This window comes from Aquipseudomonas alcaligenes NBRC 14159, from assembly GCF_000467105.1.
GTDB lineage: Bacteria > Pseudomonadota > Gammaproteobacteria > Pseudomonadales > Pseudomonadaceae > Aquipseudomonas > Aquipseudomonas alcaligenes.
On record NZ_BATI01000027.1, the window covers coordinates 1 to 110,765 of the forward strand.

The 110,765-nt window shown below is 66.9% G+C and carries 108 protein-coding genes, 5 tRNA genes, 2 pseudogenes and 2 riboswitches (1 of these 117 running past the window's edge); of the genes and pseudogenes, 84 read left to right on the forward strand and 31 right to left on the reverse strand.

What is annotated here, in order from left to right:
- Positions 1-143 precede the first annotated feature (143 nt).
- Both cobN and cobW read right to left on the reverse strand, forming a co-directional pair.
- The gene (gene cobN / locus PA6_RS14295; RefSeq protein WP_021701646.1) at positions 144-3,878 is read right to left on the reverse strand and encodes a cobaltochelatase subunit CobN; all 3,735 of its coding nucleotides are present in this window, start codon (positions 3,876-3,878) and stop codon (positions 144-146) included.
- A 161-nt stretch (positions 3,879-4,039) separates the two neighbouring features.
- Positions 4,040-5,089: a cobalamin biosynthesis protein CobW gene (gene cobW, locus PA6_RS14300; RefSeq protein ID WP_021701647.1), complete on the reverse strand. Its 1,050-nt coding sequence runs from the start codon at positions 5,087-5,089 to the stop codon at positions 4,040-4,042.
- Between the two features lie 96 nt (positions 5,090-5,185).
- A riboswitch (cobalamin riboswitch) is annotated at positions 5,186-5,422 on the reverse strand.
- 94 nt (positions 5,423-5,516) lie between these two features.
- On the opposite strand from cobW, the gene PA6_RS14305 reads away from it, so the two are divergent.
- The 21 genes from PA6_RS14305 (at position 5,517) to PA6_RS14405 (ending at position 22,485) form a co-directional block, all read left to right on the forward strand.
- Positions 5,517-5,921 carry a cobalamin biosynthesis protein gene (locus PA6_RS14305; RefSeq protein ID WP_021701648.1) on the forward strand — a complete coding sequence of 135 codons (405 nt, stop codon included), beginning with the start codon at positions 5,517-5,519 and terminating at the stop codon, positions 5,919-5,921.
- On the forward strand, positions 5,918-6,667 hold the full coding sequence (cobM, locus tag PA6_RS14310; RefSeq protein WP_021701649.1) for a precorrin-4 C(11)-methyltransferase: 750 nt from the start codon (positions 5,918-5,920) through the stop codon (positions 6,665-6,667). The genes PA6_RS14305 and cobM overlap by 4 nt, the downstream gene beginning before the upstream one ends.
- A gap of 46 nt (positions 6,668-6,713) precedes the next feature.
- Positions 6,714-7,385 (forward strand): DNA-3-methyladenine glycosylase I, encoded by a 672-nt coding sequence (locus tag PA6_RS14315; RefSeq protein ID WP_021701650.1) that lies wholly within the window; start codon positions 6,714-6,716, stop codon positions 7,383-7,385.
- Positions 7,386-7,516: 131 nt separating this feature from the next.
- Complete coding sequence (locus tag PA6_RS14320) at positions 7,517-8,284, forward strand: NAD-dependent deacylase (protein WP_021701651.1); 768 nt, start codon at positions 7,517-7,519, stop codon at positions 8,282-8,284.
- 93 nt (positions 8,285-8,377) lie between these two features.
- Complete coding sequence (locus tag PA6_RS14325; protein ID WP_394295727.1) at positions 8,378-8,971, forward strand: C40 family peptidase; 594 nt, start codon at positions 8,378-8,380, stop codon at positions 8,969-8,971.
- A gap of 78 nt (positions 8,972-9,049) precedes the next feature.
- Complete coding sequence (locus PA6_RS14330; RefSeq protein WP_021701653.1) at positions 9,050-9,565, forward strand: C40 family peptidase; 516 nt, start codon at positions 9,050-9,052, stop codon at positions 9,563-9,565.
- A complete protein-coding gene (locus PA6_RS14335) occupies positions 9,562-10,224 on the forward strand; it encodes a class I SAM-dependent methyltransferase (protein ID WP_021701654.1) in 663 nt (220 codons plus the stop codon). The genes PA6_RS14330 and PA6_RS14335 overlap by 4 nt, the downstream gene beginning before the upstream one ends.
- A gap of 4 nt (positions 10,225-10,228) precedes the next feature.
- Positions 10,229-10,549, forward strand: a complete 321-nt coding sequence (locus tag PA6_RS14340) for a hypothetical protein (protein ID WP_021701655.1) — start codon at positions 10,229-10,231, stop codon at positions 10,547-10,549.
- A gap of 32 nt (positions 10,550-10,581) precedes the next feature.
- Positions 10,582-10,788, forward strand: a riboswitch (cobalamin riboswitch).
- A gap of 109 nt (positions 10,789-10,897) precedes the next feature.
- Positions 10,898-11,509, forward strand: a complete 612-nt coding sequence (gene cobO, locus PA6_RS14345; protein ID WP_021701656.1) for a cob(I)yrinic acid a,c-diamide adenosyltransferase — start codon at positions 10,898-10,900, stop codon at positions 11,507-11,509.
- A gap of 115 nt (positions 11,510-11,624) precedes the next feature.
- Entirely contained in the window at positions 11,625-12,917 is a 1,293-nt protein-coding gene (locus PA6_RS14350; protein WP_021701657.1) for a cobyrinate a,c-diamide synthase, read from the forward strand.
- Positions 12,914-13,564 (forward strand): 5,6-dimethylbenzimidazole synthase, encoded by a 651-nt coding sequence (bluB, locus tag PA6_RS14355; protein WP_021701658.1) that lies wholly within the window; start codon positions 12,914-12,916, stop codon positions 13,562-13,564. Before PA6_RS14350 ends, bluB begins: the two co-directional genes overlap by 4 nt.
- A complete protein-coding gene (cbiB, locus tag PA6_RS14360) occupies positions 13,561-14,466 on the forward strand; it encodes an adenosylcobinamide-phosphate synthase CbiB (RefSeq protein WP_021701659.1) in 906 nt (301 codons plus the stop codon). The genes bluB and cbiB overlap by 4 nt, the downstream gene beginning before the upstream one ends.
- The gene (gene cobD / locus PA6_RS14365; RefSeq protein ID WP_021701660.1) at positions 14,459-15,454 is read left to right on the forward strand and encodes a threonine-phosphate decarboxylase CobD; all 996 of its coding nucleotides are present in this window, start codon (positions 14,459-14,461) and stop codon (positions 15,452-15,454) included. The genes cbiB and cobD overlap by 8 nt, the downstream gene beginning before the upstream one ends.
- Positions 15,442-16,893 (forward strand): cobyric acid synthase, encoded by a 1,452-nt coding sequence (locus PA6_RS14370; RefSeq protein ID WP_021701661.1) that lies wholly within the window; start codon positions 15,442-15,444, stop codon positions 16,891-16,893. The genes cobD and PA6_RS14370 overlap by 13 nt, the downstream gene beginning before the upstream one ends.
- A gap of 91 nt (positions 16,894-16,984) precedes the next feature.
- Positions 16,985-17,506, forward strand: a complete 522-nt coding sequence (gene cobU / locus PA6_RS14375; protein WP_021701662.1) for a bifunctional adenosylcobinamide kinase/adenosylcobinamide-phosphate guanylyltransferase — start codon at positions 16,985-16,987, stop codon at positions 17,504-17,506.
- Positions 17,503-18,558 (forward strand): nicotinate-nucleotide--dimethylbenzimidazole phosphoribosyltransferase, encoded by a 1,056-nt coding sequence (gene cobT / locus PA6_RS14380; protein WP_021701663.1) that lies wholly within the window; start codon positions 17,503-17,505, stop codon positions 18,556-18,558. The genes cobU and cobT overlap by 4 nt, the downstream gene beginning before the upstream one ends.
- The gene (gene cobC, locus PA6_RS14385) at positions 18,555-19,127 is read left to right on the forward strand and encodes an alpha-ribazole phosphatase family protein (RefSeq protein ID WP_021701664.1); all 573 of its coding nucleotides are present in this window, start codon (positions 18,555-18,557) and stop codon (positions 19,125-19,127) included. The genes cobT and cobC overlap by 4 nt, the downstream gene beginning before the upstream one ends.
- Complete coding sequence (locus PA6_RS14390) at positions 19,127-19,864, forward strand: adenosylcobinamide-GDP ribazoletransferase (protein ID WP_021701665.1); 738 nt, start codon at positions 19,127-19,129, stop codon at positions 19,862-19,864. Before cobC ends, PA6_RS14390 begins: the two co-directional genes overlap by 1 nt.
- A gap of 240 nt (positions 19,865-20,104) precedes the next feature.
- The gene (locus PA6_RS14395) at positions 20,105-20,518 is read left to right on the forward strand and encodes a MarR family winged helix-turn-helix transcriptional regulator (protein WP_021701666.1); all 414 of its coding nucleotides are present in this window, start codon (positions 20,105-20,107) and stop codon (positions 20,516-20,518) included.
- 25 nt (positions 20,519-20,543) lie between these two features.
- The gene (locus PA6_RS14400; RefSeq protein ID WP_021701667.1) at positions 20,544-21,752 is read left to right on the forward strand and encodes an MFS transporter; all 1,209 of its coding nucleotides are present in this window, start codon (positions 20,544-20,546) and stop codon (positions 21,750-21,752) included.
- A 181-nt stretch (positions 21,753-21,933) separates the two neighbouring features.
- Positions 21,934-22,485, forward strand: coding sequence for a glutathione peroxidase (locus tag PA6_RS14405; protein WP_021701668.1), 552 nt, complete (start codon positions 21,934-21,936; stop codon positions 22,483-22,485).
- A gap of 59 nt (positions 22,486-22,544) precedes the next feature.
- On the opposite strand, the gene PA6_RS14410 is transcribed toward PA6_RS14405, so the two are convergent.
- The 6 genes from PA6_RS14410 to PA6_RS14435 form a co-directional block, all read right to left on the reverse strand.
- The gene (locus tag PA6_RS14410) at positions 22,545-23,828 is read right to left on the reverse strand and encodes an outer membrane protein transport protein (RefSeq protein ID WP_021701669.1); all 1,284 of its coding nucleotides are present in this window, start codon (positions 23,826-23,828) and stop codon (positions 22,545-22,547) included.
- Positions 23,829-23,961: 133 nt separating this feature from the next.
- Entirely contained in the window at positions 23,962-24,441 is a 480-nt protein-coding gene (locus PA6_RS14415) for a hypothetical protein (RefSeq protein WP_021701670.1), read from the reverse strand.
- Positions 24,442-24,678: 237 nt separating this feature from the next.
- Entirely contained in the window at positions 24,679-25,359 is a 681-nt protein-coding gene (locus tag PA6_RS14420) for a polysaccharide lyase family 7 protein (protein WP_021701671.1), read from the reverse strand.
- A 410-nt stretch (positions 25,360-25,769) separates the two neighbouring features.
- Positions 25,770-28,295 (reverse strand): penicillin acylase family protein, encoded by a 2,526-nt coding sequence (locus tag PA6_RS14425; RefSeq protein WP_021701672.1) that lies wholly within the window; start codon positions 28,293-28,295, stop codon positions 25,770-25,772.
- Between the two features lie 111 nt (positions 28,296-28,406).
- Positions 28,407-28,604, reverse strand: a complete 198-nt coding sequence (locus PA6_RS14430; protein WP_021701673.1) for an SEC-C metal-binding domain-containing protein — start codon at positions 28,602-28,604, stop codon at positions 28,407-28,409.
- 5 nt (positions 28,605-28,609) lie between these two features.
- Positions 28,610-29,104, reverse strand: a complete 495-nt coding sequence (locus PA6_RS14435; RefSeq protein ID WP_021701674.1) for an LEA type 2 family protein — start codon at positions 29,102-29,104, stop codon at positions 28,610-28,612.
- 112 nt (positions 29,105-29,216) lie between these two features.
- Between PA6_RS14435 and PA6_RS14440 the strand changes: the two genes are divergently transcribed.
- On the forward strand, positions 29,217-29,765 hold the full coding sequence (locus PA6_RS14440) for a hypothetical protein (RefSeq protein ID WP_021701675.1): 549 nt from the start codon (positions 29,217-29,219) through the stop codon (positions 29,763-29,765).
- A gap of 40 nt (positions 29,766-29,805) precedes the next feature.
- Here PA6_RS14440 and PA6_RS14445 read toward each other — a convergent pair.
- From PA6_RS14445 to PA6_RS14455, 3 genes and pseudogenes are all read right to left on the reverse strand, one after another.
- Positions 29,806-30,915: pseudogene (locus tag PA6_RS14445) on the reverse strand (hypothetical protein).
- A 63-nt stretch (positions 30,916-30,978) separates the two neighbouring features.
- Positions 30,979-31,440, reverse strand: a complete 462-nt coding sequence (locus PA6_RS14450) for a YchJ family protein (protein ID WP_021701678.1) — start codon at positions 31,438-31,440, stop codon at positions 30,979-30,981.
- Positions 31,441-31,444: 4 nt separating this feature from the next.
- On the reverse strand, positions 31,445-31,942 hold the full coding sequence (locus tag PA6_RS14455) for a DUF6231 family protein (RefSeq protein WP_021701679.1): 498 nt from the start codon (positions 31,940-31,942) through the stop codon (positions 31,445-31,447).
- A gap of 164 nt (positions 31,943-32,106) precedes the next feature.
- Between PA6_RS14455 and PA6_RS24805 the strand changes: the two genes are divergently transcribed.
- The gene (locus tag PA6_RS24805; protein ID WP_021701680.1) at positions 32,107-32,730 is read left to right on the forward strand and encodes an OmpA family protein; all 624 of its coding nucleotides are present in this window, start codon (positions 32,107-32,109) and stop codon (positions 32,728-32,730) included.
- Between the two features lie 134 nt (positions 32,731-32,864).
- Positions 32,865-33,599: an OmpA family protein gene (locus PA6_RS14465; protein WP_081693991.1), complete on the forward strand. Its 735-nt coding sequence runs from the start codon at positions 32,865-32,867 to the stop codon at positions 33,597-33,599.
- Between the two features lie 55 nt (positions 33,600-33,654).
- Here PA6_RS14465 and PA6_RS14470 read toward each other — a convergent pair whose 3' ends face one another.
- Positions 33,655-34,119, reverse strand: a complete 465-nt coding sequence (locus tag PA6_RS14470) for a CopD family protein (protein ID WP_021701682.1) — start codon at positions 34,117-34,119, stop codon at positions 33,655-33,657.
- A gap of 80 nt (positions 34,120-34,199) precedes the next feature.
- Between PA6_RS14470 and dinG the strand changes: the two genes are divergently transcribed.
- The 13 genes and pseudogenes from dinG (at position 34,200) to PA6_RS14535 (ending at position 49,927) form a co-directional block, all read left to right on the forward strand.
- A complete protein-coding gene (gene dinG, locus PA6_RS14475; protein ID WP_021701683.1) occupies positions 34,200-36,347 on the forward strand; it encodes an ATP-dependent DNA helicase DinG in 2,148 nt (715 codons plus the stop codon).
- Positions 36,348-36,375: 28 nt separating this feature from the next.
- Positions 36,376-37,200 carry an SDR family NAD(P)-dependent oxidoreductase gene (locus tag PA6_RS14480; protein WP_021701684.1) on the forward strand — a complete coding sequence of 275 codons (825 nt, stop codon included), beginning with the start codon at positions 36,376-36,378 and terminating at the stop codon, positions 37,198-37,200.
- A 130-nt stretch (positions 37,201-37,330) separates the two neighbouring features.
- On the forward strand, positions 37,331-38,362 hold the full coding sequence (locus PA6_RS14485) for a glycosyltransferase (protein ID WP_021701685.1): 1,032 nt from the start codon (positions 37,331-37,333) through the stop codon (positions 38,360-38,362).
- 9 nt (positions 38,363-38,371) lie between these two features.
- Positions 38,372-39,337 carry a hypothetical protein gene (locus PA6_RS14490; protein ID WP_021701686.1) on the forward strand — a complete coding sequence of 322 codons (966 nt, stop codon included), beginning with the start codon at positions 38,372-38,374 and terminating at the stop codon, positions 39,335-39,337.
- Entirely contained in the window at positions 39,334-40,047 is a 714-nt protein-coding gene (locus tag PA6_RS14495; RefSeq protein ID WP_021701687.1) for a hypothetical protein, read from the forward strand. Before PA6_RS14490 ends, PA6_RS14495 begins: the two co-directional genes overlap by 4 nt.
- On the forward strand, positions 40,044-41,147 hold the full coding sequence (locus PA6_RS14500; protein ID WP_021701688.1) for a glycosyltransferase family protein: 1,104 nt from the start codon (positions 40,044-40,046) through the stop codon (positions 41,145-41,147). Before PA6_RS14495 ends, PA6_RS14500 begins: the two co-directional genes overlap by 4 nt.
- 68 nt (positions 41,148-41,215) lie before the next feature.
- Positions 41,216-43,486 carry a hypothetical protein gene (locus PA6_RS14505; RefSeq protein WP_052520172.1) on the forward strand — a complete coding sequence of 757 codons (2,271 nt, stop codon included), beginning with the start codon at positions 41,216-41,218 and terminating at the stop codon, positions 43,484-43,486.
- Positions 43,487-43,612: 126 nt separating this feature from the next.
- Positions 43,613-44,758, forward strand: coding sequence for a serine hydrolase domain-containing protein (locus tag PA6_RS14510; RefSeq protein ID WP_021701690.1), 1,146 nt, complete (start codon positions 43,613-43,615; stop codon positions 44,756-44,758).
- 23 nt (positions 44,759-44,781) lie between these two features.
- A pseudogene (locus tag PA6_RS14515) lies at positions 44,782-45,471 on the forward strand (OmpA family protein); the annotation flags it as partial.
- Between the two features lie 49 nt (positions 45,472-45,520).
- On the forward strand, positions 45,521-46,168 hold the full coding sequence (gene pdxH, locus PA6_RS14520) for a pyridoxamine 5'-phosphate oxidase (protein ID WP_021701692.1): 648 nt from the start codon (positions 45,521-45,523) through the stop codon (positions 46,166-46,168).
- Between the two features lie 15 nt (positions 46,169-46,183).
- On the forward strand, positions 46,184-47,269 hold the full coding sequence (locus PA6_RS14525; protein WP_021701693.1) for a sugar diacid recognition domain-containing protein: 1,086 nt from the start codon (positions 46,184-46,186) through the stop codon (positions 47,267-47,269).
- A gap of 122 nt (positions 47,270-47,391) precedes the next feature.
- A complete protein-coding gene (locus tag PA6_RS14530) occupies positions 47,392-48,750 on the forward strand; it encodes a GntP family permease (protein ID WP_021701694.1) in 1,359 nt (452 codons plus the stop codon).
- A 43-nt stretch (positions 48,751-48,793) separates the two neighbouring features.
- Positions 48,794-49,927 (forward strand): glycerate kinase, encoded by a 1,134-nt coding sequence (locus tag PA6_RS14535; protein ID WP_021701695.1) that lies wholly within the window; start codon positions 48,794-48,796, stop codon positions 49,925-49,927.
- Here the strand turns inward: PA6_RS14535 and PA6_RS14540 are convergent.
- Entirely contained in the window at positions 49,924-50,166 is a 243-nt protein-coding gene (locus tag PA6_RS14540; RefSeq protein ID WP_021701696.1) for a hypothetical protein, read from the reverse strand. The genes PA6_RS14535 and PA6_RS14540 overlap by 4 nt on opposite strands.
- Before the next feature lie 174 nt (positions 50,167-50,340).
- Here PA6_RS14540 and PA6_RS14545 point away from each other — a divergent pair, with 174 nt between their 5' ends.
- The 10 genes from PA6_RS14545 (at position 50,341) to PA6_RS14590 (ending at position 59,264) form a co-directional block, all read left to right on the forward strand.
- The gene (locus PA6_RS14545) at positions 50,341-50,805 is read left to right on the forward strand and encodes an outer membrane lipoprotein (RefSeq protein WP_021701697.1); all 465 of its coding nucleotides are present in this window, start codon (positions 50,341-50,343) and stop codon (positions 50,803-50,805) included.
- 347 nt (positions 50,806-51,152) lie between these two features.
- Entirely contained in the window at positions 51,153-53,948 is a 2,796-nt protein-coding gene (locus PA6_RS14550) for a monovalent cation/H+ antiporter subunit A (RefSeq protein ID WP_021701698.1), read from the forward strand.
- The gene (locus tag PA6_RS14555; protein ID WP_021701699.1) at positions 53,948-54,292 is read left to right on the forward strand and encodes a Na+/H+ antiporter subunit C; all 345 of its coding nucleotides are present in this window, start codon (positions 53,948-53,950) and stop codon (positions 54,290-54,292) included. The genes PA6_RS14550 and PA6_RS14555 overlap by 1 nt, the downstream gene beginning before the upstream one ends.
- Positions 54,289-55,776 carry a monovalent cation/H+ antiporter subunit D gene (locus PA6_RS14560; RefSeq protein WP_021701700.1) on the forward strand — a complete coding sequence of 496 codons (1,488 nt, stop codon included), beginning with the start codon at positions 54,289-54,291 and terminating at the stop codon, positions 55,774-55,776. The genes PA6_RS14555 and PA6_RS14560 overlap by 4 nt, the downstream gene beginning before the upstream one ends.
- A complete protein-coding gene (locus PA6_RS14565) occupies positions 55,773-56,273 on the forward strand; it encodes a Na+/H+ antiporter subunit E (RefSeq protein ID WP_021701701.1) in 501 nt (166 codons plus the stop codon). Before PA6_RS14560 ends, PA6_RS14565 begins: the two co-directional genes overlap by 4 nt.
- Complete coding sequence (locus tag PA6_RS14570; RefSeq protein WP_021701702.1) at positions 56,258-56,527, forward strand: K+/H+ antiporter subunit F; 270 nt, start codon at positions 56,258-56,260, stop codon at positions 56,525-56,527. The genes PA6_RS14565 and PA6_RS14570 overlap by 16 nt, the downstream gene beginning before the upstream one ends.
- Positions 56,524-56,856 (forward strand): Na+/H+ antiporter subunit G, encoded by a 333-nt coding sequence (locus tag PA6_RS14575; RefSeq protein ID WP_021701703.1) that lies wholly within the window; start codon positions 56,524-56,526, stop codon positions 56,854-56,856. Before PA6_RS14570 ends, PA6_RS14575 begins: the two co-directional genes overlap by 4 nt.
- A 17-nt stretch (positions 56,857-56,873) precedes the next feature.
- Positions 56,874-57,170, forward strand: a complete 297-nt coding sequence (locus tag PA6_RS14580; protein WP_147289524.1) for a hypothetical protein — start codon at positions 56,874-56,876, stop codon at positions 57,168-57,170.
- Positions 57,171-57,256: 86 nt separating this feature from the next.
- The gene (locus PA6_RS14585; RefSeq protein WP_021701705.1) at positions 57,257-58,162 is read left to right on the forward strand and encodes a DMT family transporter; all 906 of its coding nucleotides are present in this window, start codon (positions 57,257-57,259) and stop codon (positions 58,160-58,162) included.
- A gap of 10 nt (positions 58,163-58,172) precedes the next feature.
- A complete protein-coding gene (locus PA6_RS14590) occupies positions 58,173-59,264 on the forward strand; it encodes a PLP-dependent cysteine synthase family protein (protein WP_021701706.1) in 1,092 nt (363 codons plus the stop codon).
- Between the two features lie 10 nt (positions 59,265-59,274).
- Here the strand turns inward: PA6_RS14590 and gap are convergent, their stop codons facing one another.
- Both gap and PA6_RS14600 read right to left on the reverse strand, forming a co-directional pair.
- The gene (gene gap / locus PA6_RS14595; protein WP_021701707.1) at positions 59,275-60,276 is read right to left on the reverse strand and encodes a type I glyceraldehyde-3-phosphate dehydrogenase; all 1,002 of its coding nucleotides are present in this window, start codon (positions 60,274-60,276) and stop codon (positions 59,275-59,277) included.
- Positions 60,277-60,337: 61 nt separating this feature from the next.
- On the reverse strand, positions 60,338-61,012 hold the full coding sequence (locus PA6_RS14600; RefSeq protein ID WP_021701708.1) for a COG3650 family protein: 675 nt from the start codon (positions 61,010-61,012) through the stop codon (positions 60,338-60,340).
- A 130-nt stretch (positions 61,013-61,142) separates the two neighbouring features.
- On the opposite strand from PA6_RS14600, the gene PA6_RS14605 reads away from it, so the two are divergent.
- The 11 genes from PA6_RS14605 to PA6_RS14655 all read left to right on the forward strand — a co-directional run bounded on the left by PA6_RS14605 (position 61,143) and on the right by PA6_RS14655 (position 70,004).
- Positions 61,143-62,213: a diguanylate cyclase gene (locus tag PA6_RS14605; protein ID WP_043216738.1), complete on the forward strand. Its 1,071-nt coding sequence runs from the start codon at positions 61,143-61,145 to the stop codon at positions 62,211-62,213.
- A 60-nt stretch (positions 62,214-62,273) separates the two neighbouring features.
- Positions 62,274-62,915, forward strand: coding sequence for a YceH family protein (locus PA6_RS14610; protein ID WP_021701710.1), 642 nt, complete (start codon positions 62,274-62,276; stop codon positions 62,913-62,915).
- A gap of 77 nt (positions 62,916-62,992) precedes the next feature.
- A complete protein-coding gene (locus PA6_RS14615; RefSeq protein ID WP_021701711.1) occupies positions 62,993-63,670 on the forward strand; it encodes a thermostable hemolysin in 678 nt (225 codons plus the stop codon).
- Positions 63,660-65,123, forward strand: a complete 1,464-nt coding sequence (locus PA6_RS14620; RefSeq protein ID WP_021701712.1) for an AMP-binding protein — start codon at positions 63,660-63,662, stop codon at positions 65,121-65,123. Before PA6_RS14615 ends, PA6_RS14620 begins: the two co-directional genes overlap by 11 nt.
- A gap of 8 nt (positions 65,124-65,131) precedes the next feature.
- The gene (locus tag PA6_RS14625) at positions 65,132-65,812 is read left to right on the forward strand and encodes a TenA family transcriptional regulator (RefSeq protein WP_021701713.1); all 681 of its coding nucleotides are present in this window, start codon (positions 65,132-65,134) and stop codon (positions 65,810-65,812) included.
- Complete coding sequence (locus PA6_RS14630) at positions 65,799-66,596, forward strand: SDR family oxidoreductase (protein WP_021701714.1); 798 nt, start codon at positions 65,799-65,801, stop codon at positions 66,594-66,596. The genes PA6_RS14625 and PA6_RS14630 overlap by 14 nt, the downstream gene beginning before the upstream one ends.
- On the forward strand, positions 66,593-67,237 hold the full coding sequence (locus PA6_RS14635) for a tetratricopeptide repeat protein (RefSeq protein WP_021701715.1): 645 nt from the start codon (positions 66,593-66,595) through the stop codon (positions 67,235-67,237). Before PA6_RS14630 ends, PA6_RS14635 begins: the two co-directional genes overlap by 4 nt.
- Before the next feature lie 9 nt (positions 67,238-67,246).
- Positions 67,247-67,909 (forward strand): response regulator, encoded by a 663-nt coding sequence (locus PA6_RS14640; RefSeq protein ID WP_021701716.1) that lies wholly within the window; start codon positions 67,247-67,249, stop codon positions 67,907-67,909.
- Entirely contained in the window at positions 67,906-69,276 is a 1,371-nt protein-coding gene (locus PA6_RS14645; RefSeq protein WP_021701717.1) for an ATP-binding protein, read from the forward strand. Before PA6_RS14640 ends, PA6_RS14645 begins: the two co-directional genes overlap by 4 nt.
- A 6-nt stretch (positions 69,277-69,282) precedes the next feature.
- The gene (locus tag PA6_RS14650; RefSeq protein ID WP_021701718.1) at positions 69,283-69,615 is read left to right on the forward strand and encodes a DUF5629 family protein; all 333 of its coding nucleotides are present in this window, start codon (positions 69,283-69,285) and stop codon (positions 69,613-69,615) included.
- Positions 69,612-70,004 carry a DUF488 domain-containing protein gene (locus tag PA6_RS14655; protein WP_021701719.1) on the forward strand — a complete coding sequence of 131 codons (393 nt, stop codon included), beginning with the start codon at positions 69,612-69,614 and terminating at the stop codon, positions 70,002-70,004. The genes PA6_RS14650 and PA6_RS14655 overlap by 4 nt, the downstream gene beginning before the upstream one ends.
- On the opposite strand, the gene PA6_RS14660 is transcribed toward PA6_RS14655, so the two are convergent.
- The 8 genes from PA6_RS14660 to PA6_RS14695 form a co-directional block, all read right to left on the reverse strand.
- Positions 69,998-70,357 (reverse strand): hypothetical protein, encoded by a 360-nt coding sequence (locus tag PA6_RS14660; protein ID WP_021701720.1) that lies wholly within the window; start codon positions 70,355-70,357, stop codon positions 69,998-70,000. The two genes, PA6_RS14655 and PA6_RS14660, sit on opposite strands and share 7 nt — an antisense overlap.
- A complete protein-coding gene (locus tag PA6_RS22525) occupies positions 70,345-71,472 on the reverse strand; it encodes an ankyrin repeat domain-containing protein (protein ID WP_021701721.1) in 1,128 nt (375 codons plus the stop codon). The genes PA6_RS14660 and PA6_RS22525 overlap by 13 nt, the downstream gene beginning before the upstream one ends.
- A 148-nt stretch (positions 71,473-71,620) precedes the next feature.
- A complete protein-coding gene (gene sstT / locus PA6_RS14670; RefSeq protein WP_021701722.1) occupies positions 71,621-72,832 on the reverse strand; it encodes a serine/threonine transporter SstT in 1,212 nt (403 codons plus the stop codon).
- A 218-nt stretch (positions 72,833-73,050) separates the two neighbouring features.
- Positions 73,051-73,752: an ABC transporter ATP-binding protein gene (locus tag PA6_RS14675; protein ID WP_021701723.1), complete on the reverse strand. Its 702-nt coding sequence runs from the start codon at positions 73,750-73,752 to the stop codon at positions 73,051-73,053.
- Positions 73,753-73,755: 3 nt separating this feature from the next.
- A complete protein-coding gene (gene livG / locus PA6_RS14680) occupies positions 73,756-74,523 on the reverse strand; it encodes a high-affinity branched-chain amino acid ABC transporter ATP-binding protein LivG (RefSeq protein WP_021701724.1) in 768 nt (255 codons plus the stop codon).
- Entirely contained in the window at positions 74,520-75,779 is a 1,260-nt protein-coding gene (locus PA6_RS14685; RefSeq protein ID WP_021701725.1) for a high-affinity branched-chain amino acid ABC transporter permease LivM, read from the reverse strand. Before PA6_RS14685 ends, livG begins: the two co-directional genes overlap by 4 nt.
- Positions 75,776-76,699 (reverse strand): high-affinity branched-chain amino acid ABC transporter permease LivH, encoded by a 924-nt coding sequence (gene livH, locus PA6_RS14690; protein WP_021701726.1) that lies wholly within the window; start codon positions 76,697-76,699, stop codon positions 75,776-75,778. Before livH ends, PA6_RS14685 begins: the two co-directional genes overlap by 4 nt.
- A 117-nt stretch (positions 76,700-76,816) precedes the next feature.
- Positions 76,817-77,938 (reverse strand): branched-chain amino acid ABC transporter substrate-binding protein, encoded by a 1,122-nt coding sequence (locus PA6_RS14695; RefSeq protein WP_021701727.1) that lies wholly within the window; start codon positions 77,936-77,938, stop codon positions 76,817-76,819.
- Positions 77,939-78,254: 316 nt separating this feature from the next.
- Between PA6_RS14695 and PA6_RS14700 the strand changes: the two genes are divergently transcribed.
- Both PA6_RS14700 and PA6_RS14705 read left to right on the forward strand, forming a co-directional pair.
- On the forward strand, positions 78,255-78,572 hold the full coding sequence (locus PA6_RS14700) for a DUF2288 domain-containing protein (protein ID WP_021701728.1): 318 nt from the start codon (positions 78,255-78,257) through the stop codon (positions 78,570-78,572).
- 66 nt (positions 78,573-78,638) lie between these two features.
- A complete protein-coding gene (locus PA6_RS14705; protein ID WP_021701729.1) occupies positions 78,639-78,998 on the forward strand; it encodes a DUF5064 family protein in 360 nt (119 codons plus the stop codon).
- 151 nt (positions 78,999-79,149) lie between these two features.
- Here PA6_RS14705 and PA6_RS14710 read toward each other — a convergent pair.
- Both PA6_RS14710 and PA6_RS14715 read right to left on the reverse strand, forming a co-directional pair.
- Positions 79,150-79,225 (reverse strand) — tRNA-Asn (locus tag PA6_RS14710).
- Between the two features lie 69 nt (positions 79,226-79,294).
- Positions 79,295-80,491, reverse strand: a complete 1,197-nt coding sequence (locus PA6_RS14715; protein WP_021701730.1) for an amino acid aminotransferase — start codon at positions 80,489-80,491, stop codon at positions 79,295-79,297.
- Between the two features lie 167 nt (positions 80,492-80,658).
- Between PA6_RS14715 and uvrB the strand changes: the two genes are divergently transcribed.
- The gene (uvrB, locus tag PA6_RS14720) at positions 80,659-82,674 is read left to right on the forward strand and encodes an excinuclease ABC subunit UvrB (RefSeq protein WP_021701731.1); all 2,016 of its coding nucleotides are present in this window, start codon (positions 80,659-80,661) and stop codon (positions 82,672-82,674) included.
- 111 nt (positions 82,675-82,785) lie between these two features.
- Here the strand turns inward: uvrB and PA6_RS14725 are convergent, their stop codons facing one another.
- The 3 genes from PA6_RS14725 to PA6_RS14735 are packed head-to-tail and all read right to left on the reverse strand — an operon-like array spanning position 82,786 to position 86,298.
- On the reverse strand, positions 82,786-83,679 hold the full coding sequence (locus PA6_RS14725) for an EamA family transporter (RefSeq protein ID WP_021701732.1): 894 nt from the start codon (positions 83,677-83,679) through the stop codon (positions 82,786-82,788).
- Between the two features lie 29 nt (positions 83,680-83,708).
- On the reverse strand, positions 83,709-85,259 hold the full coding sequence (locus PA6_RS14730; RefSeq protein ID WP_021701733.1) for an MDR family MFS transporter: 1,551 nt from the start codon (positions 85,257-85,259) through the stop codon (positions 83,709-83,711).
- A complete protein-coding gene (locus PA6_RS14735; RefSeq protein ID WP_043216741.1) occupies positions 85,249-86,298 on the reverse strand; it encodes an HlyD family secretion protein in 1,050 nt (349 codons plus the stop codon). The genes PA6_RS14730 and PA6_RS14735 overlap by 11 nt, the downstream gene beginning before the upstream one ends.
- 103 nt (positions 86,299-86,401) lie before the next feature.
- Here PA6_RS14735 and PA6_RS14740 point away from each other — a divergent pair, with 103 nt between their 5' ends.
- From PA6_RS14740 to PA6_RS14785, 10 genes are all read left to right on the forward strand, one after another.
- Complete coding sequence (locus PA6_RS14740; protein WP_021701735.1) at positions 86,402-87,316, forward strand: LysR family transcriptional regulator; 915 nt, start codon at positions 86,402-86,404, stop codon at positions 87,314-87,316.
- Positions 87,317-87,343: 27 nt separating this feature from the next.
- The gene (gltX, locus tag PA6_RS14745; protein WP_021701736.1) at positions 87,344-88,825 is read left to right on the forward strand and encodes a glutamate--tRNA ligase; all 1,482 of its coding nucleotides are present in this window, start codon (positions 87,344-87,346) and stop codon (positions 88,823-88,825) included.
- A gap of 112 nt (positions 88,826-88,937) precedes the next feature.
- Positions 88,938-89,013 (forward strand) — tRNA-Ala (locus PA6_RS14750).
- Positions 89,014-89,060: 47 nt separating this feature from the next.
- Positions 89,061-89,136, forward strand: a tRNA-Glu gene (locus tag PA6_RS14755).
- Between the two features lie 43 nt (positions 89,137-89,179).
- A tRNA-Ala gene (locus PA6_RS14760) sits at positions 89,180-89,255 on the forward strand.
- 48 nt (positions 89,256-89,303) lie between these two features.
- Positions 89,304-89,379, forward strand: a tRNA-Glu gene (locus PA6_RS14765).
- 167 nt (positions 89,380-89,546) lie between these two features.
- Positions 89,547-90,086: a TetR/AcrR family transcriptional regulator gene (locus PA6_RS14770; protein ID WP_021701737.1), complete on the forward strand. Its 540-nt coding sequence runs from the start codon at positions 89,547-89,549 to the stop codon at positions 90,084-90,086.
- 40 nt (positions 90,087-90,126) lie between these two features.
- Positions 90,127-90,981, forward strand: a complete 855-nt coding sequence (locus PA6_RS14775; protein ID WP_021701738.1) for an alpha/beta fold hydrolase — start codon at positions 90,127-90,129, stop codon at positions 90,979-90,981.
- Between the two features lie 127 nt (positions 90,982-91,108).
- The gene (locus PA6_RS14780) at positions 91,109-91,759 is read left to right on the forward strand and encodes a bifunctional 4-hydroxy-2-oxoglutarate aldolase/2-dehydro-3-deoxy-phosphogluconate aldolase (protein ID WP_021701739.1); all 651 of its coding nucleotides are present in this window, start codon (positions 91,109-91,111) and stop codon (positions 91,757-91,759) included.
- Complete coding sequence (locus PA6_RS14785) at positions 91,756-92,205, forward strand: acyl-CoA thioesterase (RefSeq protein ID WP_021701740.1); 450 nt, start codon at positions 91,756-91,758, stop codon at positions 92,203-92,205. The genes PA6_RS14780 and PA6_RS14785 overlap by 4 nt, the downstream gene beginning before the upstream one ends.
- Here the strand turns inward: PA6_RS14785 and PA6_RS14790 are convergent.
- The gene (locus tag PA6_RS14790) at positions 92,202-92,597 is read right to left on the reverse strand and encodes a hypothetical protein (protein ID WP_021701741.1); all 396 of its coding nucleotides are present in this window, start codon (positions 92,595-92,597) and stop codon (positions 92,202-92,204) included. The genes PA6_RS14785 and PA6_RS14790 overlap by 4 nt on opposite strands.
- 91 nt (positions 92,598-92,688) lie before the next feature.
- Here PA6_RS14790 and PA6_RS14795 point away from each other — a divergent pair, with 91 nt between their 5' ends.
- Together PA6_RS14795 and PA6_RS14800 are read left to right on the forward strand one after the other, a co-directional pair.
- Positions 92,689-93,645, forward strand: coding sequence for a tRNA dihydrouridine synthase (locus tag PA6_RS14795; RefSeq protein ID WP_021701742.1), 957 nt, complete (start codon positions 92,689-92,691; stop codon positions 93,643-93,645).
- Between the two features lie 90 nt (positions 93,646-93,735).
- Complete coding sequence (locus tag PA6_RS14800; RefSeq protein WP_021701743.1) at positions 93,736-94,185, forward strand: Hsp20 family protein; 450 nt, start codon at positions 93,736-93,738, stop codon at positions 94,183-94,185.
- Between the two features lie 47 nt (positions 94,186-94,232).
- On the opposite strand, the gene PA6_RS14805 is transcribed toward PA6_RS14800, so the two are convergent.
- The gene (locus tag PA6_RS14805) at positions 94,233-97,148 is read right to left on the reverse strand and encodes a sensor domain-containing protein (RefSeq protein WP_021701744.1); all 2,916 of its coding nucleotides are present in this window, start codon (positions 97,146-97,148) and stop codon (positions 94,233-94,235) included.
- A gap of 112 nt (positions 97,149-97,260) precedes the next feature.
- A complete protein-coding gene (locus tag PA6_RS14810) occupies positions 97,261-98,139 on the reverse strand; it encodes a LysR family transcriptional regulator (protein WP_021701745.1) in 879 nt (292 codons plus the stop codon).
- A gap of 176 nt (positions 98,140-98,315) precedes the next feature.
- On the opposite strand from PA6_RS14810, the gene leuC reads away from it, so the two are divergent.
- From leuC to PA6_RS14865, 11 genes are all read left to right on the forward strand, one after another.
- Positions 98,316-99,743 carry a 3-isopropylmalate dehydratase large subunit gene (gene leuC / locus PA6_RS14815; protein WP_021701746.1) on the forward strand — a complete coding sequence of 476 codons (1,428 nt, stop codon included), beginning with the start codon at positions 98,316-98,318 and terminating at the stop codon, positions 99,741-99,743.
- A gap of 11 nt (positions 99,744-99,754) precedes the next feature.
- On the forward strand, positions 99,755-100,402 hold the full coding sequence (gene leuD, locus PA6_RS14820) for a 3-isopropylmalate dehydratase small subunit (protein WP_021701747.1): 648 nt from the start codon (positions 99,755-99,757) through the stop codon (positions 100,400-100,402).
- Between the two features lie 93 nt (positions 100,403-100,495).
- On the forward strand, positions 100,496-101,578 hold the full coding sequence (gene leuB / locus PA6_RS14825; protein WP_021701748.1) for a 3-isopropylmalate dehydrogenase: 1,083 nt from the start codon (positions 100,496-100,498) through the stop codon (positions 101,576-101,578).
- A gap of 53 nt (positions 101,579-101,631) precedes the next feature.
- Positions 101,632-102,744, forward strand: a complete 1,113-nt coding sequence (gene asd / locus PA6_RS14830) for an aspartate-semialdehyde dehydrogenase (RefSeq protein ID WP_021701749.1) — start codon at positions 101,632-101,634, stop codon at positions 102,742-102,744.
- A 104-nt stretch (positions 102,745-102,848) separates the two neighbouring features.
- Complete coding sequence (locus PA6_RS14835) at positions 102,849-103,853, forward strand: aspartate-semialdehyde dehydrogenase (protein ID WP_021701750.1); 1,005 nt, start codon at positions 102,849-102,851, stop codon at positions 103,851-103,853.
- A gap of 153 nt (positions 103,854-104,006) precedes the next feature.
- Entirely contained in the window at positions 104,007-106,790 is a 2,784-nt protein-coding gene (locus PA6_RS14840) for a FimV/HubP family polar landmark protein (RefSeq protein WP_021701751.1), read from the forward strand.
- 3 nt (positions 106,791-106,793) lie between these two features.
- Entirely contained in the window at positions 106,794-107,651 is an 858-nt protein-coding gene (gene truA, locus PA6_RS14845; protein ID WP_043216742.1) for a tRNA pseudouridine(38-40) synthase TruA, read from the forward strand.
- A gap of 56 nt (positions 107,652-107,707) precedes the next feature.
- Complete coding sequence (locus PA6_RS14850) at positions 107,708-108,328, forward strand: phosphoribosylanthranilate isomerase (RefSeq protein ID WP_021701753.1); 621 nt, start codon at positions 107,708-107,710, stop codon at positions 108,326-108,328.
- A 134-nt stretch (positions 108,329-108,462) separates the two neighbouring features.
- Positions 108,463-109,338, forward strand: a complete 876-nt coding sequence (accD, locus tag PA6_RS14855; protein WP_021701754.1) for an acetyl-CoA carboxylase, carboxyltransferase subunit beta — start codon at positions 108,463-108,465, stop codon at positions 109,336-109,338.
- Positions 109,335-110,633: a bifunctional tetrahydrofolate synthase/dihydrofolate synthase gene (gene folC / locus PA6_RS14860; RefSeq protein ID WP_021701755.1), complete on the forward strand. Its 1,299-nt coding sequence runs from the start codon at positions 109,335-109,337 to the stop codon at positions 110,631-110,633. Before accD ends, folC begins: the two co-directional genes overlap by 4 nt.
- Positions 110,617-110,765, forward strand: the start of a protein-coding gene (locus PA6_RS14865) for an SPOR domain-containing protein (RefSeq protein WP_021701756.1). Its footprint extends 451 nt past the window's final position; 149 of the gene's 600 nt are visible here — the first part of the coding sequence; the start codon lies at positions 110,617-110,619; its stop codon lies beyond the right edge, outside the window. The genes folC and PA6_RS14865 overlap by 17 nt, the downstream gene beginning before the upstream one ends.

Here is a 110,765-nt window from a genome sequence, read left to right on the forward strand (position 1 = left end):
ACGTGTGGCTCGGTTCTCCCTCACCCCAACCCCTCTCCCGAGGGGAAAGGGGCTAGTCGGGAGCCGCACATGAGAGCTGGTTAGCCCGGATGCAATCCGGGGCGCGCAATCCCGGATTGCATCCGGGCTACAGGGGGAGAGGCTCATGACTCCTCCGCATCCAGCAGCAGGTTTTCCAGCGCCGTCCGGTACTCGCCGGGCTGCTGCCAGAGGCCACGCTGCTGGGCCTCCAGCAGGCGTTCGAGCATGTCCTGCAGGGCGCCGGGGTTGTGCTGCTGCACGAAGTCGCGGGTGTCCTTGTCCAGCAGGTAGGCGTCGGCCAGCAGGGCGTACTGGTGGTCGTCGACCAGCTCGCTGGTGGCGTCGAAGCCGAACAGGTAGTCGACCGTGGCGGCCAGTTCGAAGGCGCCCTTGTAGCCGTGGCGTTTCATCCCGGCGATCCACTTGGGATTCACCGCGCGGGCACGCACCACTCGGCCCAGTTCTTCCTTGAGGGTACGGATGCGCGGGTTGTCCGGCTGGCTGCTGTCGCCGAAGTAGCTGGCGGCCTTGCCGCCGCGCAAGGTCTCGACCGCCGCCAGCATGCCGCCCTGGAACTGGTAGTAGTCGTTGGAATCGAGGATGTCGTGCTCGCGGTTGTCCTGGTTGTGCAGTACGGCCTGCAGCTGCTGCAGGCGTTCGGCGAACTGCGCGCGCGCCGGCAGACCTTCGGCGCCCTGGCCGTAGGCGTAGCCGCCCCAGTTCAGGTAGACCTCGGCGAGGTCGGCACGGGTCTGCCACAGGCGTTCTTCCACCGCGTTCTGAATGCCGGCGCCATAGGCACCCGGCTTGGCGCCGAAGATGCGCCAGCCGGCCTGACGGCGTGCCTCGACCGGCTCCAGTCCCTGGTCCTGATGGCTCAGGGTTTCCTGCCAGACGCGCGCGGCCAGTGGGTTCATGTCCTCCGGCTCGTCCAGCTCGGCCACCGCCTGCACGGCCTGGTCGAAGAGGCGAATCAGATTGGCGAAGGCGTCGCGGAAGAAACCGGAGACGCGCAAGGTCACATCCACCCGTGGGCGGCCGAGTTGCTCCAGCGGCAGTACTTCGATGCGTTCGACCCGCTGGCTGCCGGGCTGCCACACCGGGCGCACGCCGAGCAGGGCCAGGGCCTGAGCAATGTCGTCGCCGCCGGTGCGCATGGTCGCCGTGCCCCATACCGACAGGCCCAGGCGCTGCAGATGCTCGCCTTCGTCCTGCAGGTGGCGTTCGAGCAGGCGTTCGGCGCTCTGCACGCCGATGCGCCAGGCGGTGGGCGTGGGCAGGTGGCGTACGTCCACTGAATAGAAGTTGCGCCCGGTGGGCAGCACGTCCAGGCGTCCTCGGCTGGGTGCGCCGCTCGGTCCCGGTGGCACGAAGCGGCCTTGCAGCGCGGCGAGCAGTCCGTTCATTTCGGCGCTGCCGCAGGCGTCCAGCAGCGGGGCGATATGGCTGCGTAGTTCGTTCAGTACCGCGGCGCTGGCGGGGCCGGCGGCAGGTGATTCGGGCTGGTCGATCAGCCGCAGAGCCAGCAGCTCCAGGCGCTCGCGGGTGTCGCCGCGGCTGCGCCAGGGCTCAGCACTCAGCGCCTGCAGGCAATCCGGGCGCTGACCGCTCCAGGGTTCGGCCGGCTCGCCGCCGAGCGGGTCGAAGTCCAGAGCCAGATCCTGGGCCAGCGCGCGCAGCAGGCTGGCGTGCTGGCCATGACCGTCGCCACGCGGGATGCGTACCAGGGACAGCAGGGTGTCGCGGCGCAGGCGCCCGCTTGGTGATTCGCCGAAGCAGTGCAGGCCATCGCGGATCTGCGATTCCTTGAGGTCGCACAGGTAGGCGTCCAGCTGCGGCAGCCAGCTGTCCGGGTCGTCGCCCACCTGCAGGCCCAGCTCGCGGTCGAGGCTGGCTTCGCGCACCTTGCGCTGGATTTCGCTGCGCAGCTCCACGGCGCGGCGCGGGTCGAGCTGGCTGGCCTCGTAGTACTCGTCGGCCAGGCGTTCCAGGTCGCGCAGCGGGCCGTAGCTCTCGGCGCGAGTCAGCGGCGGCATCAGGTGATCGAGGATCACCGCCTGGGTGCGGCGCTTGGCCTGGGCGCCCTCGCCGGGGTCGTTGACGATAAAGGGGTAGAGGTTGGGCAGGGGACCCAGGATCGCGCTCGGCCAGCAGGCCCCGGACAGGCCGACGCTCTTGCCCGGCAGCCACTCCAGGTTGCCGTGCTTGCCGACGTGGATCAGCGCGTCGACAGCGAACGCGGTGCGCAGCCAGCAGTAGAAGGCGAGATAACCATGTGGCGGCACCAGATCCGGGTCGTGGTACACCGCCGCGGCGTCCAGTTGGTAACCGCGTGCCGGCTGGATGCCGACAAAGGTCAGGCCGAAACGCAGGCCGGCGATCATCAGGCGGCCGCTACGGTACATCGGGTCCTGCTCGGGCGGGCCCCAGCGCTCGGTCACGGCGCGCTGATTGGCTGCGGGCAGGCTGGCGAACCAGCGCTGGTAGTCATTTAGCGCCAGGCTCTGGGCGCAGGGGCGCAGGTCGAGGTTGTCCAGGTCGTTGGTCACGCCGCCGAGCAGTTGGTGGATCAGCGTGGTGCCGTCGTTCGGCAGTCCCTCGACCGGGTAACCCTGCTGCTGCAGGGCGCGCAGGATATTCAGCGCGGCGGCCGGGGTGTCCAGGCCGACGCCGTTGCCGATGCGGCCGTCGCGGGTCGGGTAGTTGGCCAGGATCAGGGCGACGCGCTTGTCGGCGTTGGCCTTGGCCGCAAGCTGGGTCCAGCGTCGTGCCAGTTCGGCGACGAAGTCCATGCCCGGCAGGTGCGGGCGGTAGCGCACCACGTCGCTCTGGCTGCGCTCGCTGCGCGCGGCCACGCCCTTGAAGGTAATCGGCCGGGTGATCAGGCGGCCGTCCAGCTCGGGCAGGGCGATATGCATGGCCAGGTCGCGTGGGCCCAGGCCCTGGGCGCTGGCCTGCCACTGCTCTTCGCTGTCCAGGGCGCAGAGCGCCTGCAGCACCGGCACGTCGCGCCGGAACGGCCGCGCTTGTGGCGCTTCCGGATTGGATTGGGCGAAGCCGGTGGTGTTGAGGATCACCGCCGCGTTGGTCTCATCCAGCCAGGCTTCGACCTGCGCCAGGCATTCGGCTTCCTTGAGGCTGGCTACGGCTATCGGCAGCGGGTTGAGACCCTGGGCCTGCAGGCGCTGGCAGAAAATGTCGACGAAGGCCGTGTTCCCGGCCTGTACCTGGGCGCGGTAGAACAGCAGCGCCGCCACCGGCCGGCCGGGTTGCCAGTCGGCGCGCCAGTGATCCAGGGTTGCCTCAGCGTGGCGCGGGTGATGGATCAGCGTGCGCGGCAGGGTGCGCGGCTCGCTCCAGGGGTAGTCACGCTGCAGCCAGCGGCTGGCGATGCAGTGCAGCAGTTGGCGGGCATTGTCCGCACCGCCCTGGCGCAGGTACTGCCACAGGCGCTGGCTGTCCTCGCTTGCCACGTTGCTCAGTTCGCTCAGCTCGGGATCGGCGCGGTCGTCGCCCGGCACCAGGATGATGGTGGCGCCCAGGCGGCCCAGCTCGACCACGCGTTCGATGCCGTAGCGCCAGTAGCTGACTCCGCCGTGCACCGAGATCAGGATGACCTTGGCGTGGCGCAGCACCTGCTCGACGTAGAAATCCACCGAAGCATGGTTGGGCAGCAGCGCCGGGCTGGCCAGGCGCAGGCTGGGGAAGTCTGCGGGCAGCTCGCGCGCCATCTCGGCCAGCAGCGACAGATGCGAGTCGCCGGTGCAGAGGATCACCAGCTCTGCCGGGGTCTGGCCGAGGTCGGCGATGCTGTCGGCCGGCAGGGTGACGCCGGCCTGGGCGCGGAGCAGATGCATGGGTCAGGGCTCCGAGTGGCCTGGGAGGCCCTCACCCCAGCCCTCTCCCGGAGGGAGAGGGAGTTGCTGCGGCGCTGGGGTTTCAGCCAGGCGTGGCTTTGCTCCCCTCTCCCATCGGGAGAGGGGCCGGGGGTGAGGGAGCCACAGCCGAATCGCCCCCATCACGCCAGTGCGGCCTTCAACTCCGCCTCGATGGCAGCGCGGTCGAGGTCCTGGCCGATCAGCACCAGGCGCGTCTGCCGTGCCTCGTCGGCGCCCCAGGCGCGGTCGAAGTGGCGGTCGAAGCGCTGGCCGACGCCCTGGACCAGCAGGCGCATGGCCTTGCCGGGGATGGCGGCGAAGCCCTTGACGCGCAGGATGCTGTGCTTGGCCACGGCCTCCTTCAGGGCGGCCAGCAGGCGCGCTTCCTCGGCTTCCGGCAGCACGACGTCGAAGGCGTCGAATTCGTCGTGGTCGTGGTCCTCGTCTTCCTCGTCGTGGTGGGTGCGACGGCTGTCGATATGCAGCTCGGTCTCGCAGTTCAGGCCGAGCAGCACCTCCAGCGGCAGCTCGCCGCCCTGGGCCTCGACCACCTTGACTGCTGGCGGCAGCTCCTCGGCCACTTCGGCGTGCACGGCGGCCAGGGCGGCGGCGTCGAGCAGGTCGGTCTTGTTCAGCAGCACCAGGTCGGCGCTGGCCAACTGGTCGGCGAACAGCTCGTGCAGCGGCGACTCGTGGTCGAGGTTCGGGTCCTGCTGGCGCTGGGCGTCCACCTGCTCGGGGAAGGCGGCGAAGGTGCCGGCGGCCACGGCCGGGCTGTCGACCACGGTGATCACTGCATCCACGGTGCAGGCGGTGCGGATTTCCGGCCAGTTGAAGGCCTGCACCAGCGGCTTGGGCAGGGCCAGGCCGGAGGTTTCGATCAGGATATGGTCGAGTTCGCCGCGACGCGCCACCAGCTCGCGCATCACCGGGAAGAACTCTTCCTGCACGGTGCAGCACAGGCAGCCGTTGGCCAGCTCGAAGATGCGACCCTCGGCTTCTTCCTCGCTGCAGCCGATGGAGCATTGCTTGAGGATGGCGCCGTCGATACCCAGCTCGCCGAACTCGTTGACGATCACTGCGATGCGCCGGCCGCCCGCGTGGCTCAGCAGATGACGCAGCAGGGTGGTTTTGCCGGCACCGAGAAAGCCGGTGACGATGGTGACGGGGAGTTTGGCGAGAGTGTGCATGGCGGCCCTGCTGCGTCGGGAAAATGGACGGACGGGCAGGGCGGGGCTCCCGCAGGCGAGCGAGGGCCGAACACCACCGGATCACCCCGCCCGGTTGTCGAACACTTTCACGAGGCAGGTCTCCTGGCTCACGGCGCAAGCCCGGAAGCCTGCTGCGATCTCTGGCGAAATCATAGGCGGCTCGGGCACTATCCTTCGCCTTCCCATCCCTCAGGGCAGTGGCATGTCGAAGGACGTCATCCGTTCACAGTTGCGGGGGCAGCCAGGGCATCGACCCTGTTCCCTCTTAGCTTCTTCGCCGGGCGAAGAAGAACCTCGGAAAGGGCGCAAGGCTACGCAGCGGTCGGGAAGCGGTCAACCGCGCGGTTGACCGGCGTGGGCTTGCGTGCTGAGCTACGCGGCCTTTTGGCTTGCAGCGGGAGTGCCCATGCCGATTCGCCTGATTGCCGGGTTCGGCTGCCGGCGCGGTTGTCCGGTGGATGAACTGCAGGCGCTGCTGCAGCAGTGCCTGGCCGCCCACGGTCGACAGCTGGACGAATTGGTCGGGCTGGCCAGCAGCGCGCACAAGCGTGGCGAGCCTGGCCTGCAGGCCCTGGCCGAACGCCTGGTACTGCCGCTGGAATATGTAGCGGCCGAGGCGCTGCTGGCATTCGCCGGGCAGGCCGAGGCCAAGCCGCTGACCCGGCAGGTCACCGGTAGCCCGGCGGTGGCCGAGCCCAGCGCCCTGGCTGCTGCCGCACGCCTGGGGCGGGCGCAGCTGCTCGGCCCGCGCCTGCGCAGCGCCAATGCCACCTGCGCCTTGGCGCGCATCGATTCGGAGCCCTGTGCATGACCGTCTATTTCATTGGTGCCGGTCCCGGCGACCCCGAGCTGATCACCGTCAAGGGCCAGCGCCTGATCCGCAGCTGCCCGGTGATCCTCTATGCCGGCTCGCTGGTGCCGGCGGCTGTGCTCGACGGCCACCGCGCCGAGCGGGTGGTGAACACCGCCGAGCTGCACCTGCAGCAGATCATCGCCCTGCTGGCCGAGGCCCATGCCCTGGGCCAGGATGTGGCCCGCGTGCATTCCGGCGACCCCTCGCTGTATGGCGCGATTGGCGAGCAGATTCGCGAACTGCGCGCGCTGAACATTCCGTTCGAAATCGTCCCTGGCGTGACCGCGACCGCCGCCTGCGCGGCGCTGCTGGAGGCCGAGCTGACCCTGCCGGAGGTGGCGCAGACGGTGATCCTCACCCGCTACGGGCACAATTCGCCGATGCCGGCGGGGGAGGAGCTGGGCGCTCTGGCCAGCCACCGCGCGACCCTGGCCATCCACCTCGGCGTACAGCACCTGCCGCGCATCATCGACGAGCTGTTGCCGTACTACGGCGCCGACTGCCCGATCGCCGTGGTGCATCGCGCCAGCTGGCCCGACCAGGACTGGGTGCGCGGCACCCTGGCGGACATCGAGGCGCGGGTGGCGGTGAAGGGCTTTCGCCGCACCGCGCTGATCCTGGTCGGACGGGTCCTGGCCACCGACGATTTTGCCCAGTCGGCGCTGTATGCCGAGGCAACGCGCCACCTCTATCGCCTGGACTGAGCCCGCGTGCGTCGGGCAACCTTCACGGCTGCAAGGGAGATCAAGCATGCGTGACTATCAATGGCTCCACGAATACTGCCTCAACCGCTTCGGCTCGGCCGCGGCGCTGGAGGCGCGCCTGCCACAGCCCCGCGCCGACGCCGAGCTGCGTGCGCTGAGTGATGATCGCTACCTGTCGCTGCTGGCGCTGCGGGTTTTCCGCGCCGGCCTCAAGCACAGTCTGGTCGACGCCAAGTGGCCGGCCTTCGAGCAGGTGTTCTTCGGCTTCGATCCGGAGAAGGTGGTGCTGATGGGCGCCGAGCATCTGGAACGGCTGATGCAGGATGCGCGGTTGATCCGTCACCTGGGCAAGCTCAAGAGTGTGCCGCGCAATGCCCAGTTCATCCTCGATGTGCGCCAGGAAAAAGGCAGCTTCGGCGCGCTGATCGCCGACTGGCCGGCGACCGATATCGTCGGCCTGTGGAAGTACCTGGCCAAGCACGGCAACCAGCTCGGCGGCCTGTCGGCGCCGCGCTTTCTGCGCATGGTCGGCAAGGACACCTTCATTCCGACCGATGACATGGTCGCCGCGCTCAGGGCCCAGCAGATCATCGACAAGGCGCCAACCAGCCAGAAGGACCTGGCCCTGGTGCAAGCCGCCTTCAACCAATGGCACGCGCAGAGTGGCCGGCCGCTGTGTCAGTTGTCGGTGATGCTCGCTCATACGGTAAACCACTAGCGCGGACGGGGCGGAGCAATCGCTTTCCCCCTCTCCCGTTAACGGGAGAGGGTCGGGGAGAGGGTGGCTGGTTTTTTCCCGCGCCGGTGCAGGCTCTTGAGCCATCTTTCATTGCTACTACGGGGGCAGGTATGAACAGCGATACCCTGAAGGTCGCCCAGGCCATCCAGAACGCCGAGCGCATCCTGATCATCACCGGTGCCGGCCTGTCGGCCGACTCCGGGCTGCCGACCTATCGCGGCCTCGGCGGGCTGTACAACGGCCTGACTGCTGAGGGCCTGCCGATCGAGGCGGCTCTGTCCGGGCCGATGCTGCAGCGCGATCCGGCGTTGTGCTGGAAGTACCTGGCCCAACTGGGCGAAGCCTGCCTGGGCGCGGCGCCGAATGCCGGGCATGCCGCCATCGCCGAGCTGCAGCGGCGCAAGCCCGGTTGCTGGGTGCTGACGCAGAACATCGATGGCTACCACCGCGCCGCGGGTTCGCCGGTCGAGCGCCTGATCGAGATCCACGGCGAACTGGCACCGCTGTACTGCCAGTCCTGCGGGGCCGAGGATCCGGAGTTGGCCGAGCACCTGCGTCGTCCGCTGCCGCCCTGTTGTGCACAATGCGGGGGCGTGCTGCGCCCGCCGGTGGTGCTGTTCGAGGAAATGCTGCCCGAGGGGGCCATTGGTCGGCTTTATGACCAGGTGCGCCAGGGCTTCGAGGTGGTGATCGCGGTGGGTACCACGGCGAGCTTCCCCTATATCGTCGAACCGGTGCTGGAAGCCCGCAGAAACAAGGGTTTCACGGTAGAGGTGAACCCGCAGCAGACCGACATCAGCCGCCTGGTGGATGTCCGCTTGTCGGGGAGGGCGTCAGACGTTTTGCCGGAGCTACTAAGTCACATTTCCGGGCATTGAATTTGCAAATCACGTCGATAGACGGCATAGTCGCCCACCAATAAAAACCAGACAGACACGGTCGTGCCCATGCTAAAGCGCTTCGCACCCCTCGTGCCCATTGCACTCTCAGTCCTGCTGGCGGCCTGTGCCAACCAGCAACCGACGTCGCAGTACCAGATGGATCTGGCTCAACAACAGCCACAGCAGCCGGTCGAAAACATGACCGACGAGCAGATGGCCGATCTGACCGACGACAAGCCCTACGAGCTGCCGTCGTTGGCGGACAACATTCTGGCCCATGGCCTGTCCCTGGTCGGTACCCGTTATCGCATGGGCGGCACCTCGGTGCTCAGTGGTTTCGACTGCAGCGGTTTCGTCGGCTTCCTGTTCAAGGAAGAGGCCGGCATGAAGCTGCCGCGCTCCACCCGCGAGCTGATCAACCTCGATGCGCCGCTGGTGTCGCGCAACGAGCTGGAGCCGGGCGACCTGATCTTCTTCAACAACCGTGGCCGTGGCCGCGTCAGCCACGCCGGCATCTACCTGGGCGATGACCAGTTCATCCATTCCAGCAGCAGCCGCAGCGGTGGCGTGCGCGTGGACAGCCTGGACGACAGCTACTGGAGCCGCAGCTACATGGAGGCCAAGCGCGTGCTGGCCCTGGCTCCGGAACAGCCGAGCGCCGAAGCCCACACGCACAAGCGCTGAGCCAATGTGGGGCACGGGCCTTGCGCCCGTGCTCGCGAGCCGGCAGAGTAGGGCGCATTCCGGCCCGGACGCCCGCCCATGCATTTTATGGCTCGTCTTTCCCTGCTTGCCCTTGCCGCGCTGCTCACCGCCTGCGCCGGTAACCCTCCCGCCAAAGAACCCAGCAATCCCTTCCCGATCGTGGATGGCAGCGCCGATGACGTGCTGATCAGCGCCATCGGTCTGGTTGGCACGCCCTATCGCTACGGCGGCAATACCCCGGAGAGCGGTTTCGACTGCAGCGGCCTGATCGGCTACGTCTACCGCAACTCCGCCGGCATCAGTCTGCCGCGCTCGACCCGCGAGATGATCGGCGTGCGTGCGCCCAGCGTGGGTCGTAACCAGCTGCAGAGCGGCGACCTGGTGTTCTTCGCCACCAACGGCGGCGGCCAGGTCAGCCATGCCGGCATCTATGTCGGCGAGGGTCGCTTCGTCCACGCGCCGTCCAGCGGCGGTACCGTGCGTCTGGATTACCTGAGCCAGGCCTACTGGCAGAAGAGCTACCTGGGCGCCAAGCGGGTGCTGGCGGCTCGTCAGCTGGCACGCCAGCCATGACCAACCGCAGCCTCAACCTCGACGACGCGCTGTACCAGTACCTGCTGGACGTTTCCATGCGCGAGTCGCCGCTGCTCAAACGCCTGCGCGAGGAGACCGCGCAGCTGCCCAATGCGCGCTGGCAGATTGCGCCCGAGCAGGGCCAGTTCATGGCTCTGCTGGTGCAGATCAGCGGCGCGCGCAAGATTCTCGAAATCGGCACCTTCACCGGTTACAGCGCGCTGTGCATGGCCCAGGCCATGCCGGCGGACGGCCGGCTGATCTGCTGCGACCTGCCCGGCGATTACAACGCCATCGCCGAGCGCTACTGGCACGAGGCGGGAGTGGCCGAGCGCATCGACCTGCGCCTGGCGCCGGCGCTGGAGACCCTCAGTGCGCTGGAGCGCGGCGGGCAGAGTGAAAGCTTCGACCTGATCTTCATCGACGCCGACAAGGCCAACTACCGGGTGTACCTGGAACATGCCCTGGTACTGGTGCGTCAGGGCGGGCTGATCCTGTTCGACAACGTGCTATGGAGCGGCAGGGTGCTGGAGCAGAGCCCGGAAAGCGCTGATACCCGCGCCATCCAGGCGCTCAACCGTGGCCTGCTGCGGGACAGTCGCATCGACCTCAGCCTGCTGCCGCTGGGCGACGGCCTGACCCTCTGTCGCAAACGCTGAGGCCATGGCCGAGACGATTCGCCTGCCCCCGCAGCCGGCAGCCTGTGAGCTGTGTGCCCGCCAGCTACCGCTGACCCGTCATCACCTGATTCCCAAGGCCCTGCACGACAAACCCTATGTGCAGAAGCGCTTCGCCAGGGCTGAGCGCATCACCGCCACCCTGTGGGTCTGCCGCGCCTGCCACAACCAGATTCACCGGCTGTTCAGCGAGAAGGAACTGGCGCTGACCTACAACAGCCGCGAGGCCCTGCTGGCCGACGAGCGCCTGCACACCTTCGTCGCCTGGCTGGCGAGCAAGCCGGCCGGTTTCACCCCGCGCTTCTGAGCGCGCGTTGACGCTCCCGCCCCCAGCCTCTACCCTGCGCGCCTGCAACAGGTGCCCCCGCCACGCGTGGCCGAGGGGTGAAACAGGGAAGCCGGTCCATTTAAAGCCGGCGCTGCCCCCGCAACGGTAGGTGAGACAAGGGTCGCCTACGCCACTGTGCTCCGGCACGGGAAGGCGCGACCCGCAGGCCAATGGCCTGGCTCACGAGCCCGGAGACCGGCCTGTCGCGCTTCCACGGCATTGCGGCGGGCTTTGCGGGTGGGCAGGGCCTGTGGCCCTTCCTGCGAGCGTCCGTCTTTTGCCTTTCGACACCCAATGCCTGGCCCCGGGGCCGGACAGGAGAGCGGCATGGCCGAATCGGCAGAACGCGACGCCCGCCACCAGGCGCGCATGCAGCGCAAGAAAGCCCTGATCGACGCGAAGATCGCCCAGGCCCAGGACGACTACGGCCTGCTGCTGGTGCATGCCGGCAACGGCAAGGGCAAGAGCAGCTCGGCCTTCGGCATGGTCGCCCGCGCCCTCGGGCACGGCATGCGGGTCGGCGTGGTGCAGTTCATCAAGGGCGCCGCCAGCACCGGCGAGGAGGCCTTCTTCCGTCGTTTTCCCGACCAGGTGCAGTGGTTCGTGATGGGCGAGGGCTTCACCTGGGAGACCCAGGACCGCCAGCGCGACATCGCCATGGCCGGCGAGGCCTGGCAGGTGGCGCGCCGCCTGCTGGCCGACGAAGGCATCGGCCTGGTGGTGCTGGACGAGCTGAACATCGCCCTCAAGCACGGCTACCTGCAGCTCGACCAGGTGCTCGCCGACATCGAGGCGCGGCCGTTGCTGCAGCACGTGGTGGTGACCGGGCGCGGCGCCCTGCCGGAGCTGATCGAGGCGGCGGACACGGTGACCGAGATGGCGCTGGTCAAGCATGCCTTCAAGGCCGGAGTGAAGGCGCAGAAGGGGGTCGAGTTTTGAACCGCTACCCTCTCCCCAGCCCTCTCCCGCACGCGGGAGAGGGAGATACGAGCCTCAAGCTCTCGCGTACCACTCCCCTCTCCCATTTATGGGAGAGGGGCCGGGGGAGAGGGCAATGACCACGCGCAGTTGCCCGGCGCTGCTGATCGCCGCGCCTGCCTCCGGCCAGGGCAAGACCACCGTCACCGCCGCCCTGGCGCGCCTGCACCGTCGGGCCGGGCGCCGCGTGCGGGTGTTCAAGTGCGGCCCGGACTTCCTCGATCCGATGATCCTCGCCCGCGCCAGCGGCGCGCCGGTGTACCAGCTGGACCTGTGGATGGTCGGCGAGGACCAGTGCCGGCGCCTGCTCGGGCAGGCGGCGCAGGAGGCTGACCTGATCCTCATCGAAGGCGTCATGGGCCTGTTCGATGGCCAGCCTTCGGCCGCCGACCTGGCGCGCCGCTTCGGCGTGCCGGTGCTCGGCGTGATCGATGCCGGCGCCATGGCCCAGACCTTTGCCGCCCTGGCCTACGGCCTGGCGCATTTCCAGGCCGATCTGCCGTTCGCCGGGGTGCTGGCCAACCGCACCGGCAGCGAGCGCCACAACGGCATCCTGCAGACCAGCCTGCCGCCCTCGATCCGTTGGTTCGGCGGCCTGCCGCGCTCGGCGGCGCTGGAGCTGCCACGCCGCCACCTGGGGCTGATCCAGGCCGAGGAACTGGCCGACCTCGATGCGCGTCTGGACGCCGCCGCCGATGCCCTGCTGGCCAGTGCCGGCGAGGTACTGCCCGAGCCGGTGAGCTTCGCCGCCCCGGACGACCCGTGTATCGAGCCGCTGCTGGCCGGCGTGCGCATCGGCGTGGCGCGCGACACCAGTTTCGCCTTTCTCTATCAGGCCAACCTCGATTTGTTGCGCGCGCTGGGCGCCGAGCTGCGCTTCTTCTCCCCGCTGGCCGACGCGGCCCTGCCGGCCGTCGACAGCCTCTACCTGCCCGGCGGCTATCCCGAGCTGCACCTGCAGGCGCTGGCCGACAACCGACCGATGCTGCGGGCCATTCGTGCTCACCATGACGCCGGCAAGCCGATCCTCGCCGAGTGCGGCGGCATGCTTTACCTGCTCGAGGCCTTGACCGACAAACAGGACGCCAGCGCCGAGCTGCTCGGCCTGCTGCCGGGCAGCGCGCGCCTGCAGCCACGCCTGGCTGCGCTGGCTCTGCAGCAGGTGGAGCTGCCGGAAGGGACCTTGCGCGGGCATACTTACCACCATTCCGTGCTGGACTGTGCCCTGGCGCCGCTGGCCCGGGGCGTTTGCCCGAATGGCAAGCCGGTGGCCGAGGCGGTATATCGTCTGGGGCGCCTGACCGCCTCCTACATCCACTTCTACCTGCCGTCCAACCCCCGGGCGGCGGCCGAGCTGTTGCTGCCATGACCGACCACGCCTTCAGCCCCGAGGAACGCGCCGCGGTGTACCGCGCCATTGCCGAGCGCCGTGACATGCGTCATTTCGCCGGTGGCGAAGTGGCTCCGGAGCTGCTGACCCGGCTGCTGCAGGCGGCGCACCAGGCACCGAGCGTCGGCCTGATGCAGCCCTGGCGCTTTATCCGCATCACCCGGCCGGAGCTGCGGGACGCTATCCACGGCCTGGTCGAAGCCGAACGGGTGCGTACCGCCGAGGCCCTGGGCGAGCGCAGCGACGAGTTCATGCGGCTCAAGGTCGAGGGTATCCGCGACTGCGCCGAGCTGCTGGTGGCGGCCCTGATGGACGGGCGCGAGGCCCATGTATTCGGCCGTCGCACCCTGCCGCAGATGGACCTGGCCTCGCTCGCCTGCGCCCTGCAGAACCTCTGGCTGGCGGCGCGTGCCGAGGGGCTGGGGATGGGCTGGGTGTCGCTGTTCGATCCCGAGGCGCTGGCCCGCCTGCTGGGCATGCCGGCCGGCAGCCAGCCGGTGGCGGTGCTCTGTCTGGGCCCGGTGCGCGAGTTCTACGACAAGCCGATGCTGGTGCAGGAAGGCTGGGCCCGCGAGCGGGCGCTGGACGAGCTGGTGTTCAGCGACCGGTGGGGGCAGCGCTCATGAGTGTCGCACTGTCCGCCCTGGCCGGCGCCGGCCTGGACGCCTGGCTCGGCGAGCCGCGGCGCTGGCACCCGCTGGTGGGCTTCGGCCACCTGGCGCAGCGCATCGAGCAGCGCCTCAATTCGGGCGGGCGTGGCTGGCGCAGCCACGGTGTGAGCGGCTGGTGCCTGGCGGTGCTGCCGCCGGTGGCGCTGGTCTGGCTGCTGAGCCTGAGCAGCCTGGGCTGGCTGGTCGACATCCTGGTGCTGTATTTCGCCCTCGGCCTCAAGAGCCTCGGCCAGCACGCGTTGCCGGTAGCGCAGGCGCTGCGCCTAGGCAATCTCGGCGAGGCGCGGCGCCGCGTCGGCTACCTGGTCAGCCGCCGTACCAGCGAGCTGGATGCCTGCGGCGTGGCCCGCGCTGGCACCGAGTCGGTACTGGAGAATGGCGCCGATGCGGTGTTCGCCTCGCTGTTCTGGTTCGCCGTGCTGGGCGCGCCGGGCGTGCTGCTGCACCGCCTGAGCAACACCCTGGACGCTATGTGGGGCTATCGCAACGAGCGTTTCGAACGCTTCGGCTGGGCCGCGGCGAAGATCGACGATGTTCTGAACTATGTGCCGGCGCGTCTGGTGGCACTGACCTACGCGCTGCTGGGCCGGACCGCCACGGCCCTGCGCTGCTGGCGGCGCCAGGCGCCGCAGTGGGACAGCCCCAACGCCGGGCCGGTGATGGCCGCCGGCGCCGGCGCGCTGCAGGTGCAGCTGGGCGGCGCGGCGATCTACCACGGCGTCGAGGAGCAGCGCCCGCAACTGGGCGAGGGGGCACCGGCGCAGGCGCGCGATATCGAGCGCGCGCTCAACCTGGTCTACCTCGGTGTGCTGCTATGGCTGGTCGGGCTGGTCATTGGGGAGTTGTACCTTGCTTGAGCACGGCGGACGGCTGCGCGCGGCGGCGCAGCGCTATGGCATTGCCGTGGCGGACTGGCTTGACCTGTCCACCGGCATTGCGCCCTATGGCTGGCCGCTGCCGCCGATCCCGGCCGACGCCTGGCAACGCCTGCCGGAGCAGGACGATGGCCTGGAAGCGCTGGCCCGCGATTACTACGGCGCCGCCGCGCTGCTGCCGGTGGCCGGCTCGCAGGCGGCGATCCAGGCCCTGCCGCGCCTGCGCCGCCCCGGCCTGCGGGTCGGCGTGGTGTCGCCAGCCTATGCCGAGCACGCACTGGCCTGGCGCCGCGAGGGGCACCTGGTGCAGGAGCTGAGCGAAGGCACGGTCGAGCGCGATCTGGAATATTTCGACCTGCTGCTGGTGATCAACCCTAACAACCCCAGCGGCCGGCTGATCGAGCGCGAGCGCCTGCTCGGCTGGCATGCGCGCCTGGCCGAGCGCGGGGGCTGGCTGGTGGTGGACGAGGCGTTCATGGACTGCACGCCCGAGCACAGCCTGGCCGCCGAGAGCCAGCGGCCGGGCTTGATCGTATTGCGCTCGTTCGGCAAGTTCTTCGGCCTGGCCGGCATCCGCCTGGGCTTTGTACTGGCCGAACAGGCGCTGCTCGATCACCTCGGCGAGCAGCTCGGCCCCTGGACCGTCAGCGGCCCGGCTCGTGCGGTGGCCAGCGCCTTGCTGGCCGACAGCCAGGGCCAGCAGCGCCAGCGTGAGCGTCTTTCTGGCGACGGCCTGCGCCTGGCCGTGCTGCTCAGTGCCCATGGCCTCGCGCCGGCCGGTGGCACGGCGCTGTTCCAGCTGGTCGGCCACCCGCACGCGGTCGGGCTGCACGGCTACTTCGCCCGGCGCGGCATCCTCCTGCGCCTGTTTGCCGAGAGCCGCTGCCTGCGTTTCGGCCTGCCGGCCGACGAGGCCGGCTGGCAACGCCTGGAGCAGGCGCTGCAGGAGAGACCCGCATGGCCACTCTGATGATCCAGGGCACCACCTCGGATGCCGGCAAGAGCACCCTGGTGACCGCCCTGTGTCGCTGGCTCAAACGCCAGGGCGTCAGCGTGGTGCCGTTCAAGCCGCAGAACATGGCGCTCAACAGCGCGGTGACCGCCGACGGCGGCGAGATCGGCCGCGCCCAGGCGGTGCAGGCCCAGGCCGCGGGCCTGGCGCCGCGCACCGACATGAACCCGGTGCTGCTCAAGCCCAACTCCGATACCGGCGCCCAGGTGATCATCCAGGGCCGCGCCATCGGCAACATGCACGCGGTGGCCTACCACGACTACAAGCAGGTCGCCCGCGCGGCGGTGCTCGAGTCCCACGCGCGCCTCGCCGCGCAGTACCCGGTGGTGATGGTGGAGGGCGCGGGTTCGCCGGCCGAGATCAACCTCAGGGCCGGGGACATCGCCAACATGGGCTTCGCCGAGGCGGTGGACTGCCCGGTGCTGCTGATCGCCGATATCGACAAGGGCGGGGTGTTCGCCCACCTGGTCGGCACCCTGGAGCTGCTTTCGCCGAGCGAACAGGCGCGGGTCAAAGGCTTCGTGATCAACCGCTTCCGCGGCGACATCGCCCTGCTACAGCCGGGGCTGGACTGGCTGGAAGCGCGTACCGGCAAGCCGGTGCTCGGCGTGTTGCCGTACCTGATGGACTTCCACCTGGAGGCCGAGGACGCGGTGCAGGTGCTGCAGCCGGACAAGGACCGCGAAGTGCTGCGCGTGGCGGTGCCGGTGCTGCCGCGCATCAGCAACCACACCGACTTCGACCCGCTGCGCCTACACCCGCAGGTGGATCTGCAGTTCATCGGTCCCGGCCAGGCGATACCACCGGCCGACCTGATCATCCTGCCCGGCTCGAAGAGCGTGCGCGCCGACCTGGCGCGCCTGCGCGAGCACGGCTGGGACGCCGCCATCGCCCGCCACCTGCGCTATGGCGGCAAGGTCCTTGGCATCTGTGGCGGGCTGCAGATGCTCGGCAGCCGCATCGACGATCCCCATGGCCTGGAAGGCCCGGCCGGCAGCAGTGCAGGCCTCGGCCTGCTCGACTACGCCACCGTGCTGGAGCCGGAAAAGCAGCTGCGCAATGTGCGTGGCCGTCTGGCTCTGGATGATCTGGAGGTCAGCGGCTATGAGATCCATGCCGGGGTCAGCGCCGGCCCGGCGCTGGCTGCGCCCGCCGTGCAGCTGGACGATGGCCGCAGCGACGGGGCCCTCAGCGCCGACGGCCAAGTCATGGCCACCTACCTGCACGGTCTGTTCGAGGCGCCGGCTGCCTGTGCCGCGCTGCTCGCCTGGGCGGGCCTGCGCGAGGCGCGGCAAGTGGATTACCATGCGCGCCGCGAACGTGACATTGAGCGCCTGGCCGATCTGGTCGAGGCGCATCTGGATACCCAAAGGCTCCGCGCATTGTGCGGGCTTTAGTCGTGGTGGGAGCGGCCTTGGCCGCGATGGGGGCGGCTGCAAAGCATCGCGACCAAGGTCGCTCCCACTGGCTCTCCAATAGGATTTTCCGATGCTCGAACTGATCCTCGGCGGCGCCCGCTCCGGCAAGAGCCGTCTGGCCGAGCGGCTGGCCACGCAGAGCGGCCTGGCCGTGACCTACATCGCCACCAGCCAGGCGCTGGACGGCGAGATGAGCGCGCGCATCCAGCACCACCGCCAGCGCCGTCCGGCCGACTGGGGCCTGGTGGAGGAACCCCTCGAACTGGCTCGCGCCCTGCGCGACAATGCTGCCCCCGGCCGCTGCCTGCTGGTCGACTGCCTGACCCTGTGGCTGACCAACCTGCTGATGCTGGACGACGACACGCGCCTGGCCATGCAGCGTGATGCCTTTCTCGAGGCACTGGCCGAGCTGCCTGGGCGCATCATCCTGGTCAGCAACGAGACCGGCCTGGGCGTGGTGCCGCTGGGCGAACTGACCCGGCGCTATGTCGACGAGGCCGGCTGGCTGCACCAGGCCGTGGCCGAACGGGCCGAGCGGGTGCTGTTCACCGTCGCCGGCCTGCCCATGCTGCTCAAAGGAGAGCCGCTATGACCGTTTCACCCTGGTGGCAGCAGGCCTGCCGCCAGCCCGACGCCGCCGCCGAGGCCGCCGCCCTGGTGCGCCAGGCGCAGTTGACCAAGCCGCGCGGCGCCCTCGGCGCGCTGGAGGCGCTGGCCGTGCGCCTGGCCGCCCTGCAGGGGCGCGAAAAGCCGGCCATCGACCAGCCGCACCTGACGCTGTTTGCCGGCGACCACGGCGTGGTCGCCGAAGGCGTATCGGCCTACCCGCAGGCGGTGACCGCGCAGATGCTCGGCAACTTCGTCGCCGGCGGCGCGGCGATCAGCGTGCTGGCCCGCGAGCAGGGCGTGCCGCTGCGCCTGGTCGACCTCGGCACCATCGATACGTCGCTCGAATTGCCCGGCGTGCGCCACCTGCGCCTGGGCGCCGGCACTGCCAACTTCGCGCTGCAGCCGGCGATGACGGTGGCGCAGTGTGCGGCCGCCCTGCAGGCCGGTCGCGACACCCTGCAGCAGGTGCTGGCCGAGGGCTGCGACCTGTTCCTGGCCGGCGAGATGGGCATCGGCAACACCAGCGCCGCCACGGCCCTGGCCTGTGCCCTGAGCGATCTGCAGCCGGCGCAGCTGACCGGCCCCGGTACCGGCCTGGACGGCGCCGGCGTGGGCCGCAAGCTGGCCGTGATCGAACGCGCCCTGGCCCTGCACCGCGAACACCTTGCGGACCCCGCCGAGGCCCTGCGCCGGGTCGGCGGCTTCGAGCTGGCGGCGCTGGCCGGTGCCTACCTGGCCTGTGCCCAGGCCGGCGTACCAGCGCTGGTCGACGGCTTTATCTGCACGGCCGCCGCGCTGTGCGCCGTGCGCCTGAACCCCGGCGTGCAGCCCTGGCTGCTGTTCGCCCATGCCGGTGCCGAGCCGGGCCACGCCGCGCTGCTGGCCGAGCTGGAGGCCGTCCCGCTGCTCGACCTCGGCCTGCGCCTGGGCGAGGGCAGCGGCGCGGCGCTGGCGCTACCCCTGATCAAACTTGCCTGCGCGCTGCATGGCGGCATGGCTACCTTTTCTGAAGCCCTGGTTGAGGACAAACAATGACGCTTTCCCTGGACATGTTGCGCCACGGCGTAACCGATGGCGGCCCCGGTTTCCGTGGCAGCAGTGACGACGCCCTGACCGAGCAGGGCCGCCAGCAGATGCAGCTGGCCCTGACCGGCAAAGGCGGCTGGGACCTAGTGATCAGCTCGCCACTGCAGCGCTGCGAGAGCTTCGCCCGCGAGTTCGCCGAGGCCAGTGGCCTGCCGCTGCGCATCGAGGCGGACCTGCGCGAGCTGCACTTCGGCGCCTGGGAAGGGCGCAACTCGGCGCAGGTGCTGCTCGAGGACCCGGAGGCGCTCGGCCAGTTCTGGAACGATCCCTATCACTTCACCCCGCCCGAAGCCGAGCCGGTACGTGACTTCGCCGCACGCGTGCTCGGTGCCGTCGAGCGCCTGCAGGCCGAGCTGGACGGCCAGCGCGTGTTGCTGGTGACCCACGGTGGCGTTATGCGCCTGCTGTTGGCGCGCGCGCGCAACCTGCCGGAAAACCAGCTGCTGCAGGTGGAAGTGGGCTACGGCGCACTGCACGGCCTGCAGGTCGAGCCGGGTCTGCAACTGACCGAAGCCTGATGCTGCCAACGCCCGCGCTGATCGCCCTGCAATTCCTCACCCGCCTGCCGGTGCGCCTGCCCGGCATGCCGGAGCCCGAGCAGATCGGCCGCTCGCTGCTCTGGTATCCGCTGGTCGGGGTGCTGCTCGGCGGTCTGCTGCTGGCGCTGCACGGGTTGCTGGGCGAAACGCCGGCGTTGCTCCAGGCGGCCATCCTGCTGGCCGTCTGGGTCGGCTTGTCCGGTGGTCTGCACCTGGACGGCCTGGCCGATACGGCCGATGCCTGGATCGGCGGGCATGGTGATCGCCAGCGCACGCTGGAGATCATGAAGGACCCGCGCAGTGGGCCGATCGCCGTAGTCGTGCTGTTGCTGGTGCTGCTGCTCAAGTTCGCCGCCCTGGTGGTGCTGCTGGGGCAGGGCGCCTGGGCCGGCCTGCTGCTGGCGCCCTCGCTCGGCCGGGCGCTGCTGCCGCTGCTGCTGCTCACTACCCCTTACGTGCGTGCCGGCGGCCTCGGCGCCGCGCTGGCCGCGCATCTGCCGCGCCAGCCACTACCATGGGTGCTGGCCAGCCACGGCCTGGCCATGCTGCTGCTCGGCTGGAGCGGGCTGTTGGCGCTGGGCGCCGCCGCGCTGGCGTTCTGGCTGCTGCGCCGCGCCTTCCTCGCACGTCTCGGCGGCACCACGGGCGATACCGCCGGGGCGCTGCTGGAGCTGGGCGAGTGCGCGGTGCTGCTGGCCTTGGCCCTGCTGGTTTGAACGCTGCGTAGGGCGGGTGAAACCCGCGTGATCCCCGCGGGTTTCACCCGCCCTACGGCCAATTGAGTCGTGTAGCGCGTGCCGCCGGATTCTTGCCCCGGCAGGCGCGGGCAACATCGCTCGGCCGTTTACGCCGTAGGCTAGCTCGCCCTACGTCCTGCTCGCTGTTCCATCTGTTCCGCTGCCTTCCTGCGCAACTGTAACTGCCTGATCGGCAGATGCGGGTATATACCTGTATCCATGTTGCCGACCTCCTGCCTGTGTACCAAGTTGCGCCGCGCCAGCCGCGGAGTGACTCGCCTCTACGACGAAGCCCTGGCCGATGTCGGGCTCAATGCCGCGCAGTTTTCCCTGTTGCGTAACCTGCAACGCCTCGGGCAGCCGAGCATTTCGGCGTTGGCCGAGGCGATGGGCCTGGACCGCAGCACTCTCGGGCGCAATCTGCGGGTGGTGGAGGGGCGAGGCCTGGTGCAGCTCGGTGAGGGGGCCGATCAGCGCAGCCGGCAGGTGGCGCTGAGCGATGCCGGCCGGCAGGTGCTGGAGCAGGGCGCACCACTCTGGGAGCACGCGCAGCAGCAGCTGGCGCTGCGCCTGGGCGCGGACAAGCGGGCAGCGCTGCTGGCGTTGCTGGACGATCTGGAAACCATCGACTGACGGGAAAGCCCCGCGGAGAACGCAGATGAACAATCCTTGGCGCGCGGCGGGCTGGGTCCTGCTTGGCGCATCGCTGATCCTCGCGCTGTCGCTGGGCATCCGCCACGGCTTCGGCCTGTTTCTCTCGCCGATGAGTGGCGAGTATGGCTGGGGGCGTGAAGTCTTCGCTTTCGCCATCGCCCTGCAGAACCTGATCTGGGGCCTTGCGCAGCCGATTACCGGCGCCGTTGCCGACCGCTTCGGCGCGCGCCGGGTGATCATCGGCGGCGGCCTGCTGTATGCCGCCGGCCTGGCGTTGATGGCCGGGGCCGACTCGGCCGGGTCGTTGTCGCTGAGTGCCGGCCTGCTGATCGGCATCGGCCTGTCCGGTACCTCCTTCTCGGTGCTGCTCGGTGTGGTCGGCCGGGCGCTGCCGGCGGAGCAGCGCAGCATCGGCATGGGCATCGCCGCGGCGGCCGGCTCCTTCGGCCAGTTCGCCATGCTGCCCGGCACCCTCGGCCTGATCGGCTGGCTCGGCTGGTCGTCCGCCTTGCTCGCACTGGCCATGCTGGTGGCGCTGATCGTCCCGCTGGCGCTGATGGTGCGTGACAACCCGCAACCGGCGCCGGTCGGCAGCGAGCAGAGCCTGGTCGAGGCGCTGCGCGAGGCGTGCAGCCACTCCGGCTTCTGGTTGCTGGCGCTGGGCTTCTTCGTTTGTGGCTTCCAGGTGGTGTTCATCGGCGTGCACCTGCCCTCGTACCTGGTCGACCAGCATCTGCCGGCCTCGGTGGGCACCACGGTGCTGGCGCTGGTCGGGCTGTTCAACGTGTTCGGCACCTACATCGCCGGCTGGCTTGGCGGCCGGCTGTCCAAGCCGCGCCTGCTCACCGGCCTCTACCTGGCGCGCACGGTGGTGATAGTGGCCTTTGTCTATTCGCCGCTCTCCGAGTGGAGCGCCTATGCCTTCGGCATGGCCATGGGCCTGTTGTGGCTGTCCACGGTACCGCTGACCAATGGCACGGTGGCCACCCTGTTCGGTGTACGCAACCTGTCCATGCTCGGTGGCATCGTCTTCCTGTTCCACCAGATCGGCTCCTTCCTCGGTGGCTGGCTGGGTGGCTACCTGTACGACCACACCGGCAGCTACGAGGTGGTCTGGCAGCTGTCGATTCTCTTCGGCCTGCTGGCGGCGGCGCTCAACTGGCCGGTGCGTGAGCGCCCGGTGGCGCGCCTGCGCGCGGCGCAATCGCTGTGAGCCGCGCGGTCGGCCTGGGCCTGGCCGGGCTGTTCGTGCTGTTGCTGGCGCTGGCCTGTTGGGGCTGGAGTCGCGCCGGCCTGGCCCTGCTGCAGCTGAACATGAGCCTGTGCTGAGCCCGTTGCCGCGGCGGGCGCGGGCGAGTAGCGTTGGCAGACTTGCCACCCAGGAGCATCTCGCCATGTTGTCGCGTACCGTTGCCATTTCACTGCTGTGCCTGCTGTCTGCGCCCGTGTTGGCGGCCGATTGCCCGCCACTGCTGAAGGCGCAGGGCGAGTTGCAGCAATTGCGCTCCAAGGAGCGCATCGACCTGTGCCAGCGTTTCGCCGGCAAGCCGCTGCTGGTGGTCAACACCGCCAGCCGTTGCGGCTTCACGCCGCAGTTCAAGGGCCTGGAGGCGCTCTACCAGCGCTACAAGGGTCAGGGCCTGGAAGTGCTGGGGGTGCCGTCGGATGACTTCCGTCAGGAGGCGGACGATTCCGCGGAGACGGCCAAGGTGTGTTTCATCGACTACGGCGTGACCTTTGCCATGAGCGAGCCGCAGGTGGTCAGCGGTGAGGCGGCGGCGCCGCTGTTCCGCGAGCTGGCTGCGCAGAGCAGTGCGCCGCGCTGGAACTTCTACAAGTACGTGGTAGGGCGTGACGGCAAGGTGATCGCCAGTTTCTCCAGCCTGACCAAGCCGGACGACGCCGCCCTGATCGAGGCCATCGACAAGGCCATCGCCCAGCCGTGAAGTGGCGGGCATGAAAAAGCCGGGCAAGTGCCCGGCTTTTTTGTCGCGACCTGCTGCTGTCAGAAGCGGTAGGTGGCCTGCAGACCCAGGCCGTGGGCGCTGTTGTTGTACTCGGCGCTGAAGCCCGGAGCGATTTCCGCACCGGCCAGTTCCTTGCTGGCCTGGTTGACCTTGGCGCTGCTCTCATGCAGGTAGGAGTAGGCCACGTCGATGGTCAGGTCCGGGTTCGGCGACCAGCCGGCACCCACCGAGAACACCTTGCGGTTGCCCACCGGGATGCGCACGCTGCGGTGCTCGTTCTCGGCCGGCGACGGGTCGATGGCCAGACCGGTACGCAGCACCCACTGCGGATTGAGCTGGTAGGACGCGCCGATGGCGTAGGACCAGGTGTTGTGCCATTTCAGCTCTTCGCTGACCTCGCCGATCGGCTGCATGCCGAGCAGGCTCGGGGTGCCTTCATTCTCGACCACGATTTCCTGCAGGCGGCTCCAGCGGGTGAAGGTGGTGCCGGCGTACAGGGTCCACTGGTCATCGAGCTTGTAGGTGACCGAGGTGTCGATGGTTTCCGGGGTGGTGAAGTCCAGGCTGGCGTCATAGTCGCCATTGAACTGGCTGAAGATCGGGCCGCTGCCATTGGTGATGCGGGTGCGGCCTTCCAGGGTGTAGTCGACCTTGGAGTGGTAGGTCAGGCCCCAGGTCAGGCTGTCGGTCACGTCGACCATCAGGCCGACGTTGAAGCCGTAGGCGACATCGTCGCCCTTGATGCCGACCTTGGTCTCGCCGGTGCCGAAGGCAGCGCTGTTGTCCAGCTTGTTGACCAGCTTGCCCTTGATCTTGTTGATGGTCGGGCCGAAGCCGACGGACACGCGATCATTGATCTGGTAGCTGAGGGTTGGCTGCAGGGTGACCACTTCGACCTTGCTGTACTGGCCCTTGAAGCGGCCGCCAAAGCTCTTCTCGTAGTCGCTGATCAGCGCGTAGGGCACGTACAGGCCTAGGCCCCAGCTGAACTTCTCGTCGATCGGGCTGGCGTAGTAGGCGAAAGGCACCGGAGTCAGCGGCACCATGTCGCCCTTGTGGGTCTCGGCGCTGGCATCGTCGATGTCGACGTTGGCCTTGACCAGGCCGAAGCCACCGACCACTTCCGGGCGTTCCAGCTTGCTCAGGCCTGCCGGGTTGCCGAATAGGATGGAGGCGTCGTTGACGGCCGAAGCGCGGCCGGCAAAGGAGGTGCCCATGCCGCTAACGCTTTGTTCGTTGATGGCAATTCCGTTGCCCAGGCTGTGAGTGGAAACCGCGCCGACGGCCAGCGCGAGAGAGGTCTTCAACCAGAGTTTTTTCATTAGGATGCTCACGAACGGTAAAACGAGGGCGGCAAGCTACGCGTTTTACCAAGCCTTGCCAACCGCTCTGGCGCGGCTTTTTCGTGAACTTTCGTTAATCCAGAAACTGACCAGTTGGTCGTCATTTTCTGGCTCAGGCGGCCTGGTAGGGTTCCCGCACGCAATGCTGCCAGGCCTGCAGGAAATCGCGCAGGCGGCCTTGCGGCTGGAACACCTGGCGCCAGATGCGGGCCATGCCGTGCAGGTCGTCGGGTTCGGGCAGGTTGGGCTGTTCGCGCTCCACCAGGAGCCAGGCGATGGCAGTGGCGTAGCGCAGGTTGACGGTCAGCTCCAGGTGCGGGGCCGCGAGGAAGGCATGCTGGCTGGCCAGGCCGCGTACCAGGCTGGCGAGGTCGGGGTCGCGGGCCAGGTGCTGGTCCCAGAGCTGCTGGTGGCGCAGTTCGCTGATGCGGTAGAGGCCGTGGCCCTGGCGGTCGTCGAGCACGCTGCCAAGCCCCGACTGGCTGGCGGCGGCGCCGAGCAGCAGCGCTTCGGCAGTGGAGGAGTGGCGCCCCAGATAGAGCAGGGTAGGGCGGATGACGTGCTGACGCAGATCGCTGGCGGCAATTCCCATAAGGCCCTCGCGAAGGGTGCCGGCGGGGTCAGGTGCCTGGCAGCTGTTCTTGGTTCTAATAAAGACCCCGCCGGAAGCGGGGTTAGCCGCTCGATTTGAAGTGTAGTGCGATGAAGAGGCTGTAAAGGGCTGTTTTTAAACTGTTTAAGGTTAGTGAACCTGACTGATATGCCAGCTGGCGATTAAAAGCTGTTCCTTTCTCGCGGGAGCCGGCAGCGGGTGCCGGCTCCCGCGGTTTCACGGCGTGTGCTCGATGCTCAGCTTGGTGAAGGTCACCGCGCCGGCTTCGGTGTTGTTGCCGGTGTTGTCCTGCACATAGCTGCCAGCCTTGAAGTACATGGTCTGCGCCGCCCAGGCCGGGTCGAGCTTGGCCGTCCACTTGAGGGTGTCGGTGCTGGGCGTCTTGGCGTACACCGCCAAAGTGCCGCCTTTGCTCAGGGCGATGCTGTAGGAGAAGCTCGCGCCCAGCGCAACATTGCGCAGCACTATGGCCTTGCTGGTGCTGATGCCCGGCTTCAGTCGGTAGATGGCGGCCACGCTGCCGGTGTTGGTCGAGGTGCTGTACTCGTACTGCAGCTTGATGGGCGGGTCGTCACCTTCGACGTTATGGATCTGCCCGATGATGACCTTGCCGCTGGAGGGCACCTGGGTGACTTTCAGGGTGGCGCGCAGGTAGTTGTCGGCAGCCTGGTACTTCCAGTTGCGCAGCTTGCCGTCTGCATGGGTCTCGCGTAGCTCGCTGCGCGGGTACTTGGCGTTGGGGGTGGTGGTGCCGTCGACCGGAGCCCAGAAGAACAGCGCACCGTCGATGTTCTTGAAGTAGTCGTCCTGATAGCCGCCAACGAGCAGCGGCGTGGCGATGGTGGTGGCAGGCTCGCCGACGGGGATGGTCAGGTTCCAGGTGTTGAGATCGATCATGGCGTGTGTGGCTCCGGCAGTGAAACGGGATCATTCGGAGCGCCGCACTATCCCGATGCCTGAAACCGCCTAGCTGCCCTGCCAGTCACTGCACTTCGAAGCTGCCGCGGCGCGCTGTGCGCCGGGCATGGCGGGCTTTATACGGCTGCCGCGGAAGTGGTGAAATTACCTTTCGTCGTTAAATTGGCGTCAAAAAAACACCAATTAATGAAAATGGAATTCCGCTTCCCTATCGTCGCGACTGATGGGCAAGGAAATTTTCTCGGAGTGGAGAGGGCGCGCCGAGTGCCCTTTGCGGGGCGTGCGCCGACGAATGGAAGTGCCGGAATAGAGCGGTTTGTGCGCTGCAGCACGTTTGTGGCGGAAGCACAGAGGGCGCCCGTGGGCGCCCTCTGTGGACTGTCCGCGGATTACCTGCCCGGCATCAGCATCAGGCGCTTGTTGCCATAGACCCGGTCGATGTTGCCGCTCTGGAACGGGAAGCTCATGTAGCCGCCCTTGAGCCAGGCCTCGATGCCATCGGCGTAGTGCCGGCTGGCCGGGTTGCCGGACTGGCCGGAGCTGTTGAGGCCGATCATCGGTTCGGGCAGGCCGAAGTCGACGACGATGCGCATGGCCGGGATCAGCCACACGTCGAAGTCGTTGCCCCATGCGTAGGCAGCCACGTTGAGGGTGCCGTGGTCGCCGCCGGCCGGGTAGGGGCCGCGATCCAGGTAGCTGGAGATCGACTCGATACTGCTGCGCTGGCTGGCGCTGAGGTAGGGCGCCATCTTGCTGGCATTGCTGGTCCAGCGGTACTGGTGCAGCTTGCCCCATTGCCAGGCGCTGCGATTGGCGCCCAGTCCGCCTTCCAGGAAGGTCACGGCGTTGGCCAGGCTGCGCGCCAGGATGGCCGCCTTGTCTTCCTTCTGCGCGGTCTTCACATCGTCCCAGAACGGGCTGTCGTCGCGGCCGAGCAGGTGGTCGGCCTGGGCCGAGTAGCTGTTGTTTGCGGTGTCCACCAGCGCCTGCCAGGCCGGGCTGGTCTGCGGGCCCAGTTCGTCGAGGAAGGTGGCCTTGGCACTCTCCTGCAGGAAGGCGCTGTACAGCGCGGCATCGGCCGAGGTGGCGGCCATGCGCCCGTCGAAGGCCATCAGGCGCTTGTACGCCTCCTCGGCCTTGGTCCGCTCCGGGGCGGGCAAGGCAGCGATGGCCTGCTTCAGCGGCGCGGCCATGCTGGGGGCGTCCAGCATGGCCTGCAGCTTGCCGGCGAAGGGCGTGGTCTGGTCGTACTGCATGGCGATCATGCTTTTCTGGTCGTGCTTGCCGCTCCCGGCCAGCTGCGCGATGCGCTCGGCGCGTTCCGGGTAGAACCAGGAGTTGGACAGCTGCATGCCGTAGCCGCGCGGCACGGTGCGGTGGTTGGCGGTGCCCAGCCAGCCCTGCAGGGGGTCCTGGTCGTAGGGGTGCAGCATGGGGTCGGCATAGCCGTCCCAGTCGTAGGCGCCGTTCCAGCCGGGCGAGGGCACCAGGCCGGTGCCCTGCTTGCGGTTGGGGTAACGGCCGGTGACCTGCCAGCCGATGTGCTGAGCATCGGCTAACACGATGTTCAGCGCCATGGCCCGCACTTCGCGGGTGGCTTCGAAGGCCTGCTCCACAGATTGTGCGCGCGACAGATCGAAGAAGGCGTCGATCGAGCGATCCGCCTCGGCCTGGATGTTGCGCAGGGCCAGACCGTAGCCGCTGCGCAGCGGCAGCGGTTGCAACGGCGACTTGCGCTCGCCGAGGGCGGAGTTGAGCAGCGGGCCGTGGCGGGTTTCCCAGATGGTTTCGCGGATCGGCCGCTGGCCCTTGATGAAGAAGGTTTCCTGGCGCTCGCGGGCTGGCTGCCATTTGCCGTCGGCCATGTAGTAGAGGCGGCCGCCCTCGCGTTTGACCTTCTCCAGGAACAGGTCCTGGTTGTCGCCCATAACCATGGTCATGCCCCAGGCCAGCTTGCCGTTGAAGCCGGCGACCACTGCCGGCACGCCGGCGATGGAGACGCCGGCGGCCTGGAATTTCGGCGAGCGGATGTGCACGAAGTTCCACACCGAGGGCATGGACAGCGGCAGGTGGGTGTCGTTGGCCAGCAGGCTCCTGCCGCTGCGGCTGTTCTGCGGGGCGATGGCCCAGTTGTTGGAGGCGGCGACGCCGAGCATGTTCAGCGCAGCTACCTGGCCAGCGGCGTCGTTCACCGCGGCCAGCCCCGGAATCTGCCCGCCCAGGCTCAGGCCGCGCAGCTTCTCGGCTTCCTCGAAGGGCAGCGGCTCATCTGGGTAGCTCGGCAGCAGCCAGGCCAGCTTGTCCGCACCGACCTTGTCGGCCAGCTTGAGGGCGGCGATTTCTTCCTGCAGGTTGACCGACAGGCCGAAGTTGAGCAGGCAGAACAGCAGCACCGAGTCTTCTGGTTTCCAGTAGGCGGGGCGGTAGCCGCTCTCGGCCAGGTCCATCGGCAGCCTGTCCTGGTAGCGGAACAGGTAGGCATTGACGCCGCGGGCGTAGACCTCGAAGAACTTCTTGATGCGCGGTGAGGCGTTCTTGTATAGCACCTCGGCTTCGGCCTTGAGGTTGACCGTACGCATGAAGCGGTCGATTTCCAGCATGCCGGGGCCGTTCATCTCGGCCAGACGGCCTTCGGCCAGCAGGCGCATGCCAACCATCTGGCTGAGGCGGTCGGCGGCGTGTACGTAGCCCAGGGTGAACAGGGCGTCGTGGAAGGTGGTAGTTTCGATCAGCGGCATGCCCAGCGGGTTGCGCCTGACCACCACGCTCTGCGCCAGGCCCTGGACGCGAACGATGCCCTGGTCCGGGTGAACGCTGTTGGCGTAGCGACTGTTGAGGAAGGACTGGCAGCCGCCCAGCAGCAGGGTACTGCCCAGGGTGGCGAGAATGGTCAGACGGAGAAAGCGCGAACCCATGACTGGCTCCTGGCGCAGGGAGACGGATGATGGGTGCGGATTGTAGAGGGCGAATGCGCCGGGGAGTAGGGGGCCCGGCAGGGGCCTGGCCCTGCCGGTGAGGCGTTCAGGTCAGGCGCCGTGGCACTTCTTGAACTTCTTCTGGCTACCACAGGGGCAGGGATCGTTGCGCCCGACTTCCTTCAGCGGGTTGCGCACCGGTTCCTGGTGGTGATGGTTGCAGTGCGGGCCGTGCACGTGACCGTCATCGTGGTGATGATCGTGGTCGTGGTTGCAGTCGGGGCCGTGGACGTGGGGTTGCTGAGTCATGACGCTCACTCCGGGATGTAATCGCCGGGGATTATCTCGCCATTGCGCTGCAGATGCACGCTGCGGCCGAACAGCAGGCCGGTCTTCACTTCGCCGCGCAAGCGGTAGCGGATCGGTGCTTCGGGCTCTTCCAGGGCTTCGACCACGCCCTTCAGATGACGCCAGAGGTTGGTGCGCACCGGCACTTCTAATTCCGCGTGGCCGTGGGCAGGGACGGTGACCCACTGACTGGATTCGCCCTCGGCCAGCGGTGTGTCGTTCAGCTGGATGGCATAGGCCAGGCGGCGGATCGGAAGTTCGGAGGCGTTGGGATTGTCGACGCGAAAGCGCAGCGAGAACCGCTGCTCGAGCAGTTTGGCCTTGATCACATCGACCTTGACGAGGCGGACCTCCGGATTCTGGAAGTCGTTGCCGAACCAGCTGGCGCACCCGGAGAGACCGAGGTGCAGCGCCAGGATGGTCGCCAGGCCGATGGCGCGTGCGAGTGCCTTCAGAAACATTGCATGACCCCAATCGACGGCCCAGTGTAACAAGCAGCTGCTTGGTGGCCACCAGCTGTTTACGGAAAAAATCTGCGCCATACTGGGGGCCGAATTGGACAGGAGTGTGACCATGAGCCTCTACGAGATCGCCTTCGCCGGGCAGGTGGTGCCGGGCGCGCCGCTGGAGCAGGTGAAGGCGAACCTGGCGCGGCTGTTCCAGGCTGATGAGCAGCGTATCGCGCTGCTGTTTTCCGGGCGTCGCGTCGTGATCAAGAGCGGCCTGGATGCCGCCGGTGCCGAGAAATACCGTGCGACCATGGAGCGGGCCGGCGCCTTGGCCATCGTCCAGGCGCTGCAGGTGGAGGAGGTAGAGATGGCGCCGCCGCCTGCTCCTGCCCCCGCTCCAGCGGCGCCGGCCGCCGCGCCAGCGCGCAGCGGCGGTTCGGCGCGGGTGATCCCGCGTGACGAGTACATGGCCGCGTTCAGCGATGTGGAAGCGCCGGACTTCGGCATCGCGCCCGTGGGCGCCGATCTGCAGGATGCCAAGGCCGAAGCGCAGGCGCCGGCAGTCGATCTGTCGCAGTTCAGCCTGGCGCCGGTGGGCAGCGATATGGGTCAGGCCAAGGCGGCTCCGCCCGCGCCGCCACCGGACACCTCGCACCTCAAGCTGCAGGAATAAAGAACGAGGCCCGCATCTGCGGGCCTCGTCTTGTCTGGCGTCAGCTCTTGCTGCTGGTGCACTTGGCCTGAGCCTGGGGTGGCGTCAGGTTGCGGATCGAGGTGTAGAACAGTTCGCAGGTCTGCACCTTGTCCGTCACCTGCCATTTCTGCGTGCAGGCGTCCAGCGCCTGTTGCGGGTCGGTGCCAGGGTTCTGGCCCATGCCGGCCTGCCAGCAGGCGGCGCTGATGTCCTGACCCATGACCTTGAGGCCGGCGGCGTCGGCCTTCGCCTGGTCGCCGCCATAGTTCTGCGGGTCGGCCGCGTACCAGATGTAGCTTGGGTGGTTGGCGCCCAGCACCGCCACGTTCTGACCCGGCGCCGGGCTGATCGTGTCCAGGCCCAGCACGCCGATATTGGCGTCATAGGTCTTGTTGACCCAGGTGCGCACCGGGCCGCCGAAGGCGACCATCGGCAGCGCCGTGCCAGCGCCTGCGGTGAGCTGGGCAACCATGGTCTTCTGGTAGTCGGTGAAGTAGTCGTAGACGCCTTCCAGGTCGCCGCCGGCGCTGGCCGGCGCGGCGATCGGGGCGATGTCGATGATGGTCTGGTAGGCCGGAGTCTGCGCCGCCGCCACGCCGTTCTCGCTGAGCAGCGCGGCCCAGCGGTCAGTGGTCTTGGACTCCAGGTAGTCCTGGGCCTGGGTCAGCGAGTAGTCCGGCGGGAAGTGCAGCAGTTCGACGCTCTTGCGGTTGTCCAGGGCCATGCCCAAGGGTAGGAAGAAGTACCAGCTGTACTACCACTTGCCGTCGCCATTGAGCTTGCTGGCGCCGTCGAAGGCCAGATCGCCGGCGTTCAGCAGGCTGGTCAGCGGCGCGCCGTAGTCATTCGGCACGCCACTGAAGCTGGCGCTGAGGCTGTCGCCGTCGCGGCTGACCTTGACCGTCGCGTCGGGGTAACCGTCGCGCTGCAGGCTCTGGCCGAGGTAATGCTCGGCGGTCTGTTCCAGGGTCCAGTCGCGATAACAGATCACGCTGCAGTTGTTGGGGTAGGCGAACAGGCGGGCGACCCGCTCGCTGCTGCCCAGTTCGACTCGGACTTCAGCGGCCTGGACGGTGCTGACCCATAGCAGGGCGGCCAGGGCGGCCGCCGTTCCACTGTACTTGTGCATCTGCTTCTCCTTGTTGAATCCGGCCCCCGCCGGGTTCTGGTCAACAAATGAAGCAGAGATTTCCTAGCTCAGGTAGCCGGCGCAGCACTTCTTGAACTTCTGCCCGCTGCCGCAGGGGCAGGGATCGTTGCGCCCGGCCTTGAGCGGCACGGTCGGGTCGATGAAGTACCAGCGCCCGGCCTGCTGGACGAAGGCCGAGCGTTCGCGATGGCGGTGCTCGCCGTCGCCGTCGTGCCAGCGCGCGGTGAATGTGACGAAGGCGTGTGTGTTGAGCAGCTCGCTGCCTTCCACCTCCAGGCCCAGCCAGGTACTGCCGAGGCTCCAGGCGCGCATGCTGTCGCGGTCCAGCGCTGTCTGCTGGGCGGGCAGGGTGGTTGCCACCAGGTAGTCGATCAGGCCCAGCGTGTAAGCGCTGTAGCGCGAGCGCATCAGCCGCTCGGCACTGGGGGCCGGCTGGCCCTGATGCCATTTGCCGCAGCAGTCGTCCAGAGCGATGCCGCTGCCACAGGGACAGGTGTGGCTCATCGCGTCACCACCAGTACTTGCCGAAGTTTTCCGGGTTGGCCCAGAACTTGGCGTTGAGCCAGTCGGGCACCTGCTTGTATTCGCGCAGATCATAGGTGAACAGGCTCAGGGTCTGTTCGTCGCGCTGAAAGCGCTCGCTGGCCTGCAGGGCCAGGGCGTACAGGTCGGTTTCCTGCCAGTCGCAGGCATCCAGGTCGACCAGCACGGCCAGGCGGCTGGCGTTGAGGTTGCGAATGCCTCCCAGCAGTTCCAGGGCCGTGCGCTTGGGCAGGTGCTCCAGGCAGTCCACCACCACGGCCAGGTCGTAACGCCGGGCTGCCAGCTCCGCCGGCAAAGGGCCGGCGGGGGCATGCGCCAGCTGGGTGGTCGGGTGGGCTTCCTGGTAGGCGCTCAGTGCCGGCAACTGGCTGGCACCGACCAGCAGCAGGTGCTGCGGGGCGTAGTTCTCGAGCAGCGCGGCCAGGGCCTGCTGCGGCGTGCGAGTGGAAATGGCGAAGGTCATAAGCGGTAAATCCCGAAGACGAATGCCAAGACTATCGCGCTCCACTGATTTGGCCTATGGACCTTGGTATGGAAAGTGCCTATAACTGGCGGATAGTAAGGAAGCGATCTTTACTTCTTTGCTATCGGTTTCACGCCGATTTCCCCAACAGGAGACCTAAGAAGATGAGTATCACAAGGAAAGCTGTACCCCTGATTCTGGCGAGCGGCCTGCTGACCGGCTGTGCTGGGATTCAGAAAACCGATTGGCCGACTTGCGCCGCTGTCGGTGGCGTCACTGGCGCCGCGCTGGGCGCGATCGAAAGCTCCGAGTGGGCTGGCGGCGGTGCCCTGGTAGGCGCCGGCATGGCGGCTGCCTACTGCTGGGTTCATGGTGCTGAAGAGCAGGTTGCCGTGGTCGAAGAGACCGTGGTTGAAGAAGTTGTCGCTGAGCCTGCCGAGCCGGTTCGTGTCGAGCTGGATGTCAAATTCGACTTCGACAAGACTGCCGTCAAGCCGGAAAGCCAGGCTGATATCAAGGCCCTGGCCGACTTCATGAGCCAGTACCCGGCCACCACCACCGTGGTTGAAGGTCACACTGACTCCGTCGGTACCGACGCCTACAACCAGGGCCTGTCCGAGCGCCGTGCCAACGCTGTGCGCGACGTACTGGTCAACCAGTATGGCGTAGGCGGCGACCGCGTCAGCTCGGTAGGTTACGGTGAAACCCGCCCGGTGGCTGACAACGCCACCAGCGAAGGCCGCGCGATCAACCGTCGCGTTGAAGCCGAGGTCGAAGCTCGCCCCTAAGTAGGCTTCTCCCGGCAAGGCGGCTGCTGCTTCTTGCGCAGTCGTCCGCCGGGACTGGCTTGTACACTTTGGGGGACGGGTCTTTACTCCTGTGTTACCGGTAATCGAACCGGTGACACAGGAGATCACCCGCCATGAGAACAAGACTCTCAAGGGCTGCATTACCCCTTCTCTTGGTCAGCAGTGTTCTTTCTGGTTGCGTCACGACTTCCAGTACGGGAGATGCGCCGCTCAACCAAGGGAACTGGCCTATCTGTACGGCGATTGGTGGCCTGGCCGGAGGCGGTCTTGGCGCAATCGAAAGTTCTGCTTGGGCAGCTGGAGGCGCGGTGGCCGGTGCGGTCGTCGGGACTCTGATCTGTTATGCCCAGGATGGCGATCAGGATGGCGACGGTGTGTTCGATCGCCGTGATCGTTGCCCGGATACCCCGCCCAATACCCCGGTGCGCCACAATGGCTGCCCGCTGCCCACCTACCCGGATCAAGCCCCCGAACCTGCTGTCGAGGCAGCCGAGCCGGTGCGTGTCGAGTTGGACGTCAAGTTCGATTACGACAAGTCGGTGGTCAAGGAAGAAAGCAAGGCCGACATCAAGGCCGTGGCTGACTTCATGAGCCAGTATCCGCAGACCACCACCACGGTGGAGGGCCATACCGACTCCAACGGCTCCGATGCCTACAACCAGGGTCTTTCCGAACGGCGTGCCAATGCCGTGCGTGACGTGCTGGTCAATCAGTACGGCGTCGCGGGGGATCGTGTGTCGTCGGTAGGCTACGGCGAGTCGCGTCCGGTGGCGGATAACAACACCGATGAAGGTCGTGCCGTCAACCGCCGGGTCGAGGCATCGGTCGAGGCGCAGCCCGCACCGTAGCGTGGCGATCTACTCCCGTGTCACCCGCAGGTGGCATGGGAGGCGATTGCGCGCATCAGAAGGTTGGGCGTGCGGCCGCGATGGCCACCAGTGCCAGACCGACCAGCAGGTTGCTGCCGACCAGGCGGCGGATGCGTCCCAGTGCCTCGCCACCGGCCGGCCAGTCCTGCGCCTCGACGGCACGGCGCAGCTGCGGCAACTGCAGCAGGCGTACGCGCAGGAACAGCGCGAGCATCACCAGATACAGGCCCATCATCACCTGTACGTAGCGCGGTGCGACTTCGAAGCCGGCGAAGCGCATGTGCAGCATGCCCATGCCGGATACCGGCAGCGTCAGCACGGCGATCCATATCCACAGGAAGAAGCGCTGGAACACCTCCAGCCACAGGCTCAGGCGCTCCGGTGCCTGCAGTTTGGCCACGGCGGCCGGGCGCAGGATCATCCAGGCGAAGAACATGCCGCCGACCCAGACCAGGGCGGCCAGCACATGCACGGCATACAGGGCGGAAAAGACAGTCATCGGCAGACTCCGGTTAACGATGGCGCGCGAGCATAACCTATCGGTAAACTACTGAAAATTTATCCAGCCTTTGCGCGCCCATGCTCAGTTCCGAACTCAAGTCCCAGATCCAGGGCGCCTACAGCCGTTTCCTCGAAGCCAAGGGTCTCAAGGCCCGCTATGGCCAGCGCCTGATGATTGCCGAAGTGGCCAAGGTGCTCGGCGCGATCAAGACCAACGACGAAGGCCAGCGCGACGGCGAGCCCGCCGTGGTGGCCGTGGAGGCGGGCACCGGTACCGGCAAGACGGTGGCCTACAGCCTGGCCGCCATCCCCTCCGCCAAGGCCGCCGGCAAGCGCCTGGTGATCGCTACCGCGACCGTGGCGCTGCAGGAGCAGATCGTCCACAAGGACCTGCCGGACCTGATGCGCAACGCCGGGCTGCAGTTCAGCTTCGCCCTGGCCAAGGGCCGTGGCCGCTACCTGTGCCTATCCAAGCTGGACATGCTGCTGCAGGAAGGCCAGGCACAGAGCGCCACCGCGCAGATGTTCGAGGAGGAAGGCTTCCGCATCGACGTCGACGAGCACAGCCAGAAGCTCTACAGCAAGATGATCGAGAAACTCGCCGGCAACCGCTGGGACGGCGACCGCGACAGCTGGCCCGAGGAGCTGGAAGACCAGGTCTGGAGCACCCTGACCACCGACCACAGCCAGTGCACCAACCGCCACTGCCCGAATTTCCAGCAGTGCGCCTTCTACAAGGCGCGCGAGGGCATGACCAAGGTCGACGTCATCGTCACCAACCACGACATGGTCCTGGCCGACCTGGCCCTGGGCGGCGGCGCCGTGCTGCCGGACCCGCGCGAGACCATCTACGTGTTCGACGAGGGCCATCACCTGCCGGACAAGGCCATCGGCCACTTCGCCCACTTCACCCGCCTGCGCAGCACCGCCGACTGGCTTGGCCAGGTGGAGAAGAACCTGACCAAGCTGCTGGCCCAGCATCCGCTGCCCGGCGATCTCGGCCGCCTGATCGAGCAGGTGCCCGAGCAGGCGCGTGAGCTGCGTACCCAGCAGCAGTTCATGTTCAGTGCCTGCGAGCAACTGGCCGATTTCCGCGCCGGCGAGGACATGGAGGGCCGCGAGCGGCCGCGTCACCGTTTCGAGGGCGGCCTGGTGCCGGAGCATCTGCGCGAGCTAGGCATCGAGCTGAAGAAAGGCTTCGCCAAGCTCACCGACGTCTTCACCCGCCTCACCGAGCTGCTCAAGCAGGCGATGGACGATGAGGGCAGCAGTATTGGCCTCGCCAGTCACCAGGCGGAGGAGTGGTACCCGCTGTTCGGCAGCCTGCTGTCCCGCGCCCAGGGCAACTGGGAGCTGTGGACCGCCTTTACCGTCGAGGACCCGGAAGACAGCCCGCCGATGGCGCGCTGGCTGACCCTGGCCGAGAGCGGCGCGGCCTTCGATATCGAGGTCAACGCCAGCCCGATCCTGGCCGCCGAGACCCTGCGCCGCAATCTTTGGAACGTTGCCTACGGCGCCCTGGTGACCTCGGCCACCCTGACCGCGCTGGGTACCTTCGACCGCTTCCGCATGCGTTCCGGCCTGCCCAAGGCCGCCGTGACCGCCGTGGTGCCGAGTCCGTTCCACCATGCCGACGCCGGCGTGCTGCGGGTGCCGGACCTCAAGGCCGACCCGCGTGATGCCGCCGCGCACACCGCCGCCATCATTCGCGACCTGCCGGAGCTGGTGAAGGGCGCACGCGGCACCCTGGTGCTGTACTCCTCGCGCAAGCAGATGCAGGACGTGTTCGACGGCCTCGACCGCGACTGGCGCAAGCGGGTGCTGATCCAGGGCAACCTGTCCAAGCAGGAGACCCTGAACAAGCACAAGGCGCGGGTCGACGACGGCGAGGAGAGCGTGCTGTTCGGCCTGGCCAGCTTCGCCGAGGGCGTCGACCTGCCGGGCGCCTACTGCGAGCACGTGGTGATCGCCAAGATTCCCTTCGCCGTGCCGGATGATCCGGTGGAGGCGGCACTGGCCGAGTGGATCGAAGCGCGCGGCGGCAATCCGTTCATGGAAATCGCCGTGCCCGATGCCTCGCTGCGCCTGATCCAGGCCTGCGGTCGCTTGCTGCGTACGGAGGCCGACCGCGGCACCATCACGCTGCTGGACCGCCGCGTGGTGACCCAGCGTTACGGCAAGGCCATCCTCAACGCCCTGCCGCCGTTCCGTCGCGAAATCGCCTGACCTCATTCATCTGCCAGGGAGTTGGCCCATGCACACCATCCTCATCACCGGCTGTTCCACCGGCATCGGCCATGCCGCTGCGCTGGCCTGCCGCGCTGCCGGCTGGCGCGTGTTCGCCAGTGCGCGCAAGGCGGCGGATGTCGAGCGTCTGCAGGCCGAAGGCTTCGAGGCGGTACGCCTGGATCTGGACGACTCCGCCAGTATCGCCGAGGCCTTGGCCTGGGTGCTGGAGCAGAGCGGCGGTGGCCTGGATGCGCTGTTCAACAATGCCGGCTACGGCCAGCCCGGCGCCATCGAGGACCTGCCGCGGATGGCCTGGCGCGAACAGTTCGAGAGCAACCTGTTCGGCCCCATCGAGCTGACCGCCGCAGTGCTGCCGGTCATGCGTCGCCAGGGCCACGGCCGCATCCTGTTCAACAGTTCGGTGCTCGGCTATGCGGCGCTGCCGCTGCGTGGCGCCTACAACGCCTCCAAGTTCGCCATGGAAGGAATGGTCGACACCCTGCGCCTGGAGCTGGCGGGCAGCGGCATCGAGGCGGTGCTGATCGAGCCGGGGCCGATCATCGCGCGCTTTCGCGCCAACAGCCTGCTGGCCCTGCGCAAGCACGTGGATACCAGTCGCGGCGCCCACGCCGCCAGCTATGCGCTGATGGAGGAGCGCCTGGCCAAGGAGGGTGCCGCGGTGAAATACACGCTGCCGGCCGAGGCCGTGGCCGAGGCGGTGCTGCAGGCGCTGGACAGCCGCGTGCCGCGCACCCGCTACCCGGTGACGGTGCCGGCCAAACTATTCCGCGTGCTCAACCGTCTGTTGCCGGACCGCCTGCTCGACCGGATCAAGGGCGGCACCGTCTAGACGAAGGCTCGATGCCGGCGGCGCGTCGATCCGGGCCGCCGGTGGTCGCGGGCGTGCGCTGGCGCAAATCGGTGCTCAGGGTGGCCTGCTAAGCTAGCGCCATCGCTCATGGATGAACCGAGGGGCAAGGATGAACCTGCATGATCTGGCCGCACGCACGGCCCTGGTACTGGAAACCAACAACCTGCGCGGTGGCGCCGACCTGGCCAAGGTGGCCGGCAGCCTTGCGCGTCTGTTCGAGCACCTCAAGGGCCAGAGCCTGGCGCTGAGCCGCCTGGCCCAGGTGGTGGTGACCCATGATGGCCTGCCCGAGGTGGTCTGCGACGAATTGCGGCGCAGCTCCGGCCTGGCGCTGCAGTTCGTCCTGATCGACGCCAGCACCGGCTACTACGCGGCGAAGAACCTCGGCTTCGCGGCCCTGGATGCGGCGCGTTGCGATCATGTGGTATTCGCCGACGCCGACTGCATTCCCGCTGCCGACTGGCTCGAGCAGTTGCTGTTGCCGTTGTGCGCCGAGCAGCCGCCGGCCGTGGTGGCCGGGCGGACCAGCTACAGCAGCAGCCTCGCCGGCACGGCGCTGACCACCATCGACTTCATGTATTTCCCCAGCCCGCTGCAGGCCGGTGCCACCCGTAACTTCTACGCCAACAATGTGGTGTTCCGCCGCGAGGTGTTCGCCGAGCATGCCTACCAGGCGCTGGACGGTGTCTATCGCGCCCACTGCCAGGTTCTTGGCCTGCGCCTGCAGGCCGCCGGCATTGCGCTGCACTACGCCGCCGCCGCGCACACCGAGCACCGCCTGCCGGACAGCCGCGCTGAGGCCGTCAAGCTGCGCTGGATGCGCGGCCAGGACTCGGTCGGCCTGACGCCCTACCTGGTGCAGGCCTACCTGCCGGCCCGGCTGCACTGGTTCGCGCGCAGTGGCCCGCTGGCACCGCTGTGCATCCTGTTTGCCCGCCTGGGTTACAGCCTGCGCGCGCTCAACCAGCAGGACCTGCCGCCCGTGCGCGGCCTGCGCCGGTTCGGCGCCATGGGCCTGATTGCCGCCTTCTCCGCCATTGATATGTGCGGCGCCCTGGCCCGTGGCCTGGGGATCAATACGCTGGGCAAGGCCGAGGCCGATGCCCAGGCGCTGTCCTACCACAAGCCCGCTACTCACTGAGGAACGACCATGGAAGCGTCGAAATGGCTGCCGCGCAGCGCACTGCTGGCCCTGATGCTGGGCGCCGGAATGGCCCAGGCCGAAGCGTTCAGCGAGCGTGGCGTGCATGTCTTCGCCAGCGCCAGTGGCTGCCCGCTGGGCGTACTCAGCGACTGTAACCGCATTGCCCTGGATGATGCGCACAGCCGCGTCGAGCTGGACCGTGCCGCCGGCACCATTCTGTTCCGCAACACCCAGGACTATGCCGACGATGCGGTCATCGGCGACGTGCTGCTGCACGGCCAGGCCAGGGCCGCCGATGGCCGCCTGGTGCCGGTCAGCCTGCACCTGCTGGTCAGCAAGGATGGCCAGGACTGGAGTACCAGTGTGCATGCCCATGCGCCGGTGCCGGGCGACCTGACCGAGGTGAAGCTGGACGCCCTGCGCGTCGAGGCCGAGGTCGATGGCCAGCGCCAGGTGCTGCTCACCCATGAGCAGGCGCTGCGCACGCTGGCCTCGCCTTCCACTGCGGCCAAGCTGGCCAAGCAGTTCGTCCAGGTGCGCGACAACCGGGTCGAAGCAGCCAAGGCGGAATACTCGGATATCACCATCGCCCTGGGGCTGGGCAAGGCCGCGCTGCCGGCGGTGCGTGCGAGCCTGCATGTGCCGGGCGGTCACGCTGATCTGGCCAAGGCGCTGCAGCACGGCGACTGGACCCTGGAACTGCAGGCCCTGCGCAGCCGTCTGCCGCTCTCGGTGATCCAGCGCGATCTGTTCCTGTTCGGCATGGAGCAGGTCGAGCTGCTGCAGCCGCTGCGCGAGGCGGGTTTTGCCAAGCATGACAAGCTGCTGCTCGGCGCCCGTGACGGCAAGGGCTACCTGAGTTTCCGTGGCCAGCAGGTCGACTATCCGCAGGCCGGCACGGCAGCCCAGGCTTTCCTGCAGGACAGCTTCATCGGCCTGGTGCTCAGCGGCCAGCAGCACACTAGCCCATGACCGTCGTGCACCTGGCGGCTTTCGCCGCGCCACGCCTGCGCGGCTGGCCGCGCCTGCAGGCCTGGCTGGTCGACCGTATCAAGCGCGAGGCTCTGCGTCAGTTGCACGCCAGCCGGGCCGGCGAACTGCTGTTGCTGCGCGTCTACCTGATCGGCGAGGAAGCTACCGAGAAGACCCTGCAGCACGAGTTGATGCCGACCGCGCCGGCCTGGCTGCAGCGCCAGGTCGGCCAGCACCTGCGCGAAGAGCAGGAACACAGCGAGCTGTTTGCCGCCGCCATGCGCGAGCGCGGCATGCAGCCACCGGCCGAGCTGCGGCCGGACTGGCTCAGCCGCGCCAAGATCGGCCGCTGGCAGCGTATCGCCCGGCGCCACGCGCCACATTTCCAGCAGGGCGTGCTGGTGCCGGCCTACGCCATCGGCCTGTGTGCCGAGCAGATGGCCGAGCGGGTGCTGAGCCGTCATCGCGCGGTGCTGCCCGCCGACCATCCGCTGCAACCGCTGCTCGCCCGCGTGCTGCATGACGAAGGCAAGCACGTGCGGCTGTGCATGCGCACCCTGAGCCTCAGTGTCAGCGAAGCGGAGATGCCCCATCTGCAGCGTCTGCTGGCCGAGGCGCGGGCGGTAGACCGCTCCTTCGGCGTCAGCGGCGCAATCGGCATGTACCTGGCCGGCGTGTGGCTGCGGCTGAGGGCGCGTTTCGTCGAATGAAACCGCGGATTCTCTACCTGGCCACCGCCGATGCGCGTGGCCACCTGATGCGTGCCCAGCTGCTGAGTCGTGCGCTGATCGAGCGTGGCGCCGAGGTGCGGGTGCTGACCACCTCGGACGAGGGCGCGACCTTCCTCGGCGAGTTCGGCATTGCCGCCGAGGTGCTGTCGCGGCACTACGCGGTGCAGTTCGATGCGCAGCAGAACATGCAGCGCGCGGCCACCGACCGCAACGTCGCGCGCTACCTGTTCGATCCCCGGCACATGCTGCGCGATATCTGGCGTCTGCGGCGACTGATGGCTGACGTCGATCTGCTGGTCAACGACTCTTTTCACCCGGCGCTGCTGGTGATGGGCTGCCTGCCCGGCTGGCGGCGCAAGGTGGTGCATGTGTATGGCGCCAGCCTGCGCCGGGCGCTGCAGAGCAATTTCCACGGGCGTCTGCCGCACTGGCTGGCGCGGGCGTTTGCCACGGCCATCGGTTTCGAGCTGGGGCGGGCGCGGGCGCGTCTGCAGCACGACTTCGCCTATGCAGAGGCGCAGGGCACGGCGCCGGGCAGCTTCAACCTGCCGACGCCGGTGGCCCTGGCGGCGAGCGCGGCGACCACGCAGGGCGCGCGTGCGGCCGTGTACCTCAATCCGCACTTTCGTGACCCGCAGCTGGCCGAAGGGTTGGAGCAGGGCTTGGCGGCTACCGGGCTCGACAGTCTGCGGGTTGGCGAGGGCTATGCCGGGCGACCTGGCTGGCTGGCGCGCGATCCGCAGTGGGTCGAGGCTGCGGTAAGCAGTGCCTTGATCATCTCGGCGCCGGGCATGGCGGCGCTGTCCGTGGCCCAGGTCTATGGCCGGCCGATCCTGCTGCTGGTCACCGATCAGCCGGAACAGCTCGGTAACGCGCAGCGCGCCGCCGAGCTGGGGTTGGTGCACGAGGTGGTGAGCTGGCAGGGCGATGCCGAGGTCTTCGCCAGCCAGCTTGCGGCAGCGGCCCGGCGCCTGCTGGCGGCCGGGGAGGGCGCCACCGGTGATGGGCCGGTGCGGGCGAGAAGACGTCTGGAAGCCTGGGTCGACTGCCTGCTGGAGCTGGCCGAAGCGCCCAGTTAAGGCGTTCCGGGGTGGCAATGGCAGGCCCGCCTGGTGTCTACTTGGCCATCTTCCGGAGTACCAGTTCGATGATTCGCCGTTATCTTCCCCTCGTGCTTGCCCTCCATCTCGCCGCGCCTGCTGTGGCCGCACCCGAGGGCCAGCAGACCCTGTTCAGTTTCATCAAGCCCACCGACGTGGTGAAGGTCGAAAGCCAGGCCGCCAGCTTTCCCGAGCTGACCGCCGAGCCCACCCCCGAAGGCGAGGTGCTGCGCCGCTACACCTTCAATGCCGCCGATAACCCCAGCCTGCGCCTGAGCCCGCAGACCGGCGACTGGGACTGGTCGCAGGCCGGTGCCATGAGCCTGCGCCTGCAGAACGCCATGGACTGGGCCATCACCCTGGACGTGCGCATCGAGAGTCGCGACGGCAAGCAGCTGACCAGCCGCATCGCGCTGCCGGCCGGCCCGGCGCAGACGCTGCTGGTGCCGCTCGCCGCCAGCTCGCCACGGGCCCAGGGCATGCGCGCCGCGCCGCCGATGCCGGTGACCGTGGATGGCCAGCGCGTACTGCTGGCCGACACCGTGGAAGGCGAGCTGAACCTGGCCCAGGTCAGCGCCGTGACCCTGAGCATGAGCAAGCCGGACGCCGCGCAGAGCATCCTGCTCGGTCGCTTCGGCGTACAGGCCGGCGATGCCGTCCAGAAGGCCGTGTACACCGGCATCATCGATGCCTTCGGCCAGTACAGCCGTGGCCAGTGGCCGGAGAAGGTGAGCAAGGAGCAGCAGCTGCGCGACGGCGCGGCACGCGAGGCCGAGCAGCTCAAGACCTGGCTGGCCGAGCGCCCGCAGCAGGACAAGTTCGGCGGCTGGCTGGGCGGGCCGAGTTTCGAGGCCAGCGGCTTCTTCCGCAGCGAGAAGCGCGACGGCCGCTGGTATCTGGTCACCCCGGAGGGCAATCCCTTCTATTCCCTCGGTGTCAATGCGGTCAGCGCCTGGCAGAGCCAGACCTACGTCGAAGGTCGCGAGAGCATGTTCAGCGCACTGCCCAAGGACGGCGAGCCGCTGGCCGCCTACTATGGCAAGCGTGACAGCCGCAGCGACAGCGGCGCCAGTCGCGGCCGTGCCTTCGATCATGGGCGCTGGTTCGACTTCTACCGGGCCAACCTGCAGCGCAGCCATGCGCAGCCCTGCCCCGTGGCGCCGACGCCGCTGGCCGCCACCCCGGCGCCAGCCGAGGCCGTGGCCTGTCCGCCGCCCGGGTTCGATGCCGAGCGCTGGACCCAGCATGCCCTCGACCGCCTGCAGGCCTGGGGTTTCAACAGCCTGGGCAACTGGAGCGACGACACCCTGGGCGCGGCCAAGCGCATGCCCTACAGCATTCCGCTGTCGATCTCCGGGGACTACGCCACCATCAGCACCGGTCATGACTGGTGGGGCGGCATGCCCGACCCGTTCGACCCGCGTTTCGCCATGGCCGCCGAGCGCGCCATCGCCATCGCCACCCGCGACCGCCGTGACGATCCCTGGCTGCTCGGCTTCTTCGCTGACAACGAACTGGCCTGGGCTGCCCCCGGCACTGATCCGAAAGCACGCTATGCCCTGGCTTACGGCACTCTGCGCCAGACTACCGATGTGCCGGCCAAGCGTGCCTTCCTCAAGCAGCTGCGCGACAAGTACCGCAACCAGAACGGCCTGTCCAAGGCCTGGGGCATCGAGCTCAAGGCCTGGGAGCTGATGGAGGACCCGGGCTTCGAGGCGCCGTTGCCAAGCGCCGAGTTCCCGCAGATCGAGAAGGACCTGCAAAGTTTCCAGCAGCTGTTCGCCGAGACCTATTTCAAGACCATTGCCGACTCGCTGAAATGGCATGCGCCCAACCATATGCTGCTCGGCGGCCGTTTCGCCATCGCCACGCCGGAGGCCATCGAGGCCTGCGCCCGCCATTGCGACGTGCTCAGCTTCAACTTCTACGTGCGCGAGCCGCAACACGGCTACGACTTCGCCACCCTGCGGGCGCTGGACAAGCCGGTGCTGGTCACCGAGTTCCACTTCGGCTCGCGCGACCGCGGCCCGTTCTGGGGCGGCGTGGCGGAAACCTACAAGGAAGAGGAGCGTGGCCCAGCCTATGCCCACTTCCTGGCCCGGGCCCTGGAGGAGCCGGCAATCGTCGGCGTGCACTGGTTCCAGTACCTCGATCAGCCCGCCAGCGGCCGCCTGCTCGATGGCGAGAACGGTCACTTCGGCCTAGTCGCCATCACCGATCGGCCCTGGCAGGGCTTCGTCGAGGCGGTGCGCAAGGCCAACCTGGCGGTGCCGGCACAATGGCTGGCGCAGCCTGCACAGGCGACCGCCAAGCCCTGAAACCGTCAAGACCCGGCCCGTCCGGCAGACCGTTGGTCTGACCGAGTGACCTGAGCGAGATGCCAGGATTCACATGACCGGCCGGGGCTGGAACAATGCCCGCCATTCTGACCGAGGAGTATCAGGTTGCAGATTCAGGGTTATTTCGACCTGCGCTTCGAGGCGCTGAAAGACGCCTTCGCCGAACTGTTCGACGATCCGCAGGAACGAGGCGCTGCCCTGTGCGTGCAGGTCGGCGGCGAGACCGTCGTCGATATCTGGGCCGGTACCGCCGATAAGGACGGTGCGCAGGCTTGGCACAGCGACACCATCCTCAACCTGTTCTCCTGCACCAAGACCTTCGCCGCCGTCGCCGCCCTGCAGCTGGTAGAGCAGGGCAAGCTCGAACTGGACGCTCCCGTGGCCCGCTGGTGGCCGGAGTTTGCTGCCGCCGGCAAGGAGCGCGTGACCTTGCGCCAGCTGCTTAGCCATCGCGCCGGCCTGCCGGCCCTGCATGCACCGCTGCCGGCCGAGGCGCTGTACGACTGGGCGCAGATGACCAGCGCGCTGGCTGCGGAGCGCCCCTGGTGGACGCCCGGCGAGACCCATGGCTATTCACCGATCACCTATGGCTGGCTGGTCGGCGAGCTGTTGCGCCGGGCCGACGGCCGCGGCCCGGGCGAATCCATCGTCGCGCGCATCGCGCGGCCGCTGGGGCTCGACTTCCACGTTGGCCTGGCCGACGAGGAGTTTCCGCGCGTCGCCCATATCGCCCGCAAGAAGGGCGACATGGGCGATGCCGCCGCCCAGCGCCTGCTCAAATGCATGATGAGCGAACCGGCGTCGCTGACCACCCGTGCCTTCGCCAATCCGCCGTCTATTCTCACCAGTACCAACAAGCCGGAATGGCGGCGCATGCAACAGCCGGCGGCCAATGGCCACGGCAATGCCCGCGCGCTCGCCGGCTTCTACGCAGCCCTGCTGGACGGCCGCCTGCTGGAGCCGGAGCTGCTTGGCGAGATGACCCGCGAACATTCATGCGGTGAAGACCGCACCCTGTTGACCGCCACCCGCCTGGGGCTGGGCTGCATGCTCGACCAGCCGGATGTGGCCAATGCCACCTATGGCCTGGGTCCGAAGGCCTTCGGCCACCCGGGGGCGGGCGGCTCCGTCGGTTTCGCCGACCCTGACCGCGACGTCGCCTTCGGCTTCGTCACCAATAGTCTCGGACCATATGTACTCATGGACCCGCGCGCGCAGAAACTGGCGCGAACGCTGGGCCGTTGCCTGTAACTTGCTTGGGGGAAGATCTGACCATGCATAAGAAAACACTCGTCCTGCTCTGCTGCCTGAGCCTCGCCGCCTGCGCCAACTCCGACAAGAAGGAGGGCGCCGCCAGCAGCTGGTGGCCGTTCGGCGACAGTGAGAAGCCGGTGGCAGCCGCCAAGAAGGCGCCGCCGAAGATCAACCACGAAGTCACCAACGCCTGGCTGGACGAGTATGAACCGCGCCTGAAGGCCGCCCTCAGCGGTAGCAAGATGGAGCTGGAGCGCCGCGAGAATGTGCTGGTGGTGACCGCTCCGGTGGACAGCTCGTTCAACCCGGATCGCCCGAGCATGCTGATGCCGGCCGTGCTCGGCCCGTTCACCAAGGTGGCCAAGATCCTCGAGAAGGACCCGCGCACCGGCGTGCTGATCCTCGGTCATGCCGACAGCCGCGGCCAGCTGGACGCCAACTTCAAGCTCAGCGAGGACCGCGCCAAGGCCGTCGCCTCGATCTTCCGCCTGAGCGGTCTGCAGCGTGATCGCCTGCTGCTCAAGGGGGTCGGCTCGGACATGCCGCGCGCGGCCAACGACAGCAATGCCGGTCGTGCCCTGAACCGCCGCGTGGAGATCGTCCTGACGCCGAAGCCGACCCTGGTGGCGCTGCTGGCCAAGTACAACCAGCCGGCGCCGGTGGGCGCCGCCAATCTGCCGGTGGCCCAGGTTGCCGCAGATCAAAAGAAAAAGGACAAGGCCCAGTAAGCTCGCGACATCACTGGAAGAGGATGTGCGCATGACCCAGACCCTTGCCGACATGCGTCGCGACTACACCCGCGACGGACTCGACGAAGCCCAGGCCCCGGCCGAACCTTTCGCCCTGTTCCGTCGCTGGTTCGACGACGCGGTCAAGACCGAGCAGCTGCCGGTCGAGCCCAACGCCATGACCCTGGCCACGGTCGACGAGGAGGGGCGCCCGCATTGTCGGGTGCTGCTGCTCAAGGGCCTGGACGAGCGCGGCTTCACCTTCTTCAGTAACTACGACAGCGCCAAGGGCCAGCAGCTGGCCGCACGGCCCTTCGCCGCGATGACCTTCTTCTGGCCCAGCCTGGAGCGCCAGGTGCGCATCGAAGGGCGGGTGGAGAGAGTCTCGGCGCAGGAGTCGGATGCCTACTTCCAGGTGCGCCCGTTGGGCAGCCGCCTGGGCGCCTGGGCGTCGCCGCAGAGCCGGGTGATCAAGGATCGCGAGGAGCTGCAGCAATTGCTGGCCGACACCGAGCGGCGCTTCCTTGATCGTGCCCCGGAGTGCCCGCCGCACTGGGGTGGCTATCGCCTGCTGGCCGAGCGCATCGAGTTCTGGCAGGGGCGTTCCAGCCGCCTGCACGATCGCCTCAACTATCGCCTGCAGGGTGACGCCTGGCTGCGCGAGCGCCTGGCGCCCTGATGCCACGCCTGCTGCATGCTTGAGCTCGACTCCGCCCTGGCGCAGCACATCGTCGACCGCGCCATGGCCATCCTGCCGCACAACATCAATGTGATGGATGCGCAGGGCATGATCATCGGCAGCGGTGACCCGGCCCGGCTGCATACCCGCCATGAGGGTGCGCAGCTGGTGCTGGCCAACCGCCGGGTGGTGGAAATCGACGAACAGGCTGCCGCCTGTCTGCGTGGCGTGCGCCCCGGGGTGAACCTGCCTTTGCTGCATGCCGATCAGCTGATTGGCGTGCTCGGCATCACCGGTGCGCCGGATACCGTGCGGCCCTACGCCGAGCTAGTGCGCATGGCCGCCGAGATGCTGGTCGAACAGCGCCAGCTGCAGGCCGAGCGGCATTGGCAGCGGCACCAGCTGGAAACCTGGCTGCGCCAGATCGCTGATAGCAGCATCAACCTGACCCAGTTGCAGGCCGAGGCGGAACGTATCGGCCTGCAGCTGGCCTGGCCGCGCCAACTGGTGCTGCTGGAGCTGGCCGAGGAGGGCGACCAGGCCCGTGCGCTGAGCGCTCTGGCAGGCAAAGCCGAGCAATGCGGCCCGTTCGGAGTGCGTCAGCTGCTGCTGTGCCGGCCCTACCAGAGTGGTCGTGATGCGGCCTGGCTGGCGCAGCTCGACAGCCGTGGGCTGGGCGTGCAGCGCCTGCTGTGCAGCGATGAGCTTTACGGCTTTGCCGATCTGCGCGAAGCGGCCCTGGCCCTGCGTGATCTGCATGCCTATGCCAGGTCGCGGCAGCCTGAACTGCGTGTGCTGCGCCTGCCGGATCACCGCCTGCAGGCGTTTTTGCATGGGCGCCGTCAGGACTGGTCCGTGCAGCGCTGGCTGGCTCCGCTGCGCCGGGTGCTGGCGCAGGATAGTCAGGGCCAGTTGCGCCAGACCCTGCTTGCCTGGTGCCGGCACGACGGGCATCCACAGGCCTGTGCCGACGAGCTGGGCATCCATCGCAACACGCTGCGCTACCGCCTGGAGCGCATCGGCGAGCTCAGTGGTCTGGATCTGGCTCGCCGGGATCAGCGCCTGCTGTTCACCCTGGGTCTGGAGCTGTTGGACGACTGACTGTGCGCTTGCACAGTAATCGTCGGTCGAGCACGCGCGTGACTGGTGCGTTCGCATAGGGACGTCGTCCCGGATGCCGCCGCACAATGGCCCTCCCTAATAACAACAATGAGGAATAGGCCATGCTTCTGGTCCTGATCCTGGTGGCGCTGATTGCCTTCATCGTGCTGTCCACCACCCGTCTCAAACTGCATCCCTTCCTGGCATTGCTGGCGGCTGCCTTCATCGCCGGCTTCGCCTACCAGCTGCCCAGCGCCGAGATCGTCAAGACCATCACCGGCGGATTCGGCAGCATCCTCGGCTACATCGGCATCGTCATCGTGCTCGGCACCGTCATCGGGGTGATCCTCGAACGCAGCGGTGCGGCTATCACCATGGCGGAAACGGTGATCAAGCTGCTCGGCGAGCGCTTCCCGACCCTGACCATGTCGATCATCGGCTACCTGGTGTCGATCCCGGTGTTCTGCGACTCCGGCTACGTCATCCTCAACTCGCTGAAGAACGCCCTAGCCGCGCGCATGAAGGTCTCCGTGGTGGCGATGAGCGTGGCGCTGGCCACCGGCCTCTACGCCACCCATACCTTCGTGCCGCCGACTCCCGGCCCGATCGCCGCCGCCGGCAACCTGGGGCTGGATGCCAGCCTGGGGCTGGTGATCGCGGTGGGCCTGCTGGTGGCCTTCGTCACCGCCATGGCCGGCATGTGGTGGGCCAATCGCTTCATCGGCAAGGACATCGCCCTGGAGGACGACGGCCTGCCGCTGCCGGCCGCCGAGGACTTCGCCGCGCTGAAGGCACGCTACGGCAAGCTGCCCAGCGCCTTCCAGGCGTTCGCGCCGATCTTCGTGCCGATCCTGCTGATCTGCCTGGGCTCGATTGCGGTGTTCCCCAGCAAACCGCTGGGCGAGGGCTTCGTGCTCACCGCGCTGACCTTCCTCGGCCAGCCGGTGGTGGCACTACTGGTCGGCCTGGCGCTGGCCTGCAGCCTGCTCAAGAGCCAGGACAAGCGCAAGGAGTTCCATGATCACGTGGTCGAGGGCCTGGTGCAGGCGGCACCGATCCTGCTGATCACAGGTGCCGGTGGTGCCTTCGGCGCGGTGCTCAAGGTCACGCCGCTGGGCGACTACCTGGGCAGCACCCTGTCGGCGCTGGGCATCGGCCTGTTCATGCCGTTCGTGGTGGCCGCCGCGCTGAAGAGCGCCCAGGGTTCGACCACGGTGGCCCTGGTCACCACGTCCGCGCTGGTTGCACCGATGCTCGGCCAGCTCGGCCTGGACAGCGAGATGGGTCGCGTGCTCACCGTGATGGCCATCGGTGCGGGCGCCATGACCGTGTCCCATGCCAACGACAGCTTCTTCTGGGTGGTCACCCAGTTCAGTCGCATGCCGGTGGCGGTGGCCTATCGCGCGCAGACGGTCGCTACCCTGATCCAGGGCCTGGCCGGCATCATCACCGTCTGGCTGCTCAGCCTGGTTCTGCTGTAATTCCCGGCGGCGCTGCCGGCGCCGCTTCGCTCGAAGGTTGCCTATGAAGATTGTCATCGCTCCAGACTCCTTCAAGGAGAGTCTGTCCGCCCCCGAGGTGGCCGCCGCCATTGCGCGCGGCTGGCGCCAGGTGTTTCCCGAGGCCGAGCTGCTGCTGCGGCCGATGGCCGACGGCGGCGAGGGCACGGTCGATGCGGTGCTGGCCGCCACCGGCGGCGAACGTCGCGAATGCCGGGTGTGCGGGCCGCTGGGGGAGCCGGTGCTGGCCCACTGGGGCTGGCTGGGGGAGGGCACGGCGGTGCTCGAGATGGCGTCTGCCAGTGGCCTGCACCATGTGCCGCGTGACCGTCGTGATGCCACCGTCACCACCAGCCTGGGCACCGGCGAACTGATTCGCGCGGCTCTGGATGCCGGTGCTACGCGCATCATCCTCGGCCTGGGTGGCAGTGCCACCAATGACGGCGGTGCGGGTTTGCTGCAGGCCTTGGGGGTGCGCTTTCTCGATGCCCGGGAGGTTGAGCTGCCGCCCGGCGGCGCGGCCCTGGCGCGGCTGGTGCGCATCGATGTTGGCGGCCTGGACCCGCGCCTGCTGCAGGCGCGGCTGGAGGTCGCCGCCGATGTCGACAATCCCCTTTGCGGTCCGCGGGGCGCATCGCGGGTGTTCGGCCCGCAGAAGGGCGCCGATCCACAGCAGGTGGAGCAGCTCGACGCCGCGCTGGAGCATTACGCGCGGCTAGTCGCGGCCACCCTGGGCGAGGATCACAGCCGTCACCCTGGCGTCGGTGCCGCCGGTGGCCTGGGCTTTGCCGCCAGGGCGTTCCTGCATGCGGGCTTTCGTCCGGGCATCGAGCTGGTGGCCGAGCTGTCCGGCCTGGCCGATGCCGTCGAGGGGGCTGACCTGGTGATCACCGGCGAGGGGCGTCTCGATTCGCAGAGCCTGCACGGCAAGACCCCGGTGGGAGTGGCGCGCATCGCACGCGCCGCAGGCGTGCCGGTGGTGGCGCTGGCGGGCAGCCTGGGCGAGGACTACCAGGCCCTCTATGCGGCGGGTATCGACGCCGCCTTTGCCCTCAGTCCAGGTCCGCAAAGCCTGGAACAGGCCATGACAGGCGCGGCGGCCGAGCTGCAGGCGCGCGCCTGCGACCTGGCGCGGCTGTGGCGCCTGGCGCGCGGCTAGTTGCGCCGCTGCAAGTAGTCGCAGGCTGCCTGGTGCAGCCAGTCCTCCAGCTGGCCACGGCGGATGCCGCGGGTCTTGGCCTCGGCCAGGCGCTCGAGCATGTAGTCCTGCATGGCCGGGTTGCCGGCCGCCATGGACAGCGCCAGATCGCGCTCCATCCAGCGGCGGATGCGCACATACAGCCACCAGTGGAAGTACAGGCCGGCGATGGTGGTGATGGCGACTATGAAGTAGTCCATGGCGGTTTCTCGAGACGATTACTCCGATCCTGCCCGTGGATCAGCGGAGTGTATAGCGGGCTCGATGTCGCACCCCGCATCTACACTGTCGGAGTTGGCAGCTTCTGCCGTTGGCGGGTGACACTCGGCGGGGCTCGCGGTCTAATAGTCATCGCTCAAACTGGAGATAACCCGATGCGCAATTCCAAGCTGTTCACCGCCACTGTCGTCGCCCTCAGCCTGGCTCTGGGCGGTTGTGCTTCGAGCCTGACCGGCGATACCTACAGTCGTGACGAGGCACGCAAGGTGCAGACCGTGCGCATGGGCACCATCGAGATGCTGCGGCCGGTGAAGATCGAGGGCACCAAGACCCCGATCGGCGCGGGCGCGGGTGCGGTCATCGGCGGTGTGGCCGGCAGCGGCGTGGGCGGTGGCCGTGGTTCGGCCGTGGCGGCGGTGATTGGCGCCGTGGCCGGTGGCCTGTTGGGCGCCGCCACCGAGGAAGGGCTGACCCGCACCCAGGGCGTGGAGATCACCGTGCGCGAGGACGATGGCAGCCTGCGCGCCTATGTCCAGGCCGTGCAGGAGAACGAGATCTTCCGGGTTGGCGAGCGGGTTCGCATCATGACCGTCGACGGCACCAGCCGCGTCGCCCACTGACTCCGCAAGGGCCCGGCAGTGCCGGGCCTTTGGCTTATCGGCCATGCTGCCGGGCAGGAGCAGCCTGCCGCTGACCGCCCGGATCGCGTGTTCCAGCCACAGGCTTTCAGGTCGTTCGGCCGGCGTCACCGCGCCGCCAGGTCGAGGGCAGGTGCATGGGCTGCGATGCTGCCGGAACACCCCTCGGACAGGCGCTCTCCTGCGAGCATAATGTAATAATTTATCTATGGCTTGGCCCTGATAGCTATGGATAATCGCTGCAGGCCCTTCGCCAACGAGGCTCTGCCGCGCGAGGAGATAGACGATTTGCCCAGGCCGTCAGGTTGGGGTCAGGATAGGGGAGATTCATGGAGCTACTGCTCATCGTCGGACTGCCGTTCCTCGGCGCCTTGCTTCCCATTCTGTTCGAGCGTCACGGACGCCTGGCCTGCAGCCTGGCCACCGCGGCGGCTCCGCTGCTGGCGCTGGGTATCCTGCTGTGGCTGGCACCACGGGTATTCGCCGGCGAGCTGCTGCTGGTGTCGCAGCCCTGGCTTGCGCAGCTCGGCTTCAACCTCTCGCTGCGCCTGGACGGCCTGGCCCTGCTGTTTGCCCTGCTGATCCTCGGCATCGGCCTGCTGGTGATTCTGTACGCACGCTATTACCTGTCCGAGCGCGAGGCCATCGGCCGCTTCTTCGCCTACCTGTTGCTGTTCATGGGCGCCATGCTCGGCGTGGTGCTGTCGGAAAACCTGCTGTTGTTGCTGACTTTCTGGGAGCTGACCAGCCTGTCGTCGTTCCTGCTGATCGGCTTCTGGGGGGCGCGCAGCGACGCGCGCAAGGGCGCGCGCATGGCCCTGGCGGTGACCGGCGGTGGCGGTCTGGCGCTGCTGGCCGGCATCCTGCTGATCGGTCATATCGTCGGCAGCTTCGAACTCAGCGTGGTGCTGGCCGCGGGTGAGCAGATCCGTGCCCATGCCCTGTACCCCGTGGCACTGGTGCTGGTGCTGCTGGGCGCGTTTACCAAGTCGGCGCAGTTCCCCTTCCATTTCTGGCTGCCCCACGCGATGGCGGCGCCGACGCCGGTATCGGCCTACCTGCACTCGGCGACCATGGTCAAGGCCGGAGTGTTCCTGCTGGCGCGCCTGTATCCGGCGCTGGCCGACTCCGAGCTGTGGTTCTACCTGGTCAGCCTCACCGGTCTGACGACCCTGCTGGTCGGCGCCGGCATGGCGTTGTTCCAGCACGACCTCAAGGGCCTGCTGGCATTCTCCACCATCAGCCACCTGGGCCTGATCGTGCTGCTGCTGGGGCTGAACACGCCGCTGTCCAACGTCGCCGCGGTGTTCCACATCATCAACCACGCCACCTTCAAGGCCTCGCTGTTCATGGCCGCCGGCATCATCGACCACGAGACCGGCAGTCGCGACATGCGGCGCATCAACGGCATGTGGAAGTACCTGCCGCACACCGCCGTGCTGGCCATGGTGGCGTCTTCGGCAATGGCCGGCGTGCCGTTGCTAAACGGCTTCCTGAGCAAGGAGATGTTCTTCGGCGAGACCCTGCAACAACACCTGCTGGGCAGCTTCAGCTGGGTCATTCCGGCGGCGGCGACCCTCGCCGGGGTGTTTTCGGTGGCCTACTCGCTGCGTTTCATCCACGACGTGTTCTTCAATGGCGAGCCGATCAACCTGCCCAAGTACCCGCCGCACGAGCCACCGCGCTACATGAAGATTCCGGTGGAGATCCTGGTGTTCCTCTGCCTGCTGGTCGGCATGCTGCCGGCCTATACGGTCGCCCCCTTGCTGGCGGTGGCGGCGAAGGCCAGCCTCGGCGGCGTGCTGCCCGAATACAGCCTGGCGATCTGGCACGGCTTCAACCTGCCGCTGGCGATGAGCTGCGTGGCGCTGGTTGGCGGCATCCTCGTCTACGTTGGCCGCCAGCCGCTGTTCCGCTGGTATGCCGGGCTGCCGGAAGTGGACGCGCGGATGATCTTCGAACGCCAGGTACAGAACCTGGTGCGCCTGGCGACCTGGCTGACCGGGTGCCTGGAGAACGGTTCGCTGCAGCGTTACCTGAGTTTCCTGCTGATTGCTGCTCTGGTGCTGGTGGCCAGCGCCCTGGCGCCGCTGCCACAGCTGACTGGCAGCCGCGGCCTCAGCCCGCTGGATGGCATCACCACGCTCGGCCTGCTGGTGCTGGCGGCGAGCGGTCTGCTCACGGCCGTGTTCCATCGCCAGCGCCTGGTGGCGCTGCTGATCCTCGGCGTCGGTGGTATGTTGGTGGCGCTGGCCTTCGCCCGCTTATCCGCGCCTGACCTGGCACTGACCCAGCTGGTGGTCGAGGTGGTGACCATCATCCTGCTGATGCTGGCGCTGTTCTACCTGCCCTCGCGCACCCCGAGCGAGAGTTCCAGCCTGCGTGGCCTGCGCGATGTCGTGGTGGCCGGCGGCTGCGGGGTGATGGTGGCGCTGCTGGTCTATGTGGTGCTGACCCGGCCCTATGCAGGACTTGCTCCGTTCTTCCTGGCCAACAGCGTCAGCGGTGGCGGCGGCACCAACGTGGTCAACGTGATTCTGGTGGACTTCCGCGGCTTCGATACCCTGGGCGAGATCACCGTGCTGGCCATAGCCGCAGTGGGCATCCTGGCCATGCTCGACGGCCTGCGCCTGCACAACCCGACCTGCGATCCGCAGGGCCGGCGCTGGGCCTGGGCGAAGAACCCGCTGATCCTGATGACCCTGTCGCGCCTGCTGCTGCCGCTGGCCCTGCTGATTTCGGTGTTCATCTTCCTGCGCGGGCACAACCTGCCGGGCGGCGGTTTCATCGCCGGCCTGATCACCGCCGTGGCGCTGGCCCTGCAGTACATCGCCAGCGGCGTGGCCTGGGTCGAGCAGCGTCTGCCGCTCAATTACCAGCGCATGGCGGGCGCCGGCGTGCTGATCGCCACGCTCACCGGCCTGGGTAGCTGGGTCTTCGGTCGGCCGTTCCTGACCAGCGCCTTCGGCCATTTCGAGCTGCCGCTGGTGGGTGAGTTCGAACTGGCCACCGCCATGCTGTTCGACCTTGGCGTCTATCTCACGGTGGTGGGTTCCACCCAGCTGATCCTGACCCGTCTGGGCAAGCTCAGCCTGGTGCCCGCCGCGAGCAAGGAGATTCACTGATGGAAGCGCTGTTTGCCGTCACCCTCGGTGTGCTCAGCGCCAGCGGCGTCTACCTGCTGCTGCGCGGGCGCACCTTCCCGGTGGTGCTGGGCCTGACCCTGCTGTCCTACGCGGTCAACCTGTTCCTCTTCGCCATGGGCCGTCTGAGCGGCGACGTGGCGGTGATCGGGCAGAGCGCCAATCCGGCCGACCCGCTGCCGCAGGCGCTGGTGCTGACCGCCATCGTCATCGGCTTCGCCATGACCGCCTTCGTCGTGGTCCTCGCCCTGCGTGGCCTGGCCGAGCTGGGCAATGACCATGTCGATGGGCAGCCGGGGCATCCGGATGAGGAGCGCCTGTCTTGAGTCACTGGCCGATCCTGCCCATCCTGCTGCCGCTGTTCGCCGGCGCGCTGCTGCTCATCCTGCCGTCCCACGAGCGCCTCAAGCGCACGCTGTCGCTGCTTGCCACCCTGGCCCTGCTGCCGCTCAGCCTGTACCTGCTGCAGCTGGCGGACGACGGCCAGCTGCGCGTCTACGCCTTGGGCGACTGGCAGCCGCCGTTCGGCATCGTGCTGCTGCTCGACCGCCTCAGCGCGCTGCTGTTGCTGGCCACCGCGGTACTGGCGAGCGCCGCGCTGCTGTATGCACTGCGCGGCGACGACCGTCTCGGTCCGCGCTTCCATGCGCTGTTCCAGTTCCAGCTGCTGGGCATCAACGGCGCCTTCCTCACTGGCGACCTGTTCAACCTGTTCGTGTTCTTCGAGATCCTGCTGATCGCCTCCTATGCGCTGCTGCTGCACGGCCAGGGCGCGCAGCGGGTGAGGGCGGGGCTGCACTACGTGGTGCTCAACCTGACCGGCTCGGCGCTGTTCCTCATCGCCCTGGGCATGGTCTACGGCGCCAGCGGCACCCTGAACATGGCCGACCTGTCGCTGCGGGTGGCCCAGGCCAGTGGCGACCAGGTGCCGCTGCTGGCCGCCGCGGGCCTGCTCCTGCTGCTGGTGTTCGCCCTCAAGGCGGCGCTGCTGCCGCTGTACTTCTGGCTGCCGCGTGCCTACGCCTCTGCCAGCGCGCCGGTGGCGGCACTGTTCGCGATCATGACCAAGGTCGGCATCTACGCCATCCTGCGCCTGGCCACCCTGATGTTCGGCGCGGGCGCCGGCGAGCTGGCCCACCTGACCCAGGCCTGGCTCTGGCCGCTGGCCCTGGCCACGGTGGCACTGGGGGCCGTCGGCGTGCTGGCGGCGCGCAGCCTGCAGATGCTACTGGCCTACCTGGTGGTGGTGTCGGCCGGTACGCTGCTGGCGGCGGTTGCCAGCGGCACGCCGCAGGCGCATGCCGCCGGGCTCTATTACCTGTTGCACAGTACCTGGGTGGCGGGTGGCCTGTTCCTCCTCGCCGACCTCATCACCCGCCAGCGCGGCGACAAGGGTGGCGCCCTGGTGCAGGGGCCGGCGCTGCAGAATCCCGCACTGCTCGGTGGCCTGTTCTTCTTCGGCGCTGTTGCGGTGATCGGTCTGCCGCCGCTGTCCGGCTTCCTCGGCAAGCTCTTGCTGCTGCAGGCGCAGCCTTCGCTGGCGCTGTGGGCCGTGTTGCTGCTCGGTGGTTTCGCCGTGCTGGTGGCCCTGAGCCGTGCCGGCAGTACGCTGTTCTGGCGGGTCGGCCTGAGCAGCCTGGACAGCGCCGAGCTGGATCATGGCCGCCTGGCTGCCTGCCTGTTGTTGCTGGTCTGCGCGCTGCTGCTGGTGCTGCTGGCGGCGCCGCTGCTGGACTACGCGCAGGCCGCCGCCGCGCAGCTGCATGACCTGCCGCTATACCGTTCGATCATTGCGGAGGCCGCACCATGATGCAGCGACTCCTGCCCCATCCGGCCCAGAGCCTGCTGCTGCTATGCACCTGGCTGCTGCTGGTGGATTCGATTGCCTTCGGCCACTGGCTGCTGGGCGGCTTCCTGGCCATCGTCATTCCGCTGCTGCTGGGCCCGCTGCTGGTCGAGCACCCGCGCGCATGGAAACCGCTGCGCCTGCTGCGCTACCTGCTGATGGTGATCGGCGACATCCTGGTCGCCAACTTCCAGGTGGCCCGTCTGACCCTGGGGCGCGTCGGCGAGCTGCGCCCGGCCTTCGTCGAAGTGCCGATCGAGCTGGATAACGAGCTGGCCATCAGCATCCTGGTCAGTGTGGTATCGATGACGCCCGGCTCGCTGGCCGCCGACCTCAGCCAGGATCGCCGTACCCTGCTGGTGCACGGCCTCGACGTGCCGGATGCACAGGCCATGATCGACGAGATCAAGCAGCGCTACGAGGCACCGCTGAAGGAGATATTCCCATGCTCGGCTACGTGATTCCGCTCTGCCTGGCCATGCTCGGCGCCGCCCTGCTGCTGGCCGTGGCGCGCCTGGTGCGCGGCCCCAGCCTGCCAGACCGGGCGCTGGCGCTGGACACCCTGTACATCAACGCCATCGCCCTGATCATTCTTTACGGCATCTGGCAGGGAACCGAGCTGTTCTTCGAGATCGCCCTGCTGATCGCCGTGCTCGGCTTCGTCAGCACCGTGGCGGTGGCCAAGTACATGCTGCGTGGAGACATCATCGAATGAGCCTGTGGCTGGAAATCCTCGTCAGTCTGTTCCTCCTGCTCGGCTCAGGCTTTGTCCTGGTCGGCGCCATCGGTCTGCACCGCCTGCCGGACTTCTTCACCCGCCTGCACGGGCCGACCAAGGCCACCACCCTGGGTATTGGTGGCATGGTGGTAGCGTCGCTGCTGTTCTTTTCCTTCGGCGAGAAGGGCTTCAGCCTGCATGAGCTGCTGATCAGTCTGTTCCTGTTCATCAGCGCCCCGGTCAGCGCCTACATGCTGGCCAAGGCGGCGGTGCTGCAGCAGCTGCCGCTGGCCCCCAAAACGCGCGGCAAGCCCTGGGAACAGTAAGTTTGCGTGGCCAGAGGGTGCTGCGCTTTGTCGGGTTGTGCAGTGTCTGGCTGACTGCCCTGCTGGCGCTGCTAAGCCTGGCCTTCCGCTCCCTGATCTGGGCCGGCTGGGAGCCCTATCCGGGTGATCCCTACGGCCCGTCGGACATTATTGATGCGCTGCTGGGGCTGCTGGTCTTTGTGCTCGCGGCACTGAGTATCCTCATCGGTCTGGGATTGCTGCCGCGACGGCCGGGTGTGCTGGTTGCCGGCCTGCTGATTCCGTCGCTCTATTGCCTGTTGCGCGACTGGCTGCCGACTTACCGGCTCTGGTGAGTCCGAACAGTTTCTCCGCGCCGCTGTGCCTATCGGCGCCGGGGCCTGCCGCCTAGACTGAGTCATTTCCCAATGAGGTGGTAACGATGGCCCGGCAGGGACGGTTGTTCGCGATGGCGTGCCTGGTGCTGGCCATGGCCCTGTGGGGCAGTTCGTTCATCGCCCTCAAGTTCGCCTTTGCCGAACTGCCGCCGATGTGGGTGATCTTCGGTCGCATGGCCCTGGGTAGCCTGGTGTTCCTGCTGGCCTGGCGCTGGCGCGGCCGCCTCGACTATCGCCCGGGTGACTGGCGTTACCTGCTCGCCCTGGCTGCCTGCGAACCCTGCCTGTACTTCATCTTCGAGGCCCTGGCGCTGCAGCACACCAGTGCCACCCAGGCCGGCATGATCACCGCATTGCTGCCGCTGCTGGTGGCGGTGGGCGCCTTCACCTTCCTGCGCGAGCGTGTCGCGCTCAGCACCTGGGCCGGTTTCTTACTGGCGGTGCTCGGCGCCATTTGGCTGAGCCTGGCCGGCGAAGCCGATGCCCATGCACCGAACCCGCTGCTGGGCAACTTCTACGAGTTCGTCGCCATGCTCTGTGCGACCTGCTACACGCTGCTGCTGAAGTTCCTCTCCGAGCGCTACTCGCCGTTCATTCTCACCGCCATGCAGGCCTTCATCGGCTCGCTGTTCTTCCTGCCGCTGGCGCTGATCACCGAGCCGTTGCCGAGCCAGTTCAGCCTGCTCGGCGTCGGCTCGGTCGTCTATCTGGGTATCGTGGTGACGGTTGGCGCCTACGGCCTCTACAACTTCGGTGTCAGCCGCCTGCCGGCCAGCCAGGCATCGGGCTTCACCAACCTGCTGCCGGTGTTCACCCTGATTTTCGCCGCGTTGCTGCTGGGCGAGAGCCTGGCCCCGGCGCAGTACGCCGCTGCCGCGCTGGTGTTCGCCGGCGTGGCGCTGAGCCAGTGGCGCAGCGCTGCACCGGCACCGGCCGGCATTCTGGACTGAGGACCAACCGATGACCGATATCCGCCGCTGGACCCGCGAGGCCGTGCGCATCATCGAAGCGGACTTCCAGCGCAGCGCCGACACCCACCTGATTCCCCTGGCGCTGCCGGGGCTGCCCGGTGTCGAGCTGTACTTCAAGGACGAATCCAGCCACCCGACCGGCAGCCTCAAGCATCGCCTGGCGCGCTCGCTGTTTCTCTATGCCCTGTGCAATGGCTGGCTCAAGCCCGGTGCGCCGGTGATCGAGGCTTCCAGCGGCTCCACGGCGATCTCCGAGGCCTACTTCGCGCGCCTGCTGGGGTTGCCCTTCATTGCCGTGGTACCGGCTTCCACCGCCCGCGAGAAGCTGGCGCAGATCGCCTTCTACGGCGGTCAGACCCACCTGGTCGACGACCCCACGCGCATCCACGAGGAATCCGTGCGCCTGGCCCGCGAGAGTGGCGGGCACTTCATGGATCAGTTCACTTACGCCGAGCGCGCTACCGACTGGCGGGCGAACAACAACATCGCCGAGTCGATCTTCCAGCAGATGCGTCACGAGCGCTTCCCCGAGCCAAGCTGGCTGGTGTCCAGCCCCGGCACCGGCGGCACCCTGGCCACCCTGGGGCGCTATGTGCGCTACCGCCAGCATGCTACCCGCGTGCTCTGCGCCGACGCCGAGCGCTCGGTGTTCTTCGACAGCTACCTCAGCGGCGATCGCAGCCTGACCCTGGACTGCGGCTCGCGCATCGAGGGCATCGGCCGGCCGCGGGTGGAGCCTTCGTTCATGCCGCAGGTGCTGGACGCGGTGTGCAAGGTACCGGATGCGCTGTCGCTGGCGGCCATGCACTACCTGGCGCGGCGCCTGAACCGGCGGGTGGGCGCCAGCAGCGGCACCAACCTGGTCGGTGCGCTGCTGGCGGCACGGCAGATGGTCGAGGCGGGGGAGAGCGGTTCGGTGGTGACCATCCTCTGCGACGGCGGCGAGCGCTACGCCACCAGCTATTACTGCGAGGCCTGGCTGGCGGAACAGGGCTATGAACTGGCGCCGCTGATCGACCGCGTGGCGGCCTGTGTCGAGCAGGGCGGCGCCTTGCCCGACATTCCCCGCAGCGGGCTGTGAGCTGCCTGGCCTAGGGCTTGAGCCAGGCCAGCAGGACGTCGAGCAGGCGATTGGCGAAGGCCCACTCGTTGTCGTACCAGGCCAGCACCTTGACCAGGTCGGTGCCCTGTACCCGGGTGTGGTTGAGGTCGACCACGCAGGACACCGGGTAGCCATTGAAGTCCGCCGAGACCAGGGGCAGGTCGTTGCACTCCATCACCCCCAGCGGCAGCTGGCGGGCGGCCTTGCGCAGGGTGTCGTTGATCGCCTCGCGGCTGGTCGGGTGCTCGCTGCTGAAGGTCAGGTCGAGCAGCGACACGTTGGCCGTCGGCACCCTTACCGCCATGCCGTCGAGGCGACCGTGCAGCTCGGGAATCACCAGGCCGATGGTCTTGGCCGCACCGGTGCTGGTGGGAATCATCGACACGGCGGCGGCGCGCGCCCGGTACAGGTCGTTGTGGGTCTTGTCGAGCAGGTTCTGGTCGTTGGTGTAGGCGTGCACCGTGGTGATCAGCCCCTGGCGGATGCCCACCGCGGTGTGCAGCACCTGGGCTAGCGGCGCCAGGCAGTTGGTGGTGCAGGAGGCATTGGAGACGATCTGCTGGTTGCCCAGCAGGTGATGGTTGACGCCGTACACCACGGTCAGGTCGGCGCTGTCCAGCGGGTGCGACAGCAGCACGCGCGGCGCACCGGCCGTCAGGTGCTGCTCGGCCAGCGCGCGTTTCTTCGCCTTGCCGGTGCAGTCCACCACCACGTCCACGTCCAGCTGCTTCCAGGGCAGCTGGGTCATGTCCTTTTCGCCGATCAGTCGGATCGACTGGCCGCGCACCTGCAGCACGTCGTCGTGCAGGCCGACATGGCCATTGAAGCGGCCGAAGGTGGAGTCGAAGCGGGTCAGGTGGGCGAGGGTCTTGAAGTCGCCGGTTTCGTTGATCGCTTCGATGTGTATCTGGCTTTCCAATCCGCGCTCGAACAGGGCGCGGATCAGGGCGCGACCAATGCGCCCGTATCCGTTCAGGGCAATGCGCAGCATGGCAGTCTCCGACTGGCTGGGTCCGTCTTCAGCATAGGCGGACCCCGGCCGGCGTGCCTGGCTACTGACTGCGCGCGCCACCATAGGAGGCGCAGCCGCGCAGCACGCTGCCGTTCAGGCGCAGTTCGGCGCTGAGGTGCTGCACCGCGCCGCTCATGCTGTCCACGCAATGTTCCGGCGTCAGCCACAGCTCCAGGCGCTGGCCATTGGCCTCGCTACTCAGGCTGAGGCTGCCATTGGGCATCTGCTCCTCCAGATAAGGCAGGGCCAGCGGCTCTTCACTGGGGCGCAGCAGCACCAGGCCCTCTTCGCCGACCCCCAGGACCCAGTCCGGCTCGTGGCCGCTGGCGCGCAGCAGCAGACGATCGAAGCCTGGCTCGTCGCAGCCCGGGCCTTCACCCTGTACGCGATAGACCTGGTCCAGGCGTACCTCGCCGTCCAGATCGGCCTGCGTGCTGCCCTGGGGCCAGCCGCGCAGGTCGACGAACAGGCTGCTCTGGCCGTCGGCACGGAGGCTGTCGACATCGCGGCGCAGCTCGCCGGTCTTTTCGCTGACCAGGCCCAGGCGGCGCTGCTCACCGCACGGACGCAGGAGCAGGCGATCCTGCTCGAGGGTCAGCTCGCCCTGCAGGCGCACGGCCGGCGTGGTGGGCGTTGGCGGAACATAGACCTGGAACAGCTGGCAGCCGGCGAACAGCGGCAGCAGGGTGAACAGCAGGGGACGGACGTTGGGCATGGTGCTCTCCTTGCGACAAGCGGCAACGTTACCCAGCACGGCCGGCCAGCTCAAGGGCGGAAACACGCCGCAACCTTGTATAGTCGCGCGCCAGCAGCCATCCTCAGGACAGGAACCTCCGAGTGTGACCATGGATAGAGGCACCGGCTCAGGCCTGTCGTTCGCCAAACGCATCTACCTGCCGCGCAGTATCGGCCTGGGTATCGGCTTCTTCTGTGTCGCCGCCGGCCTCTGGCCCCTGTACTCGACGCCCTGGCTGTGGGCGCTGCTGGTATTCAACGGTTTTCTCTGGCCGCACCTGGCGTATCAGCTGGCACGGCGCTCCGCCGCTCCTTACCAGGCCGAGCGGCGCAATCTGCTGATCGACTCGGTGTTCGGCGGCTTCTGGGCCGCCGCCATGCAGTTCAACGCGCTGCCGAGCGTGACCATCCTGGCGATGATGGCGATGAACAACATCGCCGCTGGTGGTGGGCGCTTCTTCGCCAGGGGCTGCGTGGCCATGCTGCTGGGTGTCGGGCTTGCCATGCTGCTGTTCGGCCCGGCCCTGGCGCCGGACACCAGCATGCCGCAGCTGTATGCCTGCCTGCCGATGCTGATCCTCTATCCGCTGGCGCTGGGTTCGGTCAGCTACCGCCTGAGCATCAAGCTGGCCGAGCACAAGCAGGCACTGCGCGCCGCCAGCCGCACCGACAGCCTGACCCGGCTGTATAACCACGGTTATTGGAAGGATCTGCTGCAGGAAACCTTCAGCCAGTGTCGGGGCGGTCAGCAGCGCGCCACCGTGGCCCTGATCGACGTGGACAACTTCAAGCAGATCAATGACCAGCACGGCCATCTGGTCGGTGACAGCGTGTTGCGCCTGCTCAGCGAGCGGCTGGCGGCCAGCCTGCGCCAGGACGACATGGCCGGGCGCTATGGCGGCGACGAGTTCTGCGTGATCCTGCCGAACACGCCGCCGGTGCTGGCCGGCGAGGTGATGGAGCGCATGCGCCGTGAGCTCGCCGATGTACGCAGCCCGCTGGCGCCCGGCCTGCGCCTCAGCCTGAGTATCGGCCTGGCTGGCTACAGCCCTTTCCACCTGGATGCCAGCCACTGGCTCAAGGCCGCCGACCAGGCGCTGTACCAGGCCAAGCAGAACGGCCGCGATCAGGTGGCGATCGCCAGCGATACGCCGCTCGCACAGCCCGCTGCAGGCGCCTGAGTTTGCAGCGCGCTTCGGGCATGGCAGGCTAGTGCCTCTTTTCTCTGCACGGGAACGCCCATGTCCAGCGCCATCGAAGGTTTCGAGCCCCTCACCGCCACCGAGGTGCGCATCCTCGGCTGCCTGATCGAGAAGCAGGCCACCACGCCGGAAACCTATCCACTCACCGTCAATTCGCTGGTGCTGGCCTGCAATCAGAAGACCAGCCGCGACCCGCTGATGAACCTCACCGAGGGCCAGGTTGGCCAGGCCCTCCGTGCGCTCGAAGGGCGCGGGCTGACGCGCCTGGTGATGGGCGGCCGGGCCGACCGCTGGGAGCACCGGGTGGACAAGGCCCTGGAGCTGGTCAAACCACAGCAGGCGCTGCTCGGCCTGCTGTTCCTGCGCGGGCCGCAGACCATCAGCGAGCTGCTCACGCGCAGCAACCGCCTGTATCAGTTCGAGGACGGCGCCGAAGTGCAGCACCAGCTGGAGCGCCTGATCGGCCGCGAGCTGGCCTGCCTGCTGCCGCGCCAGAGCGGCCAGCGCGAAGACCGCTACATGCATCAGCTCGGCGAGGAGGCCGACCTGCAGGCGCTGCTGGCCACGCGCCAGGCCGATGCGCCGGCGCGCGCGGCGCAGGATGACCCGCGCATCGCCGAGCTGGAGGCCCGCGTGGCCGCCCTCGAGGAGCGCCTGAGTCGCCTGGAAAGCGGTCAGTGAAGTTTTAACCAGGCTTCAGGATTCATTAAGACTCGCTGCCGATACTCCCCCCCAAGGCAAACCAGAGGGGGAGTGCCATGGGTCATCCCGATTGGAACACCAGTTTTCCGCTGCCGCTCGGCAGCGATTCCGAACGTAGTGCCAGCCTGTGGCTGGCGCAGGCCGAGAGCGCACAGCGACAGGCTTTCGAGCAGTTCATCCGCCAGCGTTTCGACGAGGCGCACGGGGCGCGGATCAGCAGCTTCATGCCCGACCTGTTCGGCCTGCACGACGCCGAGCAGCAACTGAGCGCCGTCTGCGGCGCGCGCCTGGCTGTCGAACAACCGCTGTTTCTCGAACAGTACCTGGATGCTCCGGTGGAGCAGATCATCGCCCGCCTGGCGGAGCGCCCGGTGGTGCGCGACGAGATTGTCGAAGTCGGCAACCTGGCGTCGATCAGCGCCGGCAGCGCGCGCATGATCATCGTCATCATGACCTGTCTGCTGGCCCAGCGCGGCCTGCAGTGGGTGGTGTTCACCGGCGCCGCCTCGCTGATCAACAGTTTCCATCGCCTGGGGCTGGAGCCGCTGCGCCTGTGCTCGGCCGATCCGAGCGTGCTCGGCGAGCAGCGCCACGATTGGGGCCAGTACTACGCCCAGCGTCCGCAGGTGTTCGCCGGCAGCATCCAGCTCGGCTACCGCCAGCTGTGCGAGCGCGGTATTCCGCAGCGCCTCGGCTTGCGCTCCAGTTGTGTGGAGGCGCCCCATGCGGCCTGATCCCCTGTTCGCGGCGCTGCAGCACCACGCCGTGCAATGCCCCGCCGCCCTGGCCCTGAGCGACAGCCAGCGGCAGGTCGATTACGCCCAGCTGTGGCGTGAGGTAGAGGCCCGTGCGGAGCAATTGCGTGCCCTGCAGGTGCCGCTGCTGGCCCTGGCCCTGAACAACGGCTGTGAGGCGCTTATCTGGGACCTGGCGGCGCTGCGCGCCGGCGTCGCCTGCCTGATTCTGCCGCCGTTCTTCAGCCCGGCGCAGCGCGCCCACTGCCTGGAGCAGAGCGGCGCCACCCTGGCGCTGGCCGAAGGGCCGTTCGCCGAGGAACTGGCACCGCTGGGCTTCGTCGCCGCCGGCGAGTTCTGGCGTCGTGACAGCGCGCCGGCCGGCCTGCCGCTGCCTGCCGGTACGGCGAAGATCACCTACACCTCCGGCACCACCGGCGCGCCCAAGGGCGTGTGCCTGAGTGCCGAGGCCATGCTGCGGGTCGCTGCCGAACTGGAGCTGGTCAGCCGCGAATGCGCGCCGCAGCGCTACATGGCGGTACTGCCTCTGGCCGTGCTGCTGGAAAACCTCGGTCTGTACGCCGCGCTGATCGCCGGCGCCACTCTGCACCTGCCGACCCAGCAGGAGCTGGGCATGAGCGTTGCCGGCGCGGTCGAGTGGCCGAAGCTGTTCGGGCAGATGGTCCAGCGCGGCTGCCAGAGCCTGATCCTGGTGCCGCAGCTGCTGTTCGGCCTGGTGGTGGCGGTGGAGCGCGGCTTCGTCCCGGCAGCTGGCTTCCGTTTCATCGCCGTCGGTGGCGCCCGGGTTTCGCCGGAGCTGCTGGAACGCGCGCAACGCGTCGGCCTGCCGGTATTCGAGGGCTACGGCCTGTCGGAATGCGCCAGCGTGGTCTGCCTCAATCGCCCCGGCGCCCAGCGCCCCGGCACGGTCGGGCGGCCGCTGCCGCATGTACAGGTGCGCCTGGCCGAGGATGGTGAAGTGCTGGTCGCCGGTTCGACCTTGCTCGGCTACCTCGGTGACGAGCCCTTCGCAGGGCAGTGGTGGCCTACCGGCGATATCGGCGAGTTCGATGCCGACGGCTATCTGAGTCTGCGCGGGCGCAAGAAACACCAGTTCGTCACCAGCTTCGGCCGCAACGTCAACCCCGAGTGGGTCGAGGCCGAGCTTACCCAGGGCGGCGTGCTGATGCAGGCCTTCGTCTATGGCGAGAGCCTGCCGAGCAACGTCGCGCTGCTCTGGCCGCTGGACCCGAACTGCGCCGATGCAGCCATCGACGCCGCTGTACAGAAAGCCAACGCCGGCCTGCCGGATTACGCCCGAATCGGGCGCTGGGTGCGCCTGGATACACCCTTCAGCCCCGCCAACGGCTTGCTCACGGCCAATGGCCGACCCAAACGCGACGCCATCCTGGCGCGCTACCGCGAACACTTTTCCGAACCCGTCAACGCCTGAGGTATCCCATGAAATTCTTTGACCAACTGCAGGAATCTACCCGCGAAGACCGCGAAGCCCTTTACGCCGTGCCGGTGATCCGTGAGGCGCTGTCCGGCCAGGTCGGCCTGGAAGGCTATGTCGCCTTCCTGACCCAGGCCTACTACCACGTGCGCCACACCGTGCCGCTGATGATGGCCTGCGGTGCGCGCCTGCCGTCCTCGCTGGAGTGGCTGCGCAAGGCGGTGTGCGAATACATCGACGAGGAATACGGCCACGAGCAGTGGATCCTCAACGACATCGCCGCCTGCGGTGGCGACGCCGAGGCCGTGCGCCTGGGCCAGCCGAGCCAGGCCATCGAACTGATGGTCAGCTACTTGTACGACACCATCGCCCGTGGCAACCCGGTCGGCCTGTTCGGCATGGTCAACGTGCTCGAGGGCACCAGCATCGCCCTGGCCACCCAGGCCGCCGGTACCATCCAGCAGCGCCTGGCCCTGCCGCCGCAGGCCTTCAGCTACCTGACCTCGCATGGCGCCCTGGACATCGGCCACATGCAGCATTACCGCGAGCTGATGAACCGCCTGGAGCGCGACGAGGACAAGGCGGCTGTCATCCACGTCAGCAAGGTGGTCTATCGCCTGTATGCCGACATGTTCCGTGGCCTGCCGCGCACGGTGCAGAACGAGGTGCAGCATGCGCTTGCCTGAGTGCCGCGCGGTGCTCACCGGGGCCAGCGGCGGTATCGGCCTGGCCCTGGCAGAAAAGCTCTGCGCCGGCGGCGCGCAGCTGATCGCGGTGACTCGCCAGGAAGGCGCGCTGAGCGAGCTGCGCCAGCGTTACCCGAAGCAGGTGCGGGTGGTGGCGGCCGATCTCGGCAGTGCCAGCGGGCGCCAGGCGGTGGTGGATGCCGCGCGCGCGCTCGGCGGGGTCAACCTGCTGATCAACGCGGCGGGGGTCAACCGCTTCGCCCTGCTCGAGCAGCTGGATGACCAGGCGGTGGCCGAGCTGCTGGGCATCAACCTGGTCGCCACCATCCAGCTGACCCGCGCCATGCTGCCGCTGCTGCGTCAGCAACGGCAGGCGCTGCTGGTCAACGTCGGCTCCATCTACGGCTCCATCGGCTACCCCGGCTATGCCACCTACTGCGCCAGCAAGTTCGCCCTGCGCGGTTTCTCCGAGGCGTTGCGCCGGGAGATGGCCGACACCGGCGTCGGAGTGCTCTACGTGGCGCCGCGCGCCACCCGCACCTCGATGAACAGTGCGCAGGCGGTGGCCCTGAACAGCGCCCTGAAGGTGGCCATGGACCCACCGGAGAGCGTTGCCGACGCGGTACTGCGCGCCATCGAGCTGGACCGCAGCGAGCTCTACCTGGGCTGGCCGGAAAAATTCTTCGTCCGCCTCAACGGCCTGCTGCCGAGCGTGGTGGACAAGGCGCTGCGCAAGCAGCTGCCACTGATTCGTCAATTCACTCACAAGGAGATGCGCCCATGAAACGCCTGCTGACCCTGATGCTCACGGCTGCTCTGAGCCTACCCGTCTGGGCCCTCGACGAAGCGGGGCAGGCCCGCCTGCACGCGGTGCAGACACGCTGGGCCGAGATCCAGTACCAGTTGCCCGAAGCCCAGCGCGAGGCGGCGCTGGAGAAGCTTGCGGCCGAAAGCGCCGCGTTCACCCGCGAACAGCCGCAGGCCGCGGAAGCCTGGGTCTGGCACGGCATCGTCACCAGCAGCTGGGCCGGCGCCCAGGGCGGGCTGGGCGCGCTGGGCAAGGCCAAGGACGCCAAGGCCTACCTGGAAAAGGCTATTGCCCTCGATCCGGGCGCGCTGCAGGGGTCGGCCTACACCAGCCTGGGCACCCTGTATGACCGCGTGCCGGGCTGGCCGATCGGCTTCGGCGACGAAGACAAGGCCGACCAGTTGCTGCGTCAGGCGCTGCAGGTCAATCCCGAGGGGATCGACAGCCTGTATTTCTGGGGTGACCATCTGCTGCGCCAGGGGCATTATGTCGAGGCCAAGGCGGCACTGGAGAAGGCCAAGCAGGCCGCGCCGCGACCGGGTCGCGAGCTGGCCGACAGCGGCCGTAAGGGCGAGATCGACCAGTTGCTGCTGGAAGTGAACAAGAAACTCAATTGAGGAGGCGGGATGCGCTTGCTGCTGGTCGAGGACGACAAGGCCCTGGGTGAGGGGTTGCGCCTGGGGCTGCGCCAGGAAGGCTACACGGTGGACTGGCTGGAGGACGGCGCCAGTGCGCTGCACGCCCTGCTCAGCGAGGACTTCGACCTGCTGGTGCTGGACCTCGGCCTGCCGCGCATGAGTGGCCTGCAGGTGCTGCGCGAGCTGCGGCGCAGCGGCTCGGCGTTGCCGGTGCTGATCCTCACCGCGCGCGATGCCACCGAGGACCGCATCGCAGGGCTGGATGCCGGCGCCGATGATTATCTGGTCAAACCCTTCGATCTCGATGAGCTCAAGGCCCGCCTGCGCGCACTGCTGCGCCGCAGCGCCGGGCGCGCCGAGCTGCGCATCGAGCACGCCGGGGTCAGCCTCGACCCGTCCAGCCAGCAGGTCAGCTACCAGGGCAAGCCGGTGCCGATGACGCCCAAGGAGTACCTGCTGCTGCACGAACTGCTGTCGCAGCCGGGCAAGGTGCTGACCCGCGAGCGCCTGGCCCAGCTGCTTTACGGCTGGGACGAGGAGGCCGAGAGCAACACCCTCGAAGTGCATATCCACCACCTGCGCAAGAAGCTGTTCAGCAGCCTGATCCGCACCGTGCGCGGCGTCGGCTACCTGGTCGAGGAGCAGTCATGACCTCGATGCGCCGCCGCACCCTGGCCCTGGTGCTGGGGTTGATGCTGCTGGGCACGCTGGCGATGACCCTGTTCAACTACTTCGACAGCACCCACGAGGTCGAGGAAATCTACGATGCCCAGCTGGCGCACAGTGCGCGCCTGCTGCAGGGGCTGATGCGCACGCCGGTGCGCGAGGAAGAGCGCGCCGGCCTGTACCGCGCCTTCAACGAGGCGCTGGCGCAGGCCGGGCAGCGCAGCAAGCCCGGCCACCCCTACGAGAGCAAACTGGCCTTCCAGGTCTGGGATGCCTCCGGTCATCTGCTGGTTCACAGTGCGGGAGCCCCCTCACTGGAAAGCCCATCGCAGCAGGAGGGGTTCGCCGCGCTCGAGCTGGGTCCGCACAAGTGGCGCGGCTTCCTGCTGCGCGACACCGCCACTGGGCTGTTGATCTGGACCGGCGAGCGTGACGATGTGCGCCGCGAGCTGGTGACCAGCATCGTGCGCCACACCCTGTTCCCGACCCTGCTCGGCAGCCTGCTGCTCGCCGCCCTACTGTGGTGGGCCATCGGCTGGGGCCTGGCGCCGCTGCGCAACATGGCCGCGGTGATTCGCGCCCGGCATGCCGACTCGCTGCAGCCGTTGCAGCTCGAACCGCTGCCCAGCGAGCTGGCGCCCATGCAGGCGGCGCTGAACCGCCTGCTGGGGCAGATCGAACAGCTGCTGGAGCGCGAGCGGCGCTTCATCGCCGATGCCGCGCATGAATTGCGCACGCCGCTGGCGGTGCTGCGCGTGCATGTGCAGAACGCCACCCAGGCGCGCGACGAGGCGGAGCGCCAGCAATCGCTGGGCTACCTGCTCGGCGGCATCGACCGCGCCACCCGGGTGGTCAACCAGCTGCTTACCCTGGCGCGCATGGAGCCGCTGATCGAGCGCGGCGAGATGGCCCAGGTCGATGTGCTGGCGCTGGTGCGCGAGACCCTGGCCGAGCTGACTCCCTGGGTGCTCAAGCAGGGCTTGGAGCTGGACCTGGAGGCCGGGGAGGGCGACTACCACCTGAATGCCGACCCCGGCAGCCTGGGCATCGCCCTGCAGAACCTGGTGACCAACGCGGTCAATCATTCGCCGGCCGGCGGCAGGCTGCATGTGCGCCTGAGCGCCGATGCGCAGCGTCTGCTGCTGCAGGTCGAGGACCAGGGGCCCGGCATCCCCGCCGAGGATCTCGAGCGGGTCTTCGAGCGTTTCTACAGTCGCGGCACGGTCCAGGGCGCCGGGCTGGGGCTGGCGATCGTGCAGAGCATCGCCCGCCGGCATGCCGGCCAGATCCGCCTGCGCAACCTCGACAGCGGTGGTCTGCAGGCCAGCCTGGAACTGCCGCGCAGCGCCTGACGTATCATGCTGGTCTTTGCCGACCCGGAGAGCGAGATGACCGAGACCACCAGCCTGCTGCACGAACTGGAACAGGCCGACATGCTGCTGATCGATGGCCTGCATGCCTGGCAGTTCGAGCTGGACGAGCAGGGCCAGCTGAGCGTCGAGTGCATGGACGGCCGTACCCGTCGCCTCTGGCGCTTCAGCGCCGCTGCCGTGGCGGCCGCCCGCCCGGGTGCCGCGCCGGATGCCTGGCATATCGAGGATGCCGAGGGCGCGCACGAGCTGATCTGCCTGGGCGCGATCAGCGCCGACAACGACGATGATGACGAGCCGGACGAGGCCGAGCCGGTGTGATCCGCTGCAAGCGCGTCTATGCGCCGGTCGCCGGCGACGATGGCGTGCGCGTGCTGGTCGACCGCCTGTGGCCGCGCGGCTGCAAGAAGGAAGCCCTGGCCCTGAGTGCCTGGCTCAAGGAGGTGGCGCCGTCGGACAGCCTGCGCAAGGGTTTCTGCCATGATCCGGCGCTGTTCGACGAATTCCGCCTGCGCTATCGCGCCGAGCTGGCGGCCCACCCCGAGCATTGGCAAGGGCTGCTGGAGCTGGCCGGGCGCGGCAGTCTGACGCTGTTGTTCGCCGCCCGCGACGAACGTTGCAACAATGCCCGGGTGCTGGCCGAGTTTCTCGAGGAAGAACTGGAGCGGCGCGGGCCACCCAGCTCGCCGGTGTGCTACGCCGATCAGTAGTTGCCCGAATCGTTGCACACCAGCTCGTCGCTGGCGGCCACTGCGTAGCAGATCATTTTGTCGTCCTTGTAGGGCAGCACCAGGCTATAGCCCGGCTTGCCGTTGACCAGCAGTTGCTGGGCCTTGGTGTCCCAGTCGATGCGCACTTCGTTGCCGCTGTCCCAGTTCCAGTGGGTGAAAAAGTACTGGTCGGTGGCCGCGCAGGTGGTCACCGCGCAGGCGCCCTGGCTCTTCAGCTCGCCGCTCTTGTAGTAGTAACAGGTGCCGCGGCCTTCGCCGCAGCCGGCGTGCGCGGTGCCGGCGAGCAGCAGCGCCAGCAAGGTCGCCGTCAGCCTGTGTTTCAGTCCCACCATAGTTGTACCGCCTGATGTGTCTGCAGCCAGCGCTGCAGGGCCTTGAGGCCGAAGTGTTTGTCGTTTGCCGCAAGCCCCTGCAGCAGTTGCTGGATGTCGGGTGGAAGCTCGTTCTCGATCTGCTCTGCCAGAACGGCGAAGCCGCTCACGGTATCCGGGCAGAATTTGGCGATCTCCCTGGCGAGTTTGCCGAGGTCTTCAGGCAGGCGCTCGAACTGCAGGGTAAAACGGTCGGTGGCCACGTCGAGAAGATGGATGCCGTACTCCTTGTCCCAGCGTTGCAGGCGTTTGACGATGGCCTCGGTGTTCAGGCCGTAATTCGCGCCGTTGGTGTAGTGGCGGTAGAGGTCGAGGTATTTGGCCTTGGTGCCACCGTTCAGTGCTGCCTTGGGAATTGGCTTGCGCTCGGCACCCGGGTGCTGGGCGGCCAGCCAGTCGGCCGCGGCATGGTGGCCTCCTTCGCGTGCATACCAGGCGGCTGTCATGCAGCCGTCGGCACCGTCGACGGCGCGGCACACATCGGCGCCATGACGGACCAGCAACTGCAGCATGTCCAGCTGGCCGCGGTTAGCGGCGCTCATCAGGAGGGTCATGCCGTGTACGTCGGCGTCTAGCCCCTCAACGCTGGCGCCGCATTGCAGCAGCAGATCGGCCACTTCGCCATGGCCGTTGTACAGGGCGGCACCAAGCGGCGAAGCCTGAGGTCCCTCCACCGGGCAGCCGTCGTCCAGCAATGTCCTCACCGCCAACAGCTGGCCGGCCGCTGCTGCGTCTTCCAGGACGAAAAGCTCCTCGCCGCGGCGGTCGGCGCCCGCCGCTTCGAGCAGTTCGCGAATCTTGCGGTACTCGCGCTCCACCACGCGGTCGTGGCGGCGGGTCAGGCAGGTCTGCCAGGGCGTCAGGCCCTCGGCGTCGGCCAGGTCGGGATCGGCGCCCAGCTCCAGTAGCAGAGCCACCACCTTGGGGTAACCCATCCCGCCGCCGATGGCCTCGGTCAACGGGGTATGCCCGCTGCCATCCAGCGCGTTGGGATCGGCACCTGCGGCATGGCGCTGGCGAATGCCGTCGAGGTCGAACCAGTAGGCGCCCAGCAGTATGGGGTCGGCGGCGTGCATCGGACTCTCCTTGTGTGCAGGCTGAAAGCGCTTTTTGCCACAGCCTGCGTACGGCGGGAAGCGAGCGCTGCACATTCGGGCAATCACGATGAAAATCCGCAGGCAAAAGAAAGCCGCCTCGCGGGCGGCTTTCTGCGCAGCGTTGCCGTCAGGCCTTGTCGCGCGCCATGCAGGCGGCGGCGGTGAACAACACGTCGGTGGAGGAGTTCAGCGCCGTTTCGGCGCTGTCCTGCAGGATGCCGATGATGAAGCCGATGGCCACCACCTGCATGGCCACGTCGGCGGGAATGCCGAACAGGCTGCAGGCCAGCGGGATCAGCAGCAGCGAGCCGCCAGCCACGCCCGAGGCGCCGCAGGCGCACACCGCCGAAACCACGCAGAGCAGAATGGCGGTAGCCAGGTCGACCTGGATGCCCAGGGTATGTGCCGCGGCCAGCGCCAGCACGCTGATGGTGATGGCGGCACCGGCCATGTTGATGGTGGCGCCCAGCGGGATGGATACCGAGTAGGTGTCCTCATGCAGGCCCAGGCGTTCGGCCAGCTGCAGGTTGACCGGTACGTTGGCTGCCGAGCTGCGGGTGAAGAAGGCGGTGACGCCGCTTTCACGCAGGCAGGTGAACACCAGCGGGTAGGGGTTGCGGCGGATCTGGCTGAACACGATCAGCGGGTTGATCACCAGGGCGACGAACAGCATGCAGCCGACCAGCACGATCAGCAGATGGGCGTAGCCGGCCAGGGCCTTGAGGCCGGCGTCGGCGAAGGTGGTGGCGACCAGGCCGAATACGCCCAGCGGGGCGCAGCGGATCACCACACGGACGATCAGGGTCACGCCGTGGGACAGGTCGGCGAACATCGCGCGGGTGCTGTCACTGCCATGGCGGATGGCGATGCCCAGACCGATGGCCCAGGCCAGGATGCCGATGAAGTTGCCCTTGAGCAGGGCGTTCACCGGGTTGTCGACCACATTCAGCGCCAGGCTCTTGAGCACTTCGGCGATGCCGCTGGGCGGCGTGGTGCCGGTGGCTGCGTCATGCAGCACCAGGGTCGAGGGCCACAGGCTGCTGGCGATCACCGCGACGATGGCGGCGGCCAGGGTACCGATAAGGTAAAGCATCAGAATCGGGCGAATATGGGTGGGCTGGCCCGGCTTGTGGTTGGCGATGGCCGAGGCCACCAGGATGAACACCAGCACCGGCGCCACGGCTTTCAGCGCGGAGATAAACAGGGTGCCGAGGAAGCCGACTTCATCGGTGGCCTGGGGGGCGAGCAGGGCGAGGGCGATACCGGCGACCAGGCCGATGGCGATCTGCAGGACCAGGCTGGTGCGGTTGAGCAGTTGAACGAGGGGACGAAGGATCATGGGTGATGGTTCCTGTGATTCGACGGGACGCCGATGGACTATCCCGTTGGGCGGCAGGCCGGGTTGGCGGCTGCCGGTTTCCGTGAGCCTCTCGGGTAACGATAGGCGCAGAAAGAAAGGCGGCGATTCTAATGGCCAGGAGAGCGGGATGGTCGCCTTTGGTCGGTTCGATAAATAGAAACGGCCCGCGAGGGGCCGTTTGCGTCAGGCCAGGTGCGTCAGCCGCCGAGGTAGGCGTCGCGTACCTTGGGGTCGACCAGCAGGTCGGCGCCGGTGCCCTGCATGACGATGCGACCGTTCTCCAGCACGTAGGCGCGGTCGGCCAGCTTGAGCGCCTGGTTGGCGTTCTGCTCGACCAGGAACACGGTCACGCCATCCTTACGCAGCTGTTCGATGATGTCGAAGATCTGCTGGATGATGATCGGTGCCAGGCCCAGCGACGGCTCGTCGAGCAGCAGCAGCTGCGGCTTGCTCATCAGCGCACGGCCGATGGCGAGCATCTGCTGTTCGCCGCCGGACATGGTGCCGGCGCGCTGGTCGAAGCGCTCCTTCAGGCGCGGGAACAGGTGCAGGACCTTGTCCAGCTGCTCCTGATTGTCCGCCTTGTTGCCGAAGAAGCCGCCCATGGCCAGGTTCTCCTCGACGGTCAGGCGGGCGAACACGCGGCGGCCTTCCGGCACTACTGCAATGCTCTTGCGCATGATGTCGTAGGACTCCTGGCCGACCAGTTCCTCACCCATGTAGCGGATGCTGCCGCTGGCCGCGCGCGGCGAACCGCACAGGGTCATCAGCAGGGTCGACTTGCCGGCACCGTTGGCGCCGATCAGGGTGACGATCTCGCCCTTTTCGACCTCGATGCTGACGTTGTGCAGGGCCTGGATCTTGCCGTAGAAGGTAGAGACGTTGTTGAAACTCAGCATGGATTACGCCTCCCCCAGATAGGCTTTGATCACGTCCGGGTTGTTGCGGATCTCTTCCGGCGTGCCGTTGGCCAGGGGGGTGCCCTGGTTGATCACGTAGATATGGTCGGAAATGCTCATGACCAGGTGCATGTCGTGCTCGATCAGCAGCACGGTCACGTCATGGTCGTTGCGCAGCATGCCGATCAGCTGCTTGAGATCCTCGGTTTCCCTGGGGTTGAGGCCGGCGGCCGGCTCGTCGAGCATGAGGATGCGCGGGCGCGTCATCATGCAGCGGGCGATTTCCAGGCGGCGCTGCTGGCCGTAGGCCAGGGTGCCGGCCGGACGGTTGGCCACGTCGGTCAGGTTGACCTGCTCCAGCCAGTGCGCCGCGTACTCCATGGCCGCCTTCTCGCTGCGGCGGAAGCTCGGGGTCTTGAGCAGGCCGGCGAGGAAGTTGGTGTTGAGGTGACGGTGCTGGGCCACCAGCAGGTTTTCCACCGCGGTCATTTCCTTGAACAGGCGAACGTTCTGGAAAGTCCGTACCACGCCCTTGCGGGCAATCTTGTGGCCCGGCAGGTGCTGGATCGGCTCGTCGTCGAGCAGGATCACGCCGCCGGTGGGCTGGTAGAAGCCGGTCAGGCAGTTGAACACGGTTGTCTTGCCGGCACCGTTGGGGCCGATCATCGACACGACTTGTTTGGGCTGGACGCTCAGGGCGACATTGTTGACAGCCAGCAGGCCGCCGAAGCGCATGGTCAGCCCGCTGACTTCAAGAATCGGGCGGCTCATGGTTTCAACTCCAGGTGGGGACGTTGCATGGGCAGCAGGCCCTGCGGACGCCAGATCATCATCAGCACCATCAGGGCGCCGAACATCAGCATGCGGTACTCGCTGAACTCGCGCATCAGCTCCGGCAGCAGGATCATCACCACGGCGGCGAGGATGATGCCGAGCTGCGAGCCCATGCCGCCCAGCACGACGATGGCGAGGATGATCGCCGACTCGATGAAGGTGAACGACTCCGGCGTGACCAGGCCCTGGCGCGCGGCGAAGAAGCTGCCGGCGAAACCGGCGAAGGCGGCGCCGAGGGTGAAGGCGGACAGCTTGATCACGGTCGGATTCATGCCCAGTGCGCGACAGGCGATCTCGTCTTCACGCAGGGCTTCCCAGGCACGGCCGATCGGCATGCGCAGCAGACGGTTGATCACGAACAGGGTCAGCAGCACCAGCAGCAGGGCGATCAGGTAGAGGAAGATCACCTTGTTGATGCCGTTGTAGGCAATGCCGAAGTATTCGTGGAAGGTCTGCATGCCCTCGGCGGCGCGGCGCTCGAACGACAGGCCGAACAGGGTCGGCTTCTCGATGTTGCTGATGCCGTTGGGGCCGCCGGTCAGCTCGGTCATGTTGCGCAGCAGGATGCGGATGATCTCGCCGAAACCGAGGGTGACGATGGCCAGGTAGTCGCCGCGCAGGCGCAGCACCGGGAAGCCGAGGATGAAGCCGAAGAACGCCGCCATCAGGCCGGCGATCGGCAGGCACATCCAGAAGCTCAGACCGTAGTAGTGCGACAGCAGCGCGTAGCTGTAGGCGCCCACGGCGTAGAAGCCGACGTAACCCAGATCGAGCAGGCCGGCGAGGCCGACCACGATGTTCAGGCCGAGGCCGAGCATCACGTAGATCAGGATCAGGGTGGCGATGTCCACGGCGCCGCGGCTGCCGAAGAACGGCCAGGCCAGGGCGACCACGATGAGGCCGAGGATGATCCAGCGCTGGGTGGAGGGCAGGGTGAGGAAGTTGCTGGCACCGGCAGGCATCTTCGGTAGGCTGGGCGCGCCGGCCAGGGCACTGCCCAGGCGATCGCGGAACAGCTGCCAGAAGAACATCGCCACGGCTGCCGCGGCGATGGTCCAGAGCACGGCCGGGCTGGCACCGTGCACTTCCAGCTTGATACCAACGGTGGTCAGTTTCAGACCGAGTACCGGGTAGGCCACGGCCAGCACCAGCAGGGCGCTGAAGAAGGCGGTCTTGAGGTTCTTGGTATTCATACTTTCTCGACCTCCGGACGGCCGAGGATGCCGGTCGGACGGAACAGCAGCACCAGTACCAGCAGGCTGAAGGCCACCACGTCCTTGTACTGGTCACCGAAGATGTCGGCACCAAAGGCTTCGGCCACGCCCAGTACCAGCCCGCCGAGCATGGCGCCCGGGATACTGCCGATACCGCCGAGCACGGCGGCGGTAAACGCCTTGATACCGGCGAGGAAGCCGATATGCGGGTTGATCACACCGTATTGCATGCCCAGCAGTACCGCGGCCACGGCGGCCAGGCTGGCGCCGATGACGAAGGTCAGGGCGATGATGTTGTTGGTGTTGATGCCCAGCAGGTTGGCCATCTTGATGTCCTCGGCGCAGGCGCGGCAGGCGCGCCCCAGACGGGACTTGGAGATGAACAGGGTCAGGCCGTACATCACCAGGAAGGTGACGACGAAGATCAGGATCTGCATGTAAGAGATCACCACGCCATTCATGGTGCTCTCGCCGAACACGATGTTGCCGGGGATCAGGTTGGCGATGGCCTTGTCTTTCGAATCCTGCGCGAGGAGCACTTCGTTCTGCAGGAAGATCGACATACCGATGGCGGAGATCAGCGGGATCAGGCGGTTGCTGCCGCGCAGCGGCCGGTAGGCCACCCTTTCGATGCTATAGCCGTAGGCGCTGGCGACGATGATGCTGGCGGCGAAGGCGCCGATGATCAGCAGGGGTAGGCTGTCCAGCCCCATCATGGTCAACCCGGCGATGACGATGAAGGCTACATACGAGCCAATCATGTACACCTCGCCGTGGGCGAAGTTGATCATGCCGATGATGCCGTAGACCATGGTGTAGCCGATGGCGATCAGGGCATAGGTGCTGCCAACGGTCAGACCGTTAACCAGCTGTTGCAGGTAGTGATAGAGCTCAGGCATTACCTAACTCCTCGGCGCGGTCCGTGAAGCGGCGCTTGTGACGCGACGGATGGCCGGAAAACTCGATAAAACAAAGCCCACTGCTCGCGCAGTGGGCTTTGGGTTCAGGCGGGAAGCTTACTTGGCTTCGGTTTTGGTACCGTCCTGGTGCCACTCGTAGACCACGAAGCTGAAGTCCTTCAGGTCACCCTTCTCGTCGAAGGCCAGGGTGCCGGTCGGGGTCTCGAAGCTGTTGGCGCGCAGCGCGGCAGCGACTTTGTCGGTGTCGGTGCTGCCGGCCTTCTTCATGCCTTCGGCCATGACCTGTACGGCGGCGTAGGCCGGGAACACGAACGGGCCGCTCGGGTCCTGGTTCTTGGCCTTGAAGGCTTCGACCAGTGCCTGGTTCTTCGGATCCTGGTCGAAGGACTTCGGCAGGGTCACCAGCAGGCCTTCGGAGGCCGGGCCGGCGATGGCGGAGATTTCCTTGTTACCCACGCCTTCCGGACCCATGAACTTGGCCTTCAGGCCTTTCTCGGCGGACTGACGCAGCAGCAGGCCCAGTTCCGGGTGGTAGCCGCCGTAGTAGACGAAGTCGACGTTGGCTTGCTTGAGCTTGGAGATCAGCGAGGAGAAGTCCTTGTCGCCGGCGTTGATGCCTTCGAACACGGCAACCTTGGTGCCTTTGCCTTCCAGGGTCTGCTTGACCGCGGTGGCGATGCCTTCGCCGTACTGCTGCTTGTCGTGAACGACGGCAACGGTCTTCGGCTTGATGTGGTCGGCGATGAAGTTGCCGGCGGTCGGGCCCTGCAGGCTGTCCAGGCCGATGGTACGGAATACCAGCTGGTAGCCACGAGCGGTGATGTCCGGGCTGGTGGAAGCCGCGGTAATCATCATGATGCCTTCGTCTTCGTAAATGTCGGACGCCGGCTGAGTGGAGCTGGAGCAGAGGTGGCCAACGACGTATTTCACTTCGTCGTTGACGATCTTGTTGGCTACGGCCACGGCTTGTTTCGGATCACAGGCGTCGTCGTACTTGACGCCTTCGAGCATTGCACCGTTCACCCCGCCGGCCTTGTTGATCTGCTCGATGGCCATTTCGGCACCGATGAACTGCATTTCGCCGTACTGGGCAACGGCACCGGTCACCGGACCGGCCAGAGCGATCTTGATGGTGTCAGCAGCCATCGAATAGCTGGCGGCACCGGCCAGGGCCATAGCGGCAAACAGCTTGGTCACTTGCTTGGTAGCCTGTTTCATAGTGCTCCACTCTTATAGGTGTTGTTCGTTCTTGTAATCCATGCGGCCAAAGCTGCAGGACCGGATCAGGATTCCCGGTCACGCTCCCCCGGCAACTGTACCGGCACAGTGTAGAACCCTGTTTCGCGGCTTGAAAAGCACGCATTTGGAAGCGTGGCAGGGGGGTGTCGCTTAATTGAAATAAACGTACAGAATAACGGCGGGATTTTTCAGTGACTGCAAGGTCCTTCTACGGCGGGATATTCGAGGTTGGACTTGTCTGGTGAGAGGCCGGCGCTATGATGGCGCGCCGTGTACTTTCTACCCAGAACGAGTCATGACCGAACAGACAAGCACCCTTTATGCCAAGCTTCTTGGCGAGACGGCCAGGATTTCCTGGGCAGAGCTCCAACCCTTCTTCGCCCGCGGCCAGTTGCTGTGGGTTGCCGCCAGCATGGACCTGGTGGAAGTCGCGCAGGCCGTGGCCGAGGACGATCGCAGCCGAGTCGCGGCCTGGCTGCAGGCCGGGCAGCTGGCCAAGGTCGCTGAGGCACTGGCGCAGGACTACCTCGCGCGTGATCCGGAACTCTGGGCGGTGGTGGTGTCACCCTGGGTACTGATCCAGGAGCGCGGCGCTGGTGCATCACTGCACTGATCAGGGTCATTTGCGTGCTGTATTGCTGGTCTAGAATGAGGTTTTTGACCAGCAAGGAGAGGCGCCATGTTTGAACCGGGGCATTTACACAGAGCCAGTCTGCCTGGCCAACTGGATTTCGCCGTTGATCTTTTCTACGAGGTGCGCCACGACCCCAAGGAAGGTCAGATGGTCCACTTCCGCATGGAAGGACAGATCGCCGGCAGGGCATTCAAGGACGAGTTCGAGCTGCATCGCGACACCGCGTTCAACTTCGCCAGCGTAATCTCGCGCGTGGCGGCCAAGCATGGTTTCCCGACCAATCACTCGCTGATCATGCGCGGTCACGATGAGTTCGACCGGATGTTCAATGACATCCGTGACAAGCTGGGGGCCAAGCCGGGTGAGACGGTGAATTTCGATCACCTGGAGAAGGATGGGCTCTGAGCCGCTTCTAATAATAAAAAGCCCCGCCTCTGCGGGGCTTTTTATTGGTCACGGTAAGTAGGGCGGGCTCAGGAGCTGAGTGCAAGCAAGCGCTGCGAGAATTCGGCAGGCAATAAAAAAGCCCCAGGCTTTCACCTGAGGCTTTTGAATTTGGCTCCGCGACCTGGACTCGAACCAGGGACCCAATGATTAACAGTCATTTGCTCTACCGACTGAGCTATCGCGGAACAGCGGTGCGTATCCTACTGATTAAAAAGGGGAAGTCAACACCCGGAAGGCGACTTCCTCGATTTGTTTCAGAGCACCTGGACGATGGCCTTGGTGACGGCGTCCAGATTGTTGCGGTTCAGCGCGGCGACACAGATGCGACCGGTGCCGACGGCGTAGATGCCGAACTCGGTCTTCAGGCGCTCGACCTGCTCGGCGGTCAGGCCCGAGTAGGAGAACATGCCGCGCTGGCGGGCAACGAAACTGAAGTCGCGCTTGGCGCCAAGGGCGGCCAGCTGCTCGACCATGGCCAGGCGCATGTCGCGGATGCGCTCGCGCATCTCGCCCAGTTCCTGCTCCCACAGGGCGCGCAGCTCGGGGCTGTTGAGCACGCTGGCGACCACGGTGGCGCCGTGGGTCGGCGGGTTGGAGTAGTTGGTGCGGATCACGCGCTTGGCCTGCGACAGCACGCGGCTGGCTTCGTCCTTGCTGGCGGTGACGATGGACAGTGCGCCGACGCGCTCGCCGTACAGCGAGAAGGACTTAGAGAACGAGCTGGAGACGAAGAAGGGCAGGCCGGACTCGGCGAACAGGCGCACAGCGAAGGCGTCCTGGTCGATGCCCTCGCCGAAGCCCTGGTAGGCGATGTCGAGGAAGGGCACGTGCTCGCGCTCGCGCAGCACTTCCAGCACGGCTTTCCAGTCATCCAGGCTCAGGTCGACGCCGGTCGGGTTGTGGCAGCAGGCGTGCAGCACGACGATGGAGCGGGCCGGCAGGGCCTTGAGGTCTTCCAGTAGGCCGACGCGGTTCACGCCATGGCTCGCGGCGTCGTAGTAGCGGTAGTTCTGCACCGGGAAGCCGGCGGACTCGAACAGCGCGCGGTGGTTTTCCCAGCTCGGGTCGCTGATGGCGACCACGGCGTTCGGCAGCAGGCGCTTGAGGAAGTCGGCGCCGGTCTTCAGTGCGCCGGTACCGCCGACGGCCTGGGTGGTGACCACGCGGCCTTCGGCCAGCAGGGCGGAGTCGGCGCCGAACAGCAGCTTCTGCACGGCGCTGTCGTAGGCGGCGATGCCCTCGATCGGCAAGTAGCCGCGTGGCGCGTGGGCCTCGATGCGCGCCTTCTCGGCCTCGGCCACGGCGCGCAGCAGCGGAATTCGCCCCTCCTCGGTGAAGTAAACGCCCACGCCCAGGTTGACCTTGTGCGGACGGGGGTCGGCGTTGAAGGCTTCATTCAGGCCCAGGATCGGGTCGCGCGGCGCCATTTCGACGGCGGAGAACAGACTCATGATTGCGGCGGTCTCGGAGAGGAGAAGGTTGGGATGCGGCAACGCCCGCTAGGGGGTTGCATAAAGGGGCCGCTATTATAGCCACCCCGGTTGTGCGCGGCGACAGCGCCAGCGCCCAATTCCAAGCTTTGACGCTCGCCGCAGCGGCGCGTCACAGAGGATTGATCATGTCGCAGTTTCAGCTCGTCACCCGCTTCAAGCCTGCCGGCGATCAGCCCGAGGCGATCCGCCAGATGGTCGAGGGCCTGGAGGCCGGCCTGTCGCACCAGACCCTGCTGGGCGTGACCGGTTCGGGCAAGACCTTCAGCATCGCCAACGTGATCGCCCAGGTGCAGCGGCCGACCCTGGTGCTGGCGCCGAACAAGACCCTGGCGGCGCAGCTGTATGGCGAGTTCAAGAGCTTCTTCCCGAACAACTCGGTCGAGTATTTCGTCTCCTATTACGACTACTACCAGCCGGAGGCCTACGTACCGGCCTCGGACACCTTCATCGAGAAGGACGCCTCGATCAACGACCACATCGAGCAGATGCGTCTGTCGGCGACCAAGGCGCTGATCGAGCGGCCGGACGCCATCGTCGTCGCCACCGTCTCCTCCATCTACGGCCTGGGTAGCCCGGAGGAGTACCTGAAAATGGTGCTGCACATCGATCGCGGCGACAAAATGGACCAGCGCGCGCTGCTGCGCCGCCTGGCCGAGCTGCAGTACACCCGCAACGACATGGACTTCGCCCGCGCCACCTTCCGCGTGCGCGGCGACGTGATCGACATCTTCCCGGCCGAATCGGACCTGGAGGCGATCCGTGTCGAGCTGTTCGACGACGAGGTGGAGAGCCTGGCGGCCTTCGATCCGCTGACCGGCGAAGTGATCCAGAAGCTGCCGCGCTTCACCTTCTACCCCAAGAGCCACTACGTGACCCCGCGCGAGACCCTGCTGGAGGCGGTGGAGCACATCAAGGTCGAGCTCAAGGAGCGCCTGGACTACCTGCGTGCCAACAACAAGCTGGTGGAGGCGCAGCGCCTGGAGCAGCGTACCCGCTTCGACCTGGAGATGATCCTCGAGCTGGGCTACTGCAATGGCATTGAAAACTACTCGCGCTACCTCTCCGGTCGCGCGCCAGGCGAGCCGCCGCCCACTCTTTATGACTACCTGCCGGCCGAGTCGCTGCTGGTGATTGACGAATCCCACGTCACCGTTCCGCAGATCGGCGCCATGTACAAGGGCGACCGCTCGCGTAAGGAAACCTTGGTCGAGTACGGCTTCCGCCTGCCTTCGGCGCTGGACAACCGGCCGATGCGCTTCGAGGAGTGGGAGGCGGCCAGCCCGCAAACCATCTTCGTCTCCGCCACGCCCGGCCCCTACGAGGCCGAGCATGCCGGGCGGGTGATCGAGCAGGTGGTGCGCCCCACCGGCCTGGTCGACCCCCTGATCGAGGTGCGCCCGGCACGTACCCAGGTCGACGACCTGCTGTCGGAAATCCGCAAGCGCGTGGCGGTCGAGGAGCGGGTGCTGGTCACCACCCTGACCAAGCGCATGGCCGAGGACCTCACTGACTACCTGGCCGACCACGACGTCAAGGTGCGCTACCTGCACTCGGACATCGACACGGTGGAGCGGGTGGAGATCATCCGCGACCTGCGTACCGGCGCCTTCGACGTGCTGGTGGGCATCAACCTGCTGCGCGAAGGCCTGGACATGCCCGAGGTGTCGCTGGTGGCCATCCTCGATGCGGACAAGGAAGGCTTCCTGCGCAGTGAGCGCTCGCTGATCCAGACCATCGGCCGCGCCGCGCGCAACCTCAACGGCAAGGCCATCCTCTATGCCGACAACATGACCGGCTCGATGGAGCGCGCCATCGGCGAGACCGAGCGGCGGCGCAACAAGCAGCTGGCCTTCAACGAGGCCAACGGCATCGTGCCCAAGGGGGTCAAGAAGGATATCCGCGACATCCTCGAAGGCGCCGTGGTGCCCGGTGCACGCAGCAACAAGCGCAAGGCAGCGGCCAAGGCAGCGGAGGAGAGCGCCCGCTACGAGGCCGAGCTGCGCTCGCCGAGCGAGATCACCAAGCGCATCCGCCAGCTGGAAGAAAAGATGTACCAGCTGGCCCGCGACCTGGAGTTCGAGGCCGCCGCGCAGCTGCGCGACGAGATCCAGAAGCTGCGTGACCGCCTGCTGCAGGTCTGAGCTCCTGTAGCCCGGATGCAATCCGGGAAGCGCCCCCGGATTGCATCCGGGCTACAGGGAAGGCGTAGCGTGGCGGTCGAGGCTCGCGGGTTTTACCCGCCCTACGGGGGCTTAGCGCCGTCCGAAGATGATCATCGACACCCCGACCAGCACCGCCGCGCAGGCCATGCCGGCGGACAGGCTCAGGCGTTCGTCGAGGATCAGGTAGCCGAGCAGCAGCGCCACCACCGGGTTGACGAAGGCGAAGGTCGACACCAGGCTCGGCTTCACTTCGCGCAGCAGCCAGAAATAGGCCGGGTACACGCCGAGGCTGACCGGCAGCACCAGGTAGGCCAGCCACAGCCAGCCCTGCACGGACAGCTCGCCGAGCTGCAGGGCCTGCCAGTCGTCATGCCAGAGCCCCAGGCCACCCAGCACCACTGCGCCGATCAGCATCTGCAGGCCCAGCCCGGTGGCCGGCGAGGCAAAGGGCGCGCGCTGGCGCAGCCACCAGGCGCCGATGGCCCAGAGCAGGGTGGCCAGCAGCACCAGGGCGCCGGACAGCCATTGCATGGGGCCGGCCGCTGCGCTCAGGCCGCCGCCCATCAGCAGGACAATGCCGGCGCTGGCGATGGCCAGGCCAAGCACTACCCAGAGTGGCGGGCGGTCCTGCAGCAGCCACTCCAGCAGCACGCTCCACAGCGGCAGCGAGGCATAGAGGATGGCCAGCATGCCGGTCGGCAGGTGCTGGTTGGCGTAGATCAGAGCGCCCTGACCGACGGCGATTAGCAGCAGGCCGCCGATCAGCGCACCGCCCCAGTCACTGGCTTGCACGCGCAGGCCGCCGCGCGCCGCTACCCACAGCAGGGCCAGCAGGCCGGCCAGGCAGAAACGCAGGGTGCCGATGACGAAGGGTGGCAGTTCGCGCAGGAGGAAGTGATTGGCCAGGTAGGTGGTGCCCCAACCGATATAGATGACGAGAAAGGCGCCGAGCAGCAGGAACGAGCGGTAACGCGAGGCAGGCATGGTGCAACCAGAAGCATGAGGCGGCGGGCTCAGTGTGCCGCGCCACCGGTGGCGCCGGCGGGCAGCCTGCGGGTCAGCAGCACGGCGAGCATGCTGATGGCCAGGGCAATGCCGACGAAATGGAAGGCGTCATTGTAGGCCATGATCGCGGCCTGCTGATGTGTGATCTCGCTGAGCTTGCCCAGCGCCGCCTGTGAACTGCCAAGCTGCTCGGTGAGCAGGACCAGGCGTTCGTCCACTTGCGGGTTACCCGGTACCAGGGCCTCGCGCAGGTAGTCGAAGTAGGTCTTGGCGCGGCTGTCGAGCAGGGTGGCGAGCAGGGCAATGCCGATGGCGCCGCCGAGGTTGCGCAGGATGTTGAACAGGCTGGAGGCGGAGCCGGCGTCCTGCGGCTGGATATAGGCCGTGGCGATCAGCGAGATGGTCACCATGATCATCGGCTGGCCGAGGGCGCGGATCAGCTGGATATGGTTGAACTGCTCGCCGGCGAAGTCCGGATTGAGCGTGCCGGAGAAAAAGCTGGAGGCGCCGAACAGGGCGAAGCCGATGGCGCACAGCCACTTCGGCGAGATTACCTTCATCAGCTGCGGTACCAGCGGGATGAGGAACAGCTGCGGCAGGCCCATCCACATGATCACCTCGCCGATCTGCAGGGCGTTGTAACCCTGGATCTGCGCCAGGTAAAGCGGCAGCAGGTAGATCGAACCGTACAGGCCCAGGCCCATGCCCAGGCTGGAGATGCTGGTGAGGCCGAAGTTGCGCTCGCGCAGAATGCGCAGGTTGATCAGCGGGTTGTCGCGCGACAGCTGCAGGATGACGAACAGCACCAGGCAGACGGCCGCCACGCTGCCCAGGCCGACGATCAGGTTCGACTCCAGCCAGTCCTTGCGATGGCCTTCCTCGAGGAACACCTGCAGGCAGCCCAGGCCCAGGCCCAGGGTGACGATGCCGGCATAGTCGGTGCTCTTCAGCAATTCCCAGTGCGGCGCCTTCTTCTCCAGGCCGTACATCAGGCCGGCGATCATCAGCAGGCCGGGTGGCACGTTGATATAGAAGATGTATTCCCAGCCCCAGTTCTCGGTGAGCCAGCCGCCCAGGGTCGGGCCGATGGAGGGCGCGAAGGTGGCGGTAATGGCGAACAGCGCCATGCCCTTGGCCCGGTGATGTTCGGGCAGCTTGATCAGGGTCATGGTGAAGGCTAGCGGGATCAGCGCGCCGCCGGTGAAACCCTGCAGGGCGCGGAAGGCGATCATGCTCTCCAGGCTCCAGGCCATGGAGCAAAGCAGCGAGGAGATCAGGAAGCCGACCGACACCCACACCGCCAGGCGCCGGGCCGAGAGCAGCTGCACCAGCCAGGCGGTGAGCGGGATCATGATGATCTCGGCCACCAGGTAGGAGGTGGAGATCCACGAGCCTTCCTCCAGGGTGGCTGACAGCGCGCCCTGGATGTCCTTCAGTGAGGAGTTGGTGATCTGGATATCCAGCACCGCCATGAAGGCGCCGAGCATGGCGCTCATCACCGCGATCCAGTCGCGCCGGCTGGGCTCTCCCTGTGGGCGCAGCAGTTCGTCAGCCGCCATGCTGGGCGTCGCTGGCGATGTCGACCTGCACTTCCACCGACATGCCCGGGCGGATCTTGCCGGCCAGCGGGTTGTCGGCGGCGAAGGTCAGCTTGACCGGAATGCGCTGCACCACCTTGGTGAAGTTGCCGGTGGCGTTGTCCGGCGGCAGCAGGCTGAACTGCGCACCGGAGGCGGCGAACAGGCTGTCGATGCGGCCCTCGATGGGCGTGTCCGGATAGGCGTCGAAGATCAGCTCGGCGCTCTGGCCGACCTGCATCCGGCCGATCTGGGTCTCCTTGAAGTTGGCCTGCACCCAGATGGCGTCGTTCGGCACGATCGACAGCAGGTAGGCGCCAGCCTGCACCACCTGGCCTTCACGCGCCGAGCGCTGGCCGATGGTGCCGCTGATCGGCGCGTGGATCTCGGTGCGCGCCAGGTTCAGCTCGGCCTGGGCGATTTCCGCGCGGGCGTTGGCGATCTGCGCTTCGAGGCGCTTGATGTCGGCCTGCAGGGCATCCACCTGCTGGCGCTGGGCAGCCAGGTCGGCTTCGGCCTTGGACAGCTGCGAGCGGGCCACGCGGCTGTCGGCGGACAGGGTGGTGACCCGTTCTTCGGAGACATAGCCCGGCTTGCGCAGGGTCTGCGCGCGCGACAGGTCGATCTGGGTGCGGCTCAAGGTGGCCTGCCCGGCGGCCACATCGGCCTGGCTGGCGGCGATCAGGCTGGCCTGCTGGTCCAGGCGGCTTTGTGCCTGCGCCAGTTCCGCCTCGCGGGTGGCCAGGGCGGCGCGGGCGCGCTCCAGAGCCAGCTGGAAATCGGCGGCCTCCAGGGTCAGCAGCAGCTGGCCTTTTTCCACGTGCTGGTTGTCCGCCACCAGCACCTGCTCGATACGCGCGCCCAGCTGGCTGGAAACCCGGGTGATCTCGCCCTGTACGTAGGCGTTGTCGGTGCTTTCGTGAAAGCGCCCGACCAGCAGCCAGTGGCCGAACAGGCCAGCGGCGATCAGGGCGAGGAGGGCGACGAAGACGGACAGACGGCGTTGTAACTGGGCGGACATGGCGAACTCGAACGACTGGCAGAGTGTAAGCAAATTTAACAGTGTTGCCGTTAAGTAAGTAGCCGGTAGAATTCGCAAACTTTGTTGCTTATGGGGAACAATAATGGGGCTGGATGATGCCTTGATCTTCACTCGCGTGGTGGAGTGCCACAGCTTTACCCAGGCTGCGCAGAGCCTGGGCATGCAGAAGTCCACGGTGAGTCGGCGCATAGCGCTGCTGGAAGAGCGTCTTGGTGTGCGCCTGCTCAACCGCACCACGCGCAAGCTGCGCCTGACCGAGGTGGGGCAGGCCTATTACGAGCGCTGCCGGCAGATCATGCTCGACTTCGCCGAGGCCGAGCAGGCGGTGATGCAGTTGCAGCAGGCGCCCTCTGGATTGCTGCGGATCACCGCGCCCATCGAGTTCGGCCAGCTGTTTCTGGGGCGGGTGCTGGGCGAGTTCATGCGCCAGTACCCGCAGATCAGTGCCGAGGTGGAGCTGACCTCGCGTGATGTCGATCCGCTGGAGGAGGGCGTCGACATTGCCATCCAGGTCGGCCAGCCGCGCGACTCGACGCTGATCGCGCGCAAGCTGTTCGAGAGTCGCCGCCGCCTGTGCGCCAGCCCGGCCTATCTGGCCCAGCACGGCACGCCGCGCACCGTTCAGGAGCTGGCCGGGCATCGCGCCCTCCACCTGCCGGTGGATTCCCCGCGACACTGGCCGCTGCTGGGCGAGAACATCGCCTGCCAGCGCGTGCTGGCCTGCAACAACATCACCCTGGCGCGCGAGGCGGCGCTGGCCGGTGCCGGGATTGCCGCATTGCCGGTGATGATCTCCGAGGCAGCGGTGCAGGACGGGGAGCTGATCGAGTTGTTGCCCGAAGCGCGCCTGCCGACTGGCGAGCTGTATGCGGTGTACCCGTCGCGGCGTTTCCAGGCGATGAAGGTCAAGGCCTTTCTCGATTTCCTCATCGCCAGCCTGCCGCAGGCCGGGCTGCTGGAGCCGGCGGGCGCCGGCCTGCTAACATCGCGCCTTTGAACCACTCCTTCGTTTCCGAGACTTGTCATGACCAAAGTCCGCACCCGCATTGCGCCGTCGCCGACCGGTGACCCGCACGTCGGCACTGCCTACATCGCCCTGTTCAACCTGTGCTTCGCCCGCCAGCACGGCGGCGAGTTCATCCTGCGCATCGAGGACACCGACCAGCTGCGCTCGACCCGCGAGTCCGAGCAGCAGATCTTCGACGCCCTGCGCTGGCTGGGCATCGAGTGGAACGAAGGTCCGGACGTCGGCGGCCCGCACGGCCCGTACCGGCAGAGCGAGCGCGGTGCGATCTACAAGAAGTACTCGGACGAGCTGGTCGCCAAGGGCCATGCCTTCCCCTGCTTCTGCTCCGCCGAGCGCCTGGACCAGGTGCGCGCCGAGCAGATGGCGAAGAAGGAAACCCCGCGCTACGACGGCCACTGCATGCACCTCGCCCCGGATGAGGCGCAGCAGCGCATCGCCGCCGGCGAGTCGCACGTGGTGCGCATGAAGGTGCCGAGCGAGGGCGTGTGCGTGGTGCCGGACATGCTGCGCGGCGACGTGGAGATCCCCTGGGATCGCATGGATATGCAGGTGCTGATGAAGGCCGACGGCCTGCCCACCTACTTCCTGGCCAACGTGGTCGACGACCACCTGATGGAGATCACCCACGTCCTGCGCGGCGAGGAGTGGCTGCCGTCGGCGCCCAAGCTGATCAAGCTCTACGAGTACTTCGGCTGGGAGCAGCCCAAGCTCTGCTACATGCCGTTGCTGCGCAATCCGGACAAGTCCAAGCTGTCCAAACGCAAGAACCCCACCTGCATCACCTTCTACGAGCGTATGGGCTTCATGCCCGAGGCGCTGCTCAACTACCTGGGCCGCATGGGTTGGTCGATGCCCGACGAGCGCGAGAAGTTCTCCCTGGCCGAGATGATCGAGCACTTCGACCTGTCGCGCGTCTCGCTCGGCGGGCCGATCTTCGATATCGAGAAGCTGTCCTGGCTCAATGGCCAGTGGCTGCGCGAGCTGCCGGTGGAGCAATTCGCCCAGCGCGTGCAGGACTGGGCCTTCAACCCCCAGTACCTGATGCAGATCGCCCCGCACGTGCAGCAGCGTGTGGAGACCTTCAGCGACATCGCCCCGCTCGGCAGTTTCTTTTTCAGCGGCGGCGTGCAGCTCGATCCTGCGCTGCTGGCGCACAAGAAGCTGTCGCCGGACCAGGTACGCCAGGCCCTGCAGCTGGTGCTGTGGGAGCTGGAAGCGCTGCGCCAGTGGGACAAGGAGAAGATCACCGGCTGCATCCAGTTCGTCTGCGAGGGTCTCGGCCTCAAGCTGCGTGACCTGATGCCGCTGATCTTCCCGGCCATCACTGGCAAGGCCAGCTCGGTTTCGGTGCTGGACGCCATGGAAATCCTTGGCGCCGACTTGTCGCGCTTCCGTCTGCGCCAGGCCGTCGAGCTGCTCGGCGGTGTGAGTAATGGCGAGAGCAAGGAGTGGAAGAAACTGCTGGAAAGCTTCCGCTGAGCAGGGTTCGAGGGTAAGTGTTTGTTCTTTCGACGAAAAATATTCGAGTCGAATGAAAAATAGTGTTGACAGCATGGGCCCTCGAACCTAATATGCGCCCCGTCCAAGCGACGGGGCTATAGCTCAGCTGGGAGAGCGCTTGCATGGCATGCAAGAGGTCGACGGTTCGATCCCGTCTAGCTCCACCAAATTGCCACCGAATGAATTCCAGCGCATTCGGGTAAATGAAGGATTTGTCCCCTTCGTCTAGTGGCCTAGGACACCGCCCTTTCACGGCGGTAACAGGGGTTCGAGTCCCCTAGGGGACGCCACTTCACGCAGTGCTTGCACTGCACGTCGAGAGACGCAAAATCCGGGGCTATAGCTCAGCTGGGAGAGCGCTTGCATGGCATGCAAGAGGTCGACGGTTCGATCCCGTCTAGCTCCACCAATCACTGACGAGGCCAGCCTAGTGCTGGCCTTGTTCTTCGAAGGTTTTGTCCCCTTCGTCTAGTGGCCTAGGACACCGCCCTTTCACGGCGGTAACAGGGGTTCGAGTCCCCTAGGGGACGCCACTTTCTTTCCGCGTTTTGCGGACTTCAAGGGTCATTCTTCGGAATGGCCCTTTTGTTTTTCTACCTCCCGAATCTTCCCTGACGGCCCGCGACGAGCGGTCGCTAAAGCGGCTTGCGTTATTTGATTATGATCATAATATTAAGACCATAATCTGATGGAGGCCGCCATGCGCGAGAAAAAGGTCAGGACCCGTGGACGCATCCTCGATGCCGCCACCGCCGCGCTGATCCGGCGTGGCCCGCGGGAGCCCAGTGTCGGCGAAGTGATGGGCGCGGCCGGGCTCACCGTTGGCGGCTTCTACGGTCATTTCGAGAGCAAGGAAGCGCTGATGCTGGAAGCCTTTGGCCAGTTGCTCGCGCGTCGTCGGCAACTGCTGCGGCAGCTGGATGACAGCCTGGGTGCCGAGGAGCGCCGGGTGCTCACAGCGGCCTTCTACCTGTCGCGCAAGCATCGCGATGCCGGCACCGATGCCTGTCCGCTGCCGAGTGCGCTGGCTGAGATGGGGCGTTTGCCGGAGCCGTTCCGGGCCGTGCTGACCGAGCATGTCGAGCTGATGGTGGCGGAGCTGGCCGGCAGCCCCGAAGAGGCCGATCAGGTGTTGGCCGACCTGGCCCTGATGATCGGTGGCCTGTCCCTGGCGCGTGCCCTGGGCGATGGCGAGTTGTCCGACCGAGTTCTGCGTGCCGCCAAATCGGCGGTGATGTGAGTGTGCCCGCCTGGCGGGTCGTGAGATGAGGAGACACAAGATGAGTGCTATGAGCTGGATTCGTGGCTTCAACGCCACGGTTGGTCGCCTGGCCCCGGATCTCGCGGCCAGCAAGATGCACCGGGCCTTTCTGACGCCGCGCGAGCTGCCGCCGCGCGACTGGGAGTTGCCGCTGCTGGCGGAGGCCGAGCGCGTCACCCTGCGCTTCGGTTTGTCTGCCTTGCGCTGGGGGCAGGGGCCGGCGGTGCTGCTGTTGCACGGCTGGGAAGGTCGTCCGACCCAGTTTGCCGAGCTGATTCGCGCCCTGGTGCGTGCCGGCTATGGTGTGGTCGCCCTGGATGCACCGGCCCATGGGCGCTCGCCGGGGCACGAGGCCAATGTGGTGCTGTTCGCCCGCGCCCTGCTGGAGGCGGCCGGGGAGCTGCCGCCGCTGAAGGCGGTGATCGGCCATTCGCTGGGCGGTGCCAGTGCCTTGCTGGCGACCCAGCTCGGCCTGCGCACCGAGGCGCTGGTGACCATCGCCGCGCCGGCGCGCATCCTCGGGGCGCTGCGGCGCTTCGCCCACTTTGTCGGGTTGCCCCGGCAGGCGCGGGCGCGCTTCGTGCGCATGGTCGAACAGAGCGCCGGCATGCCGGCCGCGCAGCTCGATGTGGAGCGTTATCGCCTGGATTTCCCCGGGCTGGTGGTGCACGCCGAAGACGACCCCATGGTGCCCTTTGGCGAGGCGCAGAACATTCACGCGGCCTGGCCCGGCAGCCGCCTGCTGCGTCTGGAGCGCGGTGGTCACAGCAAGCCGCTGGGCGATCGGCAGGTGGTCGAGGCGGTGCTGGAGCTGCTTGGCAGCGCCGATCTGCAGGGCGCCGCCGACCGCCGCATACTGGCTGCCGCATCCTGAGTGCCAGGCGCTACGCCGGCACTAACGCGGTACACTCCCTGCCATGTGCCCACCGAGCCGAAGTTGTGCTTCGCGGCCAGTGGGCACCGTCACAGCAGCCAATGCCGTTTGGTGAGGGGGAGATGACATGGGCCTGACGATGGATGTGGTGCTGCAGCGTGCGCGCCCGGTGCTGCCGGTGCTGGTGATCGAGGATTGCGCGCTGGCGGTGGACCTGGCACGTGCGCTCTATGCCGGCGGCGTCGAGGTGCTCGAAGTCACCCTGCGCACGCCGCGCGCCCTGGATGCCCTGGCGGCGATTCGCCAGGAACTGCCGCAGCTGCTGGTGGGGGCGGGTACGGTGATTCATGCCGAGCAATTCCAGGAGGCTCGCGATGCCGGCGCACAGTTCGCCGTCAGCCCGGGTTGCACCGAGCGCCTGGCGGCGGCGGCCGATGACTCGGGGCTGCCCTACCTGCCGGCGGTGATGACGCCTTCGGAAGTGTTGCTGGCCCTGGAATACGGCTACCGCTCGCTGAAGCTGTTCCCGGCCAACGGCAATACCAGCGTGAAGATGCTGAAGAGCTTCAAGGGGCCGTTTACCGGCATCCGTTTCTGCCCCACCGGCGGCATCACCGCGGACAACCTGCTGAGCTTCCTGCGCCTGCCCAACGTGGCCTGCGTCGGCGGTACCTGGATCGCCCCGGACAACCTGATCCGCGCCCGCGCCTGGGACCAGATCACCCAGCTGGCTAGCGAGGCCCGCGCCCTGGCAGCCAGTGTCGAGGTCAAGCCGTGAGCTGGGACCTGCCGACGCCTTTCGTCATCGACCTGCAGGTCGGCGCCGACGACATCGACGGCCTGGGGCATGCCAACAACGCCGTCTACGTCAGCTGGCTGGAGCGCTGCGCCTGGCGTCATTCGCAGCACCTGGGGCTGGACCTGGCCGAATACCGCCGGCTGGACCGCGCCATGGCCGTGCTGCGCCACGAGATCGACTACCTGGCCAGCGCCTACGAGGGCGAGGAACTGCAGATGGCCACCTGGATCGTCGAGTCCGACCACAAGCTGAAAATGACCCGGCGCTTCCAGCTGTGGCGTCCGTCGGACGCCACCACGCTGTTGCGCGCGCAGACCACCTTCGTCTGCATCGAGCTGTCCACTGGCAAGCCCAGGCGCATGCCGGCGGAGTTCGTCGAGGGCTACGGGCAGGCGCTGCTGGAACCCTATCCGCTGCAGCTCTAGTTGAGCAGTGGCGCGAGGAAGGCCGCGCCCGGTTTGACGATGATCGCGAACTGGCGCGTCTCGCCCGGCCCCAGCAGCACCGATTGCGCCGCCCCCGGCCCCTGGCCGCCGCAATAGCCGGCAGAGGAGATGGCCACCGCCAGGCTCACCTGGCCGCTGGGCAGGTCCAGCGCGGTACGCTCGCCGGGGCCGAGGCTTGCCGCCACTTCGCGGTTCACATACAAGTCCACGTTGCAGGCGTTCGGCGCGTTGCTGTCGCGGCTGAAGATCAGCCGACCCGGTTCACCCGGTGCCGGCGCCGGTGGCTGGACCTGGACGCCGCGTGGCAGTGGTTCGGCGGCCTGGGCGAGGGTGCCGAGCAGGCACAGGGCGAGTAGTAAATGGCGCGACATGCGGTTCTCCGTTCGGCTCCTTGTCGTGTGGCCATCTTGCACCAGGCGGGCGGGGCCTTAAACTGTGCGCCCCGTTTTTCCGGACTGTCCCATGCAAATCGCCCTGGCCCCCATGGAGGGGCTGGTCGACGAAATCCTGCGCGATGTGCTGACCCGTGTCGGCGGCATCGACTGGTGCGTCACCGAGTTCATCCGCGTCTGCGACCGCTTGCTGCCCGAGACCGCCTACCACAAGCTGGCGCCCGAACTGGCCGAGGGTGCGCTGACCAGCGCCGGCACGCCGATGCGCGTGCAGCTGCTCGGCTCCGATCCGGTTTGCCTGGCCGATAACGCGGCGTTTGCCTGCAGCCTCGGCGCGCCGGTGATCGACCTCAACTTCGGCTGCCCGGCCAAGACGGTGAACAAGTCGCGCGGTGGCGCCGTATTGCTCAAGGAACCGGAGCTGCTGCACGCCATCGTGCGCGAGGTGCGCCGCGCGGTGCCGGCGCAGATTCCGGTGACGGCCAAGATGCGCCTGGGCTTCGATAGCCCGGACGCTGCCCTGGAGTGCGCGCAGGCCCTGGCCGAGGGTGGCGCCGCGCAGCTGGTGGTGCACGCGCGAACCAAGGTCGACGGCTACAAGCCGCCGGCGCACTGGGAGTGGGTGGCGCGGGTGCAGGACGTGGTGGCGGTGCCGGTGTTCGCCAATGGCGAGATATGGAGCGTCGACGACTGGCGGCGTTGCCGCGAGATCAGTGGTGCCGAGGACATCATGCTCGGGCGCGGCCTGGTCTCGCGTCCGGACCTGGCACGGCAGATCGCCGCGGCACGCGCCGGTGACGAAGTCGTGCCGATGTGCTGGGACGAACTGTTGCCACTGTTGCAGGACTTCTGGCAGCAGGCCCGGCGCAAGCTGGCGCCGCGCTACGCGCCGGGGCGTCTCAAGCAGTGGCTGGCCATGCTCACCCGCAGCTATCCCGAGGCCGTCGCGCTGTTCGCCGAGATACGCCGGGAGAACGATTGCGCGCGTATCGACGCCTTGCTCAAGCCGCTGCAACCCGCCTCTTGAAATCCGCCAGGGCATCCACATCTAGTCGGTGTGGGATGCCGAAGTCGGGTCCCGCGACCAGACACTTGCTGATTATTCAGGAGATGCGCCATGAGCAACGTCCTTTCCCTGGCCCCGCTGTTCCGCCAGTCCGTCGGTTTCGATCGTTTCAACGACCTGTTCGAGTCGGCGCTGCGCAGCAGCGAGAACGGCAGTTCCTACCCGCCCTACAACGTCGAGAAGCATGGCGATGATCAGTACCGCATCGTCGTGGCGGCCGCCGGCCTGCGTGAAGAAGATCTGGAGCTGCAGGTCGAGCGCGGTGTGCTGACCGTCACCGGTGGCAAGCGCGAACGCGCTGCCGAGAGCGTCAGCTACCTCTACCAGGGCATCGCCCAGCGTGGCTTCAAGCTGTCGTTCCGCCTGGCCGACCATATCGAAGTGAAGGCTGCGACGCTGTCTCACGGCCTGCTGAATATCGACCTGGTGCGTGTTGTGCCGGAAGAGGCCAAGCCCAAGCGCATTCCCATCGGCGGCGACAAGCCGGCGCTGCAAGGCTGATCGGCAGCCGCTTGAGAGAAGGGCACCTGCGGGTGCCCTTCTGCATTTCAGCGGCAGCGGTTGGCCTGCAGCAGGTCGTGGAATTCCGCTAGCGGCACCGGCTTGCTGAACAGGTAGCCCTGGTAGTGATGGCAGCCCTGCTGGAGGAGGAACTCCAGCTGTTCGGCCTGCTCCACGCCCTCGGCGATCACCTCCAGATTGAGGCTGCGGGCCATGGCGACGATAGCGCGGATGATCTCGGCATCGTTGGGGTCGCTGGTGGCGTCACGGACGAACGACTGGTCGATCTTCAGCACGTCCACCGGCAGGCGCTTGAGATAGGTCAGCGAGCTGTAGCCGGTGCCGAAGTCGTCCATGGCGAAGCTCAGGCCGAGCTTCTTCAGGCGGCGCATCTTGGCGATGGTGTCGTCGAGGTTATGGATGACGATGCCTTCGGTGATCTCCAGCTTGAGCATGCTGGCCGGCAACTGGTTCTGCTGCAGGCAGCGCTCCACCCGTTCGACGAAGTCGTTCTGGCGGAACTGCCGCGGGCTGATATTGACGCACAGCTGGAAGGTCTCGCGGCTGACCAGGCCGTCGCGCATCAGGCGCGCGCCGGCATGGCAGGCCTCGCTCAGGACCCAGCCACCGACTTCGAGGATCAGCCCGCTTTCCTCCAGGACCTGGATGAAGTGAGCGGGTGACTGCATGCCCAGGGTGGGGTGGCTCCAGCGCAGCAGCGCCTCGGCGCCGACCACGCTGCCGTTGCGGGCGTCCACCTGGGGCTGGAAGTACAGCTCGAACTCGCCGCGGGCCAGCGCCAGGTGCAGGTCGTTCTCCAGGCGCAGGCGCTCGCTGGCGGCTTCCTGCATGGACTTGCGGAACATCTGGATGGTATTGCGCCCCGAGTCCTTGGCCCGGTACAGGGCGATATCGGCGCGCTTGAGCAGGTCGGTGGGGTTGTCGCCGTGGTCCGGCAACAGGGCGATGCCGATACTGGGCGTCACCTGCAGGCGGTGGCCATCCAGCAGCATGGGTTCGGCCAGCAGGCTGCGCAGCTTTTCCGCCACCTGGCGAACCTGGCGGGTGATTTCGGCGCGCTTGCCCTCCAGGCCGGAGATCAGCACCACGAACTCGTCGCCGCCCAGGCGTGCCACCGTGTCTTCCTGGCGCACGCTGGCCTCCAGGCGGGCGGTGACCATCTTCAGCACGGCGTCGCCCACCGGGTGGCCGAGCGAGTCGTTGATGTGCTTGAAGTGATCGAGGTCGAGAAACAGCAGGGCGCCATGCAGATCGTGGCGCTTGAGCAGGGCGATCTGCTGGATCAGGCGGTCCATCAGCAGCGCGCGGTTGGGCAGGTTGGTCAGCGGGTCGTGGTAAGCCAGGTGCTGTACCTGCGCCTGGGCCTCCTTCAGCTCGCTGATGTCGCGCGCGGTCAGTAGCAGGCAGGGCGTGCCGTTGAGCTCGATCGGCTCGACCGAGACCTCCACCAGCTGCAGTTTGCCGCTGCGGTGCTGGCCATGCATCTCCAGGTGGTAGACACGGCCGTCGCGGATGATCGCCTCGACCATCCGCTCCCGCTCCTGCGGGTTGGCCCAGACCTGCAGTTCCTTGGCGGTGCGGCCAATGACTTCTTCCGGGCGGTAGCCGGTCAGGCGGCAGAAGCCCTCGTTGACTTCGATGAAGCGGCCGCTGTCGCGCTCGGTGATGGTGATGGCGTCCGGGCTGGAGTGGAACGCCTTGGCGAACTTCTCCTGGCTGGCCTTGAGCGCGGCCTCGGCGGCCTGGCGCTCGGTGATGTCGCGAAAAGTGGTGGTGATGCACAACTGGCGGTCGACGCGAATGAAGCGGCTGGACACCACGCAGGTCAACTGATGGCCGCCCTTGGTGCGAAAGCGCGCGATCTCGTTGTTCAGGCCCTGTTCGCGGCTCAGTTTGGCGAACAGCTCGTCACGCTGGCGTTCGTCGACCCAGAAGCGCAGCTCCGGGGCGCTGCGTCCGACTATCTGCTCGGGCTGCCAGCCGAACACCTGGCAGAAGCTGGGGTTGACCTCGATGAATACGCCATCGCGGATGCGCGACACGCAGATGGGCTCCGGGCTGGCCTGGAACAGGGTGACGAACTTCTCCTCGGAGGAGGCCATGCGCTGCTCGCGCTGCACCCGTTCGGTGATGTCGAGCAGGATGCCGGTCATGCGCAGGGGCTGTCCGCTGGCATCGCGGTGCAGCTTGGCGGTGCTTTCCAGGCAACGGTTTTCGCCGTTGTCCAGGCGGATGCGGTAGGTCACCTGGTATTCGCGTTGCGTGCCATCGAGTATTTCCCGATAGGCCTGGCGCATCTGTTGTTGATCCTGCTCCGGCACCCGGCGGAAGAACTGGCTGAACTCGCCATGGAAAGGTTCGGCGGGCAGGCCGTGCAGGCTGGCCGCACGCTCCGAGCCGTACAGCGTGCCGCTGGGGATGTGCCAGTCCCAGGTGCCGAGGTTGGCCGACTCCAGGGCCAGATTGAGGCGCTCCTGGCTTTCGCGCAGGGCCTGTTGCTGCTGTTGCTGTTCGGTGATGTCGCGGATCACGCCGAAGACCTGCGTGTGGCCGTTGGCGTCGGTCCGCGGCCGGCCGCTGATCTCCAGCCAGTGCAGGCTGCCGTCGGGCCAGCGGATGCGATGGCGCAGGGCTTCGGGAATCGGCTGGCCCTCCAGCACCTGCTGAAACAGCTTCTGCACCTTGGCGCGCTCTTCTGCGGGGATCAGCTCGATATAGTCGACCTGCCGTTGCAGGGGATGCTTGGGGTCCAGGCCGAACAGGGCCTGGGCGCCGCGCGACCAGCTGACCCGGCCGCTGTCGATGTCCCAGTACCAGGCACCTAGGTGCGCGCCGTTGAGCGCCGCGAGCAGGCGCGGGGCATCCTGCCAGGTCTTTTCGAACTCGACCGGGTCCAGGGCGGGTATATGGGGGAAGGGCGGTTGCTTGGGTGGTTTGGACATCGCGTTTCTCGTCCGCCGCTCGGTACGTTTCGCCACCAGCCGGAAGGGGCGCCGTAGAGGGATGCAAGCGTCTTTTTATTATCGTTATGGCGCCACGTTAGCTGCTGCTTTGCTATCTAGGCAAGCGTTGTGCGTCGAGCAGGGCCATGAAGGCGCGCGCGGCATTGGACAGGGTGCGCTCGCGATGCAGGATGTAGCCGAGGCGGCGCTGCAGCTGGATACCGGGTAGCGGCAGGCGCACCACCTGGTCGTCGAGCATGGTGCGTGGCAGCACGCTCCAGGCCAGGCCGATGGAGACCATCATCTTGATCGTCTCCAGGTAGTTGGTGCTCATGGCGATGTTCGGTATCAGCCCCTGGGCCTGGAACAGGCCCTGGACGATGTGATGGGTGAAGGTGTTGCCGCCGGGAAATACCGCCGGGTGCAGCGCCACGTCGGCCAGGGTCACCGCGCCGTTGCGCGCCAGCGGATGCTCGGGGGCGGCGACGAAGTCCAGCGGGTCGTCCCACACCGCTACCGCGTGCACCGGCTCGCGGGGCTCGGGGGCCAGGGTGATCACCGCCAGTTCGGCGCGGCCGTGGAGGATCTCTTCATAGGCCACTTCCGAATCGAGAAACTGGATATCCAGCGCCACCTGTGGATGCTGACGGGTAAAGGCCCGCAGCAGCGGCGGCAGGCGATGCAGGCCGATATGGTGGCTGGTGGCCAGGGTCAGGCGGCCGCTCACCTCGCCGTTGAGGTTGGTCAAGGCGCGACGGGTATCGTCCAGTACATTGAGGATCTGATAGGCCCGTGGCAGCAGGGCGCGGCCGGCCTCGGTCAGGCTCACTTCGCGGCCCAGGCGATCGAACAGGCGTGTGTCGAGCTGCTGTTCCAGGCCGGCGATGCGCTTGCTCACTGCCGGCTGGGTCAGATGCAGGCGCTCGGCGGCCTCGGAGAAGCTGCCGGCTTCGGCGATGGCGATGAAGGCATTGAGGTTGGCCAGGTCCATGGGATTCCGTGTGGCAAGGTGTTTTTTCCGGTTATAGCGCATTGCATTCCCATCAGGAATGCTTCGAATAAAAAATATGAATTGGAGTTATTTGATCCGAATCCCTAGGATCGCCCCATCAGCAGAAGGGTTATCGGCCCTCGCACCGCACATGACCTGATCGAGGACATAAGCAAATGGCCGGCAAGACGCTCTACGACAAGCTCTGGGAAATGCACGAGGTGAAGCGTCGCGACGACGGTTCGTCGCTGATCTACATCGACCGGCAGATCCTCCACGAAGTGACCTCGCCGCAGGCCTTCGAGGGGCTGCGTCTGGCCGGGCGCAAGCCGTGGCGCATCGACGCCAACATCGCCACTCCGGACCACAACGTGCCGACCACCCGCGCCGAGCGCCAGGGCGGCCTGGAAGCCATCGTCGACGAAGTGTCGCGCATCCAGGTGCAGACCCTGGACGAGAACTGCGATGACTTCGGCATCCTCGAATTCAAGATGAACGACAGCCGCCAGGGCATCGTCCACGTGGTCGGCCCGGAGCAGGGCGCCACCCTGCCGGGCATGACTGTGGTCTGCGGCGACTCGCACACCTCCACCCACGGCGCCTTCGGCGCGCTGGCCCACGGCATCGGCACCTCGGAAGTCGAGCACGTGCTCGCCACCCAGTGCCTGGTGGCCAAGAAGATGAAGAACATGCAGGTGCGTGTCGAAGGCCAGCTGCCTTTCGGCGTCACCGCCAAGGACATCGTCCTCGCGATCATCGGCAAGATCGGTACTGCCGGTGGCAACGGCCATGCCCTGGAATTCGCCGGCAGCGCCATCCGTGAGCTGTCCATGGAAGGCCGCATGACCATCTGCAACATGGCCATCGAGGCCGGTGCCCGTGTTGGCCTGGTGGCCGTGGACGAGAAGACCATCGCCTACGTCGAAGGCCGTCCGTTCGCGCCCAAGGGCGCCGACTGGGACAAGGCCGTGGCGCAGTGGCAAGGCCTGGTGTCCGATGCCGATGCGCAGTTCGATACAGTGGTTGAACTGAAGGCGGAAGACATCAAGCCGCAGGTGTCCTGGGGCACTTCGCCGGAAATGGTCCTGGCTGTGGATGACAAGGTGCCGGACCCGGCCGTCGAGGCCGACCCGGTCAAGCGCGACTCCATCTCTCGCGCCCTCAAGTACATGGGTCTGACCGCCAACCAGCCGATCACCGAGATCAAGCTGGACCGCGTGTTCATCGGCTCCTGCACCAACTCGCGGATCGAAGACCTGCGCGCCGCCGCCATCGTTGCCAAGGGGCGCAAGGTCGCCGCCAACGTCAAGCAGGCGCTGGTGGTGCCGGGCTCCGGCCTGGTCAAGGCCCAGGCCGAGAAAGAAGGCCTCGATAAGATCTTTATCGAGGCCGGCTTCGAGTGGCGCGAGCCGGGCTGCTCCATGTGCCTGGCGATGAACCCGGACAAGCTGGGCAGCGGCGAGCACTGTGCCTCGACCTCCAACCGCAACTTCGAGGGCCGTCAGGGCGCCGGTGGTCGTACCCACCTGGTCAGCCCGGCCATGGCCGCGGCCGCTGCCGTGACCGGCCACTTCATCGACGTGCGCGAACTGATCCAGGCCTGAGGAGTTAGATGATGAAAGCCTTTACCCAACACACCGGCCTGGTCTGCCCGCTGGATCGCGCCAACGTCGACACCGACCAGATCATCCCCAAGCAGTTCCTGAAATCCATCAAGCGCACCGGCTTCGGCCCGAACCTGTTCGACGAGTGGCGCTACCTGGATGTCGGCCAGCCCAACCAGGACTGCTCCCAGCGCCCGGTGAATCAGGACTTCGTGCTGAACTTCCCGCGCTACCAGGGTGCCAGCGTGCTGCTGGCCCGCGAGAACTTCGGCTGCGGTTCCTCCCGCGAGCACGCGCCCTGGGCGCTGGACGAGTACGGCTTCCGCACCGTGATCGCGCCGAGCTTCGCCGACATCTTCTTCAACAACAGCTTCAAGAACGGCCTGCTGCCGATCATCTTGAAAGACGAGGAAGTCGACGAGCTGTTCGCCCAGTGCGAGGCCACCGAGGGCTACCAGCTGACCGTCGACCTGGCGGCGCAGACCGTGACCCGCCCGGATGGCAAGCAGTACCGCTTCGAGGTCGATGCCTTCCGCAAGCACTGCCTGCTCAACGGCCTGGATGATATCGGCCTGACCCTGCAGGACCAGGAGGCGATCAGGGCCTTCGAAGCCAAACACCAGCAGAGCAGCCCCTGGCTGTTCGGCGCGATCAAGTGATGTAGGACGGAAAAGCGCATAGCGTTTTCCGTCACCGAATTCGGTGGATAAGGCCGGCGGCCGTTATCCACCCTATAGATAATGAGGGATGTGATGAGCAAGCAGATTCTGGTTCTCCCCGGCGACGGCATCGGCCCGGAAATCATGGCCGAAGCGGTCAAGGTGCTGAACCTGGCCAATGACAAGTACAGCCTCGGTTTCGAGCTGTCCTTCGATGACCTGGGTGGCGCCGCCATCGACCGTTACGGCGTACCGCTGGCCGACGAGACCCTGGAGCGTGCGCGCGCGGCCGACGCTGTGCTGCTCGGCGCCGTTGGCGGGCCGAAGTGGGACACCATCGACCCGGCCATCCGCCCGGAGCGCGGCCTGCTGAAGATCCGCTCGCAGCTGGGCCTGTTCGGCAACCTGCGTCCGGCCATCCTCTACCCGCAACTGGCCGAGGCTTCCAGTCTCAAGCCGGAAGTGGTCGCCGGTCTGGACATCCTCATCGTCCGCGAGCTGACCGGTGGCATCTACTTCGGCCAGCCGCGCGAGAGCAAGGTGCTGGAAAACGGCGAGCGCATGGCCTACGACACCCTGCCGTACAGCGAGAGCGAAATCCGCCGCATCGCCAAGGTCGGCTTCGACATGGCCATGGTGCGCAACAAGAAGCTGTGCTCGGTGGACAAGGCCAACGTGCTGGCCTCCAGCCAGCTGTGGCGTGCCGTGGTCGAGGAAGTGGCCAAGGACTACCCGCAGGTCGAGCTGAGCCACATGTATGTGGACAACGCCGCCATGCAGCTGGTGCGTGCGCCCAAACAGTTCGACGTGATGGTCACCGACAACATGTTCGGCGACATCCTCTCCGACGAGGCTTCGATGCTTACCGGTTCCATCGGCATGCTGCCGTCGGCCTCGCTGGATGCCAACAACAAGGGCATGTACGAGCCCTGCCACGGCTCGGCGCCGGACATCGCCGGCAAGGGCATCGCCAACCCGCTGGCGACCATCCTCTCGGTGTCGATGATGTTGCGCTACAGCTTCAACCAGTCCGCCGCCGCCGATGCCATCGAGCTGGCGGTGAGCAAGGTGCTGGATCAGGGCCTGCGCACCGGCGATATCTGGTCGGAAGGCAAGACCAAGGTCGGTACCGCCGCCATGGGTGATGCGGTAGTCGAGGCGCTGCGCAGCCTGTAATCTTTCCAGCCCCGCCACGCTAGGGCGGGGCTGCTTATCGAGGTACGAGTGTTATGAAACGTGTAGGTCTGATCGGTTGGCGCGGTATGGTCGGTTCCGTGCTCATGCAGCGCATGCTGGAAGAGCGTGACTTCGACCTGATCGAGCCGGTGTTCTTCACCACTTCCAACGTCGGCGGCCAGGGTCCGGCGATTGGCAAGGACGTCGCCCCGCTGAAGGATGCCTACAGCATCGACGAGCTGAAGAGCCTCGACGTGATCCTGACCTGCCAGGGCGGCGACTACACCAACGAAGTCTTCCCCAAGCTGCGCGAAGCCGGCTGGAACGGCTACTGGATCGACGCGGCCTCCAGCCTGCGCATGGCTGATGACTCGGTCATCGTGCTGGACCCGGTCAACCGCAAGGTGATAGACCAGTCGCTGGACGCCGGCACCAAGAACTACATCGGCGGCAACTGCACCGTCAGCCTGATGCTGATGGCTCTGGGCGGCTTGTACGAAGCCGGCCTGGTCGAGTGGATGAGCGCCATGACCTACCAGGCGGCCTCCGGTGCCGGCGCTCAGAACATGCGCGAGCTGATCAAGCAGATGGGCGCCATCCACGGCGCCGTGGCCGATGATCTGGCCAACCCGGCCAGTGCCATCCTCGACATCGACCGCAAGGTTGCCGAGACCATGCGTGGCGAAGGCTTCCCGGTAGATAGCTTCGGCGTGCCGCTGGCCGGCAGCCTGATCCCCTACATCGACAAGGAACTGCCGAACGGCCAGAGCCGCGAAGAGTGGAAGGGCCAGGCCGAGACCAACAAGATCCTTGGCCGGATCAAGAGCCCGATCCCGGTGGATGGTCTGTGCGTGCGCATCGGCGCCATGCGCTGCCACAGCCAGGCGCTGACCATCAAGCTGAACAAGGATGTGCCGCTGGCCGACATCGAAGGCCTGATCAGCCAGCACAACCCCTGGGTCAAGCTGGTGCCGAATACCCGCGAAGCCAGCATCCGCGACCTCGGCCCGACTGCCGTCACCGGTACCCTGAGCGTACCGATCGGCCGTCTGCGCAAGCTCAACATGGGCTCGCAGTACCTTGGTGCCTTCACCGTCGGCGACCAGCTGCTGTGGGGTGCGGCCGAGCCGCTGCGGCGCATGCTGCGCATCCTGCTGGAGCGTTGATCGTTCAGCTGGATTGAGAAGGGCCGGTCTGAGACCGGCCCTTTTTATTTTCCGGGCCGTACGGGTAGAGTGCCGCTCCATGAGGTGTTTCTAGAGGTTTCTCGATGTCCAAGACTGTTGATCTCGCCGTGATCGGCGCCACCGGCACCGTTGGCGAGGCCCTGGTGCAGCTGCTCGAGGAGCGCGAGTTCCCGGTCGGTAACCTGCACCTGTTGGCGGGTGGCGATTCCGCGGGGCAGTCCGTGCCCTTCCGTGGCAAGAATCTGCGGGTGCGTGAGCTTGCTGGCTTCGATTTCACTCAAGTGGGGCTGGCATTCTTCGCCGCTGGTGAAGAAGTCAGCCGGCAGTATGCCGACAAGGCTGTTGCGGCGGGTTGTTCGGTGATTGACCTGAGTGGCGCGCTGGCGCAGGCGTTGCCGATCGTTCCGGAGGCCAATGCCGAAGCGCTGGCGGGCGTGCATGCGCCCTATCTGTTGAGCAGTCCGGCGCCGGCCGCCACCGTTCTGGCTGCCGTGCTGGGGCCGCTGCGCGATCAGCTCGGCCTGCGTCGGGTCGTCCTCAATGCCGCGTTGGCGGTGTCTACTCTGGGGCGTGCCGGTATTGCCGAACTGGCCCGGCAGACTACCGAGTTGCTCAACATGCGCCCGCTGGAGCCGCAGTTGTTGGATCGCCAGGTGGCGTTCAACCTGTTGGCTCAGGTGGGGGCGCTGGAGGAGGGCGGTCATGCCCGACTCGAACGGCGGGTGGCCACAGAGCTGAAGCAGGTGCTGGGTATCGAGGGCCTGAAGGTTTCGGTCAGCTGCAGTCTGGCGCCGGTATTCTTCGGCGATAGCCTGGCGGTCTGTCTAGAGACCGATAAGCCGGTGGATGTGCCGGCTGTCGCTGCCTTGTTGGCGCAGCAGTCCGCTGTCGAGCTGGTCGAAACCGGCGACTATCCGACCGTGGTCGGCGATGCAGTGGGGCAGGATGAGTTGTATGTCGGGCGCCTGCGGGCCGGGCTGGACGATCCGGCGGAGCTTAATTTGTGGATTGCGTCAGATAATGTGCGAAAAGGCTCTGCGCTCAATGCTGTGCAAATTGGTGAGTTGTTGATAAAACACTATCTGTAAAAGATACTTAGCCCCAAATTTGAAGAATTATTCTAGCTTGGCAATACTGTTTTGGTAGTGCGCTGACGGGGAGTCGCTTTCGGGCGGGTGCAGGCAGCGCACTTCAAATCCTCTCGTCCAACGAGAAAAAAAGATAAAACAAGGGATTACGCTATGGTTCGGGTTCGCAAACTGGTGCTGGCAATTGCGGCTGCTTCCGCGCTGACCTCCGGTACGGCACATGCACTAGGACTGGGAGAGATCGACCTGCAGTCCTCGCTGAGCCAACCGCTGGTAGCGGAAATCGAGTTGCTCGAGGTGCGTGACCTGGCTCAGGGCGAGGTAATCCCCAGCCTGGCGTCACCCGAGGAGTTCAACAAGGCCGGCGTCGATCGTCAGTACTTCCTGACTGACCTCAAGTTCACGCCGGTCATCAAGCCCAACGGCAAGAGCGTGATTCGCATCACCTCCACCAAGCCGGTGCGCGAGCCCTACGTCAACTTCCTGGTCGAAGTGCTGTGGCCCAATGGCCGCCTGCTGCGTGAATACACCCTGCTGCTCGATCCGCCGATGTACGCGCCGACCCCGGTGGTCAGCAGCGCTCCGCGCCTGCCCGTAGCCACCGCTCCGGCGCCGCGTCCGCAGACCGTTGCGCCGACTCCGCGCCCGGTCACGCCGTCGGCCAGTGCGCCGATGCGCCCGGCTGCTCCAGCTGCGCCGGCTCCCGCTGCGGCAAGCAAGATCGAAGGGGATCAGTACAAGACCACCTCCAGCGACACGCTGTGGGAAATCGCCCAGAGCAGCCGCCAGAGCGGCACCGTGCACCAGGCGATGCTGGCGATTCTCGACCTCAACCCGAATGCCTTCGTCGGCGGCAACATCAACCGCCTGAAGAGCGGCCAGGTGCTGCGTCTGCCCACCGATGCGCAGATCAAGAGCCGTAGCCAGGCTGAAGCGCTGGCTCAGGTTTCTGAGCAGAACAATGCCTGGCGCGAAGGGCGCAGCGTAGCGGCCAGCACCTCGCGTCAGCTGGATGCCACCAAGCGCGACAGCGCGGGCGCCGCCCCTGCCAAGGCCGAGAGCAAAGACAGTCTGAAACTGGTATCTGCCGACTCCGGCAAGTCCACTGCGGGCAGCGAGAAGGGCAAGGGCGACAGCAAGGCGCTCAACGACCAGCTGGCTGTGACCAAGGAGAGCCTGGACTCGACTCGTCGTGAAAACGAGGAGCTGAAAGGGCGCATGAGCGACCTGCAGAGCCAGGTGGACAAGCTGCAGCGTCTGATCGAGCTCAAGGATAATCAGCTGGCCAAGCTGCAGAGCGATCTTGCTCAGCAGGGCAAGGCCGCCGCTCCGGCTCAGCCGGCCACTCCGGCTGCCGAAGTCAAGCCGGCAGCCCCGGTCACCGAGGCCAAGCCTGCCGAGGTCAAGCCGGCGGAAGTGAAGCCAGTCGAGAAACCGGCGGCTACTGACTTCAATTACGAAGAGCCGGCAGTGAAAAGCGAGCCGGTCAAGCCTGCCGAGAAACCGGTAGCTCCGGCTGCGGAAAAACCGGTCCAGCCGGCCAAGCCTGTACAACCGGCCAAACCGGTTGCCCCGGTGGTCAAGGAGCCCGAGCCGCAGAGCATGCTCGATGAGCTGCTGGCCAACCCCATGCTGCTTGGCGCCGTGGGTGGTGGTGCTCTGCTGGCCCTGCTCATTGGCCTGATGGTGCTGTCGCGTCGTAACGCCATGAAGGAAGCCGAGCTGCAGGGCAGCCTGGCTCCCGAATCGACCAGCGATTCCTTTGCCAGCGAGATGGATCTGCCGGATGACAGCTTTGCCGGTCTGGACGATGCCTCCGACGACACCCAGGTACGTGACAAGGCTGAAGAGCGCGTTGCTCCACAGACCGCCGATGCGCTGGGCGAGGCCGACATCTACATCGCCTACGGCAAGTTCACTCAGGCCGCCGAGTTGCTGCAGAACGCGCTCAATGACGAGCCGCAACGTGGCGACCTGCGCCTCAAGCTGATGGAAGTCTACGCCGAGCTTGGTGATCGCGATGGCTTTGCCCGTCAGGAGCAGGAGCTGCGCGAGATCGGCGGCTCCGCCGGTGCCGTCGACCAGCTGAAGGCCAAGTACCCGGCCATGGTTGCCGCTGCCTTTGCTGGTGGGGCCGCCGTTGCTGCCGCCGACAACGATCTGGACAGCTTCAGCCTGGATGACCTGACCCTCGACGAGCCAGTTGCCAAGCCTGCCGCCGCGCCGGTCGATCTGGATGACTCCTTCGACCTGAGCCTGGATGATCTGGATGTAGGGCTCGACGAGCCGGCAGCTCCCGCTGCTGTCGCAGAAACGACCCTGGATGATCTGGGCCTGGACTTCGATACGCCTGCCGCTCCGGCCAGCGCTGCTGCGGCTGACATGGAGTTCGATCTGGATCTGGGTGGCGATAGGGCAGGCGACAGCCTGTCGCTCGGCGACGATCTGGCCGATTTCAGCCTGGAGCTGGAGACCGAGAGCAAGCCGGCTGCTGCCGCTGTCGAAGACGACTTCATGCTCAGTCTGGATGATGAGCCCGTCGCTCCGGCTGCCTCGGGCAGCGATCTCGAGCTGGACATGCCGGCCGATTTCGATCTGTCGTTGGCCGACGAGACTCCCGCCACCCCGGCTGAGGACAGCTTCGCTGCACAGCTGGACGAGGTATCCGCCGAACTGAACGAACTGAGCAGCGGTCTGGCTGACGAACTGCCGGTTGCGCAGCCCGAAGCCGCCCCTTCCGCAGCAGGTCTGGACATGGACGACGACTTCGACTTCCTCTCGGGTACCGACGAGACCGCTACCAAGCTGGACCTGGCTCGTGCCTACATCGACATGGGTGATAGCGAAGGTGCCCGCGACATCCTCGACGAAGTGATCGCCGAGGGTAGCGAAGGCCAGCAGCAGGAAGCGCGCGAGCTGATCTCCAAGCTGAGCTGATCCATGTCTGAAGCACCATCACCAGGGGCGGCCGAAATGGCCGCCCCTGGCGTTTCCAGAATTGCCCTGGGTATCGAGTACAAGGGCGCACGTTATCGGGGGTGGCAGCGCCAGGAGAGCGGTGTGCCCTCGGTGCAGGCGGCGCTGGAAAAGGCGTTGTCGCAGGTCGCGGCCGAGCCGGTCAGCCTGATGTGCGCCGGGCGCACCGATGCCGGCGTACATGCCAGCGGCCAGGTGGTGCACTTCGACACCCGCGTCGAGCGCCCGCTCAAGGCCTGGATAATGGGCGGCAATGCCAACCTGCCGCCTGATATCAGCGTGACCTGGGCCAAGGTGATGCCGGCGGAGTTCCATGCGCGCTTCAAGGCTTTCGCTCGACGCTACCGCTATGTGATCTACAACGATCCGATCCGCCCGGCGCACCTGGCCGAGGAAGTCACCTGGAACCACCGTCCGCTGGATGTGGCGCGCATGCGCGAGGCGGCCGCTCACCTGGTCGGCACCCACGACTTCACCTCGTTCCGTGCGGTGCAGTGCCAGGCCAAGTCGCCGGTGAAAACGGTGCACCACCTGGAGGTGATCGAGCACGGCCGCTTCATCGTCATCGACGTGCGTGCCAATGCCTTCCTTCATCATATGGTGCGCAACTTCGCCGGGGTGCTGATGACCATCGGTGCTGGCGAGCGCGAGCCAGGCTGGGTGGCCGAGGTGCTGGCCGCACGTGACCGGCGTGCCGGCGGCGTCACTGCCCATCCCTACGGCCTGTATCTGGTTCAGGTGGAGTACCCGCAGGAGTTCGAGCTGCCGCAGCGTTACTTGGGGCCGCATTTTCTCTCCGCGCTGCCGCAAAGCTTCGGCTGAAACTGCTTCGTGGCTTTGTTAACATCGGATTTTGTTTTCCAGAAGGTGCCTGCACGTTGACTGCCGTTCGCGTCAAAATCTGCGGAATCACCCGGCTCGAGGATGCCTTGGCCGCCGCTGCGGCGGGTGCTGATGCCATCGGTTTGGTGTTTTATGCCAAGAGTCCGAGGGCGGTGGATATCGAGCAGGCGCGCGCGATCCTCGCCGCGCTGCCGCCCTTCGTGACCTCCGTTGGCCTGTTCGTCGACGCCGAGCGCAGTGAGCTGGAACGCATCCTCGCCAGCGTGCCGCTGGATCTGCTGCAGTTCCACGGCGATGAGTCGGTACAGCAGTGCGAGGCGTTCGGGCGCCCCTACATCAAGGCGCTGCGGGTCAAGGCCGGTGACGATATCGCCGCTCAGGTGGCGCGTTATCCCAGTGCCCAGGGCATTCTGCTGGACGCCTATGTCGAGGGCGTTCCCGGGGGAACCGGCGAGGCGTTCGACTGGTCTCTGATTCCGCAGGCGCTGAGCAAGCCGCTGATCCTGGCCGGCGGCCTGCGTCCGGACAATGTGGCCGAAGCCGTCAGCCGAGTGCGCCCGTACGCGGTGGATGTCAGCGGCGGGGTGGAGGCGAGCAAGGGCGTCAAGGATGTGGAGAAGGTCGGCGCGTTCATTCGCGCGGCACGTGGCAACTGATGTGACGACGGCCGGATGCCTGCCGTCCATAAGCCATTGTGCCCCTGCCCGAGGGTGGTGACAGCCACCGAGGGCCTGAATCAGATTCGCCCGGGTCGCCGCAAGGCCCGCCGCAACAGCTACGGAGAGTAAGCATGAGCAACTGGCTGAGAGAAAAACTGATCCCCTCGATCATGCGTTCCGAGGTCAAGAAGAGCTCGGTCCCCGAAGGGCTCTGGCACAAGTGCCCGTCCTGCGATGCCGTGCTCTATCGCCCTGAACTGGAAAAGACCCTCGACGTCTGCCCCAAGTGCAACCACCACATGCGCATCGATGCGCGCGCGCGTCTCGATCTGTTCCTCGATCAGGATGGCCGCGACGAGCTGGGTGCTGAGCTGGAGCCGGTGGACCGCCTGAAGTTCCGTGACAGCAAGAAGTACAAGGATCGTCTGGCGGCCGCGCAGAAGGAGACCGGCGAGAAGGATGCGCTGATTGCCCTGAGCGGCAAGCTGCAGGGCATGCCCATCGTGGCCTGCGCCTTCGAGTTCAGCTTCATGGGCGGTTCCATGGGCGCCATCGTCGGCGAGCGTTTCGTGCGTGCCGCCAACGTCGCCTTGGAAAAGCGCTGCCCGCTGGTGTGTTTCGCCGCTTCCGGCGGTGCGCGCATGCAGGAGGCGCTGATCTCGCTGATGCAGATGGCCAAGACCAGTGCAGTGCTGGCGCGCCTGCGCGAAGAAGGTATTCCTTTCATCTCCGTGCTGACCGACCCGGTCTACGGTGGTGTATCCGCCAGCCTGGCGATGCTCGGTGACGTGATCGTTGCCGAGCCGCGTGCGCTGATCGGTTTTGCCGGGCCGCGAGTGATCGAGCAGACCGTGCGCGAGAAGCTGCCGGAAGGTTTCCAGCGCAGCGAGTTCCTGCTGGAGCATGGCGCCATCGACATGATCATCCACCGCAATGAACTGCGGCCGCGCCTGGCTCGTCTGCTGGCGCAGCTGCAGCATCTGCCGACCCCTGCGGCCACTGCATGAGCCGATCCCTTGCCGACTGGCTGAGTTACCTGGAGCAACTGCACCCCAGTGCCATCGACATGGGACTGGAGCGTTCGCGCGAGGTGGCTCGTCGGCTTGGCCTGGGCAAGCCGGCGCCGCTGGTGATCACCGTCACCGGCACCAACGGCAAGGGTTCCACCTGCGCTTTCCTGGCCTCGTTGCTGCGTGAGCAGGGTCTCAGGGTCGGCGTCTACAGCTCGCCCCATCTGCTGCGCTACAACGAGCGCGTGCAGTTGCAGGGCCGCGATGCCTCCGATGACGAGCTGTGCACGGCCTTTGCCGCTGTCGAGGCGGGGCGTGAAGAAATATCCCTGACCTACTTCGAGATGGGCACTCTGGCGGCCTTCTGGCTGTTCGAGCGCGCCAGTCTGGATGCCGTGGTGCTCGAGGTCGGTCTCGGCGGGCGGCTGGATGCGGTCAACCTGGTCGATGCCGACCTGGCGCTGGTCACCAGCATCGGCCTGGATCATGCCGAGTGGCTGGGTGACTCCCGTGAGTCGGTGTCCTTCGAGAAAGCCGGCATTCTGCGCCAGGGCAAGCCGGCGCTGTGTGGCGACCTCGATCCGCCGCTGCCACTGCTGCAGAGGGTGGCTGAGCTGGATTGCCCGCTGTTTCTACGAGGCCGCGATTACGACCTGGCAGTGGGCGAGAGAAACTGGCACTGGCGCGGCCTGACTGCCGACGGGCGGGTGCTGGAGTTGCATGACCTGCCGTTGCTGGACCTGCCGATGGAGAATGCCGCACTGGCCCTGCAGGCCTATGCGGCGCTGGATATGGCCTGGCAGCCCGAGCGCCTGGCGCATGCGCTGCGCGCCACGCGGGTGAGCGGGCGCCTGGAGCGGCGTCAGCTGAACTGGCAAGGCAAGTCATTGCGCCTGCTGCTCGATGTCGGTCACAACCCGCATGCCGCCGAATATCTCGCGTCGCGCCTGGCGGCGCGCCCGCTCAAGGGGCGGCGCCTGGCGGTGTTCGGCCTGCTGGCGGACAAGGATCTGAGCGGCGTACTGGCGCCGCTGCAGGTCGATATCCAGGCCTGGGCCGTGACGCCACTGGACAGTCCGCGTAGCCGCTCTGCCGGTGAACTGGAGGCCGCATTGCGCAACCTGGGTACCGAGGTGTGCGCCTGCTCCAGCGTCGCCGAGGCATTGCTGGTACAGTGTGGCCGGGCGAGCGAGGATGACGAGATTCTCGTGTTCGGATCTTTCTATTGCGTGGCTGAAGCCCTGGAGTGGCTCAGCCAACAGGCGGAGGCAGGCGATGGCGGTGCTGGATAAGGGGCTCAAGCAGCGGATAGTCGGCGCGCTGGTGCTGGTAGCGCTGGCGGTGATCTTCCTGCCCATGCTGTTTTCCCGCGAGGATGAGCTGCGCCAGGTCAGCGTGGATGCCCCCGCCATGCCCGAGCGCCC

Excerpts from the sequence above, each read along its gene's own strand:
- cobU (WP_021701662.1), top strand. The coding sequence starts at position 16,985 with ATGCTCGAACTGATCCTCGGCGGCGCCCGCTCCGGCAAGAGCCGTCTG.
- PA6_RS14565 (WP_021701701.1), top strand. The coding sequence starts at position 55,773 with ATGATGCAGCGACTCCTGCCCCATCCGGCCCAGAGCCTGCTGCTGCTA.
- PA6_RS14555 (WP_021701699.1), top strand. The coding sequence starts at position 53,948 with ATGGAAGCGCTGTTTGCCGTCACCCTCGGTGTGCTCAGCGCCAGCGGC.
- asd (WP_021701749.1), top strand. The coding sequence starts at position 101,632 with ATGAAACGTGTAGGTCTGATCGGTTGGCGCGGTATGGTCGGTTCCGTG.
- PA6_RS14390 (WP_021701665.1), top strand. The coding sequence starts at position 19,127 with ATGCTGCCAACGCCCGCGCTGATCGCCCTGCAATTCCTCACCCGCCTG.
- PA6_RS14790 (WP_021701741.1), bottom strand. The coding sequence starts at position 92,597 with ATGTCGCGCCATTTACTACTCGCCCTGTGCCTGCTCGGCACCCTCGCC.
- PA6_RS14715 (WP_021701730.1), bottom strand. The coding sequence starts at position 80,491 with ATGAGTCTGTTCTCCGCCGTCGAAATGGCGCCGCGCGACCCGATCCTG.
- PA6_RS14465 (WP_081693991.1), top strand. The coding sequence starts at position 32,865 with ATGAGAACAAGACTCTCAAGGGCTGCATTACCCCTTCTCTTGGTCAGC.
- PA6_RS14640 (WP_021701716.1), top strand. The coding sequence starts at position 67,247 with ATGCGCTTGCTGCTGGTCGAGGACGACAAGGCCCTGGGTGAGGGGTTG.
- PA6_RS14495 (WP_021701687.1), top strand. The coding sequence starts at position 39,334 with ATGACCGTCGTGCACCTGGCGGCTTTCGCCGCGCCACGCCTGCGCGGC.
- PA6_RS14675 (WP_021701723.1), bottom strand. The coding sequence starts at position 73,752 with ATGCTGAGTTTCAACAACGTCTCTACCTTCTACGGCAAGATCCAGGCC.
- PA6_RS14805 (WP_021701744.1), bottom strand. The coding sequence starts at position 97,148 with ATGTCCAAACCACCCAAGCAACCGCCCTTCCCCCATATACCCGCCCTG.
- PA6_RS14705 (WP_021701729.1), top strand. The coding sequence starts at position 78,639 with ATGTTTGAACCGGGGCATTTACACAGAGCCAGTCTGCCTGGCCAACTG.
- PA6_RS14425 (WP_021701672.1), bottom strand. The coding sequence starts at position 28,295 with ATGGGTTCGCGCTTTCTCCGTCTGACCATTCTCGCCACCCTGGGCAGT.
- PA6_RS14530 (WP_021701694.1), top strand. The coding sequence starts at position 47,392 with ATGCTTCTGGTCCTGATCCTGGTGGCGCTGATTGCCTTCATCGTGCTG.
- PA6_RS14660 (WP_021701720.1), bottom strand. The coding sequence starts at position 70,357 with ATGGTGGGACTGAAACACAGGCTGACGGCGACCTTGCTGGCGCTGCTG.
- livG (WP_021701724.1), bottom strand. The coding sequence starts at position 74,523 with ATGAGCCGCCCGATTCTTGAAGTCAGCGGGCTGACCATGCGCTTCGGC.
- PA6_RS14795 (WP_021701742.1), top strand. The coding sequence starts at position 92,689 with ATGCAAATCGCCCTGGCCCCCATGGAGGGGCTGGTCGACGAAATCCTG.
- PA6_RS14470 (WP_021701682.1), bottom strand. The coding sequence starts at position 34,119 with ATGACTGTCTTTTCCGCCCTGTATGCCGTGCATGTGCTGGCCGCCCTG.
- PA6_RS14610 (WP_021701710.1), top strand. The coding sequence starts at position 62,274 with ATGTCCAGCGCCATCGAAGGTTTCGAGCCCCTCACCGCCACCGAGGTG.
- PA6_RS14575 (WP_021701703.1), top strand. The coding sequence starts at position 56,524 with ATGAGCCTGTGGCTGGAAATCCTCGTCAGTCTGTTCCTCCTGCTCGGC.
- PA6_RS14630 (WP_021701714.1), top strand. The coding sequence starts at position 65,799 with ATGCGCTTGCCTGAGTGCCGCGCGGTGCTCACCGGGGCCAGCGGCGGT.
- PA6_RS14400 (WP_021701667.1), top strand. The coding sequence starts at position 20,544 with ATGAACAATCCTTGGCGCGCGGCGGGCTGGGTCCTGCTTGGCGCATCG.
- PA6_RS14305 (WP_021701648.1), top strand. The coding sequence starts at position 5,517 with ATGCCGATTCGCCTGATTGCCGGGTTCGGCTGCCGGCGCGGTTGTCCG.
- PA6_RS14480 (WP_021701684.1), top strand. The coding sequence starts at position 36,376 with ATGCACACCATCCTCATCACCGGCTGTTCCACCGGCATCGGCCATGCC.
- PA6_RS14780 (WP_021701739.1), top strand. The coding sequence starts at position 91,109 with ATGGGCCTGACGATGGATGTGGTGCTGCAGCGTGCGCGCCCGGTGCTG.
- PA6_RS14450 (WP_021701678.1), bottom strand. The coding sequence starts at position 31,440 with ATGAGCCACACCTGTCCCTGTGGCAGCGGCATCGCTCTGGACGACTGC.
- PA6_RS14600 (WP_021701708.1), bottom strand. The coding sequence starts at position 61,012 with ATGCCCAACGTCCGTCCCCTGCTGTTCACCCTGCTGCCGCTGTTCGCC.
- PA6_RS14525 (WP_021701693.1), top strand. The coding sequence starts at position 46,184 with ATGCTTGAGCTCGACTCCGCCCTGGCGCAGCACATCGTCGACCGCGCC.
- leuB (WP_021701748.1), top strand. The coding sequence starts at position 100,496 with ATGAGCAAGCAGATTCTGGTTCTCCCCGGCGACGGCATCGGCCCGGAA.
- PA6_RS14840 (WP_021701751.1), top strand. The coding sequence starts at position 104,007 with ATGGTTCGGGTTCGCAAACTGGTGCTGGCAATTGCGGCTGCTTCCGCG.
- PA6_RS14650 (WP_021701718.1), top strand. The coding sequence starts at position 69,283 with ATGCTGGTCTTTGCCGACCCGGAGAGCGAGATGACCGAGACCACCAGC.
- cobO (WP_021701656.1), top strand. The coding sequence starts at position 10,898 with ATGGCCGAATCGGCAGAACGCGACGCCCGCCACCAGGCGCGCATGCAG.
- truA (WP_043216742.1), top strand. The coding sequence starts at position 106,794 with ATGTCTGAAGCACCATCACCAGGGGCGGCCGAAATGGCCGCCCCTGGC.
- PA6_RS14695 (WP_021701727.1), bottom strand. The coding sequence starts at position 77,938 with ATGAAACAGGCTACCAAGCAAGTGACCAAGCTGTTTGCCGCTATGGCC.
- PA6_RS14685 (WP_021701725.1), bottom strand. The coding sequence starts at position 75,779 with ATGAATACCAAGAACCTCAAGACCGCCTTCTTCAGCGCCCTGCTGGTG.
- PA6_RS24805 (WP_021701680.1), top strand. The coding sequence starts at position 32,107 with ATGAGTATCACAAGGAAAGCTGTACCCCTGATTCTGGCGAGCGGCCTG.
- bluB (WP_021701658.1), top strand. The coding sequence starts at position 12,914 with ATGACCGACCACGCCTTCAGCCCCGAGGAACGCGCCGCGGTGTACCGC.
- PA6_RS14770 (WP_021701737.1), top strand. The coding sequence starts at position 89,547 with ATGCGCGAGAAAAAGGTCAGGACCCGTGGACGCATCCTCGATGCCGCC.
- PA6_RS14800 (WP_021701743.1), top strand. The coding sequence starts at position 93,736 with ATGAGCAACGTCCTTTCCCTGGCCCCGCTGTTCCGCCAGTCCGTCGGT.
- PA6_RS14335 (WP_021701654.1), top strand. The coding sequence starts at position 9,562 with ATGACCAACCGCAGCCTCAACCTCGACGACGCGCTGTACCAGTACCTG.
- PA6_RS14725 (WP_021701732.1), bottom strand. The coding sequence starts at position 83,679 with ATGCCTGCCTCGCGTTACCGCTCGTTCCTGCTGCTCGGCGCCTTTCTC.
- pdxH (WP_021701692.1), top strand. The coding sequence starts at position 45,521 with ATGACCCAGACCCTTGCCGACATGCGTCGCGACTACACCCGCGACGGA.
- PA6_RS22525 (WP_021701721.1), bottom strand. The coding sequence starts at position 71,472 with ATGCACGCCGCCGACCCCATACTGCTGGGCGCCTACTGGTTCGACCTC.
- PA6_RS14350 (WP_021701657.1), top strand. The coding sequence starts at position 11,625 with ATGACCACGCGCAGTTGCCCGGCGCTGCTGATCGCCGCGCCTGCCTCC.
- PA6_RS14605 (WP_043216738.1), top strand. The coding sequence starts at position 61,143 with ATGGATAGAGGCACCGGCTCAGGCCTGTCGTTCGCCAAACGCATCTAC.
- PA6_RS14500 (WP_021701688.1), top strand. The coding sequence starts at position 40,044 with ATGAAACCGCGGATTCTCTACCTGGCCACCGCCGATGCGCGTGGCCAC.
- PA6_RS14740 (WP_021701735.1), top strand. The coding sequence starts at position 86,402 with ATGGGGCTGGATGATGCCTTGATCTTCACTCGCGTGGTGGAGTGCCAC.
- PA6_RS14545 (WP_021701697.1), top strand. The coding sequence starts at position 50,341 with ATGCGCAATTCCAAGCTGTTCACCGCCACTGTCGTCGCCCTCAGCCTG.
- PA6_RS14440 (WP_021701675.1), top strand. The coding sequence starts at position 29,217 with ATGAGCCTCTACGAGATCGCCTTCGCCGGGCAGGTGGTGCCGGGCGCG.
- PA6_RS14810 (WP_021701745.1), bottom strand. The coding sequence starts at position 98,139 with ATGGACCTGGCCAACCTCAATGCCTTCATCGCCATCGCCGAAGCCGGC.
- PA6_RS14455 (WP_021701679.1), bottom strand. The coding sequence starts at position 31,942 with ATGACCTTCGCCATTTCCACTCGCACGCCGCAGCAGGCCCTGGCCGCG.
- PA6_RS14590 (WP_021701706.1), top strand. The coding sequence starts at position 58,173 with ATGACCGATATCCGCCGCTGGACCCGCGAGGCCGTGCGCATCATCGAA.
- PA6_RS14405 (WP_021701668.1), top strand. The coding sequence starts at position 21,934 with ATGTTGTCGCGTACCGTTGCCATTTCACTGCTGTGCCTGCTGTCTGCG.
- PA6_RS14430 (WP_021701673.1), bottom strand. The coding sequence starts at position 28,604 with ATGACTCAGCAACCCCACGTCCACGGCCCCGACTGCAACCACGACCAC.
- PA6_RS14340 (WP_021701655.1), top strand. The coding sequence starts at position 10,229 with ATGGCCGAGACGATTCGCCTGCCCCCGCAGCCGGCAGCCTGTGAGCTG.
- PA6_RS14395 (WP_021701666.1), top strand. The coding sequence starts at position 20,105 with ATGTTGCCGACCTCCTGCCTGTGTACCAAGTTGCGCCGCGCCAGCCGC.
- PA6_RS14535 (WP_021701695.1), top strand. The coding sequence starts at position 48,794 with ATGAAGATTGTCATCGCTCCAGACTCCTTCAAGGAGAGTCTGTCCGCC.
- livH (WP_021701726.1), bottom strand. The coding sequence starts at position 76,699 with ATGCCTGAGCTCTATCACTACCTGCAACAGCTGGTTAACGGTCTGACC.
- uvrB (WP_021701731.1), top strand. The coding sequence starts at position 80,659 with ATGTCGCAGTTTCAGCTCGTCACCCGCTTCAAGCCTGCCGGCGATCAG.
- PA6_RS14635 (WP_021701715.1), top strand. The coding sequence starts at position 66,593 with ATGAAACGCCTGCTGACCCTGATGCTCACGGCTGCTCTGAGCCTACCC.
- PA6_RS14645 (WP_021701717.1), top strand. The coding sequence starts at position 67,906 with ATGACCTCGATGCGCCGCCGCACCCTGGCCCTGGTGCTGGGGTTGATG.
- PA6_RS14410 (WP_021701669.1), bottom strand. The coding sequence starts at position 23,828 with ATGAAAAAACTCTGGTTGAAGACCTCTCTCGCGCTGGCCGTCGGCGCG.
- PA6_RS14420 (WP_021701671.1), bottom strand. The coding sequence starts at position 25,359 with ATGATCGATCTCAACACCTGGAACCTGACCATCCCCGTCGGCGAGCCT.
- PA6_RS14625 (WP_021701713.1), top strand. The coding sequence starts at position 65,132 with ATGAAATTCTTTGACCAACTGCAGGAATCTACCCGCGAAGACCGCGAA.
- PA6_RS14620 (WP_021701712.1), top strand. The coding sequence starts at position 63,660 with ATGCGGCCTGATCCCCTGTTCGCGGCGCTGCAGCACCACGCCGTGCAA.
- PA6_RS14775 (WP_021701738.1), top strand. The coding sequence starts at position 90,127 with ATGAGTGCTATGAGCTGGATTCGTGGCTTCAACGCCACGGTTGGTCGC.
- PA6_RS14415 (WP_021701670.1), bottom strand. The coding sequence starts at position 24,441 with ATGGGAATTGCCGCCAGCGATCTGCGTCAGCACGTCATCCGCCCTACC.
- PA6_RS14835 (WP_021701750.1), top strand. The coding sequence starts at position 102,849 with ATGTCCAAGACTGTTGATCTCGCCGTGATCGGCGCCACCGGCACCGTT.
- PA6_RS14540 (WP_021701696.1), bottom strand. The coding sequence starts at position 50,166 with ATGGACTACTTCATAGTCGCCATCACCACCATCGCCGGCCTGTACTTC.
- PA6_RS14505 (WP_052520172.1), top strand. The coding sequence starts at position 41,216 with ATGATTCGCCGTTATCTTCCCCTCGTGCTTGCCCTCCATCTCGCCGCG.
- cbiB (WP_021701659.1), top strand. The coding sequence starts at position 13,561 with ATGAGTGTCGCACTGTCCGCCCTGGCCGGCGCCGGCCTGGACGCCTGG.
- PA6_RS14735 (WP_043216741.1), bottom strand. The coding sequence starts at position 86,298 with ATGTCCGCCCAGTTACAACGCCGTCTGTCCGTCTTCGTCGCCCTCCTC.
- cobM (WP_021701649.1), top strand. The coding sequence starts at position 5,918 with ATGACCGTCTATTTCATTGGTGCCGGTCCCGGCGACCCCGAGCTGATC.
- PA6_RS14315 (WP_021701650.1), top strand. The coding sequence starts at position 6,714 with ATGCGTGACTATCAATGGCTCCACGAATACTGCCTCAACCGCTTCGGC.
- accD (WP_021701754.1), top strand. The coding sequence starts at position 108,463 with ATGAGCAACTGGCTGAGAGAAAAACTGATCCCCTCGATCATGCGTTCC.
- PA6_RS14615 (WP_021701711.1), top strand. The coding sequence starts at position 62,993 with ATGGGTCATCCCGATTGGAACACCAGTTTTCCGCTGCCGCTCGGCAGC.
- gap (WP_021701707.1), bottom strand. The coding sequence starts at position 60,276 with ATGCTGCGCATTGCCCTGAACGGATACGGGCGCATTGGTCGCGCCCTG.
- folC (WP_021701755.1), top strand. The coding sequence starts at position 109,335 with ATGAGCCGATCCCTTGCCGACTGGCTGAGTTACCTGGAGCAACTGCAC.
- PA6_RS14330 (WP_021701653.1), top strand. The coding sequence starts at position 9,050 with ATGCATTTTATGGCTCGTCTTTCCCTGCTTGCCCTTGCCGCGCTGCTC.
- leuC (WP_021701746.1), top strand. The coding sequence starts at position 98,316 with ATGGCCGGCAAGACGCTCTACGACAAGCTCTGGGAAATGCACGAGGTG.
- PA6_RS14730 (WP_021701733.1), bottom strand. The coding sequence starts at position 85,259 with ATGGCGGCTGACGAACTGCTGCGCCCACAGGGAGAGCCCAGCCGGCGC.
- PA6_RS14570 (WP_021701702.1), top strand. The coding sequence starts at position 56,258 with ATGCTCGGCTACGTGATTCCGCTCTGCCTGGCCATGCTCGGCGCCGCC.
- PA6_RS14370 (WP_021701661.1), top strand. The coding sequence starts at position 15,442 with ATGGCCACTCTGATGATCCAGGGCACCACCTCGGATGCCGGCAAGAGC.
- sstT (WP_021701722.1), bottom strand. The coding sequence starts at position 72,832 with ATGATCCTTCGTCCCCTCGTTCAACTGCTCAACCGCACCAGCCTGGTC.
- PA6_RS14320 (WP_021701651.1), top strand. The coding sequence starts at position 7,517 with ATGAACAGCGATACCCTGAAGGTCGCCCAGGCCATCCAGAACGCCGAG.
- leuD (WP_021701747.1), top strand. The coding sequence starts at position 99,755 with ATGAAAGCCTTTACCCAACACACCGGCCTGGTCTGCCCGCTGGATCGC.
- gltX (WP_021701736.1), top strand. The coding sequence starts at position 87,344 with ATGACCAAAGTCCGCACCCGCATTGCGCCGTCGCCGACCGGTGACCCG.
- cobC (WP_021701664.1), top strand. The coding sequence starts at position 18,555 with ATGACGCTTTCCCTGGACATGTTGCGCCACGGCGTAACCGATGGCGGC.
- PA6_RS14700 (WP_021701728.1), top strand. The coding sequence starts at position 78,255 with ATGACCGAACAGACAAGCACCCTTTATGCCAAGCTTCTTGGCGAGACG.
- dinG (WP_021701683.1), top strand. The coding sequence starts at position 34,200 with ATGCTCAGTTCCGAACTCAAGTCCCAGATCCAGGGCGCCTACAGCCGT.
- cobT (WP_021701663.1), top strand. The coding sequence starts at position 17,503 with ATGACCGTTTCACCCTGGTGGCAGCAGGCCTGCCGCCAGCCCGACGCC.
- PA6_RS14585 (WP_021701705.1), top strand. The coding sequence starts at position 57,257 with ATGGCCCGGCAGGGACGGTTGTTCGCGATGGCGTGCCTGGTGCTGGCC.
- PA6_RS14490 (WP_021701686.1), top strand. The coding sequence starts at position 38,372 with ATGGAAGCGTCGAAATGGCTGCCGCGCAGCGCACTGCTGGCCCTGATG.
- PA6_RS14485 (WP_021701685.1), top strand. The coding sequence starts at position 37,331 with ATGAACCTGCATGATCTGGCCGCACGCACGGCCCTGGTACTGGAAACC.
- PA6_RS14550 (WP_021701698.1), top strand. The coding sequence starts at position 51,153 with ATGGAGCTACTGCTCATCGTCGGACTGCCGTTCCTCGGCGCCTTGCTT.
- cobW (WP_021701647.1), bottom strand. The coding sequence starts at position 5,089 with ATGCACACTCTCGCCAAACTCCCCGTCACCATCGTCACCGGCTTTCTC.
- cobN (WP_021701646.1), bottom strand. The coding sequence starts at position 3,878 with ATGCATCTGCTCCGCGCCCAGGCCGGCGTCACCCTGCCGGCCGACAGC.
- PA6_RS14435 (WP_021701674.1), bottom strand. The coding sequence starts at position 29,104 with ATGTTTCTGAAGGCACTCGCACGCGCCATCGGCCTGGCGACCATCCTG.